The following is a 114,445-nucleotide window of genomic DNA, read 5'->3' on the forward strand; positions in this document are numbered from 1 at the left end:
ATTGCTCACATACGAAATAACACCAAAAGTAACTAAAGAAAAAGCGTTAGAAATATACAGAGAGGCTATCCGAGTTAAATTAGAATGGTCTTTAGATCATGATGCAGAGGAAACGAAATACAAACTACTTTACAAACAAACGACAGATGAAAAACATAAAGAACCTTTTGATTGTAGGCGGGAAATTCGTTATATTGATGCCCAAGCGGGGAGAAAGATTTGGAGTAAGTAAAATAAAAAGAGTTATTTTTCAAAGAAAAAATAACTCTTTTTATTTTTATACTTTGCCTGTTCGTTTTTCAAAAGTAAATGTGATAGGAAGATTGGAATAAGAACTATCACTTTTAAATATTACTTTCCATTCTTTAGTATGGGCTTTAATTTCAAAATTAAGAAGATTCATCGCTCTACGTTTATCTATTTCTAAAAACATATTATGAATTTCTGGTTCTTGCTGTAAATTAAGAGCCTTTAGTGTGACTGTAAATGTGAAAAAATTCTGCCCTTCATATACTATTTTTGATATTTTTGTTTTTTGTTTATTTAACAGCACATAAAAACGGTCTGATGGAGTTAATTGTACAGAGTCATCAGTAATTTCATTCTCGCTATTATGAAGTTCAACTAAGTAAGATGTACTATGGGAAGAATCTTTTTTGCTTGTAATCTGTAATTCAGTAGGAATCATCGGTATTTCATAAAAATCATTTCTTATTATGTTGTTGTAATCCTCTGAAAATTTACGAACTTCTTTTGGAAAAGAGTCATCTTGTGTACTTAAAAAAGTTTTGTTTTGATTTGGAATTTTTTTACTAAAATTTAATGTTTCTTTAAAGTAATAATTGGATCCAGTTAAAAATAAACAACTACAGATTAATAAAAAAATTCGATACGGATTTTGAAAGTGAAAGAATAATAGTATACATGTAATAATTCCAATTACATAGAAAATAAAGATAAGTAGTTCTAGTTTTGAGTGAAAGGAGAAACCATAGTTATGAAAAAATTTTATTCCAGTTATAATTTGAGCTCCAAAAAATAAAGAAATTCCAAATTGAAAAAATAATAAATCAGGTCCTCTTTTAATAACAAAAGTAATGAACGAAATGAAAAGTAAAAATACCCCTAAATAAATTGTTACATTTAATAATCGTTCTAATGTAATCATGAATAGTGTCCCCTTTAATAGCATATTCATATATAAATAACAATTTTATTTAATTATAATATAACGATAAAATATTTTAAATGTTAGAAGTGTTGAGTTTTATAAATAAACTGTACAGACACAAACAACCTCACGCCCACATACACATAATAAAGACCACTATTTTGGCGGAGGTGAAAGGTTTGAGTCTATTCGCCGCAATTGGATATATGGTTCGAGAAGTGTTTGTCTTTGTTTCTTATGTGAAGAACAATGCGTTCCCGCAGCCGTTATCATCAGATGATGAGAGAAAGTACTTAGAGTTAATGGAGCAAGGTGATGCTCAAGCGAGAAATCTTTTAATTGAACATAATTTACGGCTTGTAGCTCATATCGTTAAAAAATTTGAGAACACAGGAGAAGATGCAGAAGATTTAATTTCAATTGGTACAATCGGGCTCATTAAAGCGATCGAGAGCTATTCTGCAGGAAAGGGAACGAAGCTTGCGACGTATGCAGCACGCTGTATTGAAAATGAAATTTTGATGCATTTACGTGTACTAAAGAAAACGAAAAAAGATGTTTCACTTCATGATCCGATCGGGCAAGATAAAGAGGGCAATGAAATATCGCTTATTGATATATTAAAATCAGAGTCTGAAGATGTAATTGATATGATTCAGCTTAGTATGGAGTTAGAAAAAATTAAAGAGTATATCGATATTTTAGACGAAAGAGAAAAAGAAGTGATTGTGAAACGTTTTGGACTTGGGCTAGATAAGGAGAAAACACAGCGGGAAATCGCTAAGGCGCTTGGTATTTCTAGAAGCTACGTATCACGGATTGAAAAGCGTGCTTTAATGAAAATGTTCCACGAGTTTGTAAGGGCAGAGAAAGAGAAAAAAGCGAAAGAGTAAAGTGTATTAGAAGCAGCCATATTTAAAATGGGCTGCTTTTCTTATTGTAAATAAGAAAAGAAAACGCGTTATGCTAAGAAGAAATACATGTTCACTGTTGAAAATGACGGATTCTATCTGTAATATTAGAAGGTGCTAAATAATTTAAGAATAATACCATACTTAGTTTTCTGTATATATAATAAGGCTGCTTTATATGATATGTGGGAATAAGAACCAATTTTACATATGATATAGAAAGAAAAGAAGGGAAAACTAAAGTTATAGACTGATTAGGGGGTTTCGCAATTTGCGACGTACATTATATCGACTTATGATAGAACTTACAAATGGTCGCTTTACTTCTTATATATTACGTAAATTTGCACAATCTCGTTTGAGCTCTATCATTATTCCATCGTACGCGAAAGTTTTTCAAATTAATCAAGATGAGATGGAAAAGGGTTTGAAGGAATATAGAACATTGCATGAATTATTTACGCGTAAGCTAAAAGAAGGAAAGCGTAGTATTGATACAGATGCATCGAGTATCGTTAGTCCTGTTGATGGTGTTTTTGCAGATCATGGTCCTATTGAGGATACAAAAACATTTGATATTAAAGGAAAGCGCTATTCAATCGTGGATATGCTAGGTAATGAAGAACGTGCAACGCGATATGCAGGCGGTACATATATGGTAATTTATTTGAGTCCAAGTCATTATCATCGCATTCATAGTCCGCTTTCTGGTTCTGTGACTGAAAGATTTGTACTCGGTAGAAAATCATATCCGGTAAATGCAGCTGGTATGGAATACGGGAAAGAACCACTGTCAAAAAATTATCGTTCTGTTACAGAAGTAAGCAGTGATGGCGAGCATATGGCTCTTGTAAAAGTAGGTGCTATGTTTGTTAATAGTATTGAGCTTTTGCATGAGAGAGACACTGTTCAAAAAGGTGAAGAAATGGCATACTTTACATTTGGTTCAACAGTTGTGTTATTGTTTGAAAAAGATATGATAGAAGTAGTGCAGGAATTAAAGAGTGGACAAGAGCTTCGTCTTGGTGAAAAAATAGCTACTCGCTTAGCTCATAAATAAAGAAAAGCTTTTATAACCGTAAGTAAGAGTTATGGGCAAAGATACTTAATGATGAAATCCCCTAGATGGGAGTACTTGTTTATTCGAGAGCCATCGTAGGATGGCTCTTTTTACAGGGCATCTAATAATTTATCCTGTAACTGTTTGATTGGTAAGGGCTGATTAAACTTTCACTTTATATGTAATCAAGATGATTTGACAAGCTTGTCCTCTAATGAGCGTCTAATGATTTCTTGTTTTATAAGTAAAATGAAGTCGGGATTTAATTTTAGTTCTTTTGCTTTATAATAAGACTCAGTGAGTAACTCAGTGGATAACTGTTCCATATGTTTTGTTTTCAAGGTGAGTCACCTCCTAATAATATAAGGATTGATTCGTTGATGCATTTAATGTACCAAAAAAATATGACAGTCACAAACGAGTGGTTATCCACATACCTAGGTGGATAAAGTGTGTATAGTTTGTTAGTAAATTCCAAATTAACTGAAAAATTAATGTGGAAAATGTGTACAATTTTATCCACAGGTTATATATCGAAAAATGTTGTCGAAAAATTTTATGAAAAATCCTCAAAGAGGTGAAAGAAATTGAAACTATTTTTACCAAATGAATATGTGAAAAATGTATATCATGTTCAACCAGAAGATTTAAAAAAACGTGGGATTAAAGGCGTTATTACTGACTTAGATAACACTTTAATTGAATGGGATCGTCCCAATGCAACGCCGCAACTTGAAAAATGGTTCTTGGAAATGAAAGAGCAAGGCATTCAAGTAACGGTCGTTTCAAATAATAATGAGCAACGTGTGAAAGATTTTGCTGATCCATTAGGTATTCCATTTATTCATAGTGCACGTAAACCATTTGTTCGCGCATTTAAGCGTGCGATACAAGAGATGCGTTTGCAGCCAGATGAAGTTGTAGTAATTGGAGATCAGTTACTGACTGACGTGCTTGGTGGAAACCGAGTAGGCCTTCATACAATTTTAGTTGTACCGGTAGCACAAACGGACGGATTAGTAACGCGCTTTAATCGAAAAATTGAACGAAGAATTATGAAAAATATGAAGAAAAAAGGTTTAATTAACTGGGAGGAATAAAGTTTGACTGAAACAATTAAATGTATTGGTTGCGGTGTAGAAATTCAAACAGAAAATAAAAACGAAGTGGGGTATGCTCCTGCCTCATCTTTAGAGAAAGAACAAGTCATTTGTCAACGTTGTTTTCGCTTGAAGCATTACAATGAAATTCAAGATGTATCGTTAACAGATGATGACTTCCTACGCATTTTAAATGGAATTGGAAAATCAGATGCATTAGTAGTCAAAATTGTAGATATTTTTGATTTTAATGGTAGCTGGTTACCTGGCTTACATCGTTTCGTAGGGAATAATAAAGTATTACTTGTTGGAAATAAAGCTGATTTAATTCCAAAGTCAGTAAAACATGATAAAGTAAAACATTGGATGCGCTATAGTGCAAAGCAGCTAGGATTAAAACCAGAAGATGTCTTTTTAATTAGTGCAGCGAAGGGACAAGGAATTGCTGAACTAGCAGATGCTATTGAGTATTATCGCGGCGGCAAAGATGTTTATGTTGTTGGATGTACGAATGTAGGGAAATCGACATTTATTAATCGTATGATTAAAGAATTTAGTGATGAGACTGAAAATGTAATTACAACATCTCATTTCCCAGGAACAACACTGGATTTAATTGATATTCCATTGGACGAAGAGTCTTCTTTATATGATACGCCAGGTATTATTAACCACCACCAAATGGCTCATTATGTTGGAAAGCAAAGCTTAAAGCTTATTACACCAACAAAAGAAATTAAGCCGATGGTATTCCAATTAAATGAAGAACAAACGTTATTCTTTAGTGGATTGGCACGTTTTGATTATGTAAGTGGTGGTCGTCGTGCATTTACTTGTCACTTCTCGAATCGCTTAACAATCCATCGTACAAAGCTTGAGAAAGCAGATGAATTATATAAAAATCATGCCGGGGATTTACTAAGCCCACCAACGCCAGAAGAATTAGCAAATATGCCTGAGTTAGTGAAATACGAATTTAATATTCGTGAACCTAAAACAGATGTTGTATTCTCTGGATTAGGATGGGTTACTGTGAACGAACCAGGAGCAAAAATTGTTGCACACGTACCAAAAGGAGTAAGTGTTTCACTACGTAAATCTTTAATTTAATATGGAGAGGGATTTATGAAACAATTATATGGTGTAATCGGAAATCCAATTGGACATTCATTATCACCCGTTATGCATAACGATGCATTTGAACACTTGAATATGGATGTCCATTATCATGCGTTCCTTGTTGAAGAGGAATTGCTAGGGGAAGCAGTAAGAGGTTTAAAAGCATTAGGTATTTCAGGATTTAATGTAACAACTCCGCACAAGGTTGCTATTATGGAGTATTTGGATGAGATTGACCCATTGGCAAGGAAAATCGGTGCAGTAAATACAGTGGTTCATAAGGATGGAAGATTAATTGGCTATAACACAGACGGGATTGGTTTTGTTCGAGCGCTGCAGTCAATTAGTAATGAACCACTTCAAGGGAAACGTATTTTGTTACTTGGTTCAGGTGGTGCTAGCCGAGCTATTTATTTTTCTCTTGCTGATGTAGGTGTAAAAGAGATTGATGTAGCCAATCGTACAGTAAATAAGGCGAAGGAACTTATTGCTGCACGTACGGCCGATGTTAATTCTGTTGCTTTGTCGTTAGAAAAAGCGACAGAAGAACAAGGAAATTATGATATTATCATTCAGACGACAACGATAGGTATGCATCCGCACGTAGAATATACGCCATTACAAATTTGTTCGTTAAAAAAAGGAACGATTGTATCAGATATAATTTATAATCCATTTGAAACGAAAATTTTATGTGAGGCAAAAGAGCAAGGTGCAATCATTCAAAATGGTATTGATATGTTTGTTTATCAAGGAGCACTTGCATTTGAAATGTGGACAGGACGCACCCCAAATATCGAGAGAATGAAACAATTAGTTATAGAAAAGCTTGGAGGCTAACATATATGTTAACAGGAAAACAAAAAAGATTTTTACGTGCACAAGCACATCATTTAACACCAATTTTTCAAGTAGGAAAAGGCGGAGTAAATGAAAATATGATTAAACAAATTGCAGATACTTTAGAAGCTCGTGAGTTATTTAAAGTAAGTGTATTACAAAACTGTGAATTTGATCGCCGTGAGGTTGCGGAAGAACTTGCAAAAGGTGCACGTGCTGAAATCGTTCAAGTAATTGGAAGCACAATCGTTTTATACAAAGAATCAAGAGAAAATAAACAAATTAAGCTTCCTCGATAAAAAGATTAGCATGGGCTATTTTTATCGCTGATGCGTAATGATGTAGAGAGCGAAACCAATTGAACTTTTATTAATAGCAACTCTCTTCATTTCTAACCGAGGAGAGTTGCTGTATATAAAAGGAAGGGGCGTTTCTTTTGAGGAAAATTGGCATCATTGGCGGTACATTTGATCCGCCTCACTATGGACATTTGCTAATTGCAAATGAAGTATATCACGCTTTGAACTTGGAAGAAGTATGGTTCTTGCCAAACCAGATTCCCCCACATAAACAAGGGCGGAATATTACAAGTGTAGAAAGTCGTTTACATATGTTAGAGCTCGCGACTGAGGCAGAAGAACACTTTTCTATTTGTTTAGAAGAGCTAAGTAGGAAGGGCCCATCTTATACGTATGACACTATGTTACAATTGACGAAGAAGTATCCGGATGTGCAGTTTCACTTTATTATTGGTGGGGATATGGTTGAATATTTACCGAAGTGGTATAACATTGAAGCTTTACTTAATCTTGTAACGTTTGTTGGAGTTGCAAGACCTGGGTATACATTGCATACACCATATAAGATTACTACAGTGGAAATTCCGGAATTTGCAGTTTCTTCATCCTTATTACGTGAGAGATATAAAGAGAAGAAAACGTGTAAATATTTACTTCCTGAAAAAGTACAGGTATATATCGAGAGGAATGGGTTGTATGAATCGTGAGAATGCACTGCATATTGTCAAACAACAAATGCATGAAAAACGTTATATACACACAATTGGTGTAATGGAGACAGCGATTGAGCTTGCTAAGTTATACGGTGTGGACGAGAAAAAAGCAGAGATGGCAGCTATATTCCATGATTATGCGAAATGTAGAGCAATTTCAGAAATGGAAGAGATTATTAAACGTGAAGATTTGCCGAAAGATTTACTTTGCTATAACAAAGAGTTATGGCATGCACCTGTTGGGGCATACTTAGTAGAAAAAGAAGTAGGCATTACGGATTCTGAAATTTTGCAAGCTATTACATATCATACAAGTGGTCATGAGAATATGACGATGTTAGATAAAGTGATTTATGTAGCTGATTACATTGAACCTGGGCGAAAGTTTCCAGGAGTGGAAGAGGCTCGTAAACTCGCATATACGGATATAAATCAAGCCCTATTATTTGCGTTAAAGAGAACAATTCAATTTTTAATGGAAAAAGATCAGACGATTTATCCATTAACATTCCAAACATACAATGCAGTTATCAAGGAGGAAATGAGTAAATGAACGATAAAGAATTATTAGTATTAGCGGCAAAAGCAGCTGATGATAAGAGAGCAGAAGATATGGTTGTCCTAAATATGCAAGGTATTTCACCAATTGCAGATTATTTCATTATTTGTCACGGAAATTCAGATAAACAAGTGCAAGCAATTGCACGTGAAATTAAATCAAAAGCACATGAGTTCCAAATCGACGTACAACGTATGGAAGGGTTTGACGAAGCACGTTGGGTATTAGTTGATCTTGGAGATGTAGTTGCTCATGTATTCCATAAAGATGAGCGTAATCACTATAATTTAGAGCGTCTATGGGGCGATGTGCCACGTGAAGATATTACAGAAGAGTTAGGCCAATGAAATACGAACAATTTGCATTGTTGTACGACGAACTAATGAATGATGTCCCTTATGATAAATGGGTGGAATTTACAGAGGGAAGTTTACAGCAGGCAGGTATGAAAGAGGCAAAAATTCTTGATGTAGCATGCGGTACAGGTAATGTAACCCTGCCGCTTGTGCAAAAGGGTTACGATTTAATAGGTGTCGATCTTTCAGAAGAAATGTTAACAGTCGCTCAGCAAAAACTAGGCGGAGAAGGGCATTTTATTCCTTTTTACCAACAAGATATGCGCGAGCTTGATGTTCCGGGTGAGTTTGACTGTGTAACGATTTTTTGTGATTCATTAAATTATGTATTGCAAGAAGATGGAGTACAAGAAACATTTAGAAGAGTATTTCACCATTTACGTCAAGATGGTTTGTTTTTATTTGATGTACACTCTTTATATAAAATACATCATGTATTTCAAAATGAAACGTATACAGTGAATGGAGAAGAAATATCTCTTATTTGGAATTGCTTCCCTGGTGAAGAATCAAATAGTGTAGAGCATGATTTAACATTCTTTGTTCAAGATCCAGAAGAAGATGTGTACCATCGGTTTGACGAATGTCACGTGCAACGTGCATATCAAGTGGAAGAGTTAACGAAATGGCTTGAAGAAGCAGGTTTTACAGTGCTTCGTGTAACAGGTGATTTTGAGCGACTTGAAGTTACAGAACAAACAGAGCGTATTTTCTTCATGGCGAAGAAAAATGGATAAAAACAAAAGCAACCGAGAAGGTTGCTTTTGTTTTATAAAGAAGATGTATTTTTAGTTCTAGCATAATCTAAAGATCGTATGCGTAAAGTGTGGGAATAGTAGTTGAAGTGAAAATGTATTGTAAAAAAGTAAGTATTTATAAAAAGGATTTGGAATGAAAATGACGTATTTATTATGTGTGTTTATTGAATTGCTGATCAACGCATTCTAAATCTTCATCAAATTTTTCATGTGTTCGCTCGATTAACTTATGGAACATATCTCCAACGTGTTCTTCTAAAACCCGAATGCCTTCCCCAGTAACGCCGCCTTTCACGCAAACCTTTTCTTGTAAGGTAGGTAATGTGAAGATTTCTTTTTCAAGTAATTTCCCCATCCCCACGACCATTTCACTTACTAAAGTAGTAGCCTCTTCGTGTGTAATATTTGTTTTATCTACAGCAGCGTTAATGAAGCATTGTAGTAAATAACTAAAGAAAGCAGGACCGCAACTTGCTATATCAGATGAAACGCGCGTTATATCTTCTTTTATTACAAGAGGTGTAGAAATGTTTTTGAATAGACGAAGTAGTTTTTGTTGCCATTCTTCAGAGCAATTATCTCCAAATGTAAATAGTGAGGCGCCAGAGAGAGCGCGATTTGTGATACTTGGAATGATACGCGCGACGTGGCAAGGTACGAGAGTCTCTAATTGTGATGGAGATATTGGACTTGTAATAGAAACTAAGCACGTTTCATCAGAAAAATGTTCAGCGTATTTTTTTAGGATAGGGTATATATCTATCGGCTTAACACAAATAAAAATAAGTTGTGATTGTTCGATTACTTCCGGGATTGTTTTTGCTATCTGAACAGAAGGGTATTTTTCTTTTATATGATATGCTTTTGCGGGCGTCCGATTAATGATTGTAAGGCAAGAAGGTTTGACAGCACGGGTTTCTAAAAATGCATCGATTAGTATATTTCCCATGTTTCCTGTCCCTATAATTCCTATGTTCAAAGTTTCATCCCTCCTTCGTAACAGCTTTCTCCTAAACAATATGAATGATGTTATAAATTTATGATTAGAGGTGTAAAATGATGTGGGATTTTCCGAAAAAGTGGTTAGGTTTAGTAGCTATTATTGGAACTTTACTTTTTCTTGTTTTTTGGAAAACGAATCAGAATGTAGAACGAACGCCTATTACAATGAATGTACAAGAGAAGGAGATAGAAAAAAAGGGTAAACCGAAAATATCGGATACAAAGGAACAGAAAAGAACAATTATAATTGATGTGAAAGGAGCGGTTAGTAAAGAAGGGGTATATGAAATGAAGGAAGGAGATCGCGTAAAGGATGCGGTTCAAAAGGCTGGTGGTTTTTTATCAGAAGTAGATATGAAAAAAGTAAATTTAGCACAAATTGTACAAGATCAAATGCTTCTTTATATACCGAGTAAAAATGAGTCAGAACAAGGGGGGCTTACTTCTTCTAAGGAAGATGGCAAGATTCGAATAAATACAGCGGCGAAAGAACAACTAGAAAAAATTACAGGGATTGGCTCTCGAAAGGCAGAAAGTATTTTGAAATATCGAGAAGAACATGGTCCGTTTCAGAAAATAGAAGATTTATTAGAGATTGATGGGATTGGTGCGAAGTCTCTTGAAAAGATAAAAGGTCAAATTATTATTCCGTAAAAGATTGACGAAGTTTTTCTTCTTTCGCTACACTACAAGTAGACAAAAAAGTAGGTGAAAAATATGGAACGAATTTCATGGGATCAATATTTTATGACGCAAAGCCATCTACTATCTTTGCGTAGTACATGTACAAGGCTTGCGGTAGGAGCGACAATCGTTCGCGATAAACGAATTATTGCTGGTGGGTATAATGGTTCAATTAAAGGTGGCGTACATTGTATAGATGATGGTTGTTACGTAATCGATAATCATTGTGTTCGGACAATTCATGCCGAAATGAATGCTTTATTACAATGTGCCAAGTTTGGTGCGAAAACAGAGGAAGCAGAAATTTACGTTACGCATTTCCCTTGTTTACAATGTTGTAAGGCAATTATTCAAAGTGGTATTACAGCGGTTTATTATGCGCAGGATTATAAAAATCATCCATACGCCATAGAGTTATTTGAACAAGCGAACGTAACAGTGAAGCACGTTCCGCTAGAATATGATATTGCTGCATTAGAGGAGCAAAAACGTTATACAGAGTTGAAAGAATTATTTGCGTCTTTAGAAAAAGATAATTTATCAATGGAAGAATTACAGCATGTATTCACGAAAGCAAAAATGATGCTATAAGGAGTGAGTATAAGTTGCAGGAACAATGGGGGTATGTTGCAATCTCATTTATAATAGGGGTTGCAATTGCCTTTTCCTCGTCACTTTTATTGATAGTTTTTTGCCTCTTTTTAAATGTTTTCTTCTGTTTATATCGCACTTCGCGTAAAACCTTCATTTTTTGTATTGTAGCGTGCTTTAATAGCGCCATATACACTTCCTATGTTCAAACGTGGAATAAGCCTCTAGGGGAGTCCTATGGAGTTACAAGAGGGGTTATACAAAATACACCGCTTGTTAATGGGGATCGCCTATCTTTTCAATTTGAAGATCAGAATAAAAATATAGTGCAGTTAAGTTATAGAATCAAATCAGTCTTGGAAAAGAAAAAAATGCAACAATTATACGCAGGGATATCATGTGTATTCGAGGGTGAGAGGAAAGAACCGGAAACAGCTCGGAATTTTCATGGTTTTAATTACCGTGATTATTTATACAAACAACATATTCATTTCACATTTGAGGCTACATATATTTCTGAATGCTATAAAACATCACTGTCGCTCACGCAATGGATTCTTCTTTTGAGGCAACAAGTAATCTCGAAAGTTACAGAAATGTTTCCAGAGCAATCAGGTGCTTTTATGAATGCATTACTATTTGGTGATAGACAACAAATGACGTTTGAAGTGGAAGAGCAATATCAACAATTTGGTCTTGTACATTTGTTAGCAATTTCAGGTTCGCACATTGTACTGTTAATGATGATAGTATATTTTATTTTGCTAAGAAGCGGTGTGACAAGGGAGGTAGCAACAATTTGCCTTATCGTTTGTATTCCTTTGTATATGGTTTTAGCAGGGGCGTCACCCTCTGTTATAAGAGCTTCTATAACAGGAGTTTTGATGTTAATTGCTTTTATGTGCTCGATTCGTTTATCTAGTTTAGATGCTTTAAGTGTAACAGCTATATGCATGCTTATATATGACCCTTATCTTGTTTTTAATATTGGATTTCAGTTTTCTTTTGTAGGTAGCTTCGCTTTACTTTTGTCTGCTCCGTTATTGTTAGAGAGTAGCAACGGAGTAATCCGAAATTCTATTTATATTTCTATCATTTCACAGCTCGTTAGTACTCCGATTTTGTTATACCACTTTGGTTATTTTTCTCCATATAGCATTCTCCTCAATCTCTTATACGTTCCGTTTTTATCTATCATTGTATTACCATGTAGCATTATTATTTTACTGTGTATGCCAATTGTCCCGTTTCTCGCAAAAGGATTTGCCGATGTATTATCAATAGGCTTGAGTATGTCTAATGATTTTCTAAGTTATTGTGAAAGTTTACCATTTACCCAGCTTATCTTCGGGGAAACGCCCTTCAATCTTGTAGCTGTATATTGCGCCAGTATTGTCAGCATATTGATGGTTTGGGAACGGAGAGCGCCGAAAAAAATAGTTTGTATAGTTGCGAGTGTATTTCTTTTTATTAGCACATGTCATTATATATATCCATATTTTAGAGGCGGCGGAAGTGTAACATTTATTGATGTTGGACAAGGTGATGCAATATTAATTCGCCTTCCGTATGATAAAGGGATTTATCTTATTGATACAGGTGGAACGCTTCGTGTGAATAAGGAAGAATGGCAACAAAAAAAGCATGAATTTTCTGTTGGAAATGATGTTTTAATACCCTTTTTACAAAAAGAAGGTATTAAAACAATTGATAAATTAATCGTAACGCATGGAGATGCAGATCATATAGGTGCTGCGCAAGAATTATTATCATATATACCTGTAAAAGAAGTGGTATTTGGCCGAAAGGGAAAAGATGCAGTATTAGAAAAAGTAGTAAAGAAACAGGCATTAGAAAAGGAAATGAAAATAACTGAAGTGGGGGAAGGGGAGAGTTGGAGTGTAAATGAAGCGGAATTTTTCGTTTTAGCTCCAAAAGGAAAAGAAAAAAGCGAAAATAACGCTTCAATTGTAATATGGGCAAAATTTGGAGGGTTGAAGTGGCTATTTACAGGCGATTTGGAAGAAGAAGGGGAAAAGATTTTAGTAGAGGCATATCCAGATTTACAAGTGGATGTTTTAAAAGTTGCTCATCATGGGAGTAATACGTCATCTATAGAGCCTTTTTTGAACGTCATACAGCCTCGTGTAGCGATTATATCTGTTGGTAAGCAGAATAGGTATGGACACCCGCATAAAGAAGTGATAGAGCGTTTTGAGAAGATGGGGAGTGCGATATGGCGCACGGACAAGCAAGGTGCTATTTCCTATGTTTTTAAAGGGAAAAATGGAACCTTTAAAAGTAAAATCACATATGATAAAACACATAATAGATGAAAAAGAGAAGACTGCCATGAAGTGGCAGTCTTTAAGAACCGATAAATTTAATAACAGTTGCAATGATGAAAAGTGTTGCGAAAAAACCAAATGAGACGATAAATCCTACCCCTGAATCAATAGCGTCATTGCGTTTACTTTGAACGTTTTGTTCAAAATCATTCATTTAGAATCCCTCCCCAACATTCCACTTTAGTATAAAATATTGTCAGAAAAAAATCTACAATTTCCATATGAAGAGAAAACGAGCTTTTTTGTTACTTGTAAATCATGAAGTAATGTGAGTTTTTCGTTTCCAAGCATGTTAACAGTTGGCACTTATACTCAAATTTTTATTGCGAATAATAAAGGGAAGGTGATTACCGCACACCAATAAGAAACCCGGGGCTTATTGCGTGGCGTTTAATATAAATAAAGGGACGGGTTATAAAGCCTGTTCCTTTGTACTTGTAAAACAAAAGCTAGGGCATTAGTATAAATATATATTGCCAAGTTAGGGAGTAGGAAAAAGTATGAGTGATATACATAAAAAAATTAAAAAGAAACAGTTTGCTCCGTTATATTTAATATATGGAACGGAAGCTTTTTTTATAAATGAAACGATAAAGCTTATTACGACAGAAGCACTTGAAGAAGAAGATCGAGAGTTTAATGTTGTGACATACGATTTAGAAGAAGCGTATTTAGAAGATGTGGTTGAGGATGCGCGTACGCTTCCTTTCTTCGGAGAACGGAAAGTACTGTTAATAAAATCACCGCTATTTTTGACTTCGCAAAAAGAAAAGTTAGAACAAAATATAAAAATTTTAGAAGAATACATTGGTGAACCTTCTCCATTTTCTATTCTTGTTTTTGTTGCGCCTTACGAAAAACTTGATGAGCGAAAAAAAATTACAAAACTATTAAAGAAAACAGCAGATGTAGTAGAAGCGAATGCAATGCAAGTACAGGATGTTCAGAAGTGGATTGTTGCTCGTGCAGATGAAGTGCATGTGCATATTGATAACGCGGCTGTTAGTTTGTTGCTAGAGCTTGTGGGAAGTAATGTAACGATGTTGGCGAAGGAAATGGACAAGTTAACGTTATACGTTGGTATGGGCGGAGAGATTACGACGAAACTTGTTGCAGAGCTTGTGCCAAAATCAGTTGAGCAAAATGTATTTGCTTTGACAGAAAAAGTGGTGAAAAAAGATATTGCAGGTGCAATGCAAATTTTGGATGGATTATTTACGCAGCAGGAAGAGCCGATTAAATTGCTTGCGTTATTAGTGAGTCAATTCCGCTTGTTGTATCAAGTGAAAGAGCTACAGCAACGTGGTTATGGACAAAATCAAATTGCGTCTCATATTGGTGTACATCCGTATCGTGTAAAGTTAGCAATGAATCAAACGAAGTTTTTTTCTTTTGAAGAGTTAAAAAAAGTGATTATAGAATTAGCGGAAGCTGATTATAGTATGAAGACGGGAAAGATGGATAAGAAGCTTGTGCTCGAATTTTTCTTAATGCGATTAAATCATATGTGATGACACAAAAAAGTTCATGCACTTAGTGCATGAACTTTTTTGTATATAAAAAAACGATCCAAATGGATCGTTTTTTAAACGCCTTACGCGTTTACTTGTTTCGCTAAGCGAGATTTTTGACGAGCTGCAGCGTTTTGGTGGATAAGACCTTTACGAGCTGCTTTGTCAAGTTTTTTAGAAGCAGTTTTGAAAGCTTCTTTAGCATTTTCAAGATCGTTATTAGTAACTAAAGCTTCTACAGTTTTAACAGCAGAACGCATGTCAGACTTGATAGAAGCGTTATGTGCACGACGCTCTTCGCTAAGTTTAGCGCGTTTGATAGCAGATTTGATGTTTGCCATACTTTTCACCTCCCTGGTGCAATCGAATGACTCGATTCTTACATAGAACAAGTGATATTCTATCAAACGGTGAAGAGAATTGCAATAGTATATCCATGAAATTTCACGTAAAGGAAAGAATGACCTTATATAACTTTGGGAAATCTAACGATATTTACTATGAATTACGGAGGAGATACGATGAAAGAACCATTAGATTTAAGTAAATATAGCATTAGAACTGACCTTGCTGTAGAAGCTCATCAAATGTTGCAAGAAAGCCAAGAAGAACAAAAAGGGATACAGGGAGTTATTGTAAAAGAGAGAGAAGAAGAAGGTACTATAATTACAAAAGTAACGATTGATGAAGCTGCCTCTGAAGCGATGGGGAAAAAACCTGGAAATTATTTAACACTTGAAGTACAAGGGATACGTCAGCAAGATACAGAACTTCAACAAAAAGTGGAGCGTATTTTTGCAAAAGAATTTTCTTGTTTCTTAGAAGAGGTTGGAGTTACAAAAGAAGCAAGCTGTTTAATTGTAGGTCTTGGGAATTGGAATGTAACACCAGATGCTCTTGGACCGATAGTTGTAGAAAATGTATTAGTAACGAGACATTTGTTTCAATTGCAGCCTGAAAGTGTAGAAGAAGGATTTAGGCCTGTTAGTGCAATTCGGCCGGGGGTAATGGGGATTACAGGAATCGAAACGAGCGATGTTATTTATGGAATTATTGAGAAGACGAACCCGGACTTTGTAATTGCAATTGATGCATTAGCTGCCCGTTCTATTGAACGAGTAAATAGCACGATACAAATTTCTGATACTGGAATCCATCCTGGTTCGGGGGTTGGGAATAAACGTAAAGAACTAAGTAAAGACACATTAGGTATCCCTGTTATCGCAATTGGTGTTCCGACTGTGGTCGATGCTGTTTCGATTACAAGTGATACGATTGATTTTATTTTGAAACATTTTGGTCGAGAGATGAAAGAAGGAAATAAACCTTCACGATCTTTGTTACCAGCGGGATTTTCATTTGGAGAAAAGAAAAAATTAACAGAAGAAGATATGCCGGATGAAAAGAGCAGAAATATGTTTTTAGGTGCTGTTGGTACATTGGAAGAAGAAGAAAAAAGAAGGCTGATTTATGAAGTGCTATCTCCTCTTGGTCACAATTTAATGGTAACCCCAAAAGAAGTAGATACTTTTATTGAGGATATGGCGAATGTAATAGCGAGTGGTTTAAATGCAGCGCTACATCATCAAATTGATCAAGATAATACGGGAGCATATACACATTGAGGGGAACAGATGATTATGGTTTGAGTCGCTTTGCGCTTTTGTGTATATGTAGTGTAGCTTTATGTTTACTTATGATGATAGCAGGAGTGGCACTTGCTAATCATGGTTTGAAAAGTATGAAAGGCTATCAGCAATTGTCATATGAACAAATAGCTCATATGACAGGGACAGAAAGTACAGGTGCTGAATCAGAAATTTTGGGTAGCTCGTTTTCGGCCTCAGAAAAACAACAGCAATTAGAACGTTTAAGAAGTTTTAATGTTGTAGAAGGAATTGGGATGGCGGTAGCAAGTGTAGCTTATGAAATGACGAAGTTCGGGACGGATATAGTTGTTGGGAAAATAAAAGGAATTTTTAGCTAAGAGTAACATGGGAGGCGGTTGTTTTACTGATTTGTAAGACAGCCGTTTTAAAATTTGAAAAGGGTTTGTCTCTTATGGTTTATTCGCATAAGATATAGATAGAATGATTTGTATCGTAAGCAGCACGAGTTTTCATTGAATCTTTGTTGCTCTATTGATATAATCAGTGCTAGTGTATATTGGCGAGACTATTAGGAGTTGAGAACATAGATGAATAAAGAAGAAAGAGCAAAAAGACAGTCCAAAATTCGTAATTTCTCTATTATTGCTCATATTGACCACGGAAAATCAACGTTAGCAGACCGTATTTTAGAGAAAACAAACGCGTTAACACAACGCGAAATGAAAGCTCAGTTGCTTGACTCTATGGATTTAGAGCGTGAGCGTGGTATTACAATCAAATTAAACGCAGTACAATTAAACTATAAAGCAAAAGATGGTGAAGAGTATATTCTTCATTTAATTGATACACCAGGACATGTCGACTTTACGTACGAAGTATCTCGTAGTTTAGCGGCTTGTGAAGGCGCGATTCTTGTAGTAGATGCAGCGCAAGGTATTGAAGCGCAAACGTTAGCAAACGTATACTTAGCGCTTGATAACAATTTAGAAATTTTACCAGTTATTAATAAAATCGACTTACCAAGTGCGGATCCAGAACGTGTACGTCAAGAGGTAGAAGATGTAATTGGTTTAGATGCATCAGAAGCGGTACTTGCTTCTGCGAAAGCTGGAATTGGTATTGAAGAAATTTTAGAACAAATTGTTGAAAAAGTACCAGCTCCTTCGGGTGATTCAGAAGAGCCATTACAATGTATGATTTTCGACTCTTTATATGATCCGTACCGCGGTGTAATTGCTTATATCCGTGTTGTAAATGGAACAGTAAAAGTTGGCGATAAAGTACGTATGATGGCAACGGGTAAAGAATTTGAAGTAACAGAAGTAGGTGTATTTACACCGAAAACTACGCAACGTGACGAGTTAACAGTAGGTGATGTAGGTTTCTTAGCAGCATCGATTAAAAATGTTGGTGACACACGTGTTGGTGATACGATTACGCATGCGAAACGTCCAGCTGCAGAGCCGTTAGCAGGTTACCGTAAGTTAAATCCGATGGTATTCTGTGGTCTGTATCCAATTGACTCTGCTCGTTATAACGATTTACGTGATGCATTAGAAAAATTAGAGTTAAACGATTCTGCTCTTGAGTTTGAACCAGAAACATCTCAAGCGCTAGGATTTGGTTTCCGTTGTGGTTTCTTAGGGCTTCTTCACATGGAAATCATTCAAGAACGTATTGAACGTGAATTTAAGATTGACTTAATTACAACAGCGCCAAGCGTTATTTATAAAGTTTATTTAACTAACGGTGAAGATGTTATTGTTGATAACCCATCTAATATGCCAGATCCACAGTCTATCGATCGTGTAGAAGAGCCGTTTGTGAAGGCTTCAATTATGGTTCCGAATGACTATGTTGGAGCTGTAATGGAGATTTGCCAAGGTAAACGTGGAACGTTTATTGATATGCAATATTTAGATGAAACGCGTGTTACATTAACATATGAAATCCCGTTATCAGAAATCGTATATGACTTCTTCGATCAATTGAAATCAAATACGAAAGGGTATGCATCATTTGACTACGAGTTAATTGGCTATAAACCATCTAAACTTGTGAAAATGGATATTCTTTTAAATAATGAACAAGTGGATGCTTTATCATTTATCGTACACCGTGATTCAGCGTATGACCGTGGTAAAGTAATCGTAGAGAAATTAAAAGAATTAATTCCGAGACAACAATTTGAAGTGCCAATTCAGGCGACTATCGGAAATAAAGTTGTAGCACGTTCTACAATTAAAGCGATGCGTAAAAACGTACTTGCAAAATGTTACGGCGGTGACATTTCTCGTAAGCGTAAACTTCTTGATAAGCAAAAAGAAGGTAAAAAACGTATGAAGTCTGTTGGTTCTGTAGAAGTACCGCAAGAGGCATTTATGGCTGTACTGAAAATGGATGACAACTAATATTTGAAATAAAAAAGAAGTCGTTTGTGCGGCTTCTTTTTTCTGTATAATTACTTTTTAGACATCTGAGCAGCTCTCATTTACAATAATGAGAGAGCTTTTTAGTTCATATAGAGTTAGGAGATTGTTAATGTCCGAAAATATTCGAAAAGATATTCAAGATAAAATACAAAATGGTAATTTTAATTGTGAAAAGGAATTGACGCTTTCTATTATTAGTGGAAAGTGGAAAGTTGTGATACTGTGGCATCTTGGTGTGGAAGGACCACATCGTTTCAGTGAATTACAACGGTTATTCCCAAGCATTTCTCATAAAGTTTTGTCGAACCAATTAAAAGAGTTAATGGAAGATGGAATTGTTGATCGGACAGTATATCCCGAAATTCCTCCTCGCGTTGAGTATTATATGACGGAACTAGGCATGTCACTTTTACCGATCGTTGAAATGATGTATGATTGGGGAAAAATGCGAATGGAACAAATTCGTAATACGTTAGAGAAGTAGAGAACCCTCCGGAGTGCGGAGGTTTTCTTTTTAGAAAGGTAGGAGTTATATTTGGTACAAGCTGCATATATTCATATTCCGTTTTGTCAGCACATTTGTCACTATTGTGATTTTAATAAAGTGTTTATTGAACGCCAACCGGTTGATCAATATTTAGATTATTTAGAGAAGGAAATAATAAATACGGTTCAAAAAGTTCCGTTTGATAGTATAAAAACGATTTTTGTGGGCGGGGGAACTCCGACAGCGTTAAATATGGAACAGACAAAAAAATTACTCGAGATTATTAATCGTCATTTGCGTCCGTTCGCCCCAAATTGTGAATTAACATTTGAAGCGAATCCAGGAGATCTGCCGAAAGAGAAGTTGAATGTACTGCTAGAAGGTGGAGTGAATCGAATTAGTTTTGGTGTGCAAACGTTCCGTGATGAACTGCTTGAGAAAATCGGGCGCAAGCATACGAGGGAAGATGCATTCCTCGCGATTCGAGAAGCACAGGAAGTAGGATTTAAAAATATTAATGTAGATATTATTTATGCTTTGCCAGGACAGACGATAGAAGATGTAAAAGAAACATTAGATATTGCTTTTACGCTTGGTGTACAACATTTCTCTGCATATTCATTAATTGTGGAACCTAAAACAGTGTTTTATAACTTAATGAACAAAGGGAAATTGCGTCTTCCGGGTGAAGACCATGAAGCGAAAATGTATGAAATAGTAATGGATGAAATGGAGAAACACGGTTATAACCAGTATGAAATTAGTAATTTCTCAAAAGGTGACAATAAAAGTAGACATAATCTCACATACTGGAATAATGAAGAGTATTATGGATTTGGAGCTGGAGCTCATAGTTATGTGAACGGGGAACGTATTCAAAATGTAGGTCCGCTGAAGCAATATTTTAATAAAATTGATGAAACAGGATTTCCGTATTTAGATGTTCACAAAGTGACGGAGAAAGAAAGAATGGAAGAAGAGCTGTTCTTAGGGCTTCGAAAAACAAAAGGTGTTTCTAAAACGGCGTTCCGCAATAAATTTAATGTAGAGATGGATCAAGTTTTCGCGAAGCAGTTACAAAGCAACCAAGAGCAGGGATTGCTTGAAGAGGAAGATGGACATGTGCGTTTAACGCGAAAAGGAAAATTATTAGGGAATGAAGTATTCCAATCATTTTTGATTGACTAATTAAATGTTCCATAGGCGTGAAAAAGTTTCATTATTTCGTGACGTTTCCGTTGACAATTGAATGTCAATTTTGGTAAGTTATTAATAGATTTAGCACTCAAAGACAAAGAGTGCTAACAGAGGTGATGATGAGATGCTTACGGAACGTCAGCTCTTAATTTTACAAACAATTATTGATGACTTTATTGGATCAGCGCAGCCCGTTGGGTCTAGAACGTTGGCTAAAAAAGATGAAATTACATTTAGTTCAGCTACTATTCGAAATGAAATGGCGGACTTAGAAGAATTAGGTTTTATTGAAAAAACGCACAGTTCTTCTGGACGTGTTCCTTCTGAGAAAGGCTACCGATTTTATGTAGACCATCTTTTAGCACCGCAAAACTTACCGAACGCTGAAATTGTACAAATTAAAGATTTATTTGCTGAAAGAATTTTTGAAGCGGAAAAAATTGCACAACAATCTGCTCAAATTTTATCAGAACTTACGAATTATACGGCCATTGTTCTTGGACCGAAGTTAAGTACAAATAAACTTAAAAATGTACAAATTGTGCCGCTTGATCGTCAAACTGCTGTCGCTATTATTGTAACCGATACAGGGCATGTACAAAGTAAAACGATTACCGTTCCGGAATCTGTTGATTTATCAGATTTAGAAAAAATGGTTAATATTTTAAATGAAAAGCTATCTGGCGTACCGATGGAAGAACTTCATAATAAAATCTTTAAGGAGATTGTTACAGTTTTACGTGGGTATGTTCATAATTACGATAGTGCAATAAAAATGTTGGATGGTACATTTCAAGTTCCGTTATCGGAAAAGATATACTTTGGAGGAAAAGCAAATATGCTTTCGCAGCCAGAGTTCCATGACATTCAAAAGGTTAGATCTTTACTTACCATGATTGATAATGAAGCCGAATTTTATGACATTTTGCGTCATAAACAAGTCGGGATTCAAGTGAAAATTGGTAGGGAAAACTCTTCGACGGCTATGGAGGATTGTAGTTTAATTTCTGCAACATATTCAATCGGCGAAGAGCAACTTGGAACAATTGCTATTTTAGGTCCTACGAGAATGCAATATTCTCGTGTAATTAGTTTGTTACAGTTATTTACGAGACAATTTACTGATGGACTTAAAAAGTAAATGAGAGTAATACATTCGCTCAAGTGATGAAATTTTCATTGCTGTGTGTAATATATAATGCTTAGGTAATCATGCTATGCATGATACCTAATACCTTTTAAGGAGGTGAATATTGTGGAAGAGCGTAACGAACAAGTGGTAGAAGAAGTAAAAGAAGCGCAAGTTGAAGAAGCTGTCACGCCAGAAAACAGTGAAGAAACTGTAGAAGAAAAAAGTGAGGCTGCTCTTTTACAAGAAAAAGTAGATGAGCTACAAGCGAAACTAACGGAAACGGAAGGTCGCACATTACGTCTACAAGCTGATTTTGAAAATTATAAGCGCCGTGTCCAAATGGATAAACAGGCTGCTGAAAAATATAGAGCACAAAGTCTAGTTTCAGACATCTTGCCAGCTCTTGATAATTTTGAAAGAGCAATGCAAGTGGAAGCGACTGATGAGCAAACGAAATCCTTGTTACAAGGTATGGAAATGGTGCATCGTCAATTGTTAGAAGCGCTGACTAAAGAAGGTGTGGAAGTGATTGAAGCTGTTGGTAAACAGTTTGATCCTAATGAACACCAAGCTATTATGCAAGTGGAAGATAGTGAATTTGAATCAAACGCGGTTGTGGAAGAATTCCAAAAAGGTTATAAACTAAAAGACCGTGTGATTCGCCCATCAATGGTAAAAGTAAATCAATAATTTACATAAAACTAGGAGGATTCGCCATGAGTAAAATTATCGGTATTGACTTAGGTACAACAAACTCTTGTGTAGCTGTTATGGAAGGTGGAGAACCAAAGGTTATCCCAAATCCAGAAGGAAACCGTACAACACCTTCTGTTGTAGCTTTCAAAAATGAAGAACGTCAAGTTGGGGAAGTTGCAAAGCGCCAAGCAATTACAAACCCAAATACAATCATGTCTGTTAAACGTCATATGGGTACAGACTACAAAGTAGAAGTTGAAGGTAAAGATTATACACCTCAAGAAATTTCTGCAATCATTTTACAAAACTTAAAAGCTTCTGCTGAAGCATACTTAGGTGAAACAGTAACGAAAGCTGTTATTACAGTACCTGCATACTTCAACGATGCAGAGCGTCAAGCAACGAAAGATGCTGGTCGTATCGCTGGTTTAGAAGTTGAGCGTATTATTAACGAGCCAACAGCAGCAGCACTTGCTTACGGTTTAGAAAAACAAGACGAAGAACAAAAAATCTTAGTATATGACTTAGGTGGCGGTACATTTGACGTATCTATCCTTGAGTTAGCAGACGGCACATTCGAAGTTATTTCAACTGCTGGTGACAACCGTCTTGGTGGCGATGACTTTGACCAAGTTATCATCGATCACTTAGTAGCTGAGTTCAAAAAAGAAAATAACATTGATTTAAGCCAAGATAAAATGGCGCTTCAACGCTTGAAAGATGCAGCTGAAAAAGCGAAAAAAGATCTTTCTGGTGTAACACAAACTCAAATTTCATTACCATTCATTAGTGCTGGAGCTGCTGGTCCATTACACTTAGAATTAACGTTAACAAGAGCGAAATTCGAAGAGCTTTCAGCAGGTCTTGTTGAAAGAACATTAGAGCCAACTCGTCGTGCATTAAAAGACGCTGGTTTTGCTCCAAGCGAATTAGATAAAGTTATTCTTGTTGGTGGATCTACTCGTATCCCAGCTGTACAAGAAGCTATTAAACGTGAAACTGGTAAAGAGCCATATAAAGGTGTAAACCCTGATGAAGTTGTAGCATTAGGTGCTGCAGTTCAAGGTGGCGTACTTACTGGTGATGTAGAAGGCGTTCTATTATTAGACGTAACTCCACTTTCTTTAGGTATTGAAACTATGGGTGGCGTGTTCACGAAATTAATCGAGCGTAACACTACAATTCCAACAAGTAAGTCACAAGTATTCTCGACAGCTGCTGATAATCAACCAGCAGTAGACATTCACGTATTACAAGGTGAGCGTCCAATGTCAGCTGACAACAAAACGTTAGGTCGTTTCCAATTAACTGACCTTCCACCAGCACCACGTGGTATTCCACAAATCGAAGTAACATTCGATATTGATGCGAACGGTATCGTTAACGTACGTGCGAAAGACTTAGGAACAAGCAAAGAGCAAGCTATTACAATCCAATCTTCTTCAGGTCTTTCTGATGAAGAAGTAGAACGTATGGTACAAGAAGCGGAAGCAAATGCTGACGCTGACCAAAAACGTAAGGAAGAAGTAGAACTTCGTAACGAAGCTGACCAACTTGTATTCCAAACAGACAAAGTTGTAAAAGATTTAGAAGGTAAAGTAGATGCAGCTGAAGTTGCAAAAGCAACAGAAGCGAAAGAAGCATTACAAGCTGCAATTGAGAAAAACGAGCTTGAAGAAATTCGTGCGAAAAAAGATGCTTTACAAGAAATCGTACAACAATTAACTGTTAAATTATACGAGCAGGCTCAAGCAGCTGCCGGTCAAGCAGAAGGTGCGCAAGGTGCACAAGACGCTGGCGCAAAGAAAGACAATGTAGTTGACGCTGAGTTTGAAGAAGTAAAAGAAGACAAGTAATTCAACTGTAAACATAATAAGTAAGATGACAAAAAGTCAAAGTCAAGCGTGCCTTGACTTTGGCTTTTTTCACGAATGAGAAGCGATGTGTGAGGATCTTAAGTTTTTCGCTTTGCATACTGTAAGTGAGGAAACTTTGTTGCAAAGCACTTTCTTTCGGTGTTAAAATTACGTTTATGTGAAAGATTCGGGGGTTGTAAATTTATGAGTAAACGAGACTATTATGAGGTCCTTGGACTTAGCAAGGGCGCTTCAACAGATGAAATTAAAAAAGCGTATCGTCGTTTGGCTAAAAAATACCATCCAGACGTAAGCAAAGAAGAAAATGCAATTGAAAAGTTTAAAGAAGTACAAGAAGCATACGAAGTGTTAAGTGATGATCAAAAGCGTGCACAGTACGATCAATTTGGTCATGCTGGTGCAAATCAAGGATTCGGTGGATTTGGCGGCGGAGGAGACTTTGGCGGTGGCTTCGGTTTTGAAGATATATTTAGTTCTTTCTTTGGCGGTGGCGGCGGCAGACGTCGTGATCCAAATGCTCCGCGCCAAGGTGCTGACTTACAATATCAAGTCACTTTAGATTTTGAAGAAGCTATTTTTGGTAAGGAATTAAATGTGGAAATTCCAGTAGAAGATCCATGTGATACTTGTAAAGGTAGTGGAGCAAAACCAGGAACTTCAAAAGAAACATGTAAACATTGTTCAGGCTCTGGTCAAGTGAGTGTAGAACAAAACACACCGTTTGGTCGTATCGTAAACCGTCAAGCTTGTGGTCATTGTTCAGGAACTGGACAAATTATTAAAGAAAAATGTACGACATGTCACGGTTCAGGTAAAGTTCGTAAACGTAAAAAAATCAATGTTAAAATTCCAGCGGGTATCGATAATGGTCAACAAATTCGTGTGTCTGGAAAAGGTGAAGCCGGCGTAAATGGCGGACCAGCAGGAGACTTATATGTTGTCGTTCATGTAAGAAATCATGAATTCTTCGAGCGTGAAGGAGATCACATTATTTGCGAAATGCCATTAACATTTGCGCAAATGGCGCTTGGTGATGAAGTGGAAGTTCCTACTGTTCATGGTAAAGTGAAGCTGAAAATTCCAGCAGGAACACAAACTGGAACAGAATTCCGCTTAAAAGGAAAAGGTGCTCCGAACGTACGTGGATACGGCCAAGGAGATCAATATGTAGTCGTTCGTGTTGTTGTACCGACGAAATTGACTTCGCAGCAAAAAGATTTATTACGTGAATTTGCAGGACAAGAAGAGCAGGATGATAGTTTATTCGGAAAGCTTAAACGTGCTTTCAAAGGGGAATAATGGAAATAAAAAATGGAGTTGGTAAATTGTGAAATGGTCAGAAATTAGTATTCATACAACAGAAGAAGCAGTAGAAGCTGTCTCTCATATTTTACATGAAGCTGGTGCTAGTGGAGTTGCGATTGAGGATCCAGCGGAGTTAACGAAAGAGCGCGAGCAACAATATGGTGAAATTTATGCATTGAACCCAGATGAATATCCGGCGGAAGGTGTATTAATAAAAGCGTATTTCCCGCAAACGGATTCTTTACATGAAACGATTGCAGGTGTAAAATCATCTATTGATGTGCTTCCATCTTACGACATCGAAATTGGTACTGGAAATATTACCGTTAACGAAGTCAATGAAGAAGATTGGGCTACTGCTTGGAAAAAATATTACCATCCAGTACAAATTTCTGATACATTCACAATCGTACCGACTTGGGAAGAATATACACCATCTTCTCCTGATGAAAAAATCATTGAATTAGACCCGGGTATGGCGTTTGGTACAGGAACTCATCCAACAACAACGATGTGTATCCGTGCTTTAGAAAAAACAGTACAGCCAGGTGACACTATTATTGATGTAGGAACAGGTTCTGGTGTACTTAGTATTGCGGCTGCAAAATTAGGTGCGTCTTCTGTTCAAGCATATGATTTAGATCCGGTTGCGGTTGAAAGTGCAGAAATGAATGTACGTTTAAATAAAACAGATGATATCGTGTCTGTTGGACAAAATAGTCTTTTAGAAGGCATTGAAGGTCCTGTTGATTTAATCGTAGCTAACTTATTAGCAGAAATTATTCTATTATTCCCTGAAGATGCAGCAAGAGTTGTGAAGTCAGGTGGATTATTTATTACATCGGGCATTATTGCTGCGAAGGAAAAAGTAATTTCTGAGGCGTTAGAACAAGCTGGATTTACAATTGAAGAAGTGTTACGAATGGAAGATTGGGTAGCAATTATTGCACGAAATGCGTAATATAGATTTTAGTCTATAATGAAAAGGGGAGTCTCTCACTATAAGGTGAGAGACTTGCCGTTTGTTATATGAAAAATGATAACGTTTCGTTCTTTTCGTAAGTGTTGACTTACGAAAGGAACGAAACTCTACTAAGGTGATTATATGCAACGTTATTTTGTAGAAGAGAAATATGTAAATGAGACAAGTATTCGCATTGTAGGTGATGACGTACATCATATCGCAAGAGTGATGCGTATGTCAGCTGGTGATCATATTTATTGCTGTGTAAACGGAAAAACAGCAGTATGTTCAATTGATGAAATTACCAGTGAATTTATTAATACGGCTATTGTAGAATGGGTAGAGGCGTCAAGTGAACTTCCTGTTTTCGTGACGATTGCAAGTGGACTGCCAAAAGGAGACAAGCTAGAGTTAATTTTTCAAAAAGGAACTGAGCTTGGGGCAGCTGCATTCTTACCATTTCAAGCATCTCGCTCTATCGTAAAATGGGATGCGAAAAAAGCTGATAAAAAAGTTGAGCGTTTAAGAAAAATTGTGAAAGAAGCTGCGGAACAATCACATAGAAGTGAAATTCCAGAAGTACATGCTCCGGCATCATTTAAGCAATTGCTTTCAATGAGTGGTGAGTATGATGTTTGTCTTGTTGCTTACGAAGAGGAAGCAAAACAAGGTGAGAAATCTAATTTTGCGAAAGCTTTAACGACAATGAAACCAGGTCAAAAGCTATTGATTGTATTTGGCCCAGAAGGCGGTTTAGCTGAGGAAGAGATTACAGCGCTTCGTGAACATAAATTTGTACCATGTAGTTTAGGACCAAGAATTTTAAGAACAGAAACGGCGCCGTTATACGCGTTAAGTGCTGCTTCGTATCATTTTGAATTGATGGGGTGATGATCAATGTCAACTGTTGCGTTCCATACGTTAGGTTGTAAAGTAAACCACTATGAAACAGAAGCCATTTGGCAATTGTTTAAACAAGGTGGTTATGAAAGAACAGAATATGAAAAGAAAGCTGATGTATATGTTATTAACACATGTACAGTAACGAATACTGGGGACAAAAAAAGCCGTCAAGTAATCAGACGTGCTGTGCGTCAAAATCCAGATGCAGTTATTTGCGTAACGGGATGTTATGCACAAACATCTCCAGCTGAAATTATGGCGATTCCGGGTGTAGATATTGTAGTTGGTACACAGGATCGTGAAAAGATGTTAGGTTACATCGAAGAATTCCGTAAAGAGCGTCAACCAATTAATGCTGTCCGTAATATTATGAAAACACGTGTGTATGAAGAACTTGATGTACCTTATTTCACGGATCGTACACGTGCGTCTTTAAAAATACAAGAGGGTTGCAATAACTTCTGTACATTCTGTATCATTCCTTGGGCGCGTGGTTTAATGCGTTCTCGTGATGGAAAAGAAGTTATTAAACAAGCACAACAATTAGTGGATGCAGGCTATAAAGAAATCGTATTAACGGGTATTCATACAGGTGGATACGGCGAAGACATAAAAGATTATAACTTAGCTGGATTACTTCGTGATATGGAAGCGGAAGTAGGGGGATTAAAACGTCTTCGTATTTCTTCTATTGAAGCGAGTCAAATTTCAGATGAAGTAATTGAAGTGTTAGATAAATCTGAAGTAGTTGTACGCCACTTGCATATTCCGTTGCAATCTGGTTCTAATACTGTATTAAAACGTATGCGTCGTAAATATACGATGGAGTTCTTCCAAGAGCGTTTAGATCGTTTGAAAGAAGCGTTACCAGGCCTTGCGATTACATCTGACGTAATCGTTGGTTTCCCAGGTGAAACAGAAGAAGAATTCATGGAAACATACAATTTCATTAAAGAGAACCGCTTCTCTGAGTTACATGTGTTCCCTTACTCAAAACGTACAGGAACACCTGCAGCACGCATGGAAGATCAAGTTCCTGAAGATGTGAAGAATGATCGTGTTCATCGTTTAATTGAGCTATCTAATCAATTAGCGAAAGAATATGCATCAGCGTTTGAAGGTGAAGTGCTTGAAATCATTCCAGAAGAGCAATTTAAAGACGGCGACCGTGAAGGGTTATATGTAGGGTATACAGATAACTACTTGAAAATTGTATTTGAAGGATCAGAAGAATTAATTGGTAAGCTAGTGAAAGTGAAAATTACGAAAGCTGGTTATCCATATAACGAAGCGCAATTTGTTCGTGTTCTTGAAGATGATGTAAAAAAAGAATCAGCTAGCGCATAAAAAGAGCGTGCAACCGGAAACGGTTTGCATGCTTTCTTTATTTGAAGCGGTTAAGTACTATAAGGTGGGGAGGCGTTTCATGCATCCCTGTATGAAAAAAGATGAAATGATAAAAATATAGTTGTCTTCATCAGTAAAGGATACTAGCTATTTGCATAACTTTTGAAAAGGAAATGCTTCTATTCTTCTTTTATTCTGCCAAATAGTTGACCTGAAGTGATAAAATGTATTATAATCGTAAAAGACATGCTGAAGAAGTGTTTCTTTTTGCATGCTGAAGTTAGTATGTAAGTGTGATGTTTCGGAGGGAGGGAAAGAGAATGTCAAAAACAGTCGTTCGTAAAAACGAGTCTTTGGAGGATGCACTTCGCCGTTTTAAAAGATCGGTTTCTAAAACTGGTACACTTGCTGAAGCAAGAAAGCGCGAGTTTTATGAAAAACCAAGTGTAAAACGTAAGAAGAAATCTGAAGCGGCAAGAAAGCGTAAATTCTAAGAGAGGGTGTAAGTTATGAGTCTTCTCGGTCGTTTAAACGATGATATGAAACAAGCGATGAAGAATAAACAAAAAGAAAAATTAACCGTTATTCGTATGGTTAAGGCTGCTTTACAAAATGAAGGTATTAAACTGCAACATACTCTTACTGAAGAAGAGGAAATAACAGTTTTAGCTCGTGAAGTAAAACAGTATAAGGACTCCCTCCTTGAATTTAAAAAAGCTGGTCGTGAAGACCTTGTTAATAAACTGCAAAGTGAAATTCAGATTTTAAGCGCATATTTGCCAGAGCAATTAACTGAAGAAGAACTAGTTGATGTAATCAAGCAAGTTATTTCTGAAGTTGGTGCGACTTCTAAAGCAGATATGGGTAAGGTGATGACTGCTGTTATGCCGAAAGTAAAAGGTAAAACAGACGGATCACTTGTGAATAAGCTGGTTATCCAGCTATTAGCGTAAAAAAACGTCTCATTTCGTATGAGACGTTTTTTTATTGTTCTTATTAAGGAGAAACGCTATATTGCTTAAAAAGGGTTTCTATAAGTGATAGAAACCCCTCTAGTTAAAGTTTCAATTTATTATTTCCTTGTATAATTCCGATTCTACACCTATTCTTACTTCCTTGACTAAAACTTCTTTCGCAAATAAAAGCTAAGTACCGAACCTTCTGAAAATCAGATTGAAGTTTTATAGCTTGCTCTTCAGCATAATCCTCAAAGGTAACGAAAGAGATTCTAACTATTTTAGATTTTGCATCAGTTGCATAAAATGGCCGGATATTACTGTCGATAATTTGTTTTATAACATTCGAAATTTCTTGACTAAAGCCAATTTACTTTCGTATTTCCTCATTTATTAATTCATTTTTTAATGAACCCTAATATTTTTTGAAATTCATATAACAACCATCTATAAAATATTCTTACTTACAACGTAACATTCAGAGTGGAGAAATTTTCTTTTTTTGATTTTATCCCTCATTAACGGGCAGCTCGATTGGTGAGGGGGGATTAAAGTTTCACTTTATCTCATTTGTCCAATAAATGACAACTACTTATTCTATGGTCAGTATGTCACATCCAGAACGAATTGTAACAGTTTTTTTCAAGTTTCTAACTTCTCGCTAGGCTCAATTTCTTAATGTAACTTGTACTGATATCCTGTAGGGGCGCATATTCTTGTATTAATACTTCTATTATTAAAGGTAACATCCTCTGATCCATCATTGTCCTGACAAATATGATTTCATATAGCGACTGTTTTAATTAACATGATATGAACTCTTACAGAATATAGTTATGTTAGTGAAGTCGTTATAACACGATAGGCACTTGTGAAGAAATACATATATATGGGATGAGAGGGGGTCTTTCGAGATGAAGAAATTAGAACAAATGAAAAATTGGTTGACAAAACAAGTAGACCTACCAGTGGATGTATTAATGGATCTACCTCGGATTACTCTTGTTGGGCAAATACATATTTATATAGAAAATCATCGGGGGTTATTAGTGTTTTCAGATAAAGAAGTGCGATTACTTTTAAAACACGGTCAATTATTAATTAAAGGACAATCCTTTGTTATTAAAACGATTCTTCCAGAAGAGCTTTTGCTCGAAGGGATAATTGAGCAAGTAACATTTTTAGAAAATGAAAAAAAAGGTGATTGAAGTGAAACTTCCATTTGTGAAGTTTTTCTTCTTTATCCTGTAAAAGTTCCGTTGATAGCGACTGATTACAGTTTTACTCGGTTTCATTTTAGTACGAGCTATTTTAATGCTTCAAATAAAAAGTAGTATATCTACTTTTAGAAAGGTAGTGAAGGTGGTAAATGAAAAATAAATGGTTTATAAAGTGGCTTGGATATGTAAAAGTGCGAATTGAAGGTAGAGGAGCGGAACGGTTTGTTAATGAATGTGTACGGAGGAATTTATTAGTTTGGGATGTTAAAAAGATAGCTGATGAAACGTTAGTTTTTTGTATGTTGTTACGCGATGTGAAAAAAATAAAACCAATTTATAGAAAAAATGAATGTAAATTATATTTTATTGGACGTTATGGTTTTCCTTTTTGGAATAAGCGTTTAATTAAAAATAGTGGATTTTTAATTGGTTTTTTAATTTTCTTTTTTGGTGTGATTGCAATGTCAAATATGGTTTGGAAAATTGAAATTACAGGAGCAAAACCTGAAACGGAATATATATTGATGAAAGAATTGGATAAAATGGGTATTAAAAAAGGGAAACTACAATTTCAAATGCCGAATGTAGAAGATGTACAACGCCATTTGACAGATAATATTAATGCCATTACTTGGGCGGGACTAGAAGTAAGAGGAACGACGTATCATTTTAAAATTGTTGAAAAAAACGAACCGAAGAAAGAAAAGGAACAAAGGCCGCAAAATTTAGTAGCAAAAAAAGAAGCGATTATTACAAAGACGTTCGTAGAAGTTGGAAAGCCGGTTGTACTGAAAAATGATCATGTAGAAAAAGGGCAGATTCTTGTATCAGGAATATATGGTAATGAGGAAAGTCCGACGATTGTTTCAGCGAAAGGTATTGTGTATGGCGAAACGTGGTATACATCTAAGGTGGATGTCCCGTTAAAGACGCAATTCCAAGTGTATACTGGTAACGTATACAATGAACATTTTCTTAAATTTGGGGATACGAAAATAAAAATATGGGGATTTCAGCATGATAAGTATAAACGCTCTCGTACTGAAAGTGTAAAGCATGATGTGAAATTATTTGGTTTTACACTGCCGATTGCATATGAAAAAGATGTTGTGAGAGAAGAGGAAGAAGCAAATCGAGAATATACAGAAAAGCAAGCGCTGAAAGTAGCAAAAGAGATGGCCGAAAAAGAACTAAAGAAAAAATTGGATGAACATGCTATGATTGTAAGTGATAAGATTTTGAGTAAAGAGGTTGAGGCGGGTCAACTAAAGGTCACATTGCATTATACTGTGGTTGAAAATATTGCAGAGCCACAACCAATATCCGAATCCGATATTCAAGGAGACTGAGTAATGGCAGAACAATTAGTAGAAATGAACCAACAATTGGAAAATACTAACGAAGCAATCGCTCTTTTTGGAGTCAATGATGCACATTTAAAAGTAATTGAACGAGAACTGAATGTATCGATCGTAACTAGAGGAGAAACTGTTCATGTATCTGGGGCAGTTGAAACGGTGACACTCGTAGAAAAAATCTTACAGCAATTACTTGTTGTAATTCGTAAAAGTATATCAATTTCAGAGAGAGATGTTGCGTATGCAATTCAGCTTGCACAACAAGGGAAAATTGCTCAATTTGAAGAGTTATATGAAGAAGAAATTTTCAAGACTGCAAAAGGTAAATCCATTCGTGTAAAAACAATGGGGCAAAGACGATATATTCATGCGATGAAGAAGAATGATATTGTCTTTGGGATAGGGCCTGCAGGAACTGGAAAAACATACTTAGCTGTAGTGATGGCTGTGAGGGCTTTAAAACAAGGGTATGTAAAGAAAATTATTTTAACAAGACCTGCTGTAGAAGCTGGAGAAAATTTAGGTTTTTTACCAGGGGATTTGAAAGAGAAGGTAGATCCATACTTACGCCCATTATATGATGCCTTACATGATATTCTTGGACAAGAATATACGCAGCGTATGATGGAGCGAGGAGTAATTGAAATCGCGCCGCTTGCTTATATGAGGGGGCGTACGCTTGATGATTCATTTGTTATTTTAGATGAGGCTCAAAATACAACGGGTGCTCAAATAAAAATGTTTTTAACAAGATTAGGTTTTAGTTCTAAAATGGTTATTACAGGGGACCCTTCACAAGTAGACTTGCCAAAAGGGGTAAAATCAGGGCTATCTATAGCTGCTAATATTTTATCTGGTGTATCAGGTCTGTCGTTTATTACATTAGAACAAACGGACGTTGTGAGACATCCATTGGTGCAACGTATTATTGAGGCATATGATAAAATGGAATGATCCTATTTGTCAGGATCATTTCTTTTTGTATGATAAGGTTGGCGAACGTCATATTTTTTACTATCATGAAAGATAAGGAAAATAAACTATAGGTACTAGTGTATAAAATGTTGCCTCAAAGTATCGTTTGGTAGAAGAAATGAAAGCTATAAATAGTTTCACTTTATTTCTGGAGAGGAGAAGGTATTGAAATCATGTCAAGATCTCAAGAAATTTCTAAGTGGTTTCGTAATTTACAACATTCGAAAAAACTAAGTTGGATTTCTTACGTTGTATTAGGAGCAGTGCTGTTTTTTGCGCTTATGAATAATGTAAAACCAGAGCAATTAGATGTTAATATGTATTCTATTGCGAAAAAGACAATCCATTCTCCTATAAAAATTGAAGATAAAGTTACAACGGATAAAAAGAAAAAAGAAGCCGCTACAAAAGTTGAAGATCAATATACATATAAAAGTGAGTATAAACAAAACAAAGTTGATATTGTGAATGACGTCTTTGCTAAAGTGGATGAAGTGGTGCAAGAGATTAAAGCTGTTGGACCGGATGATCAAAAAAAGATGACTGATGCTGAGAAAGTGGAGAAGTTAAAAAAGAAACTACCCGCTGACTTAACGAAAGAATTATCTGATTCAAACTTACTAAGTTTGATTAATGCAGATTCGAGCCAATTAGTATTAGCGAAAGATGCTGCGGTCACAGCGATTAATAGTATCATGACTGAGCATATTAAAATGGACGAATTGAAAGATGCGAAAGAACGATATGTAAGTGAGATGAATAGTGTTAATGTTGATAATGGTTTAAAAGAGTCAATTAAGGCGCTAGGAAGATATGCAATTTCAGCAAACTATTTTTATGACCCAATCTTAACGAAAGAGAAGAGAAAAGCAGAGGAAGATTTAGTTCCACCTGTTTATATTCTTCAAGGACAAGTTCTTGTTAGAGAAGGTGAAACAATTTCAAGTGATGTGTATAATCAGTTGAAATTAGTTGGTTTGTTAGAAAAAGGGAACGGCTTTCAACCTTATGTTGGATTAGCGGTACTCATTGGTGTGTTACTATACTTTATGCATAAACAATTTGAATTATTTTTAAAGAGAAAAAGAGAAGATAGACCGTATGTTTTAGCGTATATTACAATTTTGTCTATCACAATCGTCTTAATGAAAATCATTAGTTTGTTTCAAAAACTTGAATACGCGGGGATTGCATATGTTGTCCCAGTTGCGATGGGAACAATACTTGTAAAACTAATGATTGGTGATCGATTTGTCTTTTTAACGAGTATGATTTTTTCTGTATGCGGAAGTATTATGTTTAATGAAGGAGTAACGAGTACATTAAATTATAGTGTAGGGATTTACGTATTGTTAAGTTCATTATCGGTTAGTATTTTCTTGCGAGAAAAAAATCGTCGTACAATGATTTTACAAGCTGGTATACTCGTTTCTGTATTAAATGTAGTCGTATTGGCGGCGCTCTTATTATTACGTAATGGGAATTTTTCGCCTCTTGAAATTGGTACGCAATTATTAATGGCTTCACTTTCAGGGATTATATCATCCGTTTTGGCTATGGGGATCTTACCATATTTAGAAAGTGGACTTGGAATCGTATCAAGCATGAAGCTTATGGAACTATCAAGTCCAAATCATCCGCTTTTACGCAGAATTTTGTTAGAAGCGCCAGGGACATATCATCATAGTGTAATGGTAGCGAATCTTTCTGAGGCTGCTTGTGAAGCAGTCGGGGCAAATGGTGTATTAGCGCGTGTAGGGGCATATTATCATGATGTAGGAAAAACAGTACAACCGCAATTTTTTATTGAAAACCAAATGGGAATTGAAAACCCGCATGATAAATTAGATCCTGTAACGAGTAAAGATATTATAATTGCTCACGTAACGGATGGAGTAAGAATGCTCGAAGAATATCATATTCCACAAGAAATTATTGATATCGCTGGGCAACATCACGGTACAACGTTACTGAAATATTTTTATTATAAAGCTATTAAAGAAGATAAAGAAAAATATACAGAAGAGATGTTCCGTTATCCAGGTTCAAAAGCAACTTCGAAAGAATCGGCAATTGTTGGTATTGCTGATAGTGTAGAAGCTGCGGTACGTTCTATGAATCACCCAACGCCAGAACAAATTAATAATTTGGTGCAAAGTATTATTAAAGATCGACTACAAGACGGTCAATTTAGTGAATGTGATTTGACGTTTAAGGAACTACAAATCGTTGGAAAAACGTTGTGTGAAACGTTAAATGGTATTTTCCATTCGCGTATTACATATCCGGAACTTCCGGAAGAAAAGGAGAAAGAATGAGTTTGTTAATTGATTTTATTGATGAAACAGAAGAAGTAAAAGAAGCGTATATGAGTTTAATTCGTGAAGTGTTAGAAAAAGCAGCTCAAATGGAAAATATCGAGGATGGTGCGGAGGTATCGGTGACATTTGTAGATAATGAGCGCATTAGAGAAATTAATCGTGATTACCGAGATAAAGATCAACCTACAGATGTAATATCCTTTGCGATGGAAGAAATGGGAGAAGGAGAAATGGAGATTGTTGGTGCAGAGATGCCGCGCATGTTAGGTGATCTTATTATCTCTATTCCAAGGGCGAAAGAGCAAGCTGAAGAGTACGGACATTCTTTCGATCGTGAACTTGGATTTTTGGCGTTACATGGCTTTTTACATTTACTTGGTTATGATCACATGACAGAAGAAGATGAAAAAGAAATGTTCGGAAGACAAAAAGAAATTTTAGAAGCTTTTGGATTAGGACGATGAAAAAAGGAAAACTTATAGATAGTTTTGGATATGCTATAGCTGGTATATTCTTTTGTTTTCGTCATGAGCGAAATATGAAAATCCATTATTTAGCCGCAGTCATTGTTATATGCTGCGGCTTTTATTTCCATATTACGAGAACAGAGTGGATGATATTACTTATTGTAATAGGGAGTGTAATGAGTTTAGAAATGGTAAATACGGCTGTGGAAAAAACAGTAGATTTAGCGACTGCCGATATTCATCCATTTGCAAAAATTGCAAAGGATGTTGCGGCAGGAGCGGTTTTATTGTTTGCAATTATAGCTGTTATAATTGGTGCTATTATCTTTTTACCGTATATGGTATAGTTGCATTCCGAAGCTTTTATTAAGCTTTGGAAGTGCCGTAAGGGGCTTTAATGAGAGAGTGTACCTCTTCATAGCTGTGAACAGGAAGGATGCGGGAATATGAATAGTAAACAATTAATTCTAGAAGCAATCGAAGCGCGTAAACAAGCGTACGTACCATATTCTAAATTTCAAGTAGGTGCAGCACTATTAACGCGCGATGGAAAAGTATATCGTGGATGTAATGTTGAGAATGCATCATATGGCTTATGTAATTGTGCTGAAAGAACAGCTTTATTTAAGGCGGTTTCTGAAGGAGATAAAGAATTTGTAGCCATTGCGGTTGTAGCAGATACAAAGCGCCCAGTACCTCCTTGTGGAGCATGTCGACAAGTTATGGTAGAATTATGTAAACAGGATACGAAAGTATACTTAACAAATTTACATGGTGACGTTCAAGAGACGACAGTCGGAGAATTGTTACCAGGAGCATTTTTAGCGGAGGATTTACATGAATAGAAAAGGTTATAAATCAGGTTTTGTCTCTATTATTGGCAGACCGAATGTTGGGAAATCTACATTTTTAAATCGTATTATCGGCCAGAAAATTGCTATTATGAGTGATAAGCCACAAACGACTCGTAATAAAATTCAAGGTGTATATACAGAAAATGATGCACAAGTTATTTTCATTGATACACCAGGAATACATAAACCTAAACATAAACTAGGCGACTTCATGGTGAAGATGGCGCAAACGACATTAAAAGAAGTTGATATCGTTCTGTTTATGGTTAATGCTGTCGAAGGCTTTGGTCGTGGTGAAGAATTCATCATCGAGAAGTTAAAAGAAACGAAACAACCAGTATTTTTAGTAATTAATAAAATTGACCAACTTCATCCAGAGCAATTACTAGAGTTAATTGATCAATATCGTAAACTACATGAGTTTGCAGAGATTGTACCAATTTCTGCGTTAGACGGTAATAATGTGGACGCTTTAATTGGAACAATTAAAAAGTATTTACCAGAAGGACCACAATACTATCCAGATAATCAAGTAACGGATCATCCGGAGAGATTTATTATTGCAGAGCTTATTCGTGAGAAAGTACTACATTTAACACGTGAAGAAGTGCCGCATTCTGTGGCTGTTGTTATCGATGCGATTCAAAAGCGTGAGGGCGGGGCAGTTTATATAAATGCAACGATTGTTGTTGAACGTGCATCACAAAAAGGAATCATCATCGGAAAACAAGGGAAAATGTTAAAAGAAGTTGGTAAGCGAGCTCGTTTTGATATTGAAGCGCTACTTGGTTCTAAAGTATTTTTAGAAGTATGGGTAAAAGTGCAAAAAGATTGGCGTAATAAAATGTCTCAGCTTCGTGACCTAGGTTTCCGCGAGGATGAGTACTAAAATAGAGTCAAGCTGTAATCAGTGGATGGTTGGTTCATCCACTGATTATTGGTTTTTATGAACTTTGATAAATTAGGAAAAATTTTTCTCACATGAAAATGGACAAAATGGGTCAATTTAATAACAACAAAGGAAATTGGTTTATAGGCTACGCTTATTGAGAAAGGTGGATTCTTATGCTAGATTTTACCTGGAAGTTTTTCTCCAAAACAGGAAGCATTGAAACGTACTTGCTTTTGAAAGAAATGGAAAAAGACGTAAACGATGAGATGGATCAACATGAAGAGGAGCTAGCGCATCTAGACTCTCCAATTTCTTGACCCGTTTTGTTCAAACCTTGGATGGTGACGAACATGTTTCAAAAAGTTGAGGGCATCGTTATCCGTACGACAGATTACGGAGAAACGAACAAGATTGTTACAATATTCTCAAGAGAACTTGGTAAGGTAAGTGCAATGGCAAGAGGGGCAAAAAAACCGAAAAGCCGATTAGCATCTGTGTCGCAATTAATGACACATGGCCAGTTTCTTATTCAAATGGGATCTGGGCTTGGAACATTGCAACAAGGCGAGATTATTTCAACTATGAAAGAAATTCGCGAGGATATATTTTTAACTGCTTATGCATCATTTATTGTTGAATTAACTGATAAAGCAACAGAAGATAAAAAACATAATCCGTATTTATTTGAAATGTTATATCAAACGTTGCATTATATGTGTGAGGGTGTTGATCCAGAAGTATTATCATTAATTTATCAAACGAAAATGCTTCCGGTATTAGGGATGCGCCCGTACTTTGATACATGTGCGATTTGTCATCAAGAAACAGACTTTGTCGCCTTCTCCGTTAGGGAAGGCGGTTTTCTGTGCTCACGTCATGCAGAGCAAGACCCGTATCGTATACCGGTAGGAGAAGCTGTTCATAAATTATTACGTCTTTTCTTCCATTTCGATTTACATAGGCTCGGAAATGTATCGGTAAAGGATAGCACAAAAAAACAAATGCGTTTAGTATTGAATACATATTATGATGAATATTGCGGAATTTATTTGAAATCAAGACGTTTTTTAGAACAACTTGATAAGTTTCAAATATAATTTTGGGCCGTATACGGTCCTTTTTACATACTTTCTTTTTCGAATAGCATATTTAGTATATAATATTTAAGAGATAGTATAACTTTTTTCGTTGTGCATTAAAGGTGGTGATTATCATAGAGCTGAATAAACGGCAAGAACATATCATTCAGATTGTAAAAGATCACGGTCCTATTACAGGGGAATCAATTGCAGCGCAATTGGGTCTAACACGTGCGACGCTAAGACCAGACTTAGCAATTTTAACGATGGCTGGTTATTTAGAAGCACGTCCACGCGTAGGTTATTTTTATACGGGTAAAACTGGGGGGCAGCTATTATCTGAAGCTGTTAAGAAAATTAAAGTACAAGATTATCAATCTAGACCGGTTGTAATTGATAAAAATGTTTCCGTATACGATGCAATTTGTACGATGTTTTTAGAGGACGTTGGTACATTGTTCGTTGTAGATCAGATGACTCTATTAGTTGGTGTTGTGTCTCGTAAAGATTTATTAAGAGCGAGCTTAGGAAAGCAGGATTTAACCTCTCTTCCGGTTAATATTATCATGACAAGGATGCCAAACATTGCGATGTGTCGTAGAGAGGATTCTTTATATGATATTGCGATGGAATTAATAGAAAGACAGATTGATGCAATGCCAGTTGTAAAAGATACGAAACAAGGTTTAGAAGTGATTGGGCGAATTACAAAAACAAATATTACACGTGCGTTTGTAAATTTAGTAAATAACGAATAAGTGTAATTTGTTTAAAGTGAGGTAATGTAATGGATAATAAAATCGTATATGTCGTATCTGACTCTGTAGGAGAAACGGCTGATTTGGTTGTTCGAGCAGCAATGGGACAATTCCCGTTTGCTCCTGATATTAGACGTGTACCATATGTAGAAGATACAGGGACACTAAAAGAAGTGATTTCGATTGCTAAGAGTAATCAAGCACTTATATGTTTTACGTTAGTTAAGCCTGATATGCGCAAATATTTAGTAACAGAGGCTGCAAAAGAAGGGGTAGAGGCATACGATATTATCGGCCCTCTTATTGATCAAATAGAAGAAATTACGGGGCAAGTGCCGAGATATGAGCCAGGCGTTGTCCGTAGGTTAGATGAAGAATACTTTAAAAAGATTGAAGCGATTGAGTTTGCTGTGAAGTATGATGACGGCAGAGATGCAAGAGGTATTTTAAAAGCGGATATCGTGTTGATTGGTGTTTCGCGTACATCAAAAACACCACTTTCCCAATATTTGGCTCATAACAAACGCTTGAAAGTTGCGAATGTACCACTCGTGCCAGAAGTTGACCCACCTGAAGAACTATATCAAGTGGCAAAAGAAAAATGTTTCGGTTTGAAAATTACGCCAGATAAGTTAAATCATATTCGAAAAGAACGATTAAAATCACTTGGATTAAGTGATGGAGCAACATATGCAAATATTAATCGTATTCAAGAAGAAATTAATCATTTTGAGGAAGTAATTAGTAAAATAAATTGCCAAGTAATCGATGTATCGAATAAAGCGATTGAAGAAACAGCAAATATTATTGTGAATGCAGTGCAAAACCAAAAAATGTTTTAGCACATTTACCAAAGGTGAATGTGCTTTTTTCGCTCGTGTGAAATATGGTACCTATGGATTTTGTAATAGATTGTAGTGTAATGGTTATACTTATACTCCTTTGTCTTTTAGTATATTCAAGGTTTGAGTTTGTCATCCTGAAATGTAAGATGAAAAAATAAAGGGATATGTAGCGTAGTTGAAGAAAATATATTATAATAAAAAATTGTGATAAAAACCTATATTTTACGTTTAGACTTTAATTTTTCAGAATAAACTAGGGATAGGATTTACGAAAAAGACATGTAATTACGTTAAATCGACAAAATCTATACAAGAAAACGCACATTATGGAAGGATTCACAGAAGGGATGTAGAATACAGAAATATGCAAAGCATTGACAACATATTAGTTGGTGTAGATGTATATCCCGTGAAGGCTGAAATTGTGCAAGTTGTAGCGGAATTTCATGTCGGAATTTTGTTTGTCGCATCATATGCTCATCCTTTAAGGAAATAGCAAGGCAATTGGATCTTTGTAGATACTGAACAAAATGGAGTTGATCGTTATATGGATCAACATGAAAAAGTTACAAATCTCAAGATCAAACAGTATATGTGGCTTGCTACTCTTCTTATAAAAAGGTGTATATGTATTGTTTCTAAGAGATACATTTGTAACAGATGAGCAAATGTATACAATTTTATATAGCAAGTATGTATATGCGATTTATGCAGATAAAGGACCTATAGGAAAGGTTCAAAATCGTTTATACAATGTAATCGGCAACACTTTCTAACAAGTTTAGAAAAATATTGTCGAATTATAAAGGAATTTTTTAATTTATATCGAATACAAAATACGACACGGAGATGGAGTTATGGGGAACAGAATTCCCGAAGAAGTTGTTGAACAGATTCGGACATCATCCGATATTGTAGAAGTCATTGGTGAATACGTTCAACTTAGAAAACAGGGGCGTAACTATTTCGGCCTTTGTCCATTTCATGGTGAGAATTCTCCTTCATTCTCTGTTTCATCTGATAAGCAAATTTTTCATTGCTTCGGATGTGGAGAAGGTGGAAATGTATTTTCCTTTCTAATGAAAATGGAAGGACTGGCTTTTACCGAGGCTGTTCAAAAGCTAGGCGAAAGAAATGGAATTGCGGTTGCAGAGTATACATCAGGGCAAGGACAACAAGAAGACATATCTGATGACACTGTCATCATGCAACAAGCTCATGAATTATTGAAAAAGTATTATCATCATTTATTAGTAAATACGGAAGAGGGAAATGAAGCACTTTCATATTTATTAAACCGTGGTATTACGAAAGAGATGATTGAGAAGTTTGAAATTGGTTATGCATCACCTGCCTGGGATGCAGCGACGAAAATTTTACAAAAAAGAGGTTTATCGCTGTCTAGTATGGAACAAGCTGGCCTTCTAATAAGAAGTGAGAAGGATGGTAGTCATTATGATCGCTTCCGTGGAAGAGTTATGTTCCCGATTTATACGTTACAAGGTAAGGTGATAGCGTTTAGTGGAAGGGCGTTAGGAGATGACACTCCGAAATATTTAAATAGCCCTGAAACACCGATTTTTCACAAAAGTAAATTGTTGTATAACTTCCACCAAGCAAGACCGTTTATTAGAAAACGTGGGCAAGTGGTTCTTTTTGAAGGATATGCCGATGTACTAGCTGCGGTAAAAAGTGGTGTGGAAGAAGCTGTTGCGACAATGGGAACAGCTTTAACTGAAGAACAAGCAAAACTTCTGCGACGTAACGTTGAAACTGTTGTTCTTTGCTATGATGGTGATAAAGCAGGGCGAGAAGCGACGATGAAAGCAGGGCAATTATTGCTAAAAGTTGGTTGCCAAGTGAAAGTCACATCCTTGCCAGATAAGCTTGATCCTGATGAATATGTGCAACAATATGGGACTACTGCTTTTGAAAATCTTGTGAAATCAAGTGTGAGTTTTGTTGGTTTTAAAATAAATTATTTGCGTTTAGGGAAAAATTTGCAAGATGAGTCTGGCAAAGAAGAATATGTGAAGAGTGTTTTAAAAGAGTTATCGTTGTTACAAGATGCGATGCAGGCAGAGTCATATTTGAAGTCATTATCGCAAGAATTTTCGTATTCAATGGAAACACTTTTGAACCAATTGCACCAATATCGCAAAGAACAAAAGGTACAGCAAAAACAAATAAAGCAGGTTGCTAAACCGTCTCAAGTCGTTCAAACAAAACCGAAGTTAACAGGTTTTGAAAGAGCGGAAAGAGAAATTATTTACCATATGTTGCAAAGTGCAGAAGTAGCTGTTCGTATGGAATCCCATATAGAAGATTTTCATACAGAAGAACATAAAGGGATTTTATATGAACTATACGCATATTATGAAAAGGGAAATGAACCTTCAGTCGGAACATTTTTAAGTTGGCTCTCTGATGAAAAGTTGAAAAATATTATCACTGATATTTCGACGGATGAATTTATTAATCCAGAATACACAGAAGAAGTGTTGCAAGGCCATTTGGAGACGCTTAGACGGCATCAGGAAAAACTTGAAAAGATGGAAATTATCTTTAAAGTGAAACAAATGGAAAAAACAGATCCTGTAGAGGCTGCTAAATATTATGTAGCATATTTACAAAATCAAAAAGCGAGAAAATAGCTTTTTTGATAAAGTTTTAGTATAATGAATGTTTGTATCTCGCGTAAGGAGGGGAACAGATGGCTGACAAACCAGCTCGTTCTAAACAAATTGAAACTGAAATGACCCTTGAGCAAGTGAAAGAACAACTCACTGAGCTCGGAAAAAAACGTGGCGTTCTTACATATGAAGAGATTGCAGAACGCATGAATGGATTTGAAATTGAATCCGATCAAATGGATGAATACTATGAATATTTAGGTGAACAAGGCATTGATTTAGTTGGTGATAATGACAACGAAGAAGGCCCTAATAATCGCCAAATTACAAAAACAGAAGAAGAGTTTGACCTCAATGATTTAAGTGTACCACCTGGGGTTAAAATCAACGATCCTGTTCGTATGTATTTAAAAGAAATTGGTCGTGTAGACTTACTATCTGCAGAAGAAGAAATTCGACTTGCAACGCGTATTGAAGAAGGCGATGAAGAAGCGAAACGTCGTCTTGCAGAAGCAAACTTACGTCTTGTAGTAAGTATTGCAAAGCGCTATGTAGGCCGTGGTATGCTTTTCTTAGACTTAATTCAAGAAGGTAATATGGGTCTAATTAAAGCTGTTGAAAAGTTCGATTATCGTAAAGGTTTCAAATTTAGTACGTATGCAACTTGGTGGATTCGCCAAGCTATTACACGTGCCATTGCAGACCAAGCGCGAACAATTCGTATTCCAGTTCATATGGTTGAAACGATTAATAAGTTAATTCGTGTACAACGTCAATTATTACAAGATTTAGGTCGCGAACCATCTCCTGAAGAGATTGGTGAGGAAATGGATCTTGCTCCAGAAAAAGTACGTGAAATCTTAAAAATTGCACAGGAGCCAGTTTCTCTTGAAACACCAATTGGTGAAGAAGATGACTCCCATTTAGGTGACTTTATTGAAGACCAAGAAGCAACATCGCCTGCGGACCATGCAGCCTATGAATTGCTAAAAGAACAATTAGAAGATGTGTTAGATACACTAACAGATCGTGAAGAAAATGTTCTACGTCTTCGTTTCGGTTTAGATGATGGACGAACTCGTACGCTTGAAGAAGTTGGGAAAGTATTCGGCGTAACGAGAGAGCGTATTCGTCAAATTGAAGCAAAAGCACTTCGCAAATTAAGACATCCAAGCCGTAGTAAGCGTCTTAAGGATTTCTTAGAATAGGTTATTTTTTAAGTTTACTTCACTTTTGTGAAGTAAACTTTTTTATTTTGTTAATTTTTGTTAAAATTTAGCTATGGGCAACGATTACAATTTCTTGTAATTTATTTTACAGAATTGTCTTTTGATTTGCAAATGCTCATTTTTCGATTTTTCGATTAATTTTGTTTATTATATACAAAAATATATGTAGAAAAGCGAAAAATATGATGAGAAACGTTAATAATTATCGAAATAATAAGCGATATGACAATAAAAAACAATAAACTGAATTTATGGAATATTTTTAACAAGTAGTAGTTTGCTCTTTTCTGATAGAGCGTTTTCAAGTACAATATAAATGACTGAATCATCTAACTATTTAGGGGTATAGAGGGGGGAGAAGAGATATGAAACGTAATCCGCTGATTCCGTTCGCTCTTATTGCAGCATTGGGTATTATCGTTATGTTTGTATTTTCATTTCAGGGGCTAAATAAATCTAAAGAGTTAGCTGATGCAAAAAATGGCGGGAAGCCAGCACAAACGGCATCAAAACCAGAAGATATTGTGAAGCAAAGCTGTACGAGCTGCCATGGTGATCAGTTACAAGGGGCAGTTGGACCTAACTTACAAAAAATTGGTGGGAAACTTTCAAAGGATGAAATTAAAGAAATTCTTTCGAAAGGAAAAGGCAATATGCCTGCCAATATAGTTCCAGCTGATCAAGCCGCTAAAGTAGCTGATTGGTTATCGAAGAAAAAATAAAGTTCCGTATGACAAGCCTTTTGCTTATGCAAAGGGCTTGTTTTTCTATATTTTCTAAAATACGATGAATGATAGAGCGGTGAATTGTTGTTATGGGCTTGCAACAACTACTGTAAATTCATTATCATGGAGACAGACTGACAAGAGAAGGAGTAATGGAAATACATGAATGAAGTAAAGCTTTCAAAACGATTAGAAGAAGTTGTACGTGAAATACCAGTAGGATCTACAGTTGCTGATATTGGATCGGATCATGCGTATTTACCGTGTTATACAATTATAAATAATATTGCTACAAAAGCAGTTGCAGGAGAGGTTGTAGATGGACCATTTCGCTCTGCGCAAGCAACTGTAGCTGAAAGTGGTTTACAAGATAAAGTAGATGTGCGTAAAGGGAATGGATTAGCTGTTATAGCGCCAGGCGAAGTAGATGTAATTACGGTTGCCGGAATGGGCGGAGCGTTAATTCGTGACATTTTAGAAAGTGGTAAAGAAAAATTAGAAGGTGTAACACGTTTAATTTTACAGCCGAATATTGCAGCGCATCATATTCGTGAATGGTTTATTGAGAATGGTTGGGAGCTTATCCATGAAAAAATCGTAAAAGAAGATGGGAAAATTTACGAAATTTTAGTAGGGGAGCGCGGAAATGTTGTAGCGCCTTACTCTGAAAATAAACAAGCTGAATTGTTTATGGGACCATTTTTAATAAAAGAAAAAAGTGAGGCTTTCGTTGAAAAATGGGAAGGAGAATTAAAAAACTTCCAAAATATTTTAAAACAGTTGGAACGTGCGGCTGATTCTGAAGAAACAAAAGCGAAGCGTGGGGAAGTAGAAGCGAAAATGAAAATGATAGGGGAGGTTTTATCATGAGTAAAATTCCAAACGGCCATGAAATTATTTCTTTATTTGAAAGTATGTATCCGAAGCATTTGGCGATGGAAGGAGATAAGATTGGCCTGCAGATTGGAGCGCTTAATAAACCCGTGCAGCACGTATTGATTGCGTTAGATGTAACGGAAGAAGTTGTGGATGAAGCAATTCAATTAGGGGCAAATGTCATTATTGCTCATCATCCTTTAATTTTTAACCCGTTAAAAGCGATTCATACAGATAAGGCGTATGGGAAAATTATTGAAAAGTGTATTAAAAATGATATTGCAATCTATGCAGCGCATACAAATGTGGATGTTGCTAAGGGCGGGGTAAATGATTTACTTGCTGAGGCGTTAGGATTGCAAAATACAGAAGTTCTAGCACCGACATATGCAGAAGAAATGAAAAAAGTTGTTGTGTTTGTGCCAGTCACTCATGCAGAAGAAGTAAGGAAAGCATTAGGAGACGCAGGTGCTGGTCATATCGGCAATTATAGCCACTGTACGTTTAGTAGCGAGGGTACAGGCACATTTATACCTCAAGAGGGGACAAATCCTTATATCGGGGAAACTGGACAGTTAGAACGTGTAGAAGAAGTGCGAATCGAAACGATTATTCCAGCTTCCTTACAGCGGAAAGTGATTAAAGCAATGGTAACGGCGCACCCTTATGAAGAAGTAGCGTATGATGTGTATCCGCTTGATAATAAAGGTGAAACGTTAGGCCTGGGGAAAATAGGATACTTACAAGAAGAAATGACGCTTGGCCAATTTGCAGAACATGTGAAACAATCATTAGACGTGAAGGGCGCAAGAGTTGTCGGTAAGTTAGATGATAAAGTGCGTAAAGTAGCTGTACTTGGTGGAGATGGTAATAAATATATAAACCAAGCGAAATTTAAAGGAGCAGATGTATATGTAACTGGTGACATGTACTATCATGTTGCTCATGATGCGATGATGCTCGGTTTAAATATAGTTGACCCGGGACATAATGTTGAAAAAGTAATGAAACAAGGTGTGCAAAAGCAATTACAAGAAAAAGTGGATGCAAAGAAACTCAATGTACACATTCATGCTTCGCAGTTACATACAGATCCATTTATATTTGTATAAGAAAAATAAAAACCGTTGCTCATGTAAGCAACGGTTTTTATTATTGTTCTTTTTTCACTTTCACGCGAGGTAATATTTTTTGTAACGGTACTTTTCGAACTCTTTCCCATGTAGCGGGATTCATTGGGTCATATTGCTCTAAGAAAGCGATAACTTCTTTCGTAATTGGCGTTGGAGTAGAAGCACCTGCTGTAACAGCTACGTTTTCTACACCTTGTAGCCACTCTAATTGAATTTCGCTTACATCAGCAACTCGATATGCTTTTGTACTCGCGATTTCTTGTGATACTTGTGCTAAGCGATTTGAATTGTTACTTTTCGGATCACCAACAACAATTGTTAAGTCTGCAACATCAGCTTGTTTAGCGACAGCTTCTTGGCGAACTTGAGTAGCTAAACAAATTTCTTTATGGAATTCTGCTGTTGGGAATTTTTTTTGAATGTCCTCCATTAAATGTTGAACATCCCATTGACTCATCGTTGTTTGATTTGTTACTAAAATTTTATCTGTTGGGATTTCTAATGTTTTTAAATCATCGGCTCTTTCGATAAGGTGAACGATGTCAGGTGCAATACCAACTGCGCCTTCTGGCTCTGGATGATTTTTTTTACCGATATAAATGACATGATACCCTTCCGCTTTCTTAGCTTCGATAAGGTCATGCGTCTTGGTAACATCTGGGCAAGTGGCATCGATTGTTGTTAAACCTTTTTCTTTTGCGCGTTGTTTAACTTCTGGAGAAACACCGTGTGCTGTGAAAATAACAGTACCAGAATCAATTTTATCTAAAATTTCTAAGCGACTTGGACCGTCTAATGTGATGATTCCATCTTCTTCAAAAGCGTCTGTAACATGTTTATTGTGAACAATCATACCTAAAATATAAATGGGTCTCGGCAATGATTTATCTAATGCAGCATTACGTGCAATTACCATTGCATCGACAACACCGTAGCAATAACCACGAGGGGAAATTTTAACAATTTTCATATGAGTAATCCTCTCCTTCTAAACAAGGGATACTTTTGTGCATAGTCTTTTACATTATAAAGGAGGAGTGGATAGAAAACAAAGGATTGTTACACATATAGTTTTGGTTTTGTTGCTGTTTGTTGAACTGGTTCTTTCGGTAACTCTTTTTCTATTACAGGTTCAATCACTATTTTCTTTCGTTTTCGTTTCTTTTTTTGAGGTGCAGGAGGCGGACTTTCTACCTCAACTGGCTCTGTTACATTTTCCGTTTGATTTTCTTCCGTACTTTTTCCAGAGGTGAGGATTTTAACAATGCTTGGTAGACTACGCATAATAGGACCATACTGTTCGACGACAGGACCTACAGATTGAACGACTTGAGATACTTTTTCGATGTTGTTTATCATATTAGTGGGATTCGAAATTAAGTTCGAAAAGAAACTGCCGATGCCACTGCTTGCTGTTGCCGCAGCTGTAGTTGCGCCGCCGCGCGTTTCATTTGATTCATACATTTGAGGCGGTATCATTTGCTCAGGGTGTTGCTGCATGTATGGTTGATATTGTGGATGTTGCTGCTGATATTGTTGGTGGTATTGCTGCTGATATTGCTGTTGATATTGTGGCGGTGGTGGTTGCTGATGCATCATCGGTTGCCCTTCCATTTGTCGGTAAGGTGGAACCATTTGCATAAAAGGCTCGGTTGGATCGTGTTTTTTAAAAAGCTTAGCAAGAAAACCTTTCTTTTTTTGTGCCATTGGTGGTAGTTGTGGAATTGGATATGGTGTATAAGGTTGTTGCCCTGGATTCGGATACATTTGCCTTGTAGGGGATTTCGGAAACATGTGAGAAATCCTCCTTTCTTCAGTTAGGTATATACACATACAATATGCAATAAAAGGGAAGAAGGTTAGTTTTTGAAGTGAAAACCTAAACTAAAGATGGATTTTACTTGTAGATTTCGATATAATGTAGACTTGACTGATTTGTGCGCGCAGTAGAAATTTTAGAAAGAAGGTGTAACTTATGACACAACAAACTTTTACACAGTATGATTTTAAACCATTTTTAATAGATGCAGTTCGTGAACTACGCTTTACAGAGCCGACAGGAATTCAGCAGAAAATTTTCCCGGTCGTGAAAAAAGGTGTAAGTGTAATTGGACAATCCCAAACAGGTTCTGGGAAAACACATGCATACTTACTTCCTACATTAAACAGAATTAATGCAAGTCGTGAAGAAGTACAACTTGTTATTACAGCGCCTACTCGTGAGTTAGCACAACAAATTTACGAAGAAATCGTGAAATTAACAAAGTTTTGTGCGGAAGACCAAATGATTACAGCACGTTGTTTAATTGGTGGAACTGATAAACAACGCTCAATTGAAAAGTTGAAAAAACAACCTCATATCGTAGTTGGAACACCAGGACGTATTAAAGATTTAGTAGAAGAGCAAGCATTATTTGTTCATAAAGCAAATACGATTATTGTCGATGAAGCAGACTTAATGCTTGATATGGGATTCATTCATGATGTAGATAAAATTGCAGCACGCATGCCTAAAAACTTGCAAATGTTAGTTTTCTCTGCAACAATTCCTCAAAAACTAAAACCGTTTCTGAAGAAGTATATGGAGAATCCAGAGCATATTCATATCAATCCAAAACAAGTTGCAGCTGGAAACATTGAACACTATTTAGTGCCTTCTAAACATCGTAATAAAATTGATTTAGTGCATAAAATGCTACTTCAATTTAAACCGTATTTAGCAGTTGTTTTCACGAATACGAAAAAGATGGCAGACCAAGTTGCTGATGGATTAATGGAACGCGGCTTAAAAGTTGGACGAATTCACGGGGATTTATCACCACGTGATCGTAAAAAAATGATGAAACAAATTCGTGACCTTGAATTCCAATATATTGTTGCGACTGATTTAGCAGCACGTGGTATTGATATTGAAGGGATTAGCCATGTTATTAACTATGAGCTACCATCAGATTTAGATTTCTTCGTTCACCGCGTTGGAAGAACAGCACGTGCGGGGCATTCTGGTATTGCAGTGACGATATATGATCCAGCAAACGAAGAAGCGTTAGATAGTTTAGAAAAACAACGTCATATTGAGTTCAAGCATGTAGATTTACGCGGAGATGAGTGGGCCGATTTAGGTGAGCGTCGTCGTCGTAAGAGCCGTAAAAAACCAAATGACGAACTTGATGTTATGGCAACGAAAGTTATTAAAAAACCGAAAAAAGTAAAACCAAACTATAAACGTAAACTTGCAACAGAACGTGACAAAGTGAAGAAAAAATATGGCAATAAAAAAAGATAAGGGGTTTCCCTTATCTTTTTTTTATCCCGCTATTTGTGGGAGGTGTAATCAATATGGATAGAAAAGTATTGATTAAAGTTTCACTTAATCCAGCTAATTTAAATGAAAAGTATAGTCTGTATAAATAGTCATATAAATTTGTGTAGTGCATCTTTTGTGAACAAACAATTCACTACATATTTCTACAAATTATGCTATCATTATATCTATTGTATATTGAAGAGGTGATTGTATGTTAAAGATTGGATCTCATGTTTCCATGAGTGGTAAGAAAATGTTATTAGCAGCAAGTGAAGAGGCTGTTTCATACGGTGCAACAACGTTTATGATTTATACAGGTGCACCGCAAAATACACGAAGAAAACCAATTGAAGAATTGAACATAGAAGCAGGAAGAAAACATATGGAGCTGAACGGAATTGAGGAAATTATCGTCCATGCGCCGTATATTATTAATGTTGGGAATACGACGAAGCCAGAAACATTCCAATTAGGCGTAGACTTTCTTCGCATGGAAATTGAAAGAACATCGGCATTAGGTGTAGCGAAACAAATTGTTCTTCACCCAGGAGCGCACGTTGGTGCTGGAGCGGATGCTGGTATTCAACAAATTATTAAAGGGCTTAATGAAGTATTAACGCCAGAACAGACGGTTAACATTGCGTTAGAGACGATGGCAGGAAAGGGAACAGAATGCGGTCGTAGCTTTGAAGAAATTGCAAAAATTATTGATGGTGTAAAATATAATGAAAAGCTATCTGTATGCTTTGATACATGTCATACGCACGATGCAGGATATGATATTGTAAATGACTTTGACGGCGTATTAAACGAATTTGATAAGATCGTTGGTATAGATCGTTTACAAGTACTTCATATTAATGATAGTAAAAATATACGCGGAGCAGGAAAAGACCGTCATGAAAACATTGGATTTGGTCACATTGGGTATAAAGCATTGCATCACATTGTACATCATCCACAGTTAATGCATGTACCAAAAATTCTTGAAACACCGTATGTAGGGGAAGATAAAAAAGATAAGAAGCCGCCATACAAATTGGAAATCGAAATGCTGAAAAACGGCACTTTTGATGAAGGGCTTCTTGAAAAAATTAAAGCGCAATAAGGAGGGGGAAATCCCCTCCTTATTTTAGTAGTTGCTGAAATAATGTATTTACTTGTTGGGCAGTGGCAGGGGAAGTTACTTTTGCGATTTGTTTTAAGAGCTCTAGTCGCTCGTTGTTATCGTAAATATTAATATTTTTACCCTTCATAAGTAAAACGATTTGATCAGCTTGTGTGGCTGTAATGGGAACTTCATATTCTTTGCTATATTTTAATAACTCTTTTGTAGAAATATGATTTAATTTTTTATTAACAATTTGTTTAATGAGGTTCATCTTATTATCCTCCTTCACGCGTTCTTCTATCGAAATATATGAGCATATAGCTTGTACATATTCGTATGGAGTTTCTTTTTTCATGAGGAAAAGAAGCGTATGTTATAATATAAGGACAAAACTACAGAAAAAGAGTAAAGGGAGGACTTATGGAGCAAAAGCAACATCGAAAAGAAAGTGTTATTCATCTCATTTATCGTTTAGTTATGATTATTTTTGGAGCAGCATGCGCGGCGGTAGCAATTGAACTATTTTTAATGCCAAATAAAATTATTGATGGTGGAATTATTGGTATTTCTCTTATATTAGATTATCTTACTCCTAACATTTGGTGGTTAAGTTTTTCTACTTTAGTCGTTGTTCTCAATATCCCATTTATGTATTCCGGTTATAAGCAAATTGGAAAAACATTTATGTTATCTTCGACATTTGGTATTGTAGCATTAGCTTTCATTGAGTCAACGTTACATGCGGTACCACCATTTACAACAGAACCTATTTTAGCGACAGTGTTTGGTGGTCTTATTTTAGGTCTTGGTGTAGGACTTGTAATTCGTCATGGTGGATCGCTAGATGGAACTGAAATTATGGGGATTTTATTAACGAAGAAATTACCGTTCTCTGTTGGTGAATTCGTAATGTTTGTGAACTTATTTATTTTTGCATGGGCAGCATTTGTGTTTGGTGTGGAACAAGCGATGTATTCTGTTATGACGTACTATATCGCATTTAAAACGATTGATACAGTGATTCAAGGGCTAGATGAAACGAAGGCGGTTTTAATTGTATCTGATCAATATGAGGAAGTATCAAACGCGATTTTGCATCGTCTTGGCCGTGGAACTACAAAGCTTGTAGCGAAAGGTGGTTACACGGATAAAGAAAAAGAAGTTATTTATGCAGTTGTAACGCGTCTAGAAGTGACGAAGTTAAAATCAATTGTGCATGAAATTGATGAAAATGCGTTTGTTACGATTATGAGCACGCAAGAGACAAATGGTGGTAAGTTTAAATCGGCTATTCACTAAAAAGTTTATAGGAATATTTTTCGAAAGCAGAGAATTTTTCTCTGCTTTTTGTTATAATAGTAAGGTTTCTTGAAAAAATAGATATATTTTAGGCAGATTGGTTTACAACTATAATAAGCTGTACTATAATTCAAATAGATATAAATCGGAATCATTCTGAATTAAAATAGGTGAGATGCTATGAATAATATATTAGAAATTGAAGGTTTAACATTCCGATACGAAGATCGGAATGTGTTAGAAAATATTAATTTGCAAGTTCCGAAGGGAGCTTTTTTAGGTTTAGTGGGACCGAATGGTTCAGGTAAATCAACTTTACTTAAGTGTTTATTAGGTGTTTTAAAGCCAAAAGAAGGAAGCATTCGCGTGTTTGGCGTTGATAGTAAGAAGTTTAAGGAATGGAACAAAGTTGGTTATGTATCCCAAAAGGCAAATAGTTTCAATTCTGGTTTTCCAGCAACTGTTTCTGAAGTTGTGTCAATGGGACTTGTTTCGAAAAAAGGGCTTTTTCGCTTTTTCACAAAAGAGGATAAGAAAAAGGTAGAAAAAGCAATTGCTGATGTAGGGATGAGTGAGTTTCAAGGTCGTAACATTGGAGAGCTTTCTGGTGGACAGCAACAGCGTGTATTTATTGCTCGTGCGCTCGTTAGTGATCCTGAATTGCTTATTTTGGACGAGCCTACTGTTGGAATCGATGTAAAAAATGTGGAAAGTTTTTACGAAATATTAGAGGATTTAAACAAAAGGCTCGGGATCACATTAATTCTTGTTACTCATGATATGGGAGCTGTTACTGAAAAAGTAACACATGTTGCATGCCTAAACCAACATCTACATTTCCATGGGAATGTAGAGAAGTTCCGAGAGTTAGAAGATGCAGAAATGTCCGTCTTATATGGACATCATGTTCATCGTTTAGAACACGAACATGAGCATCACGGGAGGATATAATGATACAAGATTTTTTACAATATGACTTTTTACGTAATTCTTTATACGCAGGTATTTTAATTGGACTTGTTGCACCGTTAATTGGTGTGTTTGTTGTTATTCGTCGTTTATCTCTTATTGCGGATGCATTAAGTCACGTGACGTTATCGGGTATTGCAGCAAGTTTATTACTTGAAAAAACCATTTTTACAGGTGGGTTTTTAAACCCCTTATATATGGGGATGATTTTCTCGATTGGTGGAGCGCTACTAATCGAAAAGTTACGAACTGTATATAAGCACTATCAAGAATTAGCAATTCCAATTATCCTTTCGGCAGGGATGGGGGTTGGAGTTATTTTCATTTCACTTGCAAATGGATTTAACACAGACTTATTTAGTTATTTATTTGGTAGTGTCAGTGCTGTAACAAGTACAGATTTAATTATTATTGGGATTGTAGCAATTGTTGTTGTTGCGACAATTATTTTATTATATAAAGAGCTGTTTCTATTATCATTTGATGAGGAATACGCAGTATCAACTGGTTTAAGAGCGAAATGGATTCACTTTATTTTCATTATATTAGTTGCTCTTGTCATTGCAGTATCAATGCGTGTAGTGGGGGTTCTTCTTGTATCATCATTAATGACGTTACCAGTTGCAGCAAGTATTCGTATTGCTAAAGGATTTAAACAAACAATTTTCTTTTCCATTTTATTTGGTGAAATTGCAGTAATTGGTGGAATGTTTGCTTCGTATCAACTTGATCTAGCGCCAGGTGGTACAATTGTTATGATAGCAGTTCTTATTTTAATCGGTGCGATTTTATGGAAGAAGAAAAAAACTGCATAAAGTAGGGATAGGTATGAATCTAACAGAAGCTTTACGCCTAATGAAAGAAAAAGGATACAAACATACTGGAAAAAGAGAAGAGATGCTCAGATTATTTGCAGCACATAATCGTTATTTAACTGCGAAAGACGTTTTAGAGCATATGAAGGACGATTATCCAGGGCTTAGTTTTGATACGATTTATCGTAACTTAACAGTTTTTGCTGAGATTGGTGTTTTAGAACAAACGGAATTAAATGGTGAAAAACATTTTCGTTTTACTTGTTCTATTATGGAACATCATCATCATTTTATTTGTTTGGATTGTGGGGGAACGAAAGAGATTACTTCCTGTCCAATGGATTTTATGAATAAAGATTTTACCGGTTATGAAGTAACGGGGCATAAGTTTGAAATATATGGTCGTTGTCCAAAATGTGCAAAGTAAAAGCTCGTCGGTTATATAACTGACGAGCTTTTTTACGTAGAAAAGAAGGTTGCTCACAAATGTTGTGGCAACCTTCTTTTTATTGTTCTTGTGTCTCTTTTTCTTTTTCTCGTTCAGCAGCCATTTCAGCAGCAATTACGTCGATTTCTTTTTTCAGTTCTTCTACCATTGTTTCTTCTGGTACTTTACGAACGACTTGCCCTTTACGGAATAATAATCCCTCTCCACGTGCACCGGCAATACCGATATCAGCTTCACGAGCTTCACCAGGGCCATTTACAGCGCAACCAAGTACTGCAACTTTAATTGGTACTTGAAGTGTAGAGATGTATTCTTCCACTTCGTTAGCGATGCTAATTAAATCAATTTCAATACGACCACAAGTTGGACAAGAGATAAGTGTTGCTGCGTTAGACGCAAGACCGAATGATTTTAATAGTTCACGAGCAACTTTTACTTCTTCAACTGGATCAGCACTTAATGAAATACGTAGTGTATTTCCGATGCCTTTATTTAAGATTGCTCCAAGACCAGCAGCACTTTTTACAGTTCCGGCAAACAATGTTCCAGATTCTGTAATACCTAAATGTAATGGATAATCAAAAGCACGAGCAGCTTTCTCGTATGCTTCAATTGCTAAGTTAACATCAGAGGCTTTCATAGATACGATAATATCGTGGAAATCTAGGTCCTCTAAAATTTTAATATGATGTAGCGCGCTCTCAACCATACCATCTGCAGTTGGGTACCCGTACTTTTCTAAAATATGACGCTCTAATGAACCAGCGTTTACACCAATACGGATTGGAATACCGCGCTCTTTTGCTGCATTTACAACAGCTTCTACTTTATGGCGACGACCAATGTTACCTGGATTGATACGTACTTTATCAATGCCGCCTTCAATTGCTTTTAAAGCAAGGCGATAATCAAAATGAATATCAGCAACAAGTGGAATGTTGATTTGTTTTTTTATATCAGCAATAGCATCTGCTGCGCGTTCATCTGGAACGGCAACGCGGACGACTTGACAGCCGGCTTCTTCTAAACGCTTAATTTCAGCAACTGTTGCTTCAACATCATGTGTTTTTGTTGTTGTCATACTTTGTATAATTAATTCATTATTACCGCCGATTGTTAAATTACCGACTTTAACTGGACGTGTTTTTGTACGATGAGTCATTTCATTCACGAATAGATCGCTCTCCTTATAAAAGAAGTTTCTTATTTAGTCCCTCATATCAATGATAGTATACGTGATATAGGGCTATAGAAACCGAAGTACTCGGTTTCACTTTTACTATTGTATCAGCGCCTTTATGTAATTGACAAGGATTAAGTGATAGCTTATTGATATAAGGGGAATTTATAAGACTTTCCAATTTGTATTTTTGTAGCAGATGTACTTTTGTTTAATTGTTTAAAGTCGTCAATGACTTTTTCTATGGAAGGAATTTTTTTCTTGTTAATTTGTTCTGTAATAGAAAGAACTGTCTCACCAGTTTTTACTTCAATTGTTTTATAAGATACATCCGTTTCTTTTTCTGTTTTGTTCTCTTTATTTTGTTGACTGTCTGTGTTTTCTTTTTTAATCGTTTGAGCAGCAGTTGTTTTTTTATATGAACTTAACATCGGTAAAGTACCGATTTTTATATCGTAATAAAATATATAACCGAGAACAAGCACGAATAGGAATATACCTAATCTCTTCATATTCTTCACTCCTTTGCTAGGAATATATGCTTGTCCAAAAAAAAAATGCCTATTTAGGCATTTTTTTTCGTTCTTATTTTTCTTTCGGTTTTGGAACTTCTTTAATCGTTAAGTACAGAACAATTAAAACAACTGCGATATAGATGAATGTTGATCCAGGTACGACAATCTTACATGCATCCATAATCATAAAGAAGATTGTTGGGATTGTGTAGCTGTATGCAGTTAGTGTCCAAACTTGTTTATAGGATAGTTTACGTTGACCGCTCATAGCAGAACCGATGAACGCAAGTAAAGTCACACCTACAAAAGTGATGAATAATTGGAATAGGTACACTAAGAATCCAATAACAAATAATAAAATTGGATAAATATTATCGAATAAAGAAATAAATTCTTGTAGATCTTTTTTCTCAAGAGATGCACCTAACAAATCGTTATAAGAATACGTTTGTATTTGACCATTTCCCATAGAGACTACTTTATCTTTTAAAACAAATAAACCTGTTTTATTTTGATATTTTTCTAGGTCTGTTGAATTTGGATCAAATACGAAAAGTGCATTTCCTTCTTCTTTTTCAATAGGTTGATCAATATCGGCTTTTAGTTCGCCATTTTCAATTTTAAAATCAGGTAAATCTTTATCGATGACTTGATTTACCATGCTTACACCATCTTGGATAAAACTACCGTACAAAAAAGTTCTTGGAATAGTAGTAATTAAGCAAAGTAGCATAATATACAAAATGGTTTTACCGATTTTTTGAAAACGGAATAGCGCCATATCTTTAGGCGAGTATATGCTTTTTACGAATTGAGTAAATATGGACATAGATTCACTTCCTTTATGTATGTATAAAATCATTGTAACGTAGTAATCTAGAGAATCTCAAGATATATTATATTTACATATAGTGGAGATAACTAAATTTCTTTTATTAACTTTCTTCTTTTAAATAAGAAAAATACAATTGACACTTTTCTTTTCTATATGGTAAATTTATCTTACATTTCTTAAAGAGCATATCCGATAGGAATTCCTTTATTTGATATGTTGTTACATACATAATTGTGGACCCTTAGCTCAGCTGGTTAGAGCAGACGGCTCATAACCGTCCGGTCGTAGGTTCGAGTCCTACAGGGTCCATATCCATTTCACATGTTTATTATGTTAGCAGGAAGCTTCCTTGTAGAAGGAAGCTTTTTTTACGGAATATATGAGCATTTTAATTGAAAAGAAGTGGGAATTTTGCTACTTTAATGATAGCAAGACAATGTGATTTATTTGTTTGCACCCTATGGCAATTAGGGTAGAATGAAGTTGTATGTCACTTAAGTGGCAATACATAAACTGGGAGGAATATAACAATGGCAAAACACGAATTACCAAATTTACCTTATGCGTATGATGCTTTAGAGCCTCACTTTGACAAAGAAACAATGAACATCCATCATACAAAACATCACAACACGTACATTACAAACTTAAACGCTGCTTTAGAAGGTCATGCAGAATTAGCTGACAAAAGCGTAGAAGAATTAGTTGCAAACTTAAACGAAGTACCAGAAGCAATCCGTACAGCAGTACGTAACAATGGTGGTGGACATGCTAACCATACATTCTTCTGGACAATCCTATCTCCAAACGGCGGAGGACAACCTGTAGGTGAACTTGCAACTGCAATTGAAGCAAAATTCGGTAGCTTCGATGCATTCAAAGAAGAATTCGCAAAAGCTGGCGCAACTCGCTTCGGTTCTGGTTGGGCTTGGTTAGTAGTAAACAATGGTGAGTTAGAAGTAACAAGCACTCCAAACCAAGATTCTCCTTTAACTGAAGGTAAAACGCCAGTTATCGGTTTAGATGTTTGGGAGCATGCTTACTACTTAAACTACCAAAACCGTCGTCCAGACTACATCGGTGCATTCTGGAACGTTGTAGATTGGAACGCTGCTGAAAAACGTTACCAAGAAGCAAAATAATCGTAATAAATATAGAAAAAGCTAGGGGAGAGCCCCTAGCTTTTTTCTATGCTTTCCTTTTACATAATTGGGCTTGTCTTTGGAAGACTAGAACATGAAGTAAAGGAGAGTTGTGTATGAAATGGAAACATATAATTGGTGACGTTGAAGTGAATCGGGATTTAGTGTTATTGCTCCTTATAGGAGGTTTATACACGCTCGCAATTTCTTTATCGAATACGTTTGTAAATATTTATTTATGGAAACAAACACAAAATTATGTGAATCTTGGCTTGTATAATTTAGCCAGCGTGGTATTACAGCCTCTCACATTTCTTGTAGGGGGGAAATTAGCGAAACGTATCGATCGCTCGATTTTATTACGAATAGGGGTAGGAACGCTCGCAATTTTTTTTATCGTTGTCTTAGTAGCAGGGAAAAGTGCTTCTCAGTATATTTTATTAATGGGGGCTCTTTTAGGAGTAGGATACGGTTTTTACTGGTTGGCTTTTAACTTATTGACATTTGAAATTACAGAACCAGAAACAAGAGATTTCTTTAATGGGTTTCTTGGACTTCTTACATCCTTCTCTGGAATGATCGGACCAATAGCAGCAGGATACACAATTTCACGTATGGAGAAATGGAGTGGTTATACTGTTATATTCTTTCTTTCATTAGTTCTATTTGCAATTGCTGTCGTCTTAAGCTTCTTTTTATCTAAAAGAGAATGTGAAGGGCGTTATGAAATCGTGCAAGTATTGAAAGAACGACGGATTGATAAAAATTGGGGAAAGATTACACGAGCTCATTTTTTCCAAGGATTGAGAGAAGGAACGTTTATTTTTGTCATTTCAGTATATGTTTATTTAGCAACTAATAGTGAGTTCGCATTAGGGAAATACAGTTTAGTGAACTCTGCTGTATCCTTTGTATGTTATTACTTAGTTGCTCGTATGTTAAAGAAGGAGTGGCGAAAAAAAGCAATTTTACTTGGAGGCATTATTTTATATGCTGTCGTCTTTTTAGTTATTTTCAATGTTACATACACGAAATTACTTATTTATGCGGCATGTATTGCAATTGCATATCCTATTTTACTTGTTCCGTACGGATCAATGACATATGACGTAATTGGTAGAGCAAAAAATGCGAGAGAATGGCGTGTGGAATATGTCGTTGTTCGGGAGCTGTGGTTAAACGCCGGAAGAATCTGTTCCATTTTAAGTTTTTTATGTGCTGTACTATTCTTTCCACCTGAAAAAAGTTTACCTTACTTATTATGTATTTTAGGTGCTGGACATTTTCTTATTTATTTTGCAGTTAAAAATGTCAAATATGATGAGGGAAATGCGAGTAAAACAAGTGTTGTAACGCAAGGGAACGCGCAAAACCAAACTGAACCAGAAGGTTAACTTCTCGTTTGTTTTATGCTAGAATAGAAAAAGATGTAAGACAGCAGTGAGGACACCTGTATGAGGGTGTCCCTTTCACATTACATAGCTGTTGGTAGAGGGGGTTTGTATGAGCAAGAAGCAGAAGCAAAATAAGAAAAAGACCCACGTTCCTTTTCGATTAAACGTGTTGTTTTTCTGCGTGTTTTTAATGTTCTCCGCGGTTATTGTAAGGCTCGGATATGTACAAATTGTTCGCGGTGAAGAATATAAGAATGAAGTGGAGAAGAAAGAAAACTCAACGATAAGTAATCCTGTACCGCGTGGGAAAATATTTGACCGTTATGGGCGACCTGTAGTAGATAATGCAGCCGTTCGTACTATTACATTTACAAAAATGAAAGGATCAACTGCAGAGGATCGCTTAGAAACAGCGAAAAAGCTAGCAGATTTGATTGAAGTACCGACAGATAAATTAACAGATCGCGATAAAAAAGATTATTGGCTTGCTATGCATAAAGAGGAAGCTAAAGAAAAAATTACGAATAAAGATCGTCAAGAGTTTAAAGATAAAAAAATTGATGATAAAGAATTAGACGAGCGTCAGCGAAGTCGTGTAACAGAAGAAGAGATTAATCAATTATCCGCAAAAGATCTAGAAATACTCGCGATTAAGAGTAAGATGGACGGCGGATATGCAATGACACCTCAAGTTATTAAAAAGGATGCTACAGAAAAGGAATATTCGATTATTAGTGAAAACCTAGCAGCATTACCAGGTGTAGATACGAATGTTGATTGGGAGCGAAAATATACGTACGATGATTTATTCCGAAGTGTACTTGGTGGGGTGTCGACATCTGATGAAGGCTTACCGAGAGAAAGACTAGATTACTATCTTGTTCGTGATTATAATCGAAATGACCGAGTAGGAAAAAGTTATCTTGAACAACAGTATGAAGATAGTCTGCACGGTACGAAAGCAGAAGTTAGAAATGTTACAGATAAAAACGGTAATATTTTAGAAACGATTAATGTATCAAAAGGACAAAGTGGTAATGACCTGAACTTAACAATTGATATGGAATTACAAAAGCGCGTGGAAGATATTCTTGCGAAGAATTTAATGAGGTTTAAAGGAAGCGAACCTCTTTTAGATCGTGCATTTGTTGTAATGATGAACCCAAAAAATGGTGAAGTTTTATCTATGGCGGGGAAACAATTAGTTAACGAAGATGGCCAAACGAAAGTAAATGACTTTGCATTAGGTACCATGACAAGTTCTTATCCGATGGGATCAACTGTAAAAGGTGCAACAGTACTTACTGGATATCAAACTGGTGCGATTCAACCAGGGGCAGTACAATTGGATGAACCAATTAAATTAAAAGGTACGCCTACGAAGTCGTCTTGGAAAACGATGGGATATATTAATGACCTTACAGCTTTAAAAATGTCTTCTAACGTTTATATGTTTAAAACAGCGATGAATATCGCCGGTGTTCAGTATGTGAGAGGTGGTACGTTAGATATACCTCAAAAAGCATTTGATACGATGCGTTATTATTTCGGACAGTTTGGACTTGGTGTAAAAACAGGAATTGATTTACCGAATGAATCTGCTGGTCAGATGGGTAAGAGTAGTCAACCAGGTTTCTTACTAGATTTATCAATTGGACAGTATGATACGTATACACCGCTTCAATTAGCGCAATATATTTCGACGATTGCCAATGGCGGATATCGTATGCAACCACAAGTTGTAAAAGAAATTCGTCAACCGGCAGTGAAACCAGATGAAGTTGGGAAAGTTGTTCAATCTATGGAACCGAAAGTATTAAATCGTGTTGATATGCCGGAATCGCAAATTAAACGCGTTCAAGAAGGATTTAGACAAGTGTATAATGATTCAGGTGGTACAGCTACAAAATACTTTACAGGTGCAAAATATAAAGCGGCAGGGAAGACAGGTACCGCGCAAACTGTGTATGGCGGAGATAAAGAGATTGGTAGAAAGGCAAACGGTGAACGTGTGGAAACATATAACTTAACATTAGTAGGTTATGCGCCACTTGAAGATCCAGAAGTAGCATTCTCTGTTGTCGTTCCGTGGGTACATGATGATAAGACTGGTATTAATGGATATATTGGTCGTGAAATTATGGACGCTTACTTTGATTTGAAAAACAAAGAAGTAAATGGTGAAGCTCCAAAAGATGATAAAGACAATAAAAATAAAGAGCAAGATGATGAATAAAAAAGTTGTAAAAAAGCACACTATCTGAAAAGATAGTGTGCTTTTTTTTATGGTTTATGCATATCGTGTAATAAATGTGGACAAGTATACAACATTGAAAAAAACGCGGCCGTATAAATGATACTTGTATATGATGGGATAGGGGATAACTGTTTTATAGGGAAATCATCAGAGGAAATGAATAGCTACTACTGAATTAAAATTGTATCGTATGTTGATTTTTGTGGAACTTTACAAAACTTTTACAAACAATTAAAACCGAATTAATAGTTTAGCAGTATTCTTATATCTGTAATCCTGTTATTTCCGGTTACTTCTAGGAGGAAGAACACGTGAAATGGATGCGTACACCGATTAAAATTTTCGTATTATCAATATGGTTCCTCTGTTTTGAAATGTCTACTGCATTTGCTTTAAATGATAAGGGAGAAGTGAGAGTTGATGGATCCTCAACGGTTTTTCCTATTATAGAAGCAGTAGCGGAGGAATATACAAAGGTGCATCCAGACGTGAAAATTTCCATCAGTATTTCTGGAACTGGGGGAGGATTTAATCGTTTCAGTAAAGGAGAAGTAGATATAAATAATGCTTCGAGAGTAATGAAACAAGTCGAGAAAAATGAAATGAAGAAAAACTCTATTCAGTTCACACCTTTTGAGGTTGCTAACGACGGTCTTACGATTGTTGTGAATCGCCATAATACATGGGTAGACGATATGTCAGTAGACGAGTTACGACTACTTTGGAGTGAAGATGGAAGAGAGAAGCGATGGTCACAAATTCATTCAACATGGCCACGTGAACAAGTGAAGTTTTATGCACCAGGCGTAGACTCTGGTACGTATGATTATTTTCAAAATGTCATCTTACAAAATCATCGCATTGTAAAAAAAGTCTCTTTGTCTGAAGATGATCAAGTTATTATGCAAGGGGTAATGAATGATAAACATGCCATTGCTTTTGTAGGATATGCTTATTATATGGCTAATCGAGATAAGGTGAAAGCAATAAAAGTAAATGGTGTATTTCCGACGAAAGAGACCATTCAATCAGGTAAGTATAAGCCGTTATCTAGGCCGCTACTTGCTTATGTGAATAATGCATCTATCCGAAATAAAATGAATGTAGCAAACTATGTTGAGTTTATGATTCAGCATGTCGGTAACCTCGCTGAAGAGGTCGGGTATGTAAAATTACGAAAAGAAAAATACAATGAACAGCTGCGTATGTTAACAGAAATAAAAAGGTAATGTCAGGGTGGAAAGGGGTTTTCATCTTTGGCTCATAATGACAAAAGTCAAATTACATTTTCTGTACAACATTTGATTGAAAGAAATACAAAACAAAGAAAAAAAACGCAGCGAATCAATCGAATAGTGCCTTTATTACTAAAAATAATTGCTAGCGTTTCTATTGTGACGACACTTGGAATTGTTTTTACGCTCTCTAATGAAACAATCATGTTTTTTCAAAAAATATCATTATACTCCTTTTTGACGGAGAAAGAATGGTTACCATTTTTTGAAGACCCTAAATTCGGTATATTACCACTCATATGTGGAACGTTCCTTATAACTGCAATTGCTATGTTTGTAGCAATTCCTATCGGTTTAGCGTGTGCCGTATTTTTAAGCGAATATGCTTCAAATAGTGCACGGAAAATATTAAAGCCGATGTTAGAGCTATTAGCAGGTATCCCGACAATTGTATATGGTTTTTTTGCATTAACAATTGTTACGCCGCTTTTACAAAGGCTTATACCAGATTTACAGTTTTTTAATGCGATTAGTCCAGGAATCGTTATCGGATTTATGATGATGCCTACAGTTGCATCTCTATCTGAAGACGCGATGAGAGCTGTGTCGAAAGGGACGAAAGAAGCTTCATTAGCACTCGGAGCGACGCGGTTTGAAATGGTAAAACAAGTGGTGTTTCCGTCCGCTTTTACAGGGATTATGGCAGCAATTATATTAGCGGCTTCTCGTGCAATTGGTGAAACGATGATTGTTGTAATTGCAGCAGGATCCACACCAAATGTATCGCTTGATCCGACACATTCTATTCAAACGTTAACAGCCTATATTGTGCAAGTAAGTTTAGGTGATGCTCCGCATGGAACGATTACGTATTACAGCATGTATGCTGTAGGTGCAACGTTATTTTTGTTTACCTTTATTATGAACATCATTTCGCAGTCTATTATGCGCCGTTTTAGGAGGATGACATAATATGCGAATGTTGAATCATAAAAAAATACAAAAAAACATGGCATCACGCTTTTTAAAAGATCGAATTTACAAATTGTTATTTTATATAGCAATTTTATTTTCAATCGTAATTTTGTTTTTGTTACTGTTTCAAATTGTTGAAAAAGGTATAAGTTATCTTTCAATAAATTTCTTTACAAATTTCGCTTCACGTAATCCGAAAGAAGCTGGTATTGCTGCAGCTTTGTCAGGGACAATATTATTTATGAGTATTGTTATACCTGTTTCTTTTATATTTGGAGTTGGAACAGCACTTTATTTAGAGCAATATGCGAAGGAATCTCTATTTAAAAAAATAATAGAGATTAATAATCAAACGTTAGCAGGAGTACCATCCGTTGTATTTGGATTGCTTGGTTTAACTATTTTTGTATATGCTCTTCATTTAGGAGAGAGTATAGTTGCAGCAGCACTGACGATGAGTCTACTCGTTTTACCAACAGTTGTTGTGGCGAGTCAAGAAGCAATTCGATCAGTACCAAGTGTATTATTAGAGGGTTCTTACGGATTAGGTGCTACGAAGTGGCAAACGATGTATCAAATTGTATTGCCATATGCTTTCTCAGGGATTATAACGGGCTGTACGTTAGCGATATCAAGAGCAATTGGAGAAGCTGCACCACTATTAGTTATTGGGGCACTTGCGTTTGCAAATTATGTTCCATTTAGTATGTTTGATAGATTTACAGTTCTACCAATTCAAATTTTTAATTGGATGAGTAGGCCACAAGAAGAATTTCAGTATGTAGCAGCAGCTGGGATGATTATTTTGTTAGGTTTGTTGCTATTTATTAATATATTTGTTTTATGGTTACGAAATCGAAAATAAGTTGGAAGTGGATGAAAGGGGAATTCAAATGGTAGCAACAGTAGTAAATGTACAGGTGAAAAACGAAGAGAAAATCGAGACTGCGCCAAAGAAGGTAGTATTTGATACGAAAAACTTAAATTTATGGTATGGGGAAGACCATGCTTTAAAAGATATTAATTTAAGTATTCATGAGAATGAAGTTACAGCCATTATCGGTCCAAGTGGCTGTGGTAAATCAACTTACTTAAAAACATTAAATCGCATGGTAGAATTAGTACCGATTGTTCGAACTACAGGTGTAATTGAATATAGAGAACGCAATATATTTGATAAATCATATCCAGTTGAAGAATTAAGAACGCATGTAGGAATGGTGTTCCAAAAGCCAAATCCATTTCCAAAATCTATTTATGAGAATGTAGCATACGGTCCAAAAATCCATGGTATTCGTGACAAAAAGACATTAGATGAAATTGTTGAAAAAAGTTTACGTGGAGCAGCGATTTGGGATGAGTTAAAAGATCGTTTGCACGATAATGCATACGGTTTATCTGGTGGACAGCAACAGCGTCTATGCATCGCACGCTGCTTAGCTATTGAGCCAGACGTTATTTTAATGGATGAGCCAACATCGGCATTAGACCCAATTTCAACATTAAAAGTAGAAGAATTAATTCAAGAGCTAAAGAAAGATTTTAGTATTGTTATCGTAACTCATAATATGCAACAAGCAGCGCGTATTTCAGACAAAACAGCTTTCTTCTTAAGCGGGGAAGTTGTGGAGTATACAGATACAAACAAATTATTTACGACTCCTTCAGATAAGCGTACAGAAGATTATATTACAGGTCGCTTTGGTTGATATCGTTTCAAAGCTAAGAGCAAATGCCCTCTTAACAGAGGGCATTTCTTATTTTATCTTACTGTTAATAGAGAACTAATACTTCTCCTTATCTTAAGGTTTATTACAAGCGCAAGAGGCTATGTAGGAGATTTACCCCGCTATTTGCGGGCAGTAAGACCCCCACCTTAAAATTTAGCGAAAGCAAAGAAGTTAGGGAGGGGATCTTGCTGCCTATCAAATCCCGATTGATGAGGGTTGATTAAAGTTTCACTTTTATATAATGGCACATAATATTGAGGGGGAAGAAAAATGGTAAGAGAACAGTTTCAAGGTGATTTAAAAGCGTTACAGCAAAAGGTGATCGAGCTTGGAGAATTAGCAAATGCGGCTTTATTGATGGCTATGGAAGGTCTGCATACAAGGGATGTAGAGAAAGCGTTAGAGGTCATTGATGGTGATTACCGCATGGATAATTTAGAAGAGGAAATAAACGATCTTGCGCTTATGCTCATTACGAAGCAGCAACCTGTAGCAAGTGACTTAAGAAGGATTTTTATTTCAATTAAAACAGCGACAGATTTAGAGCGTATTGCAGATCATGCTGTTAATATTGCAAAGGCTACAATTCGTCTTGGGGAAAAAGAAGTGGCTGTTAGTTTGCACAACCTGGATGAAATGTTTGCGGTTGCAAATGAGATGTTGCATTTAGCGTTAGAAGCATATGAACAAGAAAATTTAACTTTTGCGAAACAAATTGCTGAAATGGATGATTCCGTTGATGAAATATATGGAAAAGCAATTCGTGAGTTTATATCGTCGGTTCCGGAACAACCAGAAGCAATTACGCAAATTACACAATTATCATTTGTCGCGAGATATATTGAGCGTGTAGCAGATCATATTACAAATATTGCTGAAAATGTCTTTTATTTAGTAAAAGGAAAGCATTATTTATTGAATGAGTAGGAATTAAAGTAGGTGATGGGAAATCACCTGCTTTTTTTAGTCAAAACATGACAAAAAAAGCTCGTTGTTTCCTTTAGTTTATGATGATAAGATGTATCATAATGTAATGGAAAAATTAGTATATATGTTGGTCGTTAATAAGTATTATTTAACAATTAATAGTAAGCGATTTCTTGTTGTTTGAAATGTACGTTTTTATAGGTGAGAAATTTAATTATATGGTCTTCTAAATGAGGATTTGTTTAACTAATCAAGTTTATGCTGCTAGTTCATGTGGGATAGGGAATATACATATGGTATATGAAGTTACTGAACATTATATAAGTGGAGGCTGAAGTATATGAAGGGGGTTATTTTAGCTGGAGGAAAAGGAAGACGCCTTAGACCATTAACATGTAATACTCCAAAGCCGATGTTACCATTATTAGAAAAACCAGTTTTAGAATATAATATTGAGTTATTACGCCAGCATGGTATTCGTGAAATTGCAATTACTGTTCAATATATGAGTACGACCATTAAGCAATATTTTGGTGACGGTAGTAAATGGGGAGTTAACTTGTATTATTTTGAAGACTCTCCTCCGCTTGGCACAGCAGGGAGTATTAAACAAGCAGAACAATTTTTAGATGAAACATTTGTTGTGATAAGCGGGGATGCATTAACTGACTTTCAATTATCAGAAGGAATTAGGTTTCATGAACAAAAGAAAAGAATGGTAACAATGTTTGTGAAAGAAGTAGAAAATCCACTCTCATTTGGATTGGTTGTAATGAATAAAAACCAGGAGGTTACACGATATATAGAAAAGCCGGGCTGGAATGAGGTAGTATCTAATGTTGTGAATACAGGCATATATATTATGGAGCCAGAAATCTTTTCTTACATACCGCCTAGGCAATTTTTTGATTTCAGTCATGATGTGTTTCCATTATTGGCAAACAAAAATTTGTTATTCGCATATTTGTCAGAAGGTTATTGGTTAGATATCGGCACATTTAATCAATATCGACAAGCACAATTTGATTTGTTAACGAAAAAGTTACAAGTACCTATTCCTTATACAGAAGTATTACCTATGGTATGGATGGGGGAAGGGGTGACGATTGGTAAAGGGACGAAAATTCATGGCCCCTCTTTTATTGGAGAAGGAGCAAAGATTGGTACAGGAGCTGTAATTGAGCCATATTCTATTATTGGGAAAAATAGTATCGTTTCAAGTTATTCTCATCTTCAAAAAAGTATTGTTTTTGCGAATGCCCACATTGGGAAGTATTGTGAACTATTAGAAACGACAATAGGAGAGCGTACAATAGTTGAAGATGATGTTACACTGTTTCAAAAAAGTGTTGTAGCGGATCACTGTCATATCGGGAGAAGTACGGTAATTAAGCAAAAAGGAAAACTATGGCCTTATAAGGCGATTGATAGTCATTCGATAGTAGGAGCGGCTGGTATTCAAGAGAGTGAAATGAGTGCAGGGTGGTTACAAAAAAGCCGCATTGTAGGAAGAGGGAATGTTGAAATTACTCCCCAGTTTATCGTGAAGATTGCGATGGCGTATGGTTCTCTTTTTGAAAAAGGAGAAAGTATATTAATTGGAAGTCAAGAAAATATAGAAACAACCTCTTATAAAAATTTATTTTTACATGCTATTCATGGTATAGGGATTCATACGATGGAATGTAAAGAAATGAACGAGTCACTTTTTCAATATAGTGTTCATCATTTGCAATGTGCAGGTGGTGTTTTCATTCAAGTGGAGAATGAGAATGAGATTGTTATAAAGTTATACGATCAAGCTGGCATGCCGTTAACGTATAAGCAGCAAAAAGAGATAGAACAAATATATATGTCCGAATTGTTTTATTACGTGCAGGAGAAAGAAATGGGGCGTAATAAGCTCGTTCATGTTTCTATGAATGAGTATATAGAAGTTATATTGGAGCATATTGATATCGAGAAAATACAGATGCAGAAGTTTCATCTTCTTATTAATAAGAGAAATGATACGTTGCAACATTTACTTATGCTCTTTCTGCAAAGACTTGGTTGTACAGTTACATGGATTTATGCAAGCGAACAAAAAGATCATGTGAAAGCTTTGATGAAATCAAGTAAAGCGAATATGGCTCTTATGTTTTCGGAGAAAGGAAATCATTTCGAGTTATACGATAAACATAGTAATATTTACCAAGGTACAGATTTTGAAGAGGTAGATATTCCAGATTTCTTGCTCGAATCGACAGGAAATATTTACCCAATGTCTTTGAAGTTAGGAGAATGTTATCTTCTATTTTATACGCAGGATGAAAGAAAATCGTTTCAAGTGAGGTGGAAGCGAGATATTTTATATCGGATTGGAAAATTATTCGAGCTAATAGCATTGCAAGGAAAAACGTTTCTCAGCATAGTAGAGCAATCACCTCCGCTCTATTTACTTTATGATGAAGTGGTATGTTCATGGAATGAAAAAGGGGAAATTATGAGGAAATTATTGGATGATATAGAAAGGAAGGGAGAAGGGATATTTGAAGGAGTGCAGTTCAAATATACTGAAAAAGAGTGGTCTTATATCGTTTCTGACATAAAACAACCAAAATTTTTGGTGTATTCACATGCTAGAAACCCAGTAATAGCAAGGGAAAATATGAAAAATCTTATAGAAAAAATTAGACAATATCAAAAGGTGTAGAATTTTTATTTTAAAAGTGGTATTATAGTATAGTCTGATTTAAGTTATTAGTACTGGAGGGAAATAAGAATGCGTGTGAATATTACTCTAGCATGTACAGAATGCGGAGATCGTAACTATATCTCAAAGAAAAATAAACGTAACAACGCTGAGCGTATCGAGCTTAAAAAGTATTGCAAGCGTGACAAGAAGTCTACGTTACACCGTGAAACAAAGTAAGCAGTAGGAATATTTTCCTACTGTTTCTTTTTTTATTCGATTCCTATGTTAAAAGTGATACACTATCAGCATAGAGTAAAGTGTCACTGTAAGGGGGAGAATGTGTGAAAGCAGAGAAAGTACGTTTGCGTAAACAAATAATAGAACACATGAATTCTTTATCAGAAGAACAGTATACAACTTTATCAGAACAGATTGCATTTTCGTTGTATGCGCAAAAAGAGTGGGTTGAAGCTAAAACAATTGGAATTACTCTTTCAATGGAAAATGAAGTGAATACATATCCTATTATCGAAAAAGCTTGGGAAGAAGGAAAGAAAGTTGTAGTTCCTAAGTGTAATAAAGGAACAAGAACGATGTCCTTCCGGCAAATTAATAATTTTGATCAATTAGAAACGGTGTATATGAATTTACGTGAACCGATTCCCGGGCTTACGGAAGAAGTGAATATGGATGAAATTCATCTTCAAATTGTCCCAGGCGTAGCTTATACAGAACGAGGAGAGCGAATTGGGTACGGCGGTGGCTATTATGATCGTTATCTCGTGCATTATAAAGGGAAAACGCTGTCATTAGCGTATGATTTTCAAATGGTAAAACACATTCCGGTAGAGCCATTTGATAAAAACATAGAAAAAATTATTACAGAAAAAGGAACACTGCTTACAAATAAGCTTGTATAGACAAATAAAAATTGACGAGACTTTTTCTTCTTGATTATAATAAAATATGTGAACGTTTTCTTATTATAATTTTTTATAGTAAGTGAGCATAGAGGGTGATGAAATGGTATCTATTTATGATATTCAGCAATTGCTAAAGAAATTTGGTACGATTATTTATACGGGAGATCGAATTGCAGATTTACAATTAATGCAAGATGAATTGCGTGAATTAAATCAATCACAGCTAATCGATCCACAAGACTATCAAACAGCTTTATTTTTATTGAAGCAAGAAATTCAAAAAGAGCTAAATAAGAATTAGATAAAGGTAGGTAAGCAACATGGAAGAGAAATGGTTAGTTGGTGTTGACCTTGGTGGTACAACGATTAAATTAGCATTTATTAATGTATACGGTGAAATTTTACATAAGTGGGAAATCCCTACGAATACAGGTGAGCAAGGAAAACATATTACACTTGATGTTGCGAAAGCAATTGATAAAAAGCTAGAAGAATTAGGCGAATTGAAGAGCAAGTTAATTGGTATTGGTATGGGAGCTCCTGGTCCTGTACATGTGGCGTCTGGAATGATTTATGAAGCGGTTAATTTAGGATGGAAAAACTATCCGCTAAAAGATTTATTAGAAGTAGAAACAGGATTACCTGTTGTTATTGATAATGATGCAAACTTAGCAGCGCTTGGTGAAATGTGGAAAGGTGCTGGTGAAGGTGCAAAAGATTTAATCTGTATGACACTTGGTACGGGCGTTGGTGGTGGTGTAATCGCCAATGGTGAGATTGTACACGGCGTGAGTGGTGCTGCTGGTGAGATTGGACATATTACAGTCGTTACAGAAAATGCTTTCCCATGTAATTGCGGGAAGTCTGGTTGCTTAGAAACAGTAGCATCTGCGACAGGTATTGTACGTGTTGCTATGCAAAAAATACAAGAGACTAATAAAGAGAGCATGTTGCGTTCTATGTTAGCTGAAGAAGGACGTATTACATCAAAAGATGTCTTTGAAGCACTTGGACAAGGTGATGAATTAGCAGGTGAAGTAGTAGAAAAAGTAGCCTCTTATTTAGGATTAGCTGTAGCGAACCTTTCTAGTACATTGAACCCAGAGAAAATTGTTATTGGTGGAGGCGTGTCTAAAGCTGGAGATGCGCTATTAGAACCAATTCAACGCTATTTCGAGCAATACGCTTTCTCACGTGCTGTAAAGAGCACGAAGTTAGCTATTGCAACACTTGGTAATGATGCAGGTGTTATCGGAGGAGCTTGGCTTGTAAAAAAGCACAAATACGAAGCGAAGATGATATAAGTTGTGAAATATGAAAAGAGGAAGGGGGAACCCTTCCTCTTTTTGTGTGAAATCTCGATGAAGAATAAAGTGTAAACGAATTAAGCTGCTGGTGGATACCCGTTATATAGAACAGTCATGATCGTAAACCATCCGAAAACGAGTACAGTTGCAATTGCAAAGCCGCTCGCGAAAAAGTTTTTTTCACGAAGTGTTCTAAGCGTAGCAAATACAGCTAACAGAGTGACAAGTGTAAAAATAATAACAAGGCCCATACAATATCCTCCTCTGTCTACCCATTTCTTATTATGAGTTTTTGGAATATTTACTCTTTTATATTGTACATGTTTTAAAAATGATTGTCGAGATAGCATCCTTTCTTTTCCTCAGAGAAAGAAATGTTGTATCATTAAAAGTAAGTTTAATAACTGGAGGAGATTTTCATATGAAATGGATACAAATGCCGTTAGGCCCATTACAAACGAATGCTTATATTTTAATGAACGATCAAAAAGAGTGCATTATCTTTGACCCTGGTCATGAAGGTGAAAAGCTCGTTACATATTTACAAGAAGAACAATTAAAACCATTAGCTGTTTTATTAACACATGCTCACTTTGATCATATCGGTGCTGTTGATGCGGTAAGAGACACTTTTCATATTCCTGTGTACGTACATAAAGAAGAAGCAGATTGGTTAGGAGATGCAACTGTAAACGGCTCTCAAATTTTTATGATGAACCGCAGTATTACAGCAAAACCAGCGGATCATATTATTGATGCAGAAGGTACATTAACAATTGGATCATTTAATTTTGAAATTTTTGAGACACCAGGACATTCTCCAGGAAGTATTTCTTATTATAGTAAAGAGGCGAATGCTGTATTCTCAGGAGATGTATTGTTCCAAATGAGCATTGGAAGAACAGATTTACCTGGTGGAAGTTTCGCTGAATTAATTGGAAGTATTGAAGAGAAATTATTTGTATTACCAGATGAAACAGCGGTTTTATGTGGACATGGTCCAGAAACAAGCATTGGCTTTGAAAAAGAAAATAATCCGTTTTTACAATAAGGAGTCATTATGGGAATGGAGCTCATTTTAAGAGAATGGATGGGGAAAGAAAAGGATTATTCAATTTCATATAGTACGTATATGAACCTTGTATTGTATACAGAAGGTCATGGATATTATATGAAAGAACGTGAAAAGATTGGAAGACAAGGGGATTTTTTTACAAGTAGCAACGTATCCTCTGTGTTTGCAAAAACTTTTGCTAAACTTTTTATTCGTCTTGTTGAAAATGGTGAAGTTGCTCCGAATATTTGTGAAATTGGCGGAGGAACAGGGAAGTTTGCCTATGATGTTTTACAAGAATGGAAGCAATTATCTCCAAAAACCTTTATTGATTTAAACTATTCAATGATTGAAGTGAGCCCTTTTCATAGAAAATTACAGCAGGAGCACCTTGGCTCATTTTCTAATGTATCGTACTATACCTCCTATAGTGAAATGGGAGATTCTTTCGAGGGAATTCTTTTTTCGAATGAGTTGTTTGATGCACTTCCTGTTGAAATAATTGAGAAAAGAAATGGTATGTTGTATGAAGTACGTATTACATATACAGAGGAAGGAAACCTTTCAGAAGTATGTAGGCCGTTAGATAAAAGAATTGGTCGCTATTTATTGAAATATAATATTCATATTGCTGAAGGGCAACGTTTTGAAGTACCAATTGTGATGGAGGAGTATATAAAAGAAATTGCGAAATGGTTTCAAAAAGGTATATGTATTACAGTTGATTATGGATACACAAAAGAAGAATGGATGCATCCAGCACACCGTGAAGGAAGTTTGCGAGGGTATTATCAGCATAAGCTAATACGTAACCCACTAGCGCATCCAGGTGAAATGGATCTTACTACTCATATTCATTGGGACGAGCTAAAGGAGATGTTTAGTATGCAAGGAATGAGTGCAGTATGGCATAAGAAACAATCTGAGTTCTTGTTAGCTGCAGGGATATTAGAACAGCTTACGAGCCATCAAGATACGAATCCTTTTTCTGAAACGCAAAAACAAAATCGAGCAGTTCGTTCTATGATTTTGAATGGAGGAGTAGGGAGTGCATTTGATGTTGTTATACATACAAAAGATATGCAACATTTACATTTGGATCGGTATGTAACAATATAAAAAACAAGACACAGTATATACTGTGTCTTGTTTTTTAATACGACTTATGTAGTATTATATATTTCCTCTCATGATATATATTTATATTAAAGATATGAGATGAAAAATATAGAATACGTTCTTTTTCTTCGATTATTAGTCCCTAACCTAATAATACGCGAACGAGTTGAATGATTGTTTCATTCTCTACTTTGTAATAAATTTCCAATCCTTTTCTTTCACTAGAAACGATTTTAGCGCTTTTTAATTTTGCTAAATGCTGTGAAATTGTAGATTGTGGCATGTTTAAGCCAGTATACATTGTAGAAACGTTGCTTGGACCGCGCTCGATTAATCCTTTTACGATACATAAACGAACAGGATGAGCTAGCACTTTTAATAATTCTGCATTACTTTCATATAGTTCTAATTCTTTTTGAAAGGTTTCTAACATGTTCTTTTCCACCTCCGTGTGAGCTATTATACCATACTATACATACCAAAAATTTAAAGAAAAGAAAATAGTTGTTGCAGAAAAAAAGTCCTAAAGTAAAGAAATTGTAAGAAAAGAGACCCTGATGTAAATAAAATAGGTAAATTAGCATGTTTTTGTAAAATGACATTTTTGGGTGAAAATTTCGATGCGTTTTAAAAATTGAAAGATATAGATATATTTGTAACACAATTTTATCATGATTTTCTTATTCTTTCAAATGAATATACGAAATTTTTAAAATAATATGACAAAGGAATTATAATGATATATATAGAATATAAAACAGGTTAAAAGAAAAGAAGCTGAATGTAATTCGCTTCTTTATGGTGATAATGAAATATTTGCTTACAGCTGATAAATCTTAGGATGATCAAGTCATTAGTCATTTATTCTAAAATTCATCTTTTAGCAACGTTAAAAACCTGTGATTCCATATGTTCTCATAAAAATCAATTGTCTCTTTTGCGGACATAAAAGGATTATTCAACGTAGAGGTTGTTTTCTGTACCATAAAGTTTTCGTATCCTAGTCCGTGGGCAAACTTAATCGTAGCATCCATACAGTACTCTGTTTGGGCGCCACAAAATTCAATGCAATTTACAGATAATTGATCTAAAATTTCTTTTAAGTTGGTTTTATAAAATGAATTTGCATGTGTTTTTCTTACAAAAAAATCTTGTTCTTGAACATCTAGATCGGTATGAATAGCCCAAAGTTCTTTCTCGGGTACTAAATCATCATCACAATGTTGAACAAAAAGGATTGGTTTATTTAATTTTCTGTATGAATAAATTCTTTTATTTACTTTTGTTAGTAAGTTCTGTAAATCAAATAAATGCTCCTCGCTATAACATACGCCATTTTGTAAATCGATAACGATTAAAATATCTGAACAAATATCCATTATTTTCACCCCTTTTTATTTCTTAATATATCAATTAATCCATTATTTAGAAATAGATGATATACTTTTATTTTTTTATGGACTATAAGAAAAGAAGAAATTCAAATGAATATAACTAAAACGCAGAAAAAGAAGATATGAAAACCTAATCTCATATCTTCTTTTTCTCTATGCATTTACAGGTTCTTCTACATAAGAAAGGGCATTTTCAAAATCGGATATTAAATCGTTAACATTTTCAAGACCGACTGATAACCGAAGTAATGAATTAGAGATTCCTCTTTCATCACGAGCTTCTTGCGACAGTGCTGCATGTGACATTTTTGCTGGATAAGAAAGAATTGACTCTACAGCTCCTAAACTAACTGCAAAAACAGGTAATTTTACTTTTGATAAAAATTGGCGGAGTGCATCTTCTGACTGCAAAGTAAACGATAAGACCGCTCCAGCTGATGTTGCTTGAGATTGTTGAATATCAAATCCGAGATGTGTTTGTAATCCCGGATAATAGACATTTTGTACTTTAGCGTGCTCTTGTAAATAATGTGCGATTTTATTGGCATTTTTAGCTGAATGCTCGAGGCGTACGTGCAATGTTTTTAGACCGCGAAGTACGAGAGAACAATCTTGAGGTCCTAAAATAGCACCGAATGCATTTTGTAAAAATCCAAGCTTTTGAGCGAGTTCTGCATCTTTTACTACTGCTAATCCGGCAGTAACATCACTATGACCAGCAATAAATTTTGTAGCACTATGAAGAACGACATCAGCTCCAAGTTCAAGTGGTTTTTGGAATAGTGGTGTCAAAAATGTATTATCAACAAAAGTAAGAGCGCCAATAGATTTTGCGAGTTTAGAAACCTCGCGAATATCTGTCACTTTTAAAAGTGGGTTAGAAGGTGTTTCTACATAAAAGAGCTTTGTATTTGGTTTCATGTTTTGTTTTATTTCTTCTAAATTGGTCATATCAACAAATGTATGTGAAACACCGTAACGGGAGAGTACCTCAGTTATCACTCGGTAAGTGCCTCCGTACACATCTTCTGAAATGAGTACGTGATCACCTTGTGAAAGAAGGAGGAATGCAGTGGAAATCGCTGCAATGCCTGATGCAAAGGCGAATCCTTTTGTTCCGCCTTCTAATAAAGCAATGATATCTTCAAGAGCTTCACGAGTTGGATTTCCTGACCTGCTATAGTCATATTTTCCGAACGTATCTACATCAAACTGGTGAAAAGTTGATGTGTTATAAATAGGAACGTTCACAGCGCCTGTTTGCGAGTCATGTTTATATTGGTTGTGTAGTAAGAGTGTATCTATAGAATAGCTCATATTCTTACACCTTCTTTTACGAGTTTAATGGCTTGCTTTAAGTCTTGAATTAAATCGTTACTATTTTCAATGCCAACTGAGAATCGAAGAAGACGATTGCATACGCCGTTTGCTGTTCTAATTTCTTCAGGAATATCAGCATGTGTTTGCGTTGCTGGATAAGTCATTAAACTTTCTACACCACCAAGACTTTCGGCAAATGTAATTAAGGATAAAGATTGTAAGAATGGATTAATCCAAGCTTCATCTTTAAGGCGGAATGAAATCATGCCGCCTCTTCCTGGATAAAATACATCTGTCACCCCGTCTTCATCATTTAAATACGCAACAACTGCTTTCGCATTTTCTTCATGTTGTCTCATGCGAAGCGCTAACGTTTTCATACCGCGAATTAATAACCATGAGTCAAATGGGCTTAAAACTGCACCTGATGCATTATGATAATGAGCGATTTCCTCGCAAAGTTCCTTTCCTTTTGCAACGACAAGCCCGCTTAGTACATCGTTATGTCCCCCTAAATATTTCGTTGCGCTATGAAGTACAATGTCAGCACCTTCTGTTAATGGTTGCTGTATATAAGGTGTGTAGAATGTGTTGTCTACAATAAGAAGTAGTCCGTGCCTTTTCGCTACAGTTGCGACAGCAGCAATATCAGTAACTTGCATTAATGGATTAGTTGGAGTTTCTATGAAAATAGCCTTCGTTTCAGTTGTGATAGCTTGCTCAATTTGTTTAATAGACTGTGTATTTACGTATCTACATCGAACATTCCACTTTTTTTCATGCTCAGAAAATAATCGATACGTTCCCCCGTATAAATCTTCAGATACAATAAGTTCGTCTCCAGAGCGGAATAGAGAAAGGACGAGGAGAACAGCCGCCATCCCTGAACTACAGGCATAACCTTTTTCGCCATATTCTAAGTCTGCGATCGCCTGTTCTAAAAGACCGCGAGTTGGATTGCCAGTTCGTGAATAGTCAAAGCCAGTAGATTTACCAATTCCTTCGTGGCGATAAGCGGTTGAGAAATAAACTGGTGGATTAACCGTTCCAGTTGTAGTTTCACTACGATTTCCGATTTGTGCTAGTTTTGTTTCGATTGTTGACATGTGAAAATTCCTCCTTTTTAAATTGAAACATTAAGTGAATATAAAATAAAAAAAGCCTTCTAAGAAGAAGGCTTTCGGTTTGAATAGAGTCTTCTTCTCATCTGTCAAATCTTTCACAATTTGCTGGAATTAGCACCTTATTAACAAAATGTTAATGGTTGCTGAGGCGTCACAGGGCCAGTCCCTCTACCTCTCTAGATAAGAATGTTCGTATGAAATTTTTATTATGTTTTTAACTTTACAATAAAAGATAATTGAATTGCAACTTTATTTTAAATAATTTTTATTTTTCCGCAAGTGTCATTGACTTTTAATTTTGTGCATGCTAAATTTATTAAAAAATTAACAAACATTGTTAAAAGGGGAACGCATTTCCTTTTAGCTACATAAATAAAATAATAAAGACAACTCTTATTGAGAGCGGTGGAGGGAAAGGCCCTGTGAAACCCGGCAACCTTCAAACGAAATGTTTGAAACGGTGCTAATACCTGCAAAACGAATGTTTTGCATAATAAGAGGAGGAACAATTATGTCCCCCTCTTCAAAGTGAAGAGGGGGTTTTTATATTGATAGAAATGAGGGAGATTCGTGAAATTACTAGATTTATTATCAAAAGGAATTGTAATAGGTGATGGTGCGGTTGGAACGTTATTGCATTCACATGGTTTGCAAAGTAGCTTTGAAGAATTGAACGTATCTGATCCAGATCTAATTATATCCATTCATAAACAATATGTAGCTGCTGGAGCAGATGTAATTCAAACGAATACGTATGGAGCAAATGAGGCGAAATTACGTATGTATGGTTTAGAAAATCAAGTTACAAAAATTAATAGAGCGGCAGTGAAATTGGCGAAAGCATCTGTGACAGATAAAAATGCAATTTTAGGAACAATTGGTGGTATGAAACATATCGGAGCTGTTACAACGACTGATATGGAAAGGGAGTTTATGTTACTTGAACAGGCGGGGGCTTTACTAGAAGAACAGGTTGATGGATTACTATTAGAAACTTTTTATGATGAATTTGAATTACTTCATGCTGTTAAAGTGTTGCGTAAGCAAACGAATATTCCGATTGTTGCGCAATTAGCGTTACATGAAGCAGGTACGACTCAAAATGGAAATGATGTCAATGAAATATTAAAGCAGTTTATAGATTACGGTGCAAATGTTGTTGGATTGAATTGTCAACTGGGGCCGCTTCATATGACGGAAGCTTTCAAAATGATATCGATTCCGCAAAATGGCTATTTATCAGCATACCCAAATGCAGGTCTCCCGAATTATGTAGAGGGACGTTACGTATATGAGGGAAGTCCAGCTTATTTTGAAGCAATGACACCGAAATTTATTGAGCAAGGTATTCGGTTATTGGGTGGCTGTTGTGGTACGACTCCAGAACATATTCAAAGTATGAAGCGCGCTGTTGCGAATATTACCCCTGTAATAGAAAAAGAAACGATTCAAAGGCCAAAAGTCGTTCATACGCATGAGAAACGTTCGAAGGCTCACGTCACTCTAGCAGAGAAAGCAAAAAAACAAACGACAGTTGTAGTGGAATTAGATCCACCGAAAACGTTAGATACACAGCGTTTTTTTGAAGGAGCAAGAGCGTTAAAAAGAGCGGGAGCAGATGCTATTACTCTAGCAGATAATTCATTAGCATCGCCTCGTGTCTCTAATATGGCGATGGGTGCGTTATTAACGAAGCATGATATCCCAGTATTGACGCATTTAACGTGTAGAGATCATAACGTCATTGGACTACAATCTCATTTGTTAGGTTTATCGGCGTTAGGGATGGAAGAAGTGTTAGCTTTAACTGGTGATCCAGCGCGCGTTGGTGATTTTCCCGGTGCCACTTCTGTATATGATTTATCCTCTATTGAGCTTATTAAAATGATTAAAGAAATGAACGATGGACGTTCAATTTTAGGGAAATCAATTGGACCGGCGACAAGGTTTTCTGTAGGCGGCGCATTTAATCCTCACGTGAGGCACTTAAAAGCAGCAGTTAAGCGAATGGAACGAAAAATAGATGCTGGAGCGGAGTATTTTTTAACTCAGCCAATTTACGATATCAAGTTAATTGAAGAAGTGTATGAAGCGACAAAGCATTTGGAACAACCTATTTTTATTGGAATTATGCCGTTAGTAAGTAAGCGGAATGCAGATTTTCTTCATTTTGAGGTGCCGGGTATTACTCTTCCTGAAGAAATAAGAGAGAGAATGGATGGACATGAAACGAAAGAGGCAGCAATTGAGGAAGGGATTCGCATTTCACAAGAATTGGTCGACGCAGCGATGAAATATTTTAATGGTATTTATCTTATTACACCATTTTTAAAGTATGAAATTACAGAACATCTTGTTAAATATGTAAGAGAAAAGCAAGAAGTGAAAGAAGGTATTAATTGATGAAGTGTATAGAAGAAAAATTGAAAAATAGCATTTTAATATTAGATGGTGCAATGGGGACAATGATTCAGCAAGAGGATTTAACTGCTGAAGATTTCGGAGGAGAAGAGTACGAGGGCTGTAATGAATATTTAGTGGAAACAAGACCAGACGTTATTTTAAAGATTCATAAAGCTTATATTGAAGCTGGAGCGGATATTATTGAAACAAATACATTTGGGGCAACGAATATTGTACTAAGTGATTATGAGCTGTCTCATTTAGATGAAGAACTAAATGAAAAGGCAGCACTTTTGGCGAAGCAAGCTGTTAAAGAAAGCGGGAATGAAGTATATGTTGCGGGAGCGATGGGACCAACAACGAAAGCAATTAGTGTTACTGGTGGTGTGACTTTTGAAGAATTGATTGAGGCTTATACAAGGCAGGCACGAGGATTATTAAAAGGAGAAGTTGATGTATTACTCGTTGAGACGAGTCAAGATATGCGTAACGTGAAAGCAGCTTATATTGGAATTCAAGCTGCTTTTGAAGAACTGAAAAAAACGGTTCCTATTATGATTTCAGGTACGATTGAGCCAATGGGAACGACTCTGGCTGGGCAAACAATTGAAGCTTTTTATTTATCAGTAGAACATATGAAACCATTATCTGTTGGGTTAAACTGTGCGACTGGTCCGGAGTTTATGAGGGACCATATTCGTTCACTATCTGATTTATCGGAGTGTTACATTTCTTGTTATCCAAATGCAGGTCTTCCTGATGAAGATGGACATTACCATGAATCTCCATCTTCTCTTGCTGAAAAGGTGAAGCGATTTGCTGAAGAAGGGTGGGTTAATATTATTGGTGGTTGTTGTGGCACGACACCAGAACATATAAAAGCAATGAAATCCGCGCTAGCATCTCTTAAGCCTCGTGACCATCATGAGAGAGAAGGACATGGAATTAGTGGATTAGAAGCACTGCAATATGATGAGTCTATGAGACCGTTATTTGTAGGTGAAAGAACGAATGTTATTGGGTCACGTAAATTTAAACGATTAGTAGCAGAAGGGAAATTTGAAGAGGCTGCTGAAGTGGCAAGAGCGCAAGTGAAGAAAAATGCTCATATTATTGATATTTGTATGGCAGATCCTGATCGCGATGAAATAGAAGATATGGAAAACTTCTTAGCAGAAGTTACGAAAGTTTTAAAAGTACCGATTATGATTGATTCAACAGATGAAAATGTGATGGAGCGAGCTCTTACTTATATTCAAGGAAAAGCTGTTATTAATTCAATTAATTTAGAAGATGGAGAAGAACGATTTAAAAAAGTGACACCGCTTCTTCAGAAGTATGGTGCTGCTATAGTTGTAGGAACAATTGATGAAGACGGTATGGCGGTTAGTGCGGAGCGAAAGATAGAAATTGCGAAAAGAAGCTATGAATTACTTACAAAGAAGTATGGGATACGCCCGTCAGATATTATTTTTGATGCACTTGTGTTTCCGGTAGGGACAGGTGATGAAGAATATATTGGTTCAGCAGCAGCGACTATAGAAGGAATTCGCCTTATTAAAGAAGCGTTACCAGAGTGTTTAACGATTTTAGGGGTAAGTAACATATCATTTGGTTTACCACCGGCTGGACGTGAGGTATTAAATTCAGTCTTTTTATATCATGCTACGAAAGCAGGGTTAGATTACGCGATTGTGAATACGGAAAAATTAGAACGCTATGCGTCGATTCCAGAGGAAGAAAAACGCCTTGCAGATGCACTACTGTTTGAAACGACGAAAGAGACGTTAGAAGAATTTACAAACTTTTACCGAGTTGCTAAAAAGAAAGATATCGTTGTGCAAGAAACGTTAACGCTTGATGAAAGACTAGCAAATTATATTGTAGAAGGTACGAAACAAGGATTACACGAGGATTTAAGTCTTGCGCTTGAAGAAGGAAGAAAACCTCTTGATATTATTAACGGTCCGCTTATGACAGGGATGGATGAGGTAGGACGACTATTTAATAATAATGAACTTATTGTTGCTGAAGTATTGCAAAGTGCTGAAAGTATGAAAGCTGCTGTAAGCTATTTAGAGCCACATATGGAATCTAGTGATAGTGCGAAAAAAGGGAAAGTATTATTAGCAACTGTAAAAGGTGACGTGCATGATATTGGGAAAAATCTCGTTGAAATTATTTTAGCAAATAACGGATATGAGATTATTAATTTAGGAATTAATGTACGTTCGGATCGAATTGTTCAAGAAGTACAAGAAAAGAAGCCGGATATTATAGGCCTTTCCGGTTTATTAGTAAAATCAGCGCAACAAATGGTAACGACTGCTGAAGATTTAAAAGCAGCAAATATTGATGTTCCCATTGTTGTAGGTGGTGCAGCGTTAACGAGAAAGTTTACAGATAATCGGATTTCACCATCATATAAAGGGCTCGTTTGTTATGCGAGTGATGCGATGACGGGGCTCGATATTATTAATAAGCTTCAAAAAGAAGAAGAGCGTGAGAAGATGAAACAGGATAAAAAAGAACGTCATCTTCATATCGTAAAAAAAGAGGAGAAGAAAGTAGAAATTCCAGCAGTAATTGAGCCATTACCGAAGGCTGAAGTTATCGTGCCTGATTCAACAAAACGAATTGTATTACGCGATATTCCGGCCCTTCATCTCGCTCCATTTTTAAATAGACAAATGCTACTTGGGCATCACCTTGGATTAAAAGGAAATGTGAAGAAGCTTTTGAAAGAGGGAGATAAGAGAGCACATGAATTAAATGATTTAATAGATGAATTATTGCAGGAAGGACAATCTTGGTTAAAGCCGAAAGCAGTGTATCAATTTTTCCCAGCGCAAAGCGACGGACAAAACATTGTAATATATGATCCAGAAGATCATACGCGTGTTATAGAGCGTTTCACATTCCCTAGACAAGGAAAGGCTCCCTATCGTACTTTAGGTGATTATTTGCGCCCAATAGGAGATGAGATGGACTATGTTGCTTTCTTATCTGTTACGGTTGGGGAAGGAGTTCGGGACATTGCTGAAGAGTGGAAGGCGAAAGGTGATTACTTACGTAGTCATGCCATTCAATCGTTAGCGCTTGAATTAGCGGAAGGACTTGCTGAAAAAACACATATGCTCATTCGTGACCGCTGGGGCATTCCGGACTCACCTGAACTGACGATGGAAGAACGTTTCCGTACGAAATATAGAGGAATACGAGTGTCATTTGGTTATCCGGCGTGTCCAGAACTTGCAGATCAAGAAAAGCTATTTCGCTTAATTCATCCAGAGGAAATAGGTATTTCATTAACAGAAGGATTCATGATGGAGCCAGAAGCGTCCGTAACGGCTATGGTATTTTCTCACCCTGAGGCAAGATATTTTAGTGTATTATAGTCTAGAAGGGGGAGACGTATGAAGAAAATAGTCTTTACAGGTGGCGGTTCGGCAGGACATGTAACACCTAATTTAGCCATTATCCCATATTTACAGGAAGACAACTGGGATATCTCTTATATTGGTTCTCATCAAGGTATTGAGAAAACGATTATAGAAAAGGAAGGCATTCCCTACTATAGTATTTCGAGTGGAAAGCTACGTCGTTATTTTGATTTGAAAAATATAAAAGATCCTTTTCTTGTAATGAAGGGTGTTATGGATGCGTATGTAAGGATTCGAAAACTAAAACCAGATGTAATTTTTTCAAAAGGCGGTTTCGTATCTGTACCAGTCGTAATTGGAGGATGGCTAAATAGAGTACCAGTTTTATTACATGAATCTGATATGACACCAGGACTAGCAAATAAAATTGCGCTTCGTTTTGCTTCGAAAATATTTGTTACATTTGAAGAAGCAGCGAAACATTTACCGAAAGAAAAAGTAATATATACGGGATCTCCTGTACGTGAAGAAGTGCTGAAGGGAAATCGTGAAAAAGGTTTAGCGTTTTTAGGTTTTTCACGTAAAAAGCCAGTTATTACGATTATGGGAGGCAGCTTGGGCGCGAAAAAAATTAATGATACGGCTCGAGAAGCATTACCAGAACTTCTTAAAAAATATCAAATTGTTCACCTTTGCGGAAAAGGTAACCTTGATGAAAGTTTACAAAATAAAGAAGGATATAGACAATTTGAATATGTACATGGAGAACTGCCAGATATATTAGCGGTAACAGATTTTGTTATTTCACGCGCGGGCTCCAACGCAATTTTTGAATTTTTAACATTACAAAAGCCGATGGTTTTAATTCCATTATCGAAATTTGCAAGCCGTGGAGATCAAATATTAAATGCAGAGTCCTTTGAAAGGCAAGGGTATGCCTCCGTATTATATGAAGAAGATGTAACTGTAAAATCTCTTATAAAGTATGTCGAAGAATTGAATCAAAATAATGAGAAGTATAAAACAGCACTAAAAAAATATAATGGAAAAGAAGCAATTAAAACAATCATTCAAAATATTTCAGAGGCATGATGAAACAATCATGCCTCTTTTAGTAGGGTGAAAGATTCCAAGAATTGATATTTTTATGTTACAATAAAGTGAAACTTTAATCAGTTGGGTTCATCCCACATCTAACTTCTTTACTGTTACTAAATTTTGAGGAGGTAGTCTTACTGCCCTCAAATAGCGGGATAACAAATGGGTTAATAGGGAAATTCCAATTAATGAGGCGTGAAAATACGAATGGATTAGGAGTGACTGTGTTGGAGCTAAGTCTCTATGAAAATACTGCACTTATTATATGCTTTGTGTTGTACGTTGGTAGTGTTATTGTTTATATTTCAAGGAAATTTTCGCAAGAAAGAGAGCTTGAAAAGTCAGAGATAACAGCTGAACTAGAAATGTTAGCTGATGAAAGTTATAAAAAACAAAAAATAAAAGAAGACCATGAAGCATCCCATCATTTAAACGCAAATAAGTTTTAAAGATGGGGATTTTTTTTGAAATTGTTCTTTATTATAGCTATAACAAATAACGCTAAAAAGGAGTTTCCCCATACACAATGAAGGAGTGTATATAAATGAATTTTTATATCGCCTCAGGTTTCCAAAATAAACATCTTGTACATTCCGTAGCAAATGAACTGAAACATGCAGGATGGCACCATACATATGATTGGACCAAAAATGAAAGAGCAGCGAATGAAGAACAATTAAGAGAAATTGGTCAGGCAGAACGAAATGCTGTAAAAGAAGCGGATGTATTTTTACTTATATTAGATGGCGGAAACGGGAGCCATACAGAGTTTGGAATGGCGATTGCACTAGAGAAAACGATATATGTATATCATGCAGGAAACCCGCTCCAAACAACGTTCTATCACTTGCCAGAAATAAATATTTTTGAAGGAGATGTAGCTGAGTTTGCATCTTTTGTTATGAATCATGTGAAATAATAGTAACTACCTAAAAGGTTATAAAAGTGATCTTTTGGGTACAGTGATGATAAGAAACGTATATAAAGGAGTACATAATATGAAATTAGAAAATGGATGGGAAACGAGCTTTTTAGAAGTCGTACAAAATAGTGAATTTAAGAAAGAGGCACTTCTTAGTCAATTGCTTTGTCAGGATAGTGAAGAAGTAGAAGAGCTTGTGGATGATTACGGCTACGAAGAACTTGTTGAACGTGAACATGATGATGAGTTAGCTGAAATCTTAGGAGAAGAACTTTTTAGTGAGATAGAACGCCAAGTATTCTTATCTTCAAACCCAGAAGAAAAACTTATTTCATTCGTCAATGGATTAGGTTTTCATGTGCTAGATTGGATCGTTCTTCTTGAAACAGAATTTGGCATTGATAGTGCAAACTTTACATCAGATGCTGTGAAGGTGTTAGAAAAGCGTTTCAGACAGTTTCCATACATAGAGGACAAGACAATTTTTGATATGACATTTGGAGAATCGATGGATGTATTAGAATCTGTTACAGGATTACAACTAAAGGAAAAGATGAACGTATAATGAAAAAAGAACGTGATTGGATCACGTTCTTTTTTTACATAATAATAATTTTATCATCTAGTTTTGTCTGCCCGGTAAGAAGTGCGTTTAAATATTCCACTTTTCTTATACAAGCTTGTATATGTCTTTCAATCTCTTGTAACTCTGCTTGGTGATGCGTTTCAATTGGATGAATTTGTACGTTGAATTTTTCAAATTGACTACTATATGTTATTTCTGCATAGCCGCTCATAATATCGGTTTCGTTATGAAATAAAAATTGCTTCGTTTTGTCACAGAATGATACATCCTGAAAGCCATATACTTTTAATGCTTCAATTACTTTTTTAATCATTTTTGTATTCATTTTTTAACCCTCTTTACGAAGTTCTACTTATATATTATAACATAAAAAATTACATAGAAAGCGCTTCCAAGTGTATTTTATTATAAACTTTACGTTTCAATCACAAAAATGAAACAAAGAAAAAATAATTGTAAAGAAGGAAGGACTCTTTTATTGTTTCGTCATATATATAGAGAAATAGTGCAATGAAAGGAAATTTTCCGAGGTGGAGATCGTATTTCCAATTTGAGCGCAGTAAAAGAGGTGAGAATTTTGAACTTTGATATTGTAGGACAAAAAGCATATATAAAAGATGGACCGCATCGGAACCGAATTGGAATTGTAAAGAAAAACGAGACAAAATTAGCATCGCAGTTTGCTATTGTAATTGGAGAACAAATCATTGATGTAGAGCTAAAGGATATCGTGTTAGTTGGAGTAGACGTAGGACAATTTCATAAATGGTGCGAACAAAATGGTTATTTGTGAAAAGGACGGGCTGTGAGATAATGAAATATATTTGAGGAAAGAGGATATGTTATCATATTCTCTTTTTCTATGTTTCAGGAGGCGAAAATGAAATATAAAGAACAGGAGTTTACGTTGGAGTTAAAAGAGAACATTCAATGTATGGAGAAGGAAATAGAGCGAATATCACTTAAACTGCATAAAGAGTATGCGCATTTATACATAGAAAAACACATGGAATTAGATATGGGATTTGCAAGAGAAAAAGAGAATCCCTTTGAGGTGGGTTATTATTCATCAGTTGCCATAGCTATATTAGATGAAGAAAAAGAGATGATTGAATTTCACTATATTCCAATTTGGAAATGCGAAAGAATCTTTTTAGGAATGTCAATTCAATCAAACATTTTTGGGAGTAAGAAAGTAGGGGAACTTGTTAATGAATCTTGTTATGAGATTGAGGAGGAGTTAAAAGAGCAACTAGAAGAATACTTGGAGTAAGAATTCTCAAGATAAAATCTATAAAGAGGGAACGGAATAAAAAAGACGCTAACAATTGTATGTTAGCGTCTTTTTTTCATTATGAAGCAATTTCACCAGTTTTTGTATCATCTTGATTGTACGTATCTTGATCTAATTCACCAAGCCATTTACTTGAAATAAGACCTGCTGTCATAGAACCACTTACGTTAAGAGCTGTACGCCCCATATCGATTAATGGCTCAACCGAGATAACTAGAGCAACAATACCGATTGGTAAGTTCATTGTAGATAGTACGATTAAAGCTGCGAATGTTGCGCCGCCACCAACTCCGGCAACACCGAATGAGCTAATAGCGATAACAGCGATTAAAGTTAAAATAAATTGTGGTTGTAATGGATCAATTCCTACAGTTGGAGCGACCATCATTGCAAGCATTGCTGGATAAATACCTGCGCAACCGTTTTGTCCGATAGATACCCCAAATGAAGCTGCGAAGTTTGCAATTCCTTCGGAAATACCAAGCTTTTCTTTTTGAGCTTCAATATTTAATGGCATCGCACCAGCACTAGAGCGAGATGTGAATGCAAAAGTTAGTACAGGGAACACTTTTTTCAAATATTGAATTGGATTTAAACCAGACAATGCAATTAATAATAAGTGAATGATAAACATTACGATAAGTGCTACGTAAGAGGCTAACACGAAGTTACCAAGTTTTAAAATAGCATTTATATCGCTACCAGCAACTGTTTTTGCCATAAGAGCTAATACGCCGTATGGAGTAAGGCGTAAAATTAATGTTACCATACGCATTACGATTGCATATACAGCATCAAGCATTTTCTTAAATAGTTCTGCTTGTTCTGGATATTTTCGTTTTACACCTATAAAGGCAATGCCGATAAAGGCTGCAAATATTACGACAGAAATTGTTGATGTTGGACGAGCGCCTGTTAAATCAAGAAACGGATTTGTAGGCAATAGCTCTAATAATTTATCTGGAATTGTTGTCTTTTCAATAGAAGTAAATCTTTCTTCAACTAGTTTCAGACGAGCAGATTCTGCATCACCTTGTTGCAAGCCTGCTGCAGATACATCAAATCCTGCACTTGCAGCGATACCGACAGCTGCAGCGATTCCTGTAGTAAGAATTAAAATTCCGATAATAAGACCACTGATTTTACCAAGGTTTTTCGTTAACTGTAATTTTGTAAAGGCTGAAATAATAGATACTAAAATAAGTGGCATAACGATCATTTGAAGTAATTTCACATAACCGTTACCGATTAAGCCAAACCAAGTATTTGATTCAATAATTATTTTAGAAGTTGGTTCATAAATAAATTGTAATATAAGACCGAATATAATTCCGACTCCTAAAGCAGTAAATACACGTTTATTAAAAGATACATGCTTACGTTGCATATAATATAATACGCCAACTAAAATGAGCATGACTGCAACGTTAATTCCGACAAGCAGTGTATTCATGTTGATTCCCCCTAATTCCAATCTGTTATATAGAATATAAGGCAATAAAACCTATAAGTCAACTAGGAAATTCCGGAATTAAAAAAAGATGGCAAAATGCCATCTTTTAATGTCCAGCCCCAGGGACAAGTAAAAACGTCGTGTAGTATGTAAATCCTATGAAGAAAACAGTTAAATATGCCCCAAATACGTATATATACATACGCTCTGTTAATTTTAAATAGCTTAAAAGTACGAAGAAACCTGTTTGTCCTAAAAATAGTAGTGCGGTCTGTTGCATATCCCCTACGTAAAACATAACCGAGAAAATTCCAGTCCAAAAGCCGAGAACGCGAAACATGCGCTCCATGCCATCTCCCTCCTTTTCTAAAAAAAGTAAACCTCACCTCATTATAGTTTATTTTTCTTGCTATTGTAAATATTCATTCATATAAAAAGAAGCCAATTATTATTGGCTTCTTTTTATATGAGAAATTAAATTGTTAGTTTATAATTACAAGATTTACATCCATCTAATAGACTATCATTTCGAGTTAATTCCATGTTAGGGAATAGGATTTCAAAAATTCCTTTCATCATATCTCCGTGCATGTTACAAATTTCAGTTGGATGATGAACAGCAACTTCTTTAAATGGACAATTGTGTACATCATAGAAAATTTTTGTTCCATCTGCACTTAATTCAAATGCAGGTGATAAGCCAGCTGTTGAGAAAGCTTCTTTTGCAATTTGAACTTTTTGTTCCACTGTTAAAGCATCTTCACTCACATTTAAACGTTGCATATGTTGTTGCATTAATTCAGCTCCGAATTGTTTTCCTGTTTCGTATAGCGCTTTCTCACCAGCAGCGCCAAGGCTAAGTAAAGAATTAAATGCGATTCTTGCTAACAATTGATAATCACGGAATGGAAATTGTAATTGGATAACATCTTCAGATAAGACATACAATCTGCTCGGTCGTCCGCCTTTTCCAGTTTTCTTCGTTTCCGATTTTAGCATATGAACATCTTCTAATTTAGATAAATGTAAACGCGCTACGTTTGGATGAATGTCAAACTCATCTGCAATTTCTTGTACCGTTACGTAACTATGTTTTTGCGAAATATATTTATAAATGTAATAACGAGTTGGGTCAGATAATACACCTGTAATTTTTAAAGCTTGTTCCATGAGGATCTCCACCTTTATCACTTTATCCAAGATAATAACATTATAATACAGATAAACATGAGTATAGGTAATTTCAGACAATAATTCGGAAATTGTTCATAATTTCACAAACATATTTTTCCTTTTTCCTCTATTGAAAATACAAAAGTCCAAATTTTTATTGCGAATGTTTTCATGCTATATACATAGTGAGGAGGGAAAAGTGATGAATGGGATTGAAATTTTCGCGAATACAATTTTAAAAGAAGCGTGTAGGGTACAAGCGTCAGATTTACATATTGTGCCCCGGCAGAAGGATGTAGCGGTGCAACTACGTATAGGAAAAGATTTAATGACGAGCCAGTGTATTGAAAAGGAGTTTGGAGAAAAACTTGTCTCACATTTCAAATTTTTAGCATCTATGGACATAGGAGAGAAACGGAAGCCACAGAATGGTTCGCTGTATTTGCAAATTGATGGACAAGAAGTGTATTTACGCCTTTCAACACTTCCAACAGTATATCAAGAAAGTCTCGTTATTCGCCTTCATTTACAAGCATCTGTTCAGCCCTTATCACATCTTTCGTTATTTCCAAGTACGGCAGCAAAACTACTCTCGTTTTTACGCTATTCACAGGGGCTACTCGTGTTTACTGGACCGACTGGATCTGGGAAGACGACGACAATGTATGCATTATTAGAAGTAATTAGAAAAAAGAAAACACGTCGCATCATTACACTTGAAGATCCGGTTGAAAAAAGAAGTGACGATGTATTACAAATTCAAATAAATGAAAAAGCGGGTCTCACATATGAAACAGGATTAAAGGCTATTTTACGTCATGATCCAGATATTATTTTAGTCGGTGAAATCCGGGATGAGGAAACAGCAAAAATAGCTATAAGAGCAAGTTTGACAGGACATTTAGTAATGACAACGCTGCATACGAATGATGCGAAAGGAGCAATCATTCGTTTCATGGATTATGGTATAACGAGGCAAGAGATTGAACAGTCTTTATTGGCTGTAGCTGCACAGCGACTTGTCGAATTGAAGTGTCCGTTTTGCAGAGGAAAGTGCTCAACTTTATGTAAATCAATGAGGCAAGTAAGGCAAGCAAGCATTTATGAGCTGCTATATGGATATGAGTTAAAACAAGCACTTAAAGAAGCAGATGGAGAATGTGTTACTTACAAACATGAGACTTTAGAATCATCAATACGAAAAGGATATGCTTTAGGTTTTTTAGAAGAAGATGTTTATGTTTAAGAAAACTTGGAGTTTAAGTGATCAAGTAGTATTGTTGAAACGTTTAGGAGAATTATTAGAAAAAGGCTACTCTCTTTTACAAGCATTAGAATTTTTACAGTTTCAATTATCTGTAGAAAAGAAAGTACAATTGCAGCGCATGATTGAGGGATTAAAAGATGGGAAAAGTCTACACGATTCTTTTCATCAGTTAAAGTTTCATCAGGACATGTTAAGTTATCTATTTTATGCCGAGCAACATGGTGATATTTCTTTTGCTTTGCAACAAGGAAGTGTACTTCTTTATAAGAAAGATAAGTATAGGAGAGACATGATGAAAATAATGCAGTATCCTATGTTCTTGATGTTTTTTCTACTAATCATGCTTTTTATTTTTAACCTCATTTTATTACCTCAGGTTGAAATGGTTTATAGTTCGTTCGGTTCTAATACACCACTACTTACAGAACACATTTTAAGTGCAATAAAACTGCTACCATACATTATTTTAACCGCTATTTTAACTGTTATTATTGGATGTAGTTTATACATGTTGTATTTTAGGAAACTTCCACATATTAGACAGGTAAAAATCATGCTTCGTATTCCTCTCATCAAAACATTTCTTATTTTAAAGCATTCACATTATTTTGCTACTCAGTTGAGTGGTTTATTAAATGGTGGACTATCAGTATGCGAAGCTTTAACAATAATGATGGAGCAAAGATATCATCCGTTCTTTCAATATGAAGCGAATCGGATTGAAAGACAATTAATTGGAGGAGAACAGTTACAATCTATCATTGCTAAAAGTGGGTATTACGAGAAAGAACTTTCTTATGTTATTACGCATGGACAAGCAAATGGCAATTTAGGGATTGAATTAGGTGACTATAGCGATCTTATTATGGAAAAGATGGAACGAAAAATTAAACATATGTTAGTTATCATTCAGCCTATTTTATTTACATGTATTGGAGGAATCGTTGTCCTTATGTATTTAGCGATGATTATGCCGATGTTTCAAATGATGAATTCTATTTAGGGGGCATTTGTATGCAGAATGAGGAAGGATTTACTCTGTTAGAGATGCTATTAGTAATGGTTGTCATAACTATATTATTACTATTAATTATTCCAAATGTAGTTACACAGCGTTCATCGGTCCAAGGAAAAGGGTGTGCAGCTTACGTGAAATCTATAGAAGCACAAATACAAGTATATCAATTACAACATAATAAAATTCCATCGTTAAAAGAACTGGCAGATGAAAAGTATATTACAACTGATAAGTGTCCGAATGGCGAATCTATTCATATATCAGATGATGGCACAGTATCAATTAGGGCATTGTGAAACAACAAGGGTTTACTTTTTTAGAAATGTTACTCGTTTTATTTGTTATTTCTGTATTAAGTATAGTTACGTATTTTAGTGTTCATTCCTTATACGAGCGACAAAAAGTTGAACAATTTTTGAGACAGTTTTCAAATGATATTTTGTATATGCAGCAATTAGCGATAAACCATCAAAAGCACTACACATTACGTTGGCATAAAGATAGAAATATGTATGCTATAAAAGAGTCAGGTACAAAGTATTATATCGTCAAGCGAGAGTATGAAGAAGATATACAAATTGATTTGCATACGTTTCCAAATCCGATGACATATAACCCAAGTGGAAATATTAATAGAGGTGGTACGATTATAATTTCGTATAGAAATTATAAATATGAAATTGTATTTCAGCTTGGAAGAGGGAGATTTACGTATCGTGAAATGTCAAAAAGGATCCATAATGGCTGAAATGATTGTATCGTTAAGTGTTTTAATGATGGCTGTATCGTTACTACTACCGCAAACAGTATTAGTTATGCAAGAAAGAAAAAATATACAAATTCGTTATAAGGCAACTGGATTATTAAAAAAAGAAGCAGCTATATATATGTATGGAAATGAAGAAAAGCGAATAATAGAAAAGAATATAAATGGAATTGTGTATTACACATATTGGGGAGGCAATGAAGTTTGTACCATGTGGAAAGATGTGAAAGACAGAATGATGGAACAATGCTTTTATGTAGGAGAAAAAATAAATTAGAATTTGGTTTTTCATTAATAGAAATGATTGTATGTCTGTTTCTATTATCAATATTTTTTTTGCTCTTTCCCCGCCTACATTTCATTGAAATGGAAAATAAACAGTCGAAAGGGTTAAATGATTGGGAGTGGGATGTGTATTTAGGGCAAATGCAATTGGAGTTTCGTGAAGTATCATCTGGAGAACAGCTAGCATTTGAAAATGGAGAAAGTATTTTACAATTCCGATCGCGTAATGGGAGTGAAGTATCGTATGAAAAAGAGAATAGTCGTCTTATAAGAAAGGTAAATAGGCGCGGGAGGGAAGTTGTTTTACAAAATATTGGAACGGTTTCTTACAAACTAACACCTCATGTACTCATTATAAATGTGAAAGATACTAGTGGGAAAATATATGAAGGTGTAGTTATGCGATATAGCGAAATAGGAATAAACGTATGAGAAAGCAAAAGGGATTTACAATGCCTGGAACGATTATCTTTCTTATTTTATTAACTTCTTTTTTTATATACGAAACAAATATGTTGTTTACAGATAAAAATTTTTATATAGGAATAGAACAAAAATTTTTATTGGATGAATTACTTAACCGATCTATTACAGATATAAAAAAAGACTTACAGCAAAAAGAAAAAGAAGGTACATTTTTCTTTCAGTATGAAAAGGGAGAAGCGAGTGGAAATTATGTCTTTGAAAATGATTTAATTCTCGTTGCTTTGCAGTGTACACTCAAACAGGAAGCTTTCTATACGGTGAGTTTTCGGTATAGAAAAAAGGATGGGAAAATAGTCGATTGGATAGAAGGATAATATGTAAAATATATATATAGATAAACCAGGATTTCCTATTGTAAATTGAATTGATTTTTTAGAAGAAATGGATAAATATAATGATTAAAAGTTTAAATTTTCTCAAAAAAGAGAAAGGTAGAAAGAATATGATATATTCATGCTATCCAATCATTATTTTTAGGGAGAATAGGGAAATGACAAACAACAATCAAATAGGTGAAAATAAGGAACAAACTATTTTTGATCATAAAGGAAATACGATTATGACAGAAGATAGAGAAATACACATTATTTCAAAATTCGAAGAACCTCTTATTGTCGTATTAGCAAATGTACTAAGTGATGAAGAGTGTGATGAATTAATTGAAATGTCTAAAAATAAAATGAAACGTTCTAAAGTTGGTTCAGCACGTGATGTAAATGATATTCGAACAAGTAGCGGTGCATTTTTGGAAGACAATGAACTTACTTCAAAGATTGAAAAACGAATTTCATCTATCATGAATGTTCCTGCGTCGCATGGTGAAGGATTGCACATTTTAAATTATGAAGTGGATCAACAATATAAAGCACACTATGATTATTTTGCGGAACATAGTAGATCAGCTGCTAACAATCGTATTAGTACGCTTGTAATGTATTTAAATGATGTAGAAGAAGGCGGAGAAACGTACTTCCCAAAATTAAATCTTTCTGTACACCCTAGAAAGGGAATGGCAGTATACTTTGAGTATTTTTATCAAGATCAATCATTAAACGAGCTTACGTTACACGGAGGGGCACCTGTAACGAAAGGCGAGAAATGGATTGCAACGCAGTGGGTGAGAAGAGGCACTTATAAGTAAAAGCGAGTGTTACGTTTTGTTCTTCATAGTATAAGAACAAAACGTTTTTTTATTAAACAAAGTAGCATCTTTCGTTATAATAACAATTAATAAATGACGATTGAGAGGACAAGAAATGAAATCTATATACATAACCGGCTACATGGGAGCAGGGAAAACAACAATTGGAAAAGCGTTAAGTAAAGAACTTCAAATGGATGTTGTAGATACTGATCAAAAAATCGAAGAGAAGCAAGAGAAGGCAATTCGAAAAATTTTTGCCGAAGAAGGCGAAATGGCTTTTCGGGAATATGAAAGCGAAATGTTACGTGCGCTACCAGTCCATAATGTTATTATTACAACTGGTGGGGGAATTATTGAACGAGCGGAAAATCGCAAGTGGATGAAAGAGAACGGAACTGTCGTGTATTTATATTGTGATCCGCATGTAATTGCAGAAAGGCTTCGTGAAGATACGACACGTCCACTATTTCAAAAGAAAGATATAGATGCATTCGTAAAGAAATTTGAATCACGCCGAGCTTATTATGAAGAGGCTCATATTCATATCGATACGACAAATAAGTCTGTAAAGCAAATTATGAATGAATTAAAGGAAAAGATTAATGTATAAAAAAGTGGACATACTAATCAAGTAGAGGTGATGATAATATGTCTACTAATGATTATGTTCGCTTTGTGACGCAGCAGTTTGTGTCGTATATGGATGCTCCAAAAGAAGATCGAAAACAAAAGAAAGAACAACGCCGTGCTGAAAAAGAGCCATTTATGAATAAGTGGTTTGGTGTTATGCCGCTGAGTGCTGCTTTGTTTTACCGAAATGTAAAAAGTAAAAGAAAAAAATCAAGTTAAATTTTAGTCATATGTTTAACAAACCAAAAATCCCCTAGTGTCGTATTACACTAGGGGATTTTTATTTACTGCACGGATTCTTGTTCTTCCGTAACGGCATGTATTTTATTATTTACCCAAACAAATCCAATTCCGATACAAATGGAAATGCCCCATCCAACAGCGGTCATAATCGCTCTCATTTCACCATAGCCATCTACACCGAAAACAGAGATGAAATAAATTTTTAAGAAGCTTTTTAATATGAATTGTAGACCGAAAAATAGCGTTAAATATTGTAGTGCTGGATAAATACGACTATCACGATAAAGCTCACGACTTTTATCACGGTCATGGCCTTGCAGTGCGGCAATATCCGCAGCGAAATATAACATAAGTGGTTTCTTTATAAAAATTGTACATATGACGATAATACCGAGTACGATGTGATAATATGCATCATTCCACAACATTCGTTCAGCTGACCCAGATAATAAATCTACCGTTGTATTAGAAATGAGTGTAATTAAAATAAAGAACCCTGTCACGTTAAACTGTTTTTCTTTTTTAAAGGTATACAGTGTATAAATAATCCCCGGAACAGAGGAAAGTAACATCGCGTAATAAGGATCGATATAAGGTTTTGCAAATTTCCAAATGAGGAATGGGATTACGAGATAAAAGACAAGATCTAATATAGCTTTTTTATTTTGATTCATACAAAGCCTCCTTAAGTCATACATATATTTTATAATATAATTTCTGAAAATTGTATAAGGTTTAATGGGAAAAGAAAAAATATATCAATTTTCGAGGGGAGAGTAGATTGAAAAAAATTGCCCCTAGCGTAGTAAGTTTTTTTAGTATATAATAAAGGAAACGCTTTCATTTTTAATTTGTTCACAAAATGGACGGAAAATCACATATTTACTATCGATATGTTGCTTTATAATGAAACTAATTAAATATACATGCATACAATATTGTGAAATAAATAACATAAATAATCTATATAAATGTAAACGTTATCAAAATAGAGAGGTGGAGACAATGAGTAAATTTTTCTTCAATCATAATCCAGCAACAGTAGAGGATGGAAGGCTTGTTAAATATGCTGAAATTATTTATGGAGAAGGTGGCCGTTCTGTATTAGAAAATTTAATGGTGAAGGCATCTATCAGATTGCGTGATCGTTATCCGAATAAATCTGACGAGCAGATCTCGAACCTAGTAAATAAAGGCATCCATGATATGTTTCAAAAATATGTGAGCGAGTAAGAGTGGCCAATGGCTGCTCTTATTTTTTTGTATAAGGATTGTAACTCTAGCTGAAAATAAACATGTATTCTGAAAAACGTAAAAAGGAGTGGGAAAGATGAGCAATGGAATTGGACGTTCGAAAGAAAATCTTCCAACTGATGCAAATCATGTGAGCGCGAAGGATCGTGCGTATCAAAAACGCATGGCAAAGCAAAAACAACAAGAGCGTAATGAGGATAGAGAATAACTCGAAATAAAGCTCCTTCTAAAGCAGAAGGAGCTTTATTTCGATAGAAAATGATTCGCGGTAACATAAAAGAGTCCACCGTTAATAATTTGCACTGTAATACGTGGTTCATACTGTTCTTGCAGAGCTTGTTTTTCAATTTCATAGCTCTCAGGAAGTTCGTCACTTTCTTCATAAAAACGGTTTAAAAGGTCTAAATCATGATTCCAACGCACTCTTGCTTCTTTTGCCCACGTATGGTCATCTTCTGCAATTATATTTTTTAAAGCGTCTTCTATGCGTTGTAAACCACTTTGAGGTTTAATGATGGGCGAGAGCGTAAAACAAAAATCAGGTATTTTTGGTGTAAGTTTAATGTTTGTTAATGTTTCATGAAAGTTTGCCATCATTGTTCCAGAAATGAGATGAATACCAATCGAGTGAAGGATGTCTTTTTTTCGATCACATTGATAGGAAACTTTTATATTAATACCGAGCCAAGGGTGGAGCGGTGTATGTGTTGACCCATTATGTCTTACATCCTCATATAAACGTATGTATGAGCCTAATTCTTTTGTCGTTTGGAAAATTTGATGTAGACGTGGTGAACCGTAGTGAATAAGCTCACCATCATTTTCTTCATTTTCTGGATTTGTAATAAGAGTAAGGCGCATCGGATTCGGTACGCCTCCTGTTTTCTCAAGATAGTGCCAATAAAAAGGGCGATTCATTAATAATTTATCCATCTCAATTGTTAACTGTACATCTAATAAATGAGGAGAACGTTCTAAAATTTCACAGTTATTCGCCTCAAAGAAATTGTATAAGTAATTATGAATTTCATGTTGCTGCATAGCCTTGCACCTCAGCTTCATTTCGTTTCGCAAAGTCGATAATAGATGTTAAGTTTTCCATCTTAATTCTAATTTCACCTTCGCTCTTTGATTGCGCGAAAATTTCTTGAATGTGCGCGTCGATGTTTTTCATATTAATTCTCGTTAAAATTTCATCGAGTTCACCAATAACACGCTCGAATAAGTTGATTTTTTCATATAACAGTTTCAGAATATGTTCTTCAACAGTATGCTTTGTAGCTAAGTTATAAATATGAACATCATTTTTTTGACCGAGACGGTGAATACGTCCGATTCTTTGCTCAAGACGCATTGGATTCCATGGCAAATCATAATTGATCATATGGCTACAAAACTGTAAGTTAATCCCTTCACCACCAGCTTCAGTTGCAATTAATACTTGTGCGTGGTTTTGGAAAAGCTCCTTCATCCAATCTTTCTTCCCGCGTTTAAACCCGCCGCGGAATGGAACGGAAGAAATACCGTGTTGTTGTAAAAACCATTGTAAGTACATTTGTGACGCTCGATATTCTGTGAAGATAACGACTTTATCGTCAATTTCTTTTATAAGCTCAAGAGCTTTATTTGCTTTTGAGTTGAAAGGAATATGATTAATTTTGTCCATTAGCACATCGATATGTGGATCTTTTATATAATGTTCGTTTTCTTTCTGTTTTTTTTCTACATGCTTTTTCAATGAATAGTAAACAGCCTCACGACTACTACACGCTTCCCGTTTTAAAGTTAACGATGAGAAAGCAGATGTGAAGGCGTCTTGTCCTCGCCAATTTTCGATATCATTATATAGAGCTTGTTCTTGTTCATTAAACTCAACAAAAATTGTACGTACATGTCTCTTCGGCCAATCGATACCGGTATTATGTCGTCTATTTCGCACCATTACTTTATTAATGAGAGCTTTTAAGTCTTCATCTGATTCGGCTGAGCGATTTTTGGAAGCGTAATATTCTTCAAAGTTGGATTGATTGCCTAAATGTCCTGGTTTTAATAAAGAAACAAGGTTAAAAATTTCATCAATCTTATTTTGAACAGGAGTAGCGGTTAGTAATAAACAAAACTTCTTTTTTAATCGTTGTGCAAATTCATAGTTTTTTGTTTTATTATTTTTCAGTTTATGTGCTTCATCGATAATAATAAGGTCATATTCCAAGTTCAACACGATATCGCGATGTGGTGAACGTTTCGCAGTATCAATTGATGATACGATTACGTCAGCTTGTTCCCATGAGTAGCTTTTCTTTTGTGCTACAGCGGGAATGAAAAACTTTGTATTCAGTTCGTATGCCCATTGTGATACGAGAGAAGCTGGGACAAGTATAAGTACCTTTTTCACAAGCCCGCGGACCATGTATTCTTTCAAAATAAGTCCAGCTTCGATTGTTTTTCCAAGGCCTACTTCATCTGCTAGAATCGCTTTACCGTTCATTTGTTCAATCACATTTTGAGCGACTTCTAATTGATGCGGAAGCGGTGTGAAATGGGATAAATGTTTCGGTGCTTGTAGTCCATCAAAAGTAGGAACAAGTAACGATTTTTCTGTTTCATAAGCTAAGTGATATAAATCCCAGTTTGTCCAAGGACCATCTTCGTCAATTCTATTTAAAAAATTGTTTTGCCATGTCCGATCTACGGAAATATCGACATTCATTACAACTCTCCCACCTTTTATAAACTAAAGTAATTATTTTTTAATGTATGATGATTTGCCTTAAAAGAAGGCATAATTATCGTTATTAAAGGCTATATGATAGACAATAATAAAGTATTAAATCTCAAAAGCTGTATTTATTGTGTTTTAACATAAAAAATTCTAAATTATTTTTTATGCTAGAATATTGATGAAATATAGCGAATGATGTTAGGATAATGGTGTGAAATGTGTGGAATCTTTCGTATTTTATCCAAGAAAGTGATTTTTTATTTACGCTTTCATAAAAAAATATAATGAGATTCCGTATATCCTATCTTTTCAGAATGAAAATGTTTAGAAAAGGGAAGCAACTTTTATTGATTTGTCAAAGCATAAGGGGGAGAGAGCATGATTACATTACAACGTACACCGTTATTTGATGTATACGCGAAGTATGGTGGAAAAACAATCGACTTCGGTGGTTGGGAATTACCAGTTCAATTTTCAAGCATTAAAGAAGAACACGAAGCTGTACGTACAGCTGCAGGTTTGTTCGATGTGTCTCATATGGGAGAAGTTGAAGTAAAAGGTGTAGATAGTTTAGCATTTTTACAACGTGTTGTTACAAATGACGTATCTACCTTAAAGGTAGGGGGCGCACAATATACAGCTATGTGCTACGAAAATGGTGGTACAGTAGATGATTTATTAATCTACAAACGTGGTGAAGAAGACTATTTATTAGTAATCAATGCATCAAATATCGAGAAAGATTACGAATGGTTAGCAAGTCATGTAATTGGCGATGCGACAGTAGTCAATGTTTCTAGTGAAGTTGCACAGCTTGCAATTCAAGGACCAAAAGCAGAAGGCATTTTACAAAAAGTTGTGTCAGAAGATTTGAAAGAAATTAAGTTCTTTAAATTTAAAAACGATATTCTTGTAGATGGAATTCCAGCACTTGTATCTCGTACAGGTTACACAGGTGAAGATGGATTCGAAATTTACTGTAAGAGTGAAGATGCTGCAAAACTTTGGGAGAAACTTCTTGAAGTTGGAGCAGAAGAGGGCTTAAAAGCATGTGGTTTAGGTGCTCGTGATACACTTCGATTCGAAGCAACATTACCACTTTATGGACAAGAATTATCAAAAGATATTACACCGATTGAGGCTGGAATTGGCTTTGCGGTAAAAACAAATAAAGAAGCAGACTTCTTTGGAAAAGCAACGTTAAAAGAGCAAAAAGAAAACGGTGCGCCTCGTAAATTAGTCGGCATCGAAGTAATCGAACGTGGAATTCCTCGTACGCATTACCCTGTATTTATTGGTGAAGAAAAAATTGGGGAAGTAACGAGTGGTACACAATCTCCAACGTTAAAGAAAAGCATTGGTTTAGCACTAATTGATGTAAAATACGCAGCAGTTGATACAGAAGTAGAAATTGAAATTCGTAATAAACGCGTCAAAGCAGTAGTTGTTCCAACACCATTTTACAAACGTTCAAAGTAACGGGGAGAGGGGTAGATTTCATGTTGCATCGTTATCTTCCAATGACAGAAGAAGACAAAAAAGAAATGTTACAAACGATCGGCGTTCAAACGATCGATGAATTATTCTCTGATATTCCAGAGAGTGTTCGTTTTAAAGGGGATTTAAAAATTAAAGAAGCAAAATCAGAGCCAGAGCTTTTAAAAGAGCTATCTCAAATGGCTAGTAAAAATGCTAACTTAAAAGAATACGCTTCTTTCTTAGGAGCAGGCGTATACGATCATTATGCTCCAGTAATTGTAGATCATGTTATTTCTCGCTCAGAATTTTATACAGCTTACACACCATACCAACCGGAAATTTCACAAGGGGAATTACAAGCAATCTTTGAATTCCAAACAATGATTTGTGAATTAACAGGAATGGATGTAGCAAACTCTTCTATGTATGACGGGGGGACAGCTTTAGCTGAAGCGGCAATGTTAGCAGCTGGCCATACTCGCAAAAAGAAAATTCTTGTATCTAGCGCGGTTCATCCAGAATCAAGAGCAGTACTTGAAACGTATGCAAAAGGTCAAAATCTTGAAGTTGTTGAAATTAATCATAAAGATGGTGTAACAGATTTAGACGTATTACAAAGTGAAGTAGATGATACAGTTGCTTGTGTAATCGTTCAATATCCAAACTTCTTCGGACAAGTTGAAAAATTAGCTGATATTGAAAAAATCGTTCATCAACAAAAATCATTATTTATCGTTTCTTCAAATCCATTATCATTAGGCGCATTAACACCACCAGGGAAATTTGGTGCTGATATTGTAATCGGTGATGCACAACCATTCGGTATTCCAACGCAGTTTGGTGGACCGCACTGTGGTTACTTTGCAACAACGAAAGCATTTATGCGTAAAATTCCAGGACGTCTTGTTGGACAAACTGTAGATTCAGATGGTAAACGTGGATTTGTATTAACGTTACAAGCACGTGAACAGCATATTCGTCGTGATAAAGCGACATCTAACATTTGTTCAAACCAAGCGTTAAATGCACTAGCAGCTTCTGTTGCAATGACGGCACTTGGCAAACAAGGTGTGAAAGAAATGGCACGTCAAAACATTTCTAAAGCACAATATGCAAAACGTCAATTTGAAGCGAAAGGCTTCACAGTAACATTTGCTGGACCATTCTTCAATGAGTTTGTTGTAGATTGCAAACGTCCAGTGAAAGAAGTAAACGATGCATTATTACAAAAGAATATTATCGGTGGTTACGATCTAGGCCGTGATTATAAAGAGCATGAAAACCATATGCTTGTAGCAGTAACTGAGCTTCGTACAAAAGAGGAAATTGACACACTTGTAAACGAAATGGGGGCTATCCAATGAAGAACCAAGACCAAGCACTTATCTTTGAAGTGAGTAAAGAAGGACGCATAGGATATAGCTTACCCAAATTAGATGTAGAAGAAGTGAAACTAGAAGATGTGTTTGAGAGCGATTATATTCGAGTAGAAGATGCAGAGCTACCAGAAGTATCTGAACTTGATATTATGCGCCACTATACAGCACTTTCAAACCGTAACCACGGTGTGGATTCTGGATTCTATCCACTTGGATCTTGTACGATGAAATATAATCCGAAAATTAATGAGAGTGTAGCTCGTTTCGCAGGATTTGCAAATATTCATCCGTTGCAAGATGAAAAGACAGTACAAGGTGCAATGGAATTAATGTACGACTTACAAGAGCATTTAATTGAAATTACAGGTATGGATACTGTTACTTTACAACCAGCAGCTGGTGCACACGGAGAATGGACAGGTTTAATGTTAATTCGTGCATACCATGAAGCGAATGGTGACTTTAACCGTACGAAAGTAATTGTGCCTGACTCTGCTCACGGAACGAATCCAGCATCTGCAACTGTAGCTGGTTTTGAAACAATTACAGTAAAATCAAATGAAAATGGCCTTGTTGACTTAGAAGACTTAAAACGTGTTGTAAACGAAGAAACAGCAGCACTTATGTTAACAAATCCTAATACATTAGGTCTATTCGAAGAAAATATTTTAGAAATGGCAGAAATCGTCCATAATGCAGGCGGTAAATTATACTATGATGGTGCAAACTTAAATGCGGTATTAAGCCAAGCACGCCCAGGAGATATGGGATTTGACGTTGTGCATTTAAACCTTCATAAAACATTTACAGGTCCTCACGGCGGTGGTGGCCCAGGTTCTGGTCCAGTAGGTGTGAAAGCTGATTTAATTCCGTACTTACCAAAACCGATTTTAGAGAAAACCGAAAATGGTTATCACTTCAACTACGACCGTCCAGAAGCAATTGGTCGTGTGAAACCATTCTATGGTAACTTCGGAATTAACGTTCGTGCATACACGTATATTCGCTCTATGGGTCCAGATGGATTGCGTGCAGTAACTGAGTATGCTGTATTAAATGCGAACTATATGATGAGAAGATTAGCGCCATTCTACGATCTTCCATTCGATAGACATTGTAAACATGAATTTGTATTATCAGGTCGTCGTCAAAAGAAACTTGGTGTACGTACATTAGATATTGCAAAACGTCTGCTTGATTTCGGTTATCATCCACCAACAATTTACTTCCCATTAAATGTGGAAGAATGTATTATGATTGAGCCGACAGAAACAGAATCAAAAGAAACATTAGATGGTTTCATTGATAAGATGATTCAAATCGCTAAAGAAGTAGAAGAAAATCCAGAAGTTGTACAAGAAGCACCGCATACGACAGTCATTAAACGTTTAGACGAAACGATGGCTGCACGTAAACCAGTTTTACGTTATGCGAAGCCAGCTCCTGTGCAAGTTTGATTAAAATAACAAAAGAAGAACTCGCTGAGGCGGGTTCTTTTTTTGTATGGATAATTTGTCCCGCATTAACGGACAGTAAACTCTCAACTCAAAACTTAGCTGGTGCAAAGAAGCCAGGTGGGAGATAAACTGTCCGTAAATGCCCGATTGGTTCAACTAATAATCAGTGGGAATGAACAAAAATCCCCACTGATTAAAGTTTCACTTTATGCAGAAATAGTGAAGAAAATGTTAAAAAAATATGTTTTTTGTTTCCTAATGGTGTAAAGGTGTAGTTTTATAGGTAGTTTTGTTGAAAAAGTCGGTTTGATAAAAGTATTTATTTTTGTTAGAATTTTATTGAAATTAAGAAGATGTGATGAGGCAAAGATTACTCATTTTTATGTATATGTGAAAAAACGAACAAGACGGGGGTGAAATTTTGGGATATCGATGTTATAGAATGGTATACCATTTAGAAAATGGAGAAACAATTAAAGATGTAAAAGAATTTTGCTATCGAGACCAAGGAAAAGTGTTAGAAAGAGTAGCAAATCGTGTAATGGATAATAGAGAAGTGACGGCGATTGATAAACAAGGAACAATCATTTCAATAGCATGTGAGGACATTGTAAAGGTGGAACTTGATTACATAACAGAAAGTTAACCTTGAGTCATATCGAATTATTCGATAAAATAAACTGTTGAATGGTGAAGTGAGAAGAGAGGAGTTTATCATGGGTAGTACAAGACACTTTTATATGTTTATCTTAGCGTTTGTTCTTGTTGTGGCATTAACGATTTACTTAATCGTTGACAGCAGCTGGTACAACACAGTTCATCCGGCATTCCTTCTGTTTATGTATATAGGAATTGCAGTAGTAAGTTTCGGAATGAGAGACGAGATGTTAGATCGCTTTGAAAAGTGATACATATACGAAAGACCAACAGGAAAATGTTGGTCTTTTTTTCTTGGGGAAATTTCAAAAAGGCACCTTCTTCAATAACGACAATACGAGAGCAGTAGTTTATAAAAAGAAACGCTATTTGGCACATCTTTCGGAGTATGTAATATAAAGCTGAAAACGATGATGAGAATAAGAAATAGGAAAAATAAAAATAGGATTTGCTTATGTATAGAATTTTGCATATTATCCACTCCTTTTTTTGGGTAGTATGTCCAAAAGAAAGGAATGTATGAAAAAAATTGGAGGGGGAACAATGGGGAAACGAAAATTGTTATTTGAAATAGGAGTATTATTTTTGTCAATAGGTCTTTTGTTATCAAATTTTTATTCAGACATACCATCACCGTTTCCTAATTTGCATAAAGGAATTGGTATAAGTATTGTTATAATTGGTCTGTTTTGTCTTATCACATCTAACTTCTACAGAAAGTCTGAATGAATATAAAAAGGACAGTTACTCTTTTTCAGAAGTACTGTCCTTTTTAAATAACTTATTCCATAGTTTGGCGATACTCCATATAATGACGATTGCAATGGAGGCGATAATGGACCAAACAATCGATATAATTTCAAGTGTCATGTTAGGAAGGAATGTGAGAATGGATAATACTTTATGAAACAATGATTCTATTATATGAAAACTTATTTGTAATAGAATGACGATACAAAGTGTGATCCATGCTAATATTTTCTTTCCTTGTTCTTTCCACATGACATTCACCTCACGTTAGCTTAATAGTTTTAAGCCAACAGCGCCGCATAAAATGCAGCTTAAGAAAGCCAGACGACGCCAATCCGCTGATTCTCGGAAAATGAGAATGCCTAGAAGTGCACTTCCAGCAGTTCCGATTCCAGTCCAAATTGCGTAAGCAGTTCCCATCGGTAATGTGTTCATCGCAAGAGATAAGAAGAAGAAGCTTACGCCGAAGTTAGCGATTAAAATAACTTTTGGTGCCCAGCCTTTCTTTTCAGTGGCTACTTTCATAAAGAGTACACCAATAATTTCACAAATACCAGCTAGAATTAAAAATACCCAAGCCATTTTATGCGGCCTCCTTCGCTTCTTTTTCTTCTGTTACTCGTTTTAAACCAATTACTCCGAAGAAGATTAAACCGATTAATAAAACTTTTACGATAGAGAAAGGTTCTCCGAAGATGAAAATCTCTGTAAGAACGATTCCACCAGCTCCGATTCCTGTAAAGACTGCGTATACAGTGCCGACAGGTAAATCTTTATAAGCTCTAAATAATAAGACGAAACTAATTGTAATTAATAGAGCAACACCAGCCCATTCAAGTGGTGCCTCTGCTTTTTTTAGTCCAATCACCCAAAAGATTTCAATAATACCAGCGATGATTACATAAATCCATGCCATATGTCATTTCTCCTTCCTACCAGTCGTTAGGTAAAGGGCTTAAAAACGACGCATTGCAAAGGGCAATCCGTCAGTTTGAAAGTCCGCGCCAAAATACTTTCCAAGAAGCGTCTAAACGTGTCTCAAAACGATTTAAACCTGCGTATAATAGTTCAACCATAAGACCGTCGAGTAAGCATAGAAAAGCCTCTAAGGCGTCTTTTACTTCAATGTTATGCAGCTCATCTTGTTCGCTTGCTCTTTTAAATACAGGGAATAAAAGTTTTCCGACGTTTTCAATGTGTACATTTGCTTTATTAATAATTTGTTCGCGAAATGCATCAGGCGGAAAATAAGAAGTTCGTAACCAAAACATTGATTCTTCACTTTCACCAAATCGTTTTGCATACCCTTTTAATAATTTTAAAAGCAATTCTTCAGTGGACGAATTGGAAAAGCTTTCGATATCGCCTGTGAAGCTCTGCAAATCTTTTTGAAGAGCAGATTCTAAGCATATGAAATATAGCTCTTCTTTTCCTTTAAAGTGTGCGTAAATCGATGGTTTTTTAATCCCAACTTCTTGAGCAATATTTGCCAATGAAGTTCCTTCATAGCCGTAGCGTGCGAAATGAGAAAGTGCTACAGCTTTAATGCGGTTTGCTGTCATTTTCATCCCCTACCTACCGTTCGTTAGGTTCATTATATGAGATGAAAAATATAATGTCAATAGGTGAAGAGTTGAAAAAGAGCGTTATAGGTAACGCTCTTTTTAGACAGTCTCTCGCTCAATTAAATGGAATGAAAGTTCTTTTGCACTGCCGACAATTTGCTCGCTTTGGATCTGCTTATGGAATAAAGAAAAAGCATGTGAGCCCATTGCGAGACCGGGATGTTCAATTGTGGAAATTTCTAATGCCTTTGAAATTTCATGATTATCAAATCCAAGGATAGCAAGGTCTTCAGGTACTCGAATACCATGTTTTCGAGCCTCTGTTAATAAACCAGCTGCAACTTGATCGTTCGCTGTGAAAATAGCAGTTGGACGATTTTTCATATTTAAAATACGATGGAGTATTTGTGCTCCGTCCTGCATTGTATAGCATTGGTGGAAAATCCATTCAGGATGCAACGTTTTCCCTTCGTTACGAAGTGTATCGGCGAACGCTTTTTCGCGCTCCATGGAATTTACACTTGTTTTTCTTGCTAAACAAATTCCGATTTTTTCATGGCCTCTACTTAGTAAATAGGCAGTACCGAGACGGAAACCTTCATAATGATCTACGTAGATGGATGAAATGAGGGGATGCTTCATTTTTTCACATGAAATAATAGGGGCAAATTTTGCAAAAGGTTCGATTTGTTCCCAAGAGCTCGTTCGGGAGCAAATAATCATCCCATCAAATTGTTTCATTTTCATCATTTCAAGAACACGAATTTCTTCAATGCTATCGTAATTCGTTTGACATAAATTAATGTGATATCCGGCAGCTAACGCTTCGTTTCCGATTCCTTCAATAATCGTACTGAAGTAGGGGAGGTTAATGAAAGGAAGCATAACGCCAATTGTATATGTTTTCCCTATTATTAAATGGACAGCATTTATATTTTTTGCGTAGTTTAATTCTTCAACAGCATCTAGAACACGCTTACGCTTTTCTTCTTTTACGTAAGGGTGATTATTCAGGACACGAGAAACAGTTGATATCGATACACCAGCAGTTTTAGCAATTTGTTTTATATTGGCCATATGTATCACCTCTTTCCCTTATTATAAAGGGAAAATAATAAGAAAGAAAAAATCTTGACCTGAAAAGCTTTTCACAAACTATGGTATTAATAAGACTTCTTTTTATTCGCGTAACCTTTTCACTTGGGCGTAAGAATGATAGGGGTCTTTTTTGTTTGCAAAAAGTGTTGTCAAAATGTGTGAGAATAACGTGGAAAGTTTTCAAAGGTGGAGTTTGGTGACAAAGCGAATATGAAGAGAATATCAACGCTTCGTTCGTTAAGAGAGCGGTATGAAAGGGCGGAAACAAATTGAAAAAAAGAATCATTTGTTTCGTGTTTTCTAGTTTCATGCTTAGTTCGTGTTCGTTTCAGCAAACGATGCAAGAAGAAAAACACTTTGTGGGAACAACAGGAGGAGCTATGGATCGTGTTACGGATCCTATTCCGCTAAAGGAACTTCCAAAATATTTTCCGGTGAAGTTTAAAGTTCCAACGTTTTTACCGTACGACATTACAAGTGATGTGAAGGGGGAAGTAAGAACGCTTGGGAAAAAGAACACTGTCTTAACGATTAAATATAAACAGAAGGAGTCAGGTAGAAATGAGTATATTGAGTTAAATGTCGCGAACTTTCCCTATAGTTTTCCGGATCTTGTGGAAGAGAAGCGATTTCAAGAACAAATGAAACTGAATAATGGAACGTCTGCTTATTTTAAAAATAAAGATGATTATGAACGTGGTGACGAATTTGCTACGCTTATATGGAAAGAGAAAGGAATTGAATATCAACTGCTGTATCGGAATGTAGAAGAGAACGATGAAAAGGTAATCAAGCAGAATTTATTATACATTGCGAATAAGATGAAATGAAAAAACTAGCTGATTTATTCAGCTAGTTTTTTGTATGTTATTATTTCTTTTTAATTTTGCCTGTCCAAGATTTAAATCCACCTTGTAATTGGTAGAAATCTTTGTAGCCTTGTTTTTTTAAGTATTGCGCTGCACGACCTGTACGGAATCCGCTTTGGCAATATAAGTAAACAGGTTGATCTTGACGAAGTTCTTTATGACGAAGGCGAATTTGTGATAACGGAATGTTACGTGCACCTAAAATATGCCCTGCGTTATATTCGTCTGCTTCACGAATATCGATAAGCTGTGCTTTACGGTAGCCAGCGCGAAATTCTTCTTCTGTAAGAGTTTTAATTAATTTTTTCTGATAGAAGTACATCCATACAGTGTAGCCGATAAATGCTACGATTACGGCTAATAAAATAATCCAAGTTGTTGACACGATTCTATCGCTCCCTTTTTTCTTATCCTACTTTCAATATTATAATGCCCTTATGTATTTATGCAACAGATTCATTTGCATATAAGAAGAAATTTCGTATTCTTTCACAAATTTTGTCGAATTTGGTAGACTAGAGAATGTGAAAAATAATTGGTTATATGAGGTGCAGGATGGGAAAAGAAAAATGGTGTTATATTAACTCTGGTCAATGTTCACCGGCATTTAATATGGCGTTAGATGAATGTTTATTAAATTGGCAAAGTGAAAAGAAAATGCCACCAACAATTCGTTTTTATGAATGGGAAGTACCAACATTAACAGTTGGGTATTTTCAACGTGTTGAAAAAGATATTAATATGGATGTAGTTAACGAAAAGAAATATGGATTCGTTCGTCGTCAAACAGGCGGCAGGGGTGTACTACATGACAAAGAGTTAACGTATAGTGTTATTGTGTCTGAAGATCATCCGAATATGCCGAAAACAGTTACAGAAGCGTATCGTGTTATTTCGCAAGGTTTATTAGATGGTTTTAAGGCATTAGGGTTAGAAGCATATTATGCAGTTCCAAAAACAGAAGCAGATCGTGAAAATTTAAAAAATCCACGTTCAGGCGTATGTTTTGATGCACCATCTTGGTATGAAATTGTAGTGGAAGGACGAAAAATTGCTGGTAGTGCTCAAACACGTCAAAAAGGTGTTATTTTACAGCATGGATCGATTCCATTAGAAATTGATTTAGATGAACTATATGATCTATTTTTATTCCCAAATGAACGTGTGAAGGAACGTATGAAGAGTATGTTCTCTTCTAAAGCAGTAGCAATTAATGAATTAACAGACCGTACATTTACGATAGAACAGTTAATTAAAGCGTTTGAAGTTGGCTTTGAAAAAGGATTGGATGTAGAACTTGTTCCATATGAATTAACAGAAGAACAGTTACATGAAGTTCAAACGTTAGCGAAAGAAAAGTATGAAAGTAATGAGTGGAATTATAAAAAATAAGAGGTGGCGATAGCCACCTCTTATTTTTTTATAGTAAATTAAGTACTTTTTCTACTTTGATTCCTTTATCTTGTAAAGAACGAAGGCGACTTACAACGTCCATAATTTCTTTGTCAAATGTAACGCTAATACCTTGGCTTTGTAGTTCTTCTTTTAAGCTTTCAATAGAATCATCTATGTCGATGCCAAGCTCGTAATCTTGACAAACTTCAATTGTCTTTTTCACGAGTTTAACATAATTTTCTTGTAGTTTTGAATTTGTTTCAGTCAAAGCAGGCTGCTTCGGTTTTGCAGGAGCAACCGGTGCTGTCTCTTGCTTTGTAACTGGAGTAGGGACTGCTTTTTTCACAGGCGCTGGAGTAACTAGTTCTACAGCTGCTTCTACGCTTACTGGCTTCGGTGTCGGTACCGGAGTAGGCTTAGGTGCCATAGCAGGTGTTTCCACACGCGTAACAGGCTTAGGAGCAGGCGTAATTGCTTTTGGAGCTTCTACAACTACTTCTTTTTTCGGTGCTGCTTCTACCTGTGTTTCTTCTTGCTCGGCAGCTTCTTTATTTTCTTTACTCCACATAACGCGTTCAATTTCTAGAGAAACATTGTTTTTGTTCATCGCTGTTAATGTAACTTTACCAACTTCAGCGTTTCCAGTGAAATCAACAATTTTATAAATAACACTCTTGTTCCAATCCACGTTTCCGCTCAAAAATAATTCTTCGTTACATTTCGGCGTTAAGCCCTCGATTTTAATTTCTGCGTTTACACCGTTTTCACTATATACCATAATTAGCGAAGCATTTACATCTTCGTCTGCTAACATTAGTTCACGTACCATTTTGCCGGTGCGTACTTGCGTTTTCTTCTTAACTGACATCTAATTTCTCCTCTCAAAAATTCAGTAATAATAAAAAAATCGTATAACGAAAAATAATTGCTCACGAAGATTTATGATACCGATAATAAAAGCATCACGTCAACAATTAACTTTAATTATTTTGCATTTTTCTTATTTTCTTTATGAAATTTTTCAATTTGTAAAATTAGACAGAAGAAAAAACAGCCTTTTGAAGGGCTGTTAAAAATTTGATTTTTTATATAGTAATTTATATAAAACGTAAAATAGGATAGCGATTAAAGCATTTTGCCAAAAGGTTAGATGATAAATGAGATAAGGTTGCTTTTGGAAATAAATATTTAAGAATACAGCGGAACAAAATGGAGTAGCAAATGCGAATCCAAATAGAATTCTTCTTTTCCAATTCATTTTCTGATCAAAGGAGTAACGCTTTAATAAATATAAAATAAATAGTATACCTAGTATAATTATTGAAACAGACAAAGTAGTTCCAAGGATGCTAAAAGGCGGACTTGATAATGTATTATTTTTTTCAAAGAGAAACATAAAAAATGAAATAATTGCATTTACGCCAAACTGTATAGCAAGAAGTAAGCTAACAGAAAATCCAATTAAAGAAGTTTTTTCTAACTTTGTTTGGGTTGGTAAAGCTGATATAAGTTCATCACAATAAGATTGTAAGTCATCACCAAAAATGTCATAAGCATTTTTATTTTCTACTTGTGCTTCGATAAGATGATCTAATATTTCTAACAAAAGTTCTTCTACTTGATGTTCGGGTACATTAGATAACCGAAGATATACTAGCATATCACCATAAGCAATTTCGTTTTCGGAAGTTAGAAGCTCACGTTTTTTATTATTCAATTCAATCATGTCTTGTGCATTCATCCCTATCACTCCCCCTGTAATAAGTTATTTACCGTAGTAGAAACCATCCCCCAGCTTTGTTTAAATTCTTCAAGCTGTTCTAATCCTTTATCGGTTACGTGATAATATTTTCGCTTTGGACCGAGTGAGGAAGCTTTTAATGTTCCTTCAATCAATTTTTCTTTTTGCATACGTAACAATAATGGATATATGCTTCCTTCGCTTACAAATGTAAATCCGTGTTTATTTAATTTTGTACTCAGTTCATATCCGTACACTTCTTCTTGTGAAATGATGTATAGGATGCACCCTTCGAGCACGCCTTTTAACATTTGGCTGTGCATGATTTCACCACCTTTTATTCAGGTAACTTGCGTTGCAAGGTAGCTGGTATCCAAATTATAACATTCAGTAACTTGCAATGCAAGTTACTGGGGTGGAAAACTTTAATGTCCCCCATACTAACGAGAGGGCGAAAATTATATGAGACCGTTTATGTCAAAGCTCGTTTACTTTGAACGAAAGGCACTTGAATATCCACTTGGTTTTATAGTTGCGCCAATTTAAATGCATGAAGAATGGGAAGAAGGATACCGTAAACTATTTGAGCGACAAAGATATGACGATACCAAATTTAACGTTTGAATTGATTCAGCATTGTTTTCCGAAACCATCGGAAAATATGTATATAAAAAAGATGATGCAGCAGTATTAAAAGAAACGATAAGAGGTTATAGAAATGAGTTTTTTCTTAATGCAGAAATACAATATGTTACTTAAGGGGAGTCTGTATGCAAATACAGATTCTTTTTTGTTTTATATATTTAGGCTCGTTTTCAACTTGTCACGTTATTCTTTCTGGTGTATCATTTTATTGATTGCTTCGTACGGAATAAGCAAAATGAACTTGGATGGAGGAAACCGATGCCTACCCCTAGTATGGAAGATTATATTGAACAAATTTATTTGTTGATTGATGAAAAGGGTTACGCCCGCGTATCTGATATTGCTGAAGCGCTTAGTGTACATCCATCCTCTGTAACAAAAATGGTGCAAAAATTAGACAAAGATGAATATCTAATTTATGAAAAATATAGAGGGCTTGTATTAACAACAAAAGGTAAAAAAATCGGAGAACGTCTCGTATATCGTCATGACTTGCTAGAGCAATTTATGCGTATTATCGGTGTGGATGAAAGTAAAATTTACAATGATGTAGAAGGAATTGAACATCATTTAAGTTGGGAAGCAATTGATCGCATTGGTGATTTAGTGGAATACTTTGAACAAGATGCAGTCCGAGTGGAAACACTTCGTGGTGTTCAAAGAGCAAATGAAGAGAAAAGTAATTAAGGGGAACGTATGGCGTTTCCTTTTTTATTTCAATTCGAAAAGGATGGGAGAATTATGAAAGCAATTATTTTTGATTTTGATGGATTAATTGTGGACACAGAAACGATATGGTTTCACTCTTTCAGAGATGCTGTTCGTGAATACGGCGGGGAACTACCTTTAGAGGAATTTGCGAAATGCATTGGAACAACAGATGAGGTACTTTATACATATTTAAATGATCAATTAAAAGAGAAGTTTAACAAA

The 114,445-nt window shown here is 35.7% G+C and carries 132 protein-coding genes, 1 tRNA gene, 1 pseudogene and 2 riboswitches (2 of these 136 running past the window's edge); of the genes and pseudogenes, 101 read left to right on the forward strand and 33 right to left on the reverse strand.

From position 1 onward, the window contains the following. Positions 1-232, forward strand: the final stretch of a protein-coding gene (locus AB6801_RS08715; RefSeq protein ID WP_001072071.1) for a YcdB/YcdC domain-containing protein. 1,262 nt of this gene lie to the left of the window's left edge; 232 of the gene's 1,494 nt are visible here — the last part of the coding sequence; the start codon falls outside the window, past its left edge; the stop codon is at positions 230-232. A gap of 45 nt (positions 233-277) precedes the next feature. On the opposite strand, the gene AB6801_RS08720 is transcribed toward AB6801_RS08715, so the two are convergent. Next, positions 278-1,198, reverse strand: a complete 921-nt coding sequence (locus tag AB6801_RS08720) for a hypothetical protein (protein WP_080024551.1) — start codon at positions 1,196-1,198, stop codon at positions 278-280. A gap of 152 nt (positions 1,199-1,350) precedes the next feature. Here AB6801_RS08720 and sigK point away from each other — a divergent pair, with 152 nt between their 5' ends. Together sigK and AB6801_RS08730 are read left to right on the forward strand one after the other, a co-directional pair. Further along, entirely contained in the window at positions 1,351-2,064 is a 714-nt protein-coding gene (sigK, locus tag AB6801_RS08725; RefSeq protein WP_000051382.1) for an RNA polymerase sporulation sigma factor SigK, read from the forward strand. Between the two features lie 289 nt (positions 2,065-2,353). Then, a complete protein-coding gene (locus AB6801_RS08730; RefSeq protein ID WP_001255000.1) occupies positions 2,354-3,142 on the forward strand; it encodes a phosphatidylserine decarboxylase in 789 nt (262 codons plus the stop codon). A gap of 185 nt (positions 3,143-3,327) precedes the next feature. On the opposite strand, the gene sda is transcribed toward AB6801_RS08730, so the two are convergent. Continuing rightward, a complete protein-coding gene (sda, locus tag AB6801_RS08735; protein ID WP_000850094.1) occupies positions 3,328-3,483 on the reverse strand; it encodes a sporulation histidine kinase inhibitor Sda in 156 nt (51 codons plus the stop codon). A 246-nt stretch (positions 3,484-3,729) separates the two neighbouring features. Between sda and AB6801_RS08740 the strand changes: the two genes are divergently transcribed. The 8 genes from AB6801_RS08740 to AB6801_RS08775 all read left to right on the forward strand — a co-directional run bounded on the left by AB6801_RS08740 (position 3,730) and on the right by AB6801_RS08775 (position 8,865). Continuing rightward, positions 3,730-4,242, forward strand: coding sequence for a YqeG family HAD IIIA-type phosphatase (locus AB6801_RS08740; protein WP_000765314.1), 513 nt, complete (start codon positions 3,730-3,732; stop codon positions 4,240-4,242). A gap of 3 nt (positions 4,243-4,245) precedes the next feature. Then, positions 4,246-5,352 carry a ribosome biogenesis GTPase YqeH gene (gene yqeH / locus AB6801_RS08745; RefSeq protein WP_000140799.1) on the forward strand — a complete coding sequence of 369 codons (1,107 nt, stop codon included), beginning with the start codon at positions 4,246-4,248 and terminating at the stop codon, positions 5,350-5,352. 15 nt (positions 5,353-5,367) lie between these two features. Next, complete coding sequence (gene aroE / locus AB6801_RS08750) at positions 5,368-6,201, forward strand: shikimate dehydrogenase (RefSeq protein WP_098290468.1); 834 nt, start codon at positions 5,368-5,370, stop codon at positions 6,199-6,201. A 5-nt stretch (positions 6,202-6,206) separates the two neighbouring features. Beyond that, positions 6,207-6,500 (forward strand): ribosome assembly RNA-binding protein YhbY, encoded by a 294-nt coding sequence (gene yhbY, locus AB6801_RS08755; protein WP_000955224.1) that lies wholly within the window; start codon positions 6,207-6,209, stop codon positions 6,498-6,500. A 137-nt stretch (positions 6,501-6,637) separates the two neighbouring features. Next, positions 6,638-7,207, forward strand: a complete 570-nt coding sequence (gene nadD / locus AB6801_RS08760; RefSeq protein ID WP_001226048.1) for a nicotinate-nucleotide adenylyltransferase — start codon at positions 6,638-6,640, stop codon at positions 7,205-7,207. Beyond that, on the forward strand, positions 7,197-7,766 hold the full coding sequence (gene yqeK / locus AB6801_RS08765; protein ID WP_001078477.1) for a bis(5'-nucleosyl)-tetraphosphatase (symmetrical) YqeK: 570 nt from the start codon (positions 7,197-7,199) through the stop codon (positions 7,764-7,766). The genes nadD and yqeK overlap by 11 nt, the downstream gene beginning before the upstream one ends. Then, positions 7,763-8,119 carry a ribosome silencing factor gene (gene rsfS / locus AB6801_RS08770; protein WP_000998193.1) on the forward strand — a complete coding sequence of 119 codons (357 nt, stop codon included), beginning with the start codon at positions 7,763-7,765 and terminating at the stop codon, positions 8,117-8,119. The genes yqeK and rsfS overlap by 4 nt, the downstream gene beginning before the upstream one ends. Beyond that, positions 8,116-8,865 carry a class I SAM-dependent methyltransferase gene (locus tag AB6801_RS08775; RefSeq protein WP_000873080.1) on the forward strand — a complete coding sequence of 250 codons (750 nt, stop codon included), beginning with the start codon at positions 8,116-8,118 and terminating at the stop codon, positions 8,863-8,865. Before rsfS ends, AB6801_RS08775 begins: the two co-directional genes overlap by 4 nt. Positions 8,866-9,037: 172 nt before the next feature. Here AB6801_RS08775 and comER read toward each other — a convergent pair whose 3' ends face one another. Beyond that, positions 9,038-9,865, reverse strand: a complete 828-nt coding sequence (comER, locus tag AB6801_RS08780; RefSeq protein ID WP_001020560.1) for a late competence protein ComER — start codon at positions 9,863-9,865, stop codon at positions 9,038-9,040. A 77-nt stretch (positions 9,866-9,942) separates the two neighbouring features. Here comER and AB6801_RS08785 point away from each other — a divergent pair, with 77 nt between their 5' ends. From AB6801_RS08785 to AB6801_RS08795, 3 genes are all read left to right on the forward strand, one after another. After that, positions 9,943-10,542 carry a helix-hairpin-helix domain-containing protein gene (locus tag AB6801_RS08785; RefSeq protein WP_098290470.1) on the forward strand — a complete coding sequence of 200 codons (600 nt, stop codon included), beginning with the start codon at positions 9,943-9,945 and terminating at the stop codon, positions 10,540-10,542. 63 nt (positions 10,543-10,605) lie between these two features. Next, positions 10,606-11,163, forward strand: coding sequence for a ComE operon protein 2 (locus AB6801_RS08790; RefSeq protein WP_000439773.1), 558 nt, complete (start codon positions 10,606-10,608; stop codon positions 11,161-11,163). 14 nt (positions 11,164-11,177) lie between these two features. After that, the gene (locus AB6801_RS08795) at positions 11,178-13,499 is read left to right on the forward strand and encodes a DNA internalization-related competence protein ComEC/Rec2 (RefSeq protein ID WP_370941062.1); all 2,322 of its coding nucleotides are present in this window, start codon (positions 11,178-11,180) and stop codon (positions 13,497-13,499) included. 31 nt (positions 13,500-13,530) lie between these two features. On the opposite strand, the gene AB6801_RS08800 is transcribed toward AB6801_RS08795, so the two are convergent. Further along, entirely contained in the window at positions 13,531-13,665 is a 135-nt protein-coding gene (locus AB6801_RS08800; RefSeq protein ID WP_000997609.1) for a YqzM family protein, read from the reverse strand. Between the two features lie 346 nt (positions 13,666-14,011). Here AB6801_RS08800 and holA point away from each other — a divergent pair, with 346 nt between their 5' ends. Next, on the forward strand, positions 14,012-15,022 hold the full coding sequence (holA, locus tag AB6801_RS08805) for a DNA polymerase III subunit delta (RefSeq protein WP_001279908.1): 1,011 nt from the start codon (positions 14,012-14,014) through the stop codon (positions 15,020-15,022). 83 nt (positions 15,023-15,105) lie between these two features. On the opposite strand, the gene rpsT is transcribed toward holA, so the two are convergent. Then, on the reverse strand, positions 15,106-15,363 hold the full coding sequence (gene rpsT, locus AB6801_RS08810) for a 30S ribosomal protein S20 (protein WP_001274011.1): 258 nt from the start codon (positions 15,361-15,363) through the stop codon (positions 15,106-15,108). A 180-nt stretch (positions 15,364-15,543) separates the two neighbouring features. On the opposite strand from rpsT, the gene gpr reads away from it, so the two are divergent. The 33 genes from gpr (at position 15,544) to AB6801_RS08975 (ending at position 47,272) form a co-directional block, all read left to right on the forward strand. Beyond that, the gene (gene gpr / locus AB6801_RS08815; RefSeq protein WP_000662616.1) at positions 15,544-16,647 is read left to right on the forward strand and encodes a GPR endopeptidase; all 1,104 of its coding nucleotides are present in this window, start codon (positions 15,544-15,546) and stop codon (positions 16,645-16,647) included. After that, a complete protein-coding gene (locus AB6801_RS08820; protein WP_001215034.1) occupies positions 16,644-17,009 on the forward strand; it encodes a YqxA family protein in 366 nt (121 codons plus the stop codon). Before gpr ends, AB6801_RS08820 begins: the two co-directional genes overlap by 4 nt. Positions 17,010-17,219: 210 nt before the next feature. Next, positions 17,220-19,043: an elongation factor 4 gene (lepA, locus tag AB6801_RS08825; RefSeq protein ID WP_001030951.1), complete on the forward strand. Its 1,824-nt coding sequence runs from the start codon at positions 17,220-17,222 to the stop codon at positions 19,041-19,043. Between the two features lie 130 nt (positions 19,044-19,173). Then, positions 19,174-19,548 (forward strand): winged helix-turn-helix transcriptional regulator, encoded by a 375-nt coding sequence (locus AB6801_RS08830; protein ID WP_001293539.1) that lies wholly within the window; start codon positions 19,174-19,176, stop codon positions 19,546-19,548. 51 nt (positions 19,549-19,599) lie between these two features. Then, positions 19,600-20,739, forward strand: a complete 1,140-nt coding sequence (gene hemW, locus AB6801_RS08835) for a radical SAM family heme chaperone HemW (RefSeq protein ID WP_000249427.1) — start codon at positions 19,600-19,602, stop codon at positions 20,737-20,739. 133 nt (positions 20,740-20,872) lie between these two features. Next, complete coding sequence (gene hrcA / locus AB6801_RS08840) at positions 20,873-21,889, forward strand: heat-inducible transcriptional repressor HrcA (RefSeq protein WP_000954941.1); 1,017 nt, start codon at positions 20,873-20,875, stop codon at positions 21,887-21,889. Between the two features lie 114 nt (positions 21,890-22,003). Beyond that, a complete protein-coding gene (gene grpE, locus AB6801_RS08845; RefSeq protein WP_000392711.1) occupies positions 22,004-22,570 on the forward strand; it encodes a nucleotide exchange factor GrpE in 567 nt (188 codons plus the stop codon). Positions 22,571-22,596: 26 nt separating this feature from the next. Next, positions 22,597-24,432 carry a chaperone protein DnaK gene (gene dnaK / locus AB6801_RS08850; RefSeq protein ID WP_000034700.1) on the forward strand — a complete coding sequence of 612 codons (1,836 nt, stop codon included), beginning with the start codon at positions 22,597-22,599 and terminating at the stop codon, positions 24,430-24,432. A 204-nt stretch (positions 24,433-24,636) separates the two neighbouring features. Further along, positions 24,637-25,752, forward strand: coding sequence for a chaperone protein DnaJ (gene dnaJ, locus AB6801_RS08855; RefSeq protein ID WP_000043947.1), 1,116 nt, complete (start codon positions 24,637-24,639; stop codon positions 25,750-25,752). A gap of 28 nt (positions 25,753-25,780) precedes the next feature. Then, positions 25,781-26,719, forward strand: a complete 939-nt coding sequence (gene prmA, locus AB6801_RS08860; RefSeq protein WP_000872103.1) for a 50S ribosomal protein L11 methyltransferase — start codon at positions 25,781-25,783, stop codon at positions 26,717-26,719. A gap of 144 nt (positions 26,720-26,863) precedes the next feature. Then, the gene (locus AB6801_RS08865; protein WP_001190159.1) at positions 26,864-27,613 is read left to right on the forward strand and encodes a 16S rRNA (uracil(1498)-N(3))-methyltransferase; all 750 of its coding nucleotides are present in this window, start codon (positions 26,864-26,866) and stop codon (positions 27,611-27,613) included. Positions 27,614-27,619: 6 nt separating this feature from the next. Then, on the forward strand, positions 27,620-28,972 hold the full coding sequence (gene mtaB, locus AB6801_RS08870) for a tRNA (N(6)-L-threonylcarbamoyladenosine(37)-C(2))-methylthiotransferase MtaB (RefSeq protein ID WP_000108679.1): 1,353 nt from the start codon (positions 27,620-27,622) through the stop codon (positions 28,970-28,972). A gap of 320 nt (positions 28,973-29,292) precedes the next feature. Continuing rightward, complete coding sequence (rpsU, locus tag AB6801_RS08875) at positions 29,293-29,466, forward strand: 30S ribosomal protein S21 (RefSeq protein WP_000048061.1); 174 nt, start codon at positions 29,293-29,295, stop codon at positions 29,464-29,466. 15 nt (positions 29,467-29,481) lie between these two features. Beyond that, on the forward strand, positions 29,482-29,925 hold the full coding sequence (locus AB6801_RS08880; RefSeq protein ID WP_000054562.1) for a GatB/YqeY domain-containing protein: 444 nt from the start codon (positions 29,482-29,484) through the stop codon (positions 29,923-29,925). A gap of 917 nt (positions 29,926-30,842) precedes the next feature. Next, the gene (yqfC, locus tag AB6801_RS08885; RefSeq protein ID WP_000732269.1) at positions 30,843-31,136 is read left to right on the forward strand and encodes a sporulation protein YqfC; all 294 of its coding nucleotides are present in this window, start codon (positions 30,843-30,845) and stop codon (positions 31,134-31,136) included. Positions 31,137-31,297: 161 nt separating this feature from the next. Then, on the forward strand, positions 31,298-32,497 hold the full coding sequence (gene yqfD, locus AB6801_RS08890; RefSeq protein ID WP_000792499.1) for a sporulation protein YqfD: 1,200 nt from the start codon (positions 31,298-31,300) through the stop codon (positions 32,495-32,497). 3 nt (positions 32,498-32,500) lie between these two features. After that, positions 32,501-33,460: a PhoH family protein gene (locus AB6801_RS08895; protein WP_000840520.1), complete on the forward strand. Its 960-nt coding sequence runs from the start codon at positions 32,501-32,503 to the stop codon at positions 33,458-33,460. Between the two features lie 194 nt (positions 33,461-33,654). After that, a complete protein-coding gene (locus tag AB6801_RS08900; protein WP_000091514.1) occupies positions 33,655-35,799 on the forward strand; it encodes an HD family phosphohydrolase in 2,145 nt (714 codons plus the stop codon). Then, a complete protein-coding gene (gene ybeY / locus AB6801_RS08905) occupies positions 35,796-36,266 on the forward strand; it encodes an rRNA maturation RNase YbeY (protein WP_000054679.1) in 471 nt (156 codons plus the stop codon). The genes AB6801_RS08900 and ybeY overlap by 4 nt, the downstream gene beginning before the upstream one ends. Beyond that, positions 36,263-36,616, forward strand: a complete 354-nt coding sequence (locus AB6801_RS08910) for a diacylglycerol kinase family protein (RefSeq protein WP_000715469.1) — start codon at positions 36,263-36,265, stop codon at positions 36,614-36,616. Before ybeY ends, AB6801_RS08910 begins: the two co-directional genes overlap by 4 nt. Positions 36,617-36,715: 99 nt before the next feature. After that, positions 36,716-37,114, forward strand: a complete 399-nt coding sequence (locus tag AB6801_RS08915; protein WP_001086282.1) for a cytidine deaminase — start codon at positions 36,716-36,718, stop codon at positions 37,112-37,114. Beyond that, complete coding sequence (gene era, locus AB6801_RS08920; RefSeq protein WP_001080229.1) at positions 37,107-38,012, forward strand: GTPase Era; 906 nt, start codon at positions 37,107-37,109, stop codon at positions 38,010-38,012. Before AB6801_RS08915 ends, era begins: the two co-directional genes overlap by 8 nt. Positions 38,013-38,188: 176 nt before the next feature. After that, positions 38,189-38,332: a YqzL family protein gene (locus tag AB6801_RS08925; RefSeq protein WP_000883924.1), complete on the forward strand. Its 144-nt coding sequence runs from the start codon at positions 38,189-38,191 to the stop codon at positions 38,330-38,332. A 33-nt stretch (positions 38,333-38,365) separates the two neighbouring features. Continuing rightward, entirely contained in the window at positions 38,366-39,112 is a 747-nt protein-coding gene (gene recO, locus AB6801_RS08930) for a DNA repair protein RecO (RefSeq protein WP_000487013.1), read from the forward strand. Positions 39,113-39,219: 107 nt separating this feature from the next. Beyond that, positions 39,220-39,852 carry a transcriptional regulator CcpN gene (gene ccpN, locus AB6801_RS08935; protein WP_000583756.1) on the forward strand — a complete coding sequence of 211 codons (633 nt, stop codon included), beginning with the start codon at positions 39,220-39,222 and terminating at the stop codon, positions 39,850-39,852. Between the two features lie 29 nt (positions 39,853-39,881). Then, a complete protein-coding gene (locus tag AB6801_RS08940; RefSeq protein ID WP_000368937.1) occupies positions 39,882-40,694 on the forward strand; it encodes a pyruvate, water dikinase regulatory protein in 813 nt (270 codons plus the stop codon). Positions 40,695-41,061: 367 nt separating this feature from the next. Beyond that, positions 41,062-41,193: a hypothetical protein gene (locus AB6801_RS08945; RefSeq protein ID WP_088045466.1), complete on the forward strand. Its 132-nt coding sequence runs from the start codon at positions 41,062-41,064 to the stop codon at positions 41,191-41,193. A gap of 136 nt (positions 41,194-41,329) precedes the next feature. Next, positions 41,330-41,473, forward strand: coding sequence for a hypothetical protein (locus tag AB6801_RS08950; protein ID WP_000479733.1), 144 nt, complete (start codon positions 41,330-41,332; stop codon positions 41,471-41,473). Positions 41,474-41,554: 81 nt separating this feature from the next. Continuing rightward, positions 41,555-43,351 carry a DNA primase gene (gene dnaG, locus AB6801_RS08955; RefSeq protein WP_000528221.1) on the forward strand — a complete coding sequence of 599 codons (1,797 nt, stop codon included), beginning with the start codon at positions 41,555-41,557 and terminating at the stop codon, positions 43,349-43,351. A 59-nt stretch (positions 43,352-43,410) separates the two neighbouring features. Continuing rightward, positions 43,411-44,538 (forward strand): RNA polymerase sigma factor RpoD, encoded by a 1,128-nt coding sequence (gene rpoD, locus AB6801_RS08960; RefSeq protein ID WP_000764066.1) that lies wholly within the window; start codon positions 43,411-43,413, stop codon positions 44,536-44,538. A 386-nt stretch (positions 44,539-44,924) separates the two neighbouring features. Then, complete coding sequence (cccA, locus tag AB6801_RS08965; RefSeq protein WP_000828141.1) at positions 44,925-45,281, forward strand: cytochrome c550; 357 nt, start codon at positions 44,925-44,927, stop codon at positions 45,279-45,281. 165 nt (positions 45,282-45,446) lie between these two features. Beyond that, entirely contained in the window at positions 45,447-46,154 is a 708-nt protein-coding gene (locus AB6801_RS08970; protein ID WP_001006544.1) for a tRNA (adenine(22)-N(1))-methyltransferase, read from the forward strand. Then, positions 46,151-47,272 (forward strand): Nif3-like dinuclear metal center hexameric protein, encoded by a 1,122-nt coding sequence (locus AB6801_RS08975; RefSeq protein WP_098340810.1) that lies wholly within the window; start codon positions 46,151-46,153, stop codon positions 47,270-47,272. Before AB6801_RS08970 ends, AB6801_RS08975 begins: the two co-directional genes overlap by 4 nt. Positions 47,273-47,312: 40 nt before the next feature. On the opposite strand, the gene AB6801_RS08980 is transcribed toward AB6801_RS08975, so the two are convergent. Together AB6801_RS08980 and vrrA are read right to left on the reverse strand one after the other, a co-directional pair. Continuing rightward, on the reverse strand, positions 47,313-48,263 hold the full coding sequence (locus AB6801_RS08980) for a 4-hydroxy-3-methylbut-2-enyl diphosphate reductase (protein WP_370941063.1): 951 nt from the start codon (positions 48,261-48,263) through the stop codon (positions 47,313-47,315). 89 nt (positions 48,264-48,352) lie between these two features. Further along, positions 48,353-49,087: a VrrA/YqfQ family protein gene (gene vrrA, locus AB6801_RS08985; protein ID WP_000484170.1), complete on the reverse strand. Its 735-nt coding sequence runs from the start codon at positions 49,085-49,087 to the stop codon at positions 48,353-48,355. Between the two features lie 181 nt (positions 49,088-49,268). On the opposite strand from vrrA, the gene AB6801_RS08990 reads away from it, so the two are divergent. Together AB6801_RS08990 and AB6801_RS08995 are read left to right on the forward strand one after the other, a co-directional pair. Continuing rightward, complete coding sequence (locus AB6801_RS08990) at positions 49,269-50,579, forward strand: DEAD/DEAH box helicase (protein WP_000194015.1); 1,311 nt, start codon at positions 49,269-49,271, stop codon at positions 50,577-50,579. Between the two features lie 232 nt (positions 50,580-50,811). Next, a complete protein-coding gene (locus AB6801_RS08995; RefSeq protein WP_000912456.1) occupies positions 50,812-51,708 on the forward strand; it encodes a deoxyribonuclease IV in 897 nt (298 codons plus the stop codon). 19 nt (positions 51,709-51,727) lie between these two features. On the opposite strand, the gene AB6801_RS09000 is transcribed toward AB6801_RS08995, so the two are convergent. After that, positions 51,728-51,982: a DUF2624 domain-containing protein gene (locus AB6801_RS09000; protein WP_097999089.1), complete on the reverse strand. Its 255-nt coding sequence runs from the start codon at positions 51,980-51,982 to the stop codon at positions 51,728-51,730. A 149-nt stretch (positions 51,983-52,131) separates the two neighbouring features. Here AB6801_RS09000 and AB6801_RS09005 point away from each other — a divergent pair, with 149 nt between their 5' ends. The 4 genes from AB6801_RS09005 (at position 52,132) to AB6801_RS09020 (ending at position 55,221) form a co-directional block, all read left to right on the forward strand. Then, positions 52,132-53,010, forward strand: a complete 879-nt coding sequence (locus AB6801_RS09005; protein WP_000435963.1) for a YitT family protein — start codon at positions 52,132-52,134, stop codon at positions 53,008-53,010. Positions 53,011-53,190: 180 nt separating this feature from the next. Continuing rightward, positions 53,191-53,961, forward strand: coding sequence for a metal ABC transporter ATP-binding protein (locus AB6801_RS09010; protein WP_001059662.1), 771 nt, complete (start codon positions 53,191-53,193; stop codon positions 53,959-53,961). Next, positions 53,961-54,794, forward strand: coding sequence for a metal ABC transporter permease (locus tag AB6801_RS09015; RefSeq protein WP_000613815.1), 834 nt, complete (start codon positions 53,961-53,963; stop codon positions 54,792-54,794). Before AB6801_RS09010 ends, AB6801_RS09015 begins: the two co-directional genes overlap by 1 nt. Before the next feature lie 13 nt (positions 54,795-54,807). Beyond that, positions 54,808-55,221 (forward strand): Fur family transcriptional regulator, encoded by a 414-nt coding sequence (locus tag AB6801_RS09020; RefSeq protein ID WP_001054516.1) that lies wholly within the window; start codon positions 54,808-54,810, stop codon positions 55,219-55,221. 79 nt (positions 55,222-55,300) lie between these two features. On the opposite strand, the gene ispG is transcribed toward AB6801_RS09020, so the two are convergent. The 3 genes from ispG to yqgB all read right to left on the reverse strand — a co-directional run bounded on the left by ispG (position 55,301) and on the right by yqgB (position 57,766). Beyond that, complete coding sequence (ispG, locus tag AB6801_RS09025) at positions 55,301-56,404, reverse strand: flavodoxin-dependent (E)-4-hydroxy-3-methylbut-2-enyl-diphosphate synthase (protein WP_153577907.1); 1,104 nt, start codon at positions 56,402-56,404, stop codon at positions 55,301-55,303. A 164-nt stretch (positions 56,405-56,568) separates the two neighbouring features. Then, on the reverse strand, positions 56,569-56,934 hold the full coding sequence (gene yqfZ / locus AB6801_RS09030) for a protein YqfZ (RefSeq protein WP_000825416.1): 366 nt from the start codon (positions 56,932-56,934) through the stop codon (positions 56,569-56,571). 73 nt (positions 56,935-57,007) lie between these two features. Beyond that, entirely contained in the window at positions 57,008-57,766 is a 759-nt protein-coding gene (gene yqgB / locus AB6801_RS09035) for a protein YqgB (RefSeq protein ID WP_000021899.1), read from the reverse strand. Between the two features lie 241 nt (positions 57,767-58,007). Between yqgB and AB6801_RS09040 the strand changes: the two genes are divergently transcribed. The 14 genes from AB6801_RS09040 to glcK all read left to right on the forward strand — a co-directional run bounded on the left by AB6801_RS09040 (position 58,008) and on the right by glcK (position 72,336). Continuing rightward, positions 58,008-58,081: transfer RNA gene (locus AB6801_RS09040), tRNA-Ile, on the forward strand. Positions 58,082-58,302: 221 nt separating this feature from the next. Then, complete coding sequence (gene sodA / locus AB6801_RS09045; protein WP_001052031.1) at positions 58,303-58,914, forward strand: superoxide dismutase [Mn]; 612 nt, start codon at positions 58,303-58,305, stop codon at positions 58,912-58,914. Positions 58,915-59,030: 116 nt separating this feature from the next. Next, the gene (locus AB6801_RS09050; RefSeq protein ID WP_000871386.1) at positions 59,031-60,308 is read left to right on the forward strand and encodes an MFS transporter; all 1,278 of its coding nucleotides are present in this window, start codon (positions 59,031-59,033) and stop codon (positions 60,306-60,308) included. Between the two features lie 109 nt (positions 60,309-60,417). Then, positions 60,418-62,544 carry a peptidoglycan D,D-transpeptidase FtsI family protein gene (locus AB6801_RS09055; protein WP_000038990.1) on the forward strand — a complete coding sequence of 709 codons (2,127 nt, stop codon included), beginning with the start codon at positions 60,418-60,420 and terminating at the stop codon, positions 62,542-62,544. 332 nt (positions 62,545-62,876) lie between these two features. After that, the gene (locus AB6801_RS09060) at positions 62,877-63,794 is read left to right on the forward strand and encodes a PstS family phosphate ABC transporter substrate-binding protein (protein WP_000871817.1); all 918 of its coding nucleotides are present in this window, start codon (positions 62,877-62,879) and stop codon (positions 63,792-63,794) included. 27 nt (positions 63,795-63,821) lie between these two features. After that, positions 63,822-64,772, forward strand: coding sequence for a phosphate ABC transporter permease subunit PstC (pstC, locus tag AB6801_RS09065; protein ID WP_000940913.1), 951 nt, complete (start codon positions 63,822-63,824; stop codon positions 64,770-64,772). A gap of 1 nt (position 64,773) precedes the next feature. Beyond that, positions 64,774-65,640: a phosphate ABC transporter permease PstA gene (gene pstA, locus AB6801_RS09070; protein WP_098340811.1), complete on the forward strand. Its 867-nt coding sequence runs from the start codon at positions 64,774-64,776 to the stop codon at positions 65,638-65,640. 28 nt (positions 65,641-65,668) lie between these two features. Continuing rightward, the gene (gene pstB, locus AB6801_RS09075) at positions 65,669-66,484 is read left to right on the forward strand and encodes a phosphate ABC transporter ATP-binding protein (RefSeq protein ID WP_000226681.1); all 816 of its coding nucleotides are present in this window, start codon (positions 65,669-65,671) and stop codon (positions 66,482-66,484) included. Between the two features lie 291 nt (positions 66,485-66,775). Beyond that, the gene (phoU, locus tag AB6801_RS09080) at positions 66,776-67,432 is read left to right on the forward strand and encodes a phosphate signaling complex protein PhoU (RefSeq protein ID WP_000251243.1); all 657 of its coding nucleotides are present in this window, start codon (positions 66,776-66,778) and stop codon (positions 67,430-67,432) included. A 340-nt stretch (positions 67,433-67,772) separates the two neighbouring features. Continuing rightward, a complete protein-coding gene (locus AB6801_RS09085) occupies positions 67,773-70,127 on the forward strand; it encodes a sugar phosphate nucleotidyltransferase (RefSeq protein ID WP_065703177.1) in 2,355 nt (784 codons plus the stop codon). 69 nt (positions 70,128-70,196) lie between these two features. Then, positions 70,197-70,346 carry a 50S ribosomal protein L33 gene (gene rpmG, locus AB6801_RS09090; protein WP_001265616.1) on the forward strand — a complete coding sequence of 50 codons (150 nt, stop codon included), beginning with the start codon at positions 70,197-70,199 and terminating at the stop codon, positions 70,344-70,346. A gap of 104 nt (positions 70,347-70,450) precedes the next feature. After that, positions 70,451-71,029 carry a 5-formyltetrahydrofolate cyclo-ligase gene (locus AB6801_RS09095; RefSeq protein WP_098340812.1) on the forward strand — a complete coding sequence of 193 codons (579 nt, stop codon included), beginning with the start codon at positions 70,451-70,453 and terminating at the stop codon, positions 71,027-71,029. Positions 71,030-71,132: 103 nt separating this feature from the next. After that, complete coding sequence (locus AB6801_RS09100) at positions 71,133-71,333, forward strand: YqgQ family protein (RefSeq protein ID WP_000253699.1); 201 nt, start codon at positions 71,133-71,135, stop codon at positions 71,331-71,333. A gap of 19 nt (positions 71,334-71,352) precedes the next feature. Beyond that, positions 71,353-72,336: a glucokinase gene (gene glcK, locus AB6801_RS09105; RefSeq protein ID WP_000391701.1), complete on the forward strand. Its 984-nt coding sequence runs from the start codon at positions 71,353-71,355 to the stop codon at positions 72,334-72,336. An 80-nt stretch (positions 72,337-72,416) separates the two neighbouring features. Here the strand turns inward: glcK and AB6801_RS09110 are convergent, their stop codons facing one another. Then, positions 72,417-72,590 (reverse strand): DUF2759 domain-containing protein, encoded by a 174-nt coding sequence (locus tag AB6801_RS09110; protein ID WP_000524852.1) that lies wholly within the window; start codon positions 72,588-72,590, stop codon positions 72,417-72,419. A 170-nt stretch (positions 72,591-72,760) separates the two neighbouring features. Here AB6801_RS09110 and AB6801_RS09115 point away from each other — a divergent pair, with 170 nt between their 5' ends. Together AB6801_RS09115 and AB6801_RS09120 are read left to right on the forward strand one after the other, a co-directional pair. After that, a complete protein-coding gene (locus AB6801_RS09115) occupies positions 72,761-73,390 on the forward strand; it encodes an MBL fold metallo-hydrolase (RefSeq protein WP_000871233.1) in 630 nt (209 codons plus the stop codon). A 9-nt stretch (positions 73,391-73,399) separates the two neighbouring features. After that, positions 73,400-74,512, forward strand: coding sequence for a class I SAM-dependent methyltransferase (locus AB6801_RS09120; protein WP_000525142.1), 1,113 nt, complete (start codon positions 73,400-73,402; stop codon positions 74,510-74,512). 142 nt (positions 74,513-74,654) lie between these two features. On the opposite strand, the gene AB6801_RS09125 is transcribed toward AB6801_RS09120, so the two are convergent. From AB6801_RS09125 to metI, 4 genes are all read right to left on the reverse strand, one after another. Further along, positions 74,655-74,945, reverse strand: coding sequence for an ArsR/SmtB family transcription factor (locus AB6801_RS09125; protein WP_000894377.1), 291 nt, complete (start codon positions 74,943-74,945; stop codon positions 74,655-74,657). 433 nt (positions 74,946-75,378) lie between these two features. Next, positions 75,379-75,891, reverse strand: a complete 513-nt coding sequence (locus AB6801_RS09130) for a cysteine hydrolase family protein (protein ID WP_000350341.1) — start codon at positions 75,889-75,891, stop codon at positions 75,379-75,381. A 168-nt stretch (positions 75,892-76,059) separates the two neighbouring features. Further along, positions 76,060-77,223, reverse strand: coding sequence for a cystathionine beta-lyase (gene metC, locus AB6801_RS09135; protein ID WP_000122301.1), 1,164 nt, complete (start codon positions 77,221-77,223; stop codon positions 76,060-76,062). Beyond that, positions 77,220-78,332 carry a cystathionine gamma-synthase/O-acetylhomoserine thiolyase gene (gene metI, locus AB6801_RS09140; RefSeq protein ID WP_061654477.1) on the reverse strand — a complete coding sequence of 371 codons (1,113 nt, stop codon included), beginning with the start codon at positions 78,330-78,332 and terminating at the stop codon, positions 77,220-77,222. Before metI ends, metC begins: the two co-directional genes overlap by 4 nt. 94 nt (positions 78,333-78,426) lie before the next feature. Beyond that, positions 78,427-78,537, reverse strand: a riboswitch (SAM riboswitch). 203 nt (positions 78,538-78,740) lie between these two features. Next, a riboswitch (SAM riboswitch) is annotated at positions 78,741-78,850 on the forward strand. A gap of 70 nt (positions 78,851-78,920) precedes the next feature. Between metI and AB6801_RS09145 the strand changes: the two genes are divergently transcribed. The 6 genes from AB6801_RS09145 to AB6801_RS09170 all read left to right on the forward strand — a co-directional run bounded on the left by AB6801_RS09145 (position 78,921) and on the right by AB6801_RS09170 (position 86,721). Continuing rightward, entirely contained in the window at positions 78,921-80,753 is a 1,833-nt protein-coding gene (locus AB6801_RS09145; RefSeq protein WP_000770360.1) for a bifunctional homocysteine S-methyltransferase/methylenetetrahydrofolate reductase, read from the forward strand. Beyond that, positions 80,753-84,151, forward strand: coding sequence for a methionine synthase (gene metH / locus AB6801_RS09150; RefSeq protein ID WP_044584861.1), 3,399 nt, complete (start codon positions 80,753-80,755; stop codon positions 84,149-84,151). Before AB6801_RS09145 ends, metH begins: the two co-directional genes overlap by 1 nt. A gap of 18 nt (positions 84,152-84,169) precedes the next feature. Further along, positions 84,170-85,228 carry an undecaprenyldiphospho-muramoylpentapeptide beta-N-acetylglucosaminyltransferase gene (gene murG, locus AB6801_RS09155; protein ID WP_000724777.1) on the forward strand — a complete coding sequence of 353 codons (1,059 nt, stop codon included), beginning with the start codon at positions 84,170-84,172 and terminating at the stop codon, positions 85,226-85,228. A gap of 194 nt (positions 85,229-85,422) precedes the next feature. Then, the gene (locus AB6801_RS09160; RefSeq protein WP_001250699.1) at positions 85,423-85,683 is read left to right on the forward strand and encodes a DUF3966 domain-containing protein; all 261 of its coding nucleotides are present in this window, start codon (positions 85,423-85,425) and stop codon (positions 85,681-85,683) included. 95 nt (positions 85,684-85,778) lie between these two features. Continuing rightward, positions 85,779-86,153 carry a nucleoside 2-deoxyribosyltransferase gene (locus tag AB6801_RS09165; RefSeq protein WP_001012333.1) on the forward strand — a complete coding sequence of 125 codons (375 nt, stop codon included), beginning with the start codon at positions 85,779-85,781 and terminating at the stop codon, positions 86,151-86,153. 79 nt (positions 86,154-86,232) lie between these two features. Then, positions 86,233-86,721: a hypothetical protein gene (locus tag AB6801_RS09170; protein ID WP_000764261.1), complete on the forward strand. Its 489-nt coding sequence runs from the start codon at positions 86,233-86,235 to the stop codon at positions 86,719-86,721. A 34-nt stretch (positions 86,722-86,755) separates the two neighbouring features. Here AB6801_RS09170 and AB6801_RS09175 read toward each other — a convergent pair whose 3' ends face one another. Next, positions 86,756-87,067, reverse strand: a complete 312-nt coding sequence (locus tag AB6801_RS09175; protein WP_001093237.1) for a hypothetical protein — start codon at positions 87,065-87,067, stop codon at positions 86,756-86,758. Between the two features lie 252 nt (positions 87,068-87,319). Here AB6801_RS09175 and AB6801_RS09180 point away from each other — a divergent pair, with 252 nt between their 5' ends. Both AB6801_RS09180 and AB6801_RS09185 read left to right on the forward strand, forming a co-directional pair. Beyond that, on the forward strand, positions 87,320-87,535 hold the full coding sequence (locus AB6801_RS09180; RefSeq protein WP_001008326.1) for a DUF3912 family protein: 216 nt from the start codon (positions 87,320-87,322) through the stop codon (positions 87,533-87,535). Between the two features lie 87 nt (positions 87,536-87,622). Continuing rightward, positions 87,623-88,015 (forward strand): hypothetical protein, encoded by a 393-nt coding sequence (locus AB6801_RS09185; RefSeq protein WP_370941064.1) that lies wholly within the window; start codon positions 87,623-87,625, stop codon positions 88,013-88,015. A gap of 79 nt (positions 88,016-88,094) precedes the next feature. Here AB6801_RS09185 and AB6801_RS09190 read toward each other — a convergent pair whose 3' ends face one another. The 3 genes from AB6801_RS09190 to AB6801_RS09200 all read right to left on the reverse strand — a co-directional run bounded on the left by AB6801_RS09190 (position 88,095) and on the right by AB6801_RS09200 (position 90,659). Further along, positions 88,095-89,489 (reverse strand): L-cystine transporter, encoded by a 1,395-nt coding sequence (locus AB6801_RS09190; RefSeq protein WP_001094330.1) that lies wholly within the window; start codon positions 89,487-89,489, stop codon positions 88,095-88,097. Positions 89,490-89,595: 106 nt separating this feature from the next. Further along, positions 89,596-89,838 carry a DUF2626 domain-containing protein gene (locus AB6801_RS09195; RefSeq protein WP_000440721.1) on the reverse strand — a complete coding sequence of 81 codons (243 nt, stop codon included), beginning with the start codon at positions 89,836-89,838 and terminating at the stop codon, positions 89,596-89,598. Positions 89,839-89,963: 125 nt separating this feature from the next. Then, positions 89,964-90,659: a helix-turn-helix transcriptional regulator gene (locus AB6801_RS09200; RefSeq protein ID WP_000434125.1), complete on the reverse strand. Its 696-nt coding sequence runs from the start codon at positions 90,657-90,659 to the stop codon at positions 89,964-89,966. A 205-nt stretch (positions 90,660-90,864) separates the two neighbouring features. Between AB6801_RS09200 and comGA the strand changes: the two genes are divergently transcribed. The 10 genes from comGA (at position 90,865) to AB6801_RS09250 (ending at position 96,477) form a co-directional block, all read left to right on the forward strand. Further along, positions 90,865-91,908, forward strand: coding sequence for a competence type IV pilus ATPase ComGA (gene comGA, locus AB6801_RS09205; protein WP_001013186.1), 1,044 nt, complete (start codon positions 90,865-90,867; stop codon positions 91,906-91,908). After that, on the forward strand, positions 91,895-92,932 hold the full coding sequence (gene comGB, locus AB6801_RS09210) for a competence type IV pilus assembly protein ComGB (protein WP_370941065.1): 1,038 nt from the start codon (positions 91,895-91,897) through the stop codon (positions 92,930-92,932). The genes comGA and comGB overlap by 14 nt, the downstream gene beginning before the upstream one ends. A gap of 11 nt (positions 92,933-92,943) precedes the next feature. After that, positions 92,944-93,243 (forward strand): competence type IV pilus major pilin ComGC, encoded by a 300-nt coding sequence (comGC, locus tag AB6801_RS09215; protein ID WP_001178686.1) that lies wholly within the window; start codon positions 92,944-92,946, stop codon positions 93,241-93,243. Continuing rightward, on the forward strand, positions 93,240-93,695 hold the full coding sequence (gene comGD / locus AB6801_RS09220; protein ID WP_000813142.1) for a competence type IV pilus minor pilin ComGD: 456 nt from the start codon (positions 93,240-93,242) through the stop codon (positions 93,693-93,695). The genes comGC and comGD overlap by 4 nt, the downstream gene beginning before the upstream one ends. Further along, positions 93,688-93,990: a hypothetical protein gene (locus tag AB6801_RS09225; protein WP_000829473.1), complete on the forward strand. Its 303-nt coding sequence runs from the start codon at positions 93,688-93,690 to the stop codon at positions 93,988-93,990. Before comGD ends, AB6801_RS09225 begins: the two co-directional genes overlap by 8 nt. Continuing rightward, positions 93,960-94,430, forward strand: a complete 471-nt coding sequence (gene comGF, locus AB6801_RS09230; protein ID WP_000923099.1) for a competence type IV pilus minor pilin ComGF — start codon at positions 93,960-93,962, stop codon at positions 94,428-94,430. The genes AB6801_RS09225 and comGF overlap by 31 nt, the downstream gene beginning before the upstream one ends. After that, positions 94,427-94,798 (forward strand): competence type IV pilus minor pilin ComGG, encoded by a 372-nt coding sequence (gene comGG, locus AB6801_RS09235; RefSeq protein ID WP_001231273.1) that lies wholly within the window; start codon positions 94,427-94,429, stop codon positions 94,796-94,798. The genes comGF and comGG overlap by 4 nt, the downstream gene beginning before the upstream one ends. A 176-nt stretch (positions 94,799-94,974) precedes the next feature. Further along, the gene (locus AB6801_RS09240; protein WP_000183862.1) at positions 94,975-95,625 is read left to right on the forward strand and encodes a 2OG-Fe(II) oxygenase; all 651 of its coding nucleotides are present in this window, start codon (positions 94,975-94,977) and stop codon (positions 95,623-95,625) included. Between the two features lie 115 nt (positions 95,626-95,740). Next, complete coding sequence (locus AB6801_RS09245; RefSeq protein ID WP_000836650.1) at positions 95,741-96,238, forward strand: shikimate kinase; 498 nt, start codon at positions 95,741-95,743, stop codon at positions 96,236-96,238. A 38-nt stretch (positions 96,239-96,276) separates the two neighbouring features. After that, entirely contained in the window at positions 96,277-96,477 is a 201-nt protein-coding gene (locus AB6801_RS09250) for a YqzE family protein (RefSeq protein WP_000106083.1), read from the forward strand. A 65-nt stretch (positions 96,478-96,542) separates the two neighbouring features. Here the strand turns inward: AB6801_RS09250 and AB6801_RS09255 are convergent, their stop codons facing one another. Continuing rightward, positions 96,543-97,175 (reverse strand): VC0807 family protein, encoded by a 633-nt coding sequence (locus AB6801_RS09255; protein ID WP_001073111.1) that lies wholly within the window; start codon positions 97,173-97,175, stop codon positions 96,543-96,545. Positions 97,176-97,316: 141 nt separating this feature from the next. Then, positions 97,317-97,433, reverse strand: coding sequence for a hypothetical protein (locus tag AB6801_RS09260; protein ID WP_001987222.1), 117 nt, complete (start codon positions 97,431-97,433; stop codon positions 97,317-97,319). 73 nt (positions 97,434-97,506) lie between these two features. On the opposite strand from AB6801_RS09260, the gene AB6801_RS09265 reads away from it, so the two are divergent. Together AB6801_RS09265 and AB6801_RS09270 are read left to right on the forward strand one after the other, a co-directional pair. Further along, positions 97,507-97,734 carry a hypothetical protein gene (locus AB6801_RS09265; protein WP_000032702.1) on the forward strand — a complete coding sequence of 76 codons (228 nt, stop codon included), beginning with the start codon at positions 97,507-97,509 and terminating at the stop codon, positions 97,732-97,734. A 97-nt stretch (positions 97,735-97,831) separates the two neighbouring features. Continuing rightward, positions 97,832-97,963: a hypothetical protein gene (locus AB6801_RS09270; protein ID WP_000064668.1), complete on the forward strand. Its 132-nt coding sequence runs from the start codon at positions 97,832-97,834 to the stop codon at positions 97,961-97,963. Positions 97,964-97,998: 35 nt separating this feature from the next. On the opposite strand, the gene AB6801_RS09275 is transcribed toward AB6801_RS09270, so the two are convergent. Together AB6801_RS09275 and AB6801_RS09280 are read right to left on the reverse strand one after the other, a co-directional pair. Beyond that, a complete protein-coding gene (locus tag AB6801_RS09275) occupies positions 97,999-98,796 on the reverse strand; it encodes a YqhG family protein (RefSeq protein ID WP_001183966.1) in 798 nt (265 codons plus the stop codon). Beyond that, positions 98,783-100,465 carry a DEAD/DEAH box helicase gene (locus tag AB6801_RS09280; RefSeq protein WP_001100036.1) on the reverse strand — a complete coding sequence of 561 codons (1,683 nt, stop codon included), beginning with the start codon at positions 100,463-100,465 and terminating at the stop codon, positions 98,783-98,785. The genes AB6801_RS09275 and AB6801_RS09280 overlap by 14 nt, the downstream gene beginning before the upstream one ends. A gap of 390 nt (positions 100,466-100,855) precedes the next feature. On the opposite strand from AB6801_RS09280, the gene gcvT reads away from it, so the two are divergent. The 6 genes from gcvT to AB6801_RS09310 all read left to right on the forward strand — a co-directional run bounded on the left by gcvT (position 100,856) and on the right by AB6801_RS09310 (position 106,178). Further along, the gene (gcvT, locus tag AB6801_RS09285) at positions 100,856-101,956 is read left to right on the forward strand and encodes a glycine cleavage system aminomethyltransferase GcvT (protein WP_000631769.1); all 1,101 of its coding nucleotides are present in this window, start codon (positions 100,856-100,858) and stop codon (positions 101,954-101,956) included. A 20-nt stretch (positions 101,957-101,976) separates the two neighbouring features. Then, positions 101,977-103,320, forward strand: a complete 1,344-nt coding sequence (gene gcvPA / locus AB6801_RS09290; RefSeq protein ID WP_000903240.1) for an aminomethyl-transferring glycine dehydrogenase subunit 1 — start codon at positions 101,977-101,979, stop codon at positions 103,318-103,320. Beyond that, positions 103,317-104,792: an aminomethyl-transferring glycine dehydrogenase subunit 2 gene (gene gcvPB, locus AB6801_RS09295; protein WP_000795702.1), complete on the forward strand. Its 1,476-nt coding sequence runs from the start codon at positions 103,317-103,319 to the stop codon at positions 104,790-104,792. The genes gcvPA and gcvPB overlap by 4 nt, the downstream gene beginning before the upstream one ends. A gap of 442 nt (positions 104,793-105,234) precedes the next feature. Then, positions 105,235-105,438 carry a DUF3929 family protein gene (locus AB6801_RS09300; protein WP_000262496.1) on the forward strand — a complete coding sequence of 68 codons (204 nt, stop codon included), beginning with the start codon at positions 105,235-105,237 and terminating at the stop codon, positions 105,436-105,438. Between the two features lie 70 nt (positions 105,439-105,508). Continuing rightward, positions 105,509-105,700, forward strand: coding sequence for a hypothetical protein (locus tag AB6801_RS09305; protein ID WP_000535933.1), 192 nt, complete (start codon positions 105,509-105,511; stop codon positions 105,698-105,700). Positions 105,701-105,992: 292 nt separating this feature from the next. Next, complete coding sequence (locus tag AB6801_RS09310) at positions 105,993-106,178, forward strand: hypothetical protein (RefSeq protein ID WP_000518066.1); 186 nt, start codon at positions 105,993-105,995, stop codon at positions 106,176-106,178. 15 nt (positions 106,179-106,193) lie between these two features. Here the strand turns inward: AB6801_RS09310 and AB6801_RS09315 are convergent, their stop codons facing one another. From AB6801_RS09315 to AB6801_RS09335, 5 genes are all read right to left on the reverse strand, one after another. Further along, positions 106,194-106,451, reverse strand: a complete 258-nt coding sequence (locus AB6801_RS09315; RefSeq protein ID WP_000265427.1) for a DUF3975 family protein — start codon at positions 106,449-106,451, stop codon at positions 106,194-106,196. 15 nt (positions 106,452-106,466) lie between these two features. Beyond that, positions 106,467-106,781 (reverse strand): DMT family transporter, encoded by a 315-nt coding sequence (locus AB6801_RS09320; protein ID WP_000312623.1) that lies wholly within the window; start codon positions 106,779-106,781, stop codon positions 106,467-106,469. Between the two features lies 1 nt (position 106,782). Further along, on the reverse strand, positions 106,783-107,115 hold the full coding sequence (locus AB6801_RS09325; RefSeq protein ID WP_000312339.1) for a DMT family transporter: 333 nt from the start codon (positions 107,113-107,115) through the stop codon (positions 106,783-106,785). Positions 107,116-107,185: 70 nt separating this feature from the next. Further along, a complete protein-coding gene (locus AB6801_RS09330) occupies positions 107,186-107,767 on the reverse strand; it encodes a TetR/AcrR family transcriptional regulator (RefSeq protein WP_002005730.1) in 582 nt (193 codons plus the stop codon). Positions 107,768-107,863: 96 nt separating this feature from the next. Beyond that, a complete protein-coding gene (locus AB6801_RS09335; RefSeq protein ID WP_097999095.1) occupies positions 107,864-108,841 on the reverse strand; it encodes a LacI family DNA-binding transcriptional regulator in 978 nt (325 codons plus the stop codon). 314 nt (positions 108,842-109,155) lie between these two features. Here AB6801_RS09335 and AB6801_RS09340 point away from each other — a divergent pair, with 314 nt between their 5' ends. After that, a complete protein-coding gene (locus AB6801_RS09340; RefSeq protein WP_025966335.1) occupies positions 109,156-109,692 on the forward strand; it encodes a hypothetical protein in 537 nt (178 codons plus the stop codon). A 40-nt stretch (positions 109,693-109,732) separates the two neighbouring features. Here the strand turns inward: AB6801_RS09340 and AB6801_RS09345 are convergent, their stop codons facing one another. Beyond that, a complete protein-coding gene (locus AB6801_RS09345) occupies positions 109,733-110,116 on the reverse strand; it encodes a rhodanese-like domain-containing protein (protein ID WP_000108653.1) in 384 nt (127 codons plus the stop codon). A 170-nt stretch (positions 110,117-110,286) separates the two neighbouring features. Between AB6801_RS09345 and AB6801_RS09350 the strand changes: the two genes are divergently transcribed. Next, positions 110,287-111,123 carry a lipoate--protein ligase family protein gene (locus AB6801_RS09350; protein WP_000514081.1) on the forward strand — a complete coding sequence of 279 codons (837 nt, stop codon included), beginning with the start codon at positions 110,287-110,289 and terminating at the stop codon, positions 111,121-111,123. A 28-nt stretch (positions 111,124-111,151) separates the two neighbouring features. Here AB6801_RS09350 and AB6801_RS09355 read toward each other — a convergent pair whose 3' ends face one another. From AB6801_RS09355 to AB6801_RS09365, 3 genes are all read right to left on the reverse strand, one after another. Beyond that, positions 111,152-111,994, reverse strand: a complete 843-nt coding sequence (locus AB6801_RS09355) for a hypothetical protein (RefSeq protein WP_000111900.1) — start codon at positions 111,992-111,994, stop codon at positions 111,152-111,154. Between the two features lie 201 nt (positions 111,995-112,195). After that, entirely contained in the window at positions 112,196-112,867 is a 672-nt protein-coding gene (locus AB6801_RS09360) for a DUF1129 family protein (RefSeq protein ID WP_141530624.1), read from the reverse strand. A 5-nt stretch (positions 112,868-112,872) separates the two neighbouring features. Beyond that, positions 112,873-113,190: a PadR family transcriptional regulator gene (locus AB6801_RS09365; RefSeq protein ID WP_000556083.1), complete on the reverse strand. Its 318-nt coding sequence runs from the start codon at positions 113,188-113,190 to the stop codon at positions 112,873-112,875. A gap of 190 nt (positions 113,191-113,380) precedes the next feature. Here AB6801_RS09365 and AB6801_RS09370 point away from each other — a divergent pair. The 3 genes and pseudogenes from AB6801_RS09370 to AB6801_RS09380 all read left to right on the forward strand — a co-directional run. Then, positions 113,381-113,626 (forward strand): annotated as a pseudogene (locus AB6801_RS09370) (spore photoproduct lyase family protein); the annotation flags it as partial. 144 nt (positions 113,627-113,770) lie between these two features. After that, complete coding sequence (gene mntR / locus AB6801_RS09375; protein ID WP_001143083.1) at positions 113,771-114,199, forward strand: transcriptional regulator MntR; 429 nt, start codon at positions 113,771-113,773, stop codon at positions 114,197-114,199. Between the two features lie 54 nt (positions 114,200-114,253). After that, positions 114,254-114,445 carry the start of an HAD family hydrolase gene (locus AB6801_RS09380; RefSeq protein ID WP_025966333.1) on the forward strand. It continues 471 nt past the right edge of the window, so the window shows 192 of its 663 coding nt (coding positions 1-192); its start codon is at positions 114,254-114,256; its stop codon lies off the right edge, out of view.

This window comes from Bacillus sp. RCC_6_1 (genome assembly GCF_041360755.1).
GTDB classification, from domain to species: Bacteria; Bacillota; Bacilli; order Bacillales; family Bacillaceae_G; genus Bacillus_A; species Bacillus_A cereus.

Bases quoted from the DNA above. Each gene is read 5' to 3' on its own strand.
- AB6801_RS08720 (WP_080024551.1), bottom strand. From the start codon at position 1,198: ATGAATATGCTATTAAAGGGGACACTATTCATGATTACATTAGAACGA.
- aroE (WP_098290468.1), top strand. From the start codon at position 5,368: ATGAAACAATTATATGGTGTAATCGGAAATCCAATTGGACATTCATTA.
- yhbY (WP_000955224.1), top strand. From the start codon at position 6,207: ATGTTAACAGGAAAACAAAAAAGATTTTTACGTGCACAAGCACATCAT.
- yqeK (WP_001078477.1), top strand. From the start codon at position 7,197: ATGAATCGTGAGAATGCACTGCATATTGTCAAACAACAAATGCATGAA.
- rsfS (WP_000998193.1), top strand. From the start codon at position 7,763: ATGAACGATAAAGAATTATTAGTATTAGCGGCAAAAGCAGCTGATGAT.
- AB6801_RS08775 (WP_000873080.1), top strand. From the start codon at position 8,116: ATGAAATACGAACAATTTGCATTGTTGTACGACGAACTAATGAATGAT.
- AB6801_RS08785 (WP_098290470.1), top strand. From the start codon at position 9,943: ATGATGTGGGATTTTCCGAAAAAGTGGTTAGGTTTAGTAGCTATTATT.
- AB6801_RS08790 (WP_000439773.1), top strand. From the start codon at position 10,606: ATGGAACGAATTTCATGGGATCAATATTTTATGACGCAAAGCCATCTA.
- AB6801_RS08800 (WP_000997609.1), bottom strand. From the start codon at position 13,665: ATGAATGATTTTGAACAAAACGTTCAAAGTAAACGCAATGACGCTATT.
- holA (WP_001279908.1), top strand. From the start codon at position 14,012: ATGAGTGATATACATAAAAAAATTAAAAAGAAACAGTTTGCTCCGTTA.
- rpsT (WP_001274011.1), bottom strand. From the start codon at position 15,363: ATGGCAAACATCAAATCTGCTATCAAACGCGCTAAACTTAGCGAAGAG.
- gpr (WP_000662616.1), top strand. From the start codon at position 15,544: ATGAAAGAACCATTAGATTTAAGTAAATATAGCATTAGAACTGACCTT.
- lepA (WP_001030951.1), top strand. From the start codon at position 17,220: ATGAATAAAGAAGAAAGAGCAAAAAGACAGTCCAAAATTCGTAATTTC.
- AB6801_RS08830 (WP_001293539.1), top strand. From the start codon at position 19,174: ATGTCCGAAAATATTCGAAAAGATATTCAAGATAAAATACAAAATGGT.
- hrcA (WP_000954941.1), top strand. From the start codon at position 20,873: ATGCTTACGGAACGTCAGCTCTTAATTTTACAAACAATTATTGATGAC.
- dnaK (WP_000034700.1), top strand. From the start codon at position 22,597: ATGAGTAAAATTATCGGTATTGACTTAGGTACAACAAACTCTTGTGTA.
- dnaJ (WP_000043947.1), top strand. From the start codon at position 24,637: ATGAGTAAACGAGACTATTATGAGGTCCTTGGACTTAGCAAGGGCGCT.
- AB6801_RS08865 (WP_001190159.1), top strand. From the start codon at position 26,864: ATGCAACGTTATTTTGTAGAAGAGAAATATGTAAATGAGACAAGTATT.
- mtaB (WP_000108679.1), top strand. From the start codon at position 27,620: ATGTCAACTGTTGCGTTCCATACGTTAGGTTGTAAAGTAAACCACTAT.
- rpsU (WP_000048061.1), top strand. From the start codon at position 29,293: ATGTCAAAAACAGTCGTTCGTAAAAACGAGTCTTTGGAGGATGCACTT.
- AB6801_RS08880 (WP_000054562.1), top strand. From the start codon at position 29,482: ATGAGTCTTCTCGGTCGTTTAAACGATGATATGAAACAAGCGATGAAG.
- yqfC (WP_000732269.1), top strand. From the start codon at position 30,843: ATGAAGAAATTAGAACAAATGAAAAATTGGTTGACAAAACAAGTAGAC.
- yqfD (WP_000792499.1), top strand. From the start codon at position 31,298: ATGAAAAATAAATGGTTTATAAAGTGGCTTGGATATGTAAAAGTGCGA.
- AB6801_RS08895 (WP_000840520.1), top strand. From the start codon at position 32,501: ATGGCAGAACAATTAGTAGAAATGAACCAACAATTGGAAAATACTAAC.
- AB6801_RS08900 (WP_000091514.1), top strand. From the start codon at position 33,655: ATGTCAAGATCTCAAGAAATTTCTAAGTGGTTTCGTAATTTACAACAT.
- ybeY (WP_000054679.1), top strand. From the start codon at position 35,796: ATGAGTTTGTTAATTGATTTTATTGATGAAACAGAAGAAGTAAAAGAA.
- AB6801_RS08910 (WP_000715469.1), top strand. From the start codon at position 36,263: ATGAAAAAAGGAAAACTTATAGATAGTTTTGGATATGCTATAGCTGGT.
- AB6801_RS08915 (WP_001086282.1), top strand. From the start codon at position 36,716: ATGAATAGTAAACAATTAATTCTAGAAGCAATCGAAGCGCGTAAACAA.
- era (WP_001080229.1), top strand. From the start codon at position 37,107: ATGAATAGAAAAGGTTATAAATCAGGTTTTGTCTCTATTATTGGCAGA.
- AB6801_RS08925 (WP_000883924.1), top strand. From the start codon at position 38,189: ATGCTAGATTTTACCTGGAAGTTTTTCTCCAAAACAGGAAGCATTGAA.
- recO (WP_000487013.1), top strand. From the start codon at position 38,366: ATGTTTCAAAAAGTTGAGGGCATCGTTATCCGTACGACAGATTACGGA.
- AB6801_RS08940 (WP_000368937.1), top strand. From the start codon at position 39,882: ATGGATAATAAAATCGTATATGTCGTATCTGACTCTGTAGGAGAAACG.
- AB6801_RS08945 (WP_088045466.1), top strand. From the start codon at position 41,062: ATGCAAAGCATTGACAACATATTAGTTGGTGTAGATGTATATCCCGTG.
- dnaG (WP_000528221.1), top strand. From the start codon at position 41,555: ATGGGGAACAGAATTCCCGAAGAAGTTGTTGAACAGATTCGGACATCA.
- rpoD (WP_000764066.1), top strand. From the start codon at position 43,411: ATGGCTGACAAACCAGCTCGTTCTAAACAAATTGAAACTGAAATGACC.
- cccA (WP_000828141.1), top strand. From the start codon at position 44,925: ATGAAACGTAATCCGCTGATTCCGTTCGCTCTTATTGCAGCATTGGGT.
- AB6801_RS08970 (WP_001006544.1), top strand. From the start codon at position 45,447: ATGAATGAAGTAAAGCTTTCAAAACGATTAGAAGAAGTTGTACGTGAA.
- AB6801_RS08975 (WP_098340810.1), top strand. From the start codon at position 46,151: ATGAGTAAAATTCCAAACGGCCATGAAATTATTTCTTTATTTGAAAGT.
- AB6801_RS08980 (WP_370941063.1), bottom strand. From the start codon at position 48,263: ATGAAAATTGTTAAAATTTCCCCTCGTGGTTATTGCTACGGTGTTGTC.
- vrrA (WP_000484170.1), bottom strand. From the start codon at position 49,087: ATGTTTCCGAAATCCCCTACAAGGCAAATGTATCCGAATCCAGGGCAA.
- AB6801_RS08990 (WP_000194015.1), top strand. From the start codon at position 49,269: ATGACACAACAAACTTTTACACAGTATGATTTTAAACCATTTTTAATA.
- AB6801_RS08995 (WP_000912456.1), top strand. From the start codon at position 50,812: ATGTTAAAGATTGGATCTCATGTTTCCATGAGTGGTAAGAAAATGTTA.
- AB6801_RS09000 (WP_097999089.1), bottom strand. From the start codon at position 51,982: ATGAACCTCATTAAACAAATTGTTAATAAAAAATTAAATCATATTTCT.
- AB6801_RS09005 (WP_000435963.1), top strand. From the start codon at position 52,132: ATGGAGCAAAAGCAACATCGAAAAGAAAGTGTTATTCATCTCATTTAT.
- AB6801_RS09010 (WP_001059662.1), top strand. From the start codon at position 53,191: ATGAATAATATATTAGAAATTGAAGGTTTAACATTCCGATACGAAGAT.
- AB6801_RS09015 (WP_000613815.1), top strand. From the start codon at position 53,961: ATGATACAAGATTTTTTACAATATGACTTTTTACGTAATTCTTTATAC.
- AB6801_RS09020 (WP_001054516.1), top strand. From the start codon at position 54,808: ATGAATCTAACAGAAGCTTTACGCCTAATGAAAGAAAAAGGATACAAA.
- ispG (WP_153577907.1), bottom strand. From the start codon at position 56,404: ATGACTCATCGTACAAAAACACGTCCAGTTAAAGTCGGTAATTTAACA.
- yqfZ (WP_000825416.1), bottom strand. From the start codon at position 56,934: ATGAAGAGATTAGGTATATTCCTATTCGTGCTTGTTCTCGGTTATATA.
- yqgB (WP_000021899.1), bottom strand. From the start codon at position 57,766: ATGTCCATATTTACTCAATTCGTAAAAAGCATATACTCGCCTAAAGAT.
- sodA (WP_001052031.1), top strand. From the start codon at position 58,303: ATGGCAAAACACGAATTACCAAATTTACCTTATGCGTATGATGCTTTA.
- AB6801_RS09050 (WP_000871386.1), top strand. From the start codon at position 59,031: ATGAAATGGAAACATATAATTGGTGACGTTGAAGTGAATCGGGATTTA.
- AB6801_RS09055 (WP_000038990.1), top strand. From the start codon at position 60,418: ATGAGCAAGAAGCAGAAGCAAAATAAGAAAAAGACCCACGTTCCTTTT.
- pstA (WP_098340811.1), top strand. From the start codon at position 64,774: ATGCGAATGTTGAATCATAAAAAAATACAAAAAAACATGGCATCACGC.
- pstB (WP_000226681.1), top strand. From the start codon at position 65,669: ATGGTAGCAACAGTAGTAAATGTACAGGTGAAAAACGAAGAGAAAATC.
- phoU (WP_000251243.1), top strand. From the start codon at position 66,776: ATGGTAAGAGAACAGTTTCAAGGTGATTTAAAAGCGTTACAGCAAAAG.
- AB6801_RS09085 (WP_065703177.1), top strand. From the start codon at position 67,773: ATGAAGGGGGTTATTTTAGCTGGAGGAAAAGGAAGACGCCTTAGACCA.
- rpmG (WP_001265616.1), top strand. From the start codon at position 70,197: ATGCGTGTGAATATTACTCTAGCATGTACAGAATGCGGAGATCGTAAC.
- AB6801_RS09100 (WP_000253699.1), top strand. From the start codon at position 71,133: ATGGTATCTATTTATGATATTCAGCAATTGCTAAAGAAATTTGGTACG.
- glcK (WP_000391701.1), top strand. From the start codon at position 71,353: ATGGAAGAGAAATGGTTAGTTGGTGTTGACCTTGGTGGTACAACGATT.
- AB6801_RS09110 (WP_000524852.1), bottom strand. From the start codon at position 72,590: ATGGGCCTTGTTATTATTTTTACACTTGTCACTCTGTTAGCTGTATTT.
- AB6801_RS09115 (WP_000871233.1), top strand. From the start codon at position 72,761: ATGAAATGGATACAAATGCCGTTAGGCCCATTACAAACGAATGCTTAT.
- AB6801_RS09120 (WP_000525142.1), top strand. From the start codon at position 73,400: ATGGGAATGGAGCTCATTTTAAGAGAATGGATGGGGAAAGAAAAGGAT.
- AB6801_RS09125 (WP_000894377.1), bottom strand. From the start codon at position 74,945: ATGTTAGAAACCTTTCAAAAAGAATTAGAACTATATGAAAGTAATGCA.
- AB6801_RS09130 (WP_000350341.1), bottom strand. From the start codon at position 75,891: ATGGATATTTGTTCAGATATTTTAATCGTTATCGATTTACAAAATGGC.
- metC (WP_000122301.1), bottom strand. From the start codon at position 77,223: ATGAGCTATTCTATAGATACACTCTTACTACACAACCAATATAAACAT.
- metI (WP_061654477.1), bottom strand. From the start codon at position 78,332: ATGTCAACAATCGAAACAAAACTAGCACAAATCGGAAATCGTAGTGAA.
- metH (WP_044584861.1), top strand. From the start codon at position 80,753: ATGAAGTGTATAGAAGAAAAATTGAAAAATAGCATTTTAATATTAGAT.
- murG (WP_000724777.1), top strand. From the start codon at position 84,170: ATGAAGAAAATAGTCTTTACAGGTGGCGGTTCGGCAGGACATGTAACA.
- AB6801_RS09160 (WP_001250699.1), top strand. From the start codon at position 85,423: ATGAGGCGTGAAAATACGAATGGATTAGGAGTGACTGTGTTGGAGCTA.
- AB6801_RS09165 (WP_001012333.1), top strand. From the start codon at position 85,779: ATGAATTTTTATATCGCCTCAGGTTTCCAAAATAAACATCTTGTACAT.
- AB6801_RS09170 (WP_000764261.1), top strand. From the start codon at position 86,233: ATGAAATTAGAAAATGGATGGGAAACGAGCTTTTTAGAAGTCGTACAA.
- AB6801_RS09175 (WP_001093237.1), bottom strand. From the start codon at position 87,067: ATGAATACAAAAATGATTAAAAAAGTAATTGAAGCATTAAAAGTATAT.
- AB6801_RS09185 (WP_370941064.1), top strand. From the start codon at position 87,623: ATGAAATATAAAGAACAGGAGTTTACGTTGGAGTTAAAAGAGAACATT.
- AB6801_RS09190 (WP_001094330.1), bottom strand. From the start codon at position 89,489: ATGAATACACTGCTTGTCGGAATTAACGTTGCAGTCATGCTCATTTTA.
- AB6801_RS09195 (WP_000440721.1), bottom strand. From the start codon at position 89,838: ATGGAGCGCATGTTTCGCGTTCTCGGCTTTTGGACTGGAATTTTCTCG.
- AB6801_RS09200 (WP_000434125.1), bottom strand. From the start codon at position 90,659: ATGGAACAAGCTTTAAAAATTACAGGTGTATTATCTGACCCAACTCGT.
- comGA (WP_001013186.1), top strand. From the start codon at position 90,865: ATGAATGGGATTGAAATTTTCGCGAATACAATTTTAAAAGAAGCGTGT.
- comGB (WP_370941065.1), top strand. From the start codon at position 91,895: ATGTTTATGTTTAAGAAAACTTGGAGTTTAAGTGATCAAGTAGTATTG.
- comGC (WP_001178686.1), top strand. From the start codon at position 92,944: ATGCAGAATGAGGAAGGATTTACTCTGTTAGAGATGCTATTAGTAATG.
- AB6801_RS09225 (WP_000829473.1), top strand. From the start codon at position 93,688: ATGGCTGAAATGATTGTATCGTTAAGTGTTTTAATGATGGCTGTATCG.
- comGF (WP_000923099.1), top strand. From the start codon at position 93,960: ATGCTTTTATGTAGGAGAAAAAATAAATTAGAATTTGGTTTTTCATTA.
- comGG (WP_001231273.1), top strand. From the start codon at position 94,427: ATGAGAAAGCAAAAGGGATTTACAATGCCTGGAACGATTATCTTTCTT.
- AB6801_RS09240 (WP_000183862.1), top strand. From the start codon at position 94,975: ATGACAAACAACAATCAAATAGGTGAAAATAAGGAACAAACTATTTTT.
- AB6801_RS09245 (WP_000836650.1), top strand. From the start codon at position 95,741: ATGAAATCTATATACATAACCGGCTACATGGGAGCAGGGAAAACAACA.
- AB6801_RS09250 (WP_000106083.1), top strand. From the start codon at position 96,277: ATGTCTACTAATGATTATGTTCGCTTTGTGACGCAGCAGTTTGTGTCG.
- AB6801_RS09255 (WP_001073111.1), bottom strand. From the start codon at position 97,175: ATGAATCAAAATAAAAAAGCTATATTAGATCTTGTCTTTTATCTCGTA.
- AB6801_RS09260 (WP_001987222.1), bottom strand. From the start codon at position 97,433: ATGCATGTATATTTAATTAGTTTCATTATAAAGCAACATATCGATAGT.
- AB6801_RS09265 (WP_000032702.1), top strand. From the start codon at position 97,507: ATGAGTAAATTTTTCTTCAATCATAATCCAGCAACAGTAGAGGATGGA.
- AB6801_RS09270 (WP_000064668.1), top strand. From the start codon at position 97,832: ATGAGCAATGGAATTGGACGTTCGAAAGAAAATCTTCCAACTGATGCA.
- AB6801_RS09275 (WP_001183966.1), bottom strand. From the start codon at position 98,796: ATGCAGCAACATGAAATTCATAATTACTTATACAATTTCTTTGAGGCG.
- AB6801_RS09280 (WP_001100036.1), bottom strand. From the start codon at position 100,465: ATGAATGTCGATATTTCCGTAGATCGGACATGGCAAAACAATTTTTTA.
- gcvT (WP_000631769.1), top strand. From the start codon at position 100,856: ATGATTACATTACAACGTACACCGTTATTTGATGTATACGCGAAGTAT.
- gcvPA (WP_000903240.1), top strand. From the start codon at position 101,977: ATGTTGCATCGTTATCTTCCAATGACAGAAGAAGACAAAAAAGAAATG.
- gcvPB (WP_000795702.1), top strand. From the start codon at position 103,317: ATGAAGAACCAAGACCAAGCACTTATCTTTGAAGTGAGTAAAGAAGGA.
- AB6801_RS09300 (WP_000262496.1), top strand. From the start codon at position 105,235: ATGGTATACCATTTAGAAAATGGAGAAACAATTAAAGATGTAAAAGAA.
- AB6801_RS09305 (WP_000535933.1), top strand. From the start codon at position 105,509: ATGGGTAGTACAAGACACTTTTATATGTTTATCTTAGCGTTTGTTCTT.
- AB6801_RS09310 (WP_000518066.1), top strand. From the start codon at position 105,993: ATGGGGAAACGAAAATTGTTATTTGAAATAGGAGTATTATTTTTGTCA.
- AB6801_RS09315 (WP_000265427.1), bottom strand. From the start codon at position 106,451: ATGTGGAAAGAACAAGGAAAGAAAATATTAGCATGGATCACACTTTGT.
- AB6801_RS09320 (WP_000312623.1), bottom strand. From the start codon at position 106,781: ATGGCTTGGGTATTTTTAATTCTAGCTGGTATTTGTGAAATTATTGGT.
- AB6801_RS09325 (WP_000312339.1), bottom strand. From the start codon at position 107,115: ATGGCATGGATTTATGTAATCATCGCTGGTATTATTGAAATCTTTTGG.
- AB6801_RS09330 (WP_002005730.1), bottom strand. From the start codon at position 107,767: ATGAAAATGACAGCAAACCGCATTAAAGCTGTAGCACTTTCTCATTTC.
- AB6801_RS09335 (WP_097999095.1), bottom strand. From the start codon at position 108,841: ATGGCCAATATAAAACAAATTGCTAAAACTGCTGGTGTATCGATATCA.
- AB6801_RS09350 (WP_000514081.1), top strand. From the start codon at position 110,287: ATGGGAAAAGAAAAATGGTGTTATATTAACTCTGGTCAATGTTCACCG.
- AB6801_RS09355 (WP_000111900.1), bottom strand. From the start codon at position 111,994: ATGTCAGTTAAGAAGAAAACGCAAGTACGCACCGGCAAAATGGTACGT.
- AB6801_RS09360 (WP_141530624.1), bottom strand. From the start codon at position 112,867: ATGAATGCACAAGACATGATTGAATTGAATAATAAAAAACGTGAGCTT.
- AB6801_RS09365 (WP_000556083.1), bottom strand. From the start codon at position 113,190: ATGCACAGCCAAATGTTAAAAGGCGTGCTCGAAGGGTGCATCCTATAC.
- mntR (WP_001143083.1), top strand. From the start codon at position 113,771: ATGCCTACCCCTAGTATGGAAGATTATATTGAACAAATTTATTTGTTG.